Here is a 115,343-nt window from a genome sequence, read left to right as displayed (position 1 = left end):
TCTTTAGAAGGTGATGAGCAAATCCATCAGGGGATTTGTCCGGATGGATGGCATATTATGAATGGTTATGAATGGAGAACCTATACGTCGAGTGCAGGGCTAGATCTTGCTTCAAAATCAAATTGGAAATTGAAAAAGATCGGGGCTAATTCATCTGGAATGTCTGTTTTGTTTAAGATGAAGGCTTATGACGTTAGCGTGATGCAGGCTTATTTTTTGCTGCCTAAGGAATCTAGTAAAATTGGAACATTCGCGGTCACCATTACTGAGCAAAGTGTTTGGCTTGGGGATGATGATCATATTGGAAAACATATCCCTTATAGCATTCGTTGCGTAAAGGATTACTAATCCTTTTTTCCGGCAGGGAAAGGAGATCCCACCTTGGTGGCCATGCGCACTAAGCACTAAAAGTGCTAAGTGCTGTCCGCCCGGCCTTCGCCGGGAAGACAGAATAAGAGTAACTGCTGAGGATAGCGGAGGAAAGTACGTCGGCGAGCGAACATTAGAGGCCGAAGGCCGAATCCATGTGAGCGAGGCGAGCTTATACTCATAGAGCATAACTCAACTAAGGCAACAAGTTGCCAAGTTTCGTTTACTTTCTGGAGCCGTGGGCATTTTCAATTGGTGAGGACTTTTTTAGCACGCATCAAAGGAGATGCCGGGTCAAGCCCGGCAAGACAATCGAAAACAGATTTTGCGTTAGCAAAATCGAATTCGTGTGACGAAAAAAATGCCGTTAGGCATTTCTAATCCGTGTGGCTTTTGGGGTTTTAGGGGCTAAGCCCCTAGGCGAGAGGGTGGAGAGCAACGAAGTGCGAACCAGGGGGAGGCTTCCCCCTTTTTTACGGATCCAGCAAATCGCCACGGATGACTTCGACTTGATCCCCAATCAAACTGATGATGTTGGTCGGATTGATTTCGATGGGGCCGCAGTCGACCATCATGTCGACGGAATGCTCGAAGGTCTTCCAGATGTCATCCGGCTCGTACATGTCTTCTTCGGTGAGCTTGGCGGCCGTGCTCAGAATCGGCTTGTCGAAATGTTGGAAAAGTTCCTTGAAGAACGGGTGCGTCGGCATTCTCACGCCAATTTCGGGGCGCTTGACGTCCAGGCGGCGGGCGATGTGCGGGTCAGCGGGCAAAATAAAGGTGTACGGCCCAGGCACGCGCGGCTTCATGATGTTGAATGCAAAGTTGTCAACGCGGGCGTAATCGGTGGCCTTACGGATGTCCGGGATGATGAGCGCCATGAAGAATTTCTTCATCGGCTTCTTGAGGGCATAAAGCTTGTGGATTGCCTTGGGCGATTCGGCGTTGCAGCCAATCGCGTAACCAGATTCAGTGGGGTAGAGAACAAGACCGTCGTCTTCGAGGGCGGCAGCGGCAAGCTTCACGATTCTCGCTTGCGGATTTACAGGGTGAACTTCAAAACGCATGGCGATAAAATAGTAAAAACATAGGAAATTGCAATAGCTGATTTTAAGGGCTAAAAACTCAAAATTCCTGCTGTTTAGCCTGTCTTTTTTCTATTTTGTATGCCGTAAAATAATACGGAGTTTTTATGTCCAATTATTGTCCTGTTATCGGTCTTGAAATCCATTGTCAGCTCGCGACTAAAACCAAGATGTTCTGCGGCTGCGAAATCGAAGTGAATACGACCCCGAACAAGCACGTTTGTCCCGTTTGCCTCGGTATGCCGGGTGCCATGCCCGTGCCGAACAAGAAGGCGGTGGAATACGCGATTCGCCTGGGCCTTGCCCTGAACTGCGAAATCGACCTGAACGCCATGTGGACCCGCAAGAACTACTTCTACCCGGACCTTCCGAAGGGCTACCAGATTACCCAGACGGGCGGACTTCCGGTGTACGACCACCCGATTTGCAAGAACGGCTGGCTCGAAATCGTGAAGGAAGACGGCACCAAGAAGCGCGTGGGCATTACCCGTATTCACATGGAAGAAGATGCCGGTAAGCTCATCCACGACATGAGCCCCACCGATTCCCATTTCGACGCGAACCGCTGCGGCACTCCGCTCTGCGAAATCGTGACCGAACCGGATATCCGTAGCCCCGAAGAAGCCGTGCTGGTCCTCAAGAAGATCAAGCAGACTCTCGAATACACCCGCGTTTCCAACGCCAACATGGAAAACGGCAACATGCGCTGCGACGGCAACATCTCTCTGCGTGCCAGCGAAGACGCTCCGTTCGGTATCCGTGCTGAAATCAAGAACTTGAACAGCTTCACGAACCTTGAAAAGGCTCTCTACTGCGAAATGAACCTCCAGGCATCGACGCTCGATGCCGGCAAGGAAGTGGAACAGTGCACCAAGCGTTACGACCCCAACGCGGACAAGACCATCGTCATCCGCAGCAAGGAAGACGCTCACGACTACAAGTACTTCCCGGAACCGGACATGGTCCGCCTCGTGACCGACCCGGCCTTTGTCGAAGAAATCCGCCGCACGCTTCCGGAACTGCCGGATGCCCGCCGCAAGCGCTTCATGGACGACTTCGGTGTTTCCGAATACGACGCCATGGTGCTCACCGAAGACCGCGACGTGAGCGAATGGTACGACACCGCCGCCAAGAACTGCAAGAACGGCAAGGTCTTGGCCAACTGGGTGATTACTGAACTCCTCGCCAAGGTGAAGGAACTGGAAGGCGGCCTCAGCGCCCTCAAGATCAAGCCCGAAGACCTGTGCAAGCTCGTGAACCTGATTGCCGACAACACCATCAACGGTAAGATTGCAAAGACGGTCTTCGCCGAAATGTTTGAAACTGGCAAGGATCCTGAAGCTATCGTGAAGGAAAAGGGCCTCGTGCAGGTGACCGACACCGGAGCCATCGAAGAAGTGGTCCGTGCCGTCTGCGCCGAAAACGCTGCCCAGTTCGCCGAATTCAAGGCGGGCAAGGTTGCTCTGAAGGGCTTCTTGGTCGGTATGACCATGCGCAAGTCCGGCGGCAAGGCCAACCCGGGCCTCGTGAACCAGATCCTCGACAAGCTCGCGAAGGAATAATGAGAAAGTTCGTTCTTGTTGTGGTTATAGCGCTCCTGTCCGCAGGGGCGTCTTTTGCCGCAGACAAGCTCGACAAGTACGACAGCGCTTACGTCAGTACGCTGAACATGACCGACGAAGAAATCGCGGAAACGTACGGCGTCGACTCGACCAAGTTGAACCAGGGCCCGACCCTCCAGGAACTCAACGAAGAGAATCCCAGCTACGTCAAGCGCGAATACAACCACCGCCAGCAAGTCATTGTCGGCAGCGTGGTGATGCTCTGCGTTGCCGTCGCCATGGTGCTCATGAACAATTACAACCCGAAACGTTAATTAGGTGTGCTTCTGCACCTAATTTCTTTGTATTATACAGCGTGTATAATATAGAGATTAAGATGTAATGATTTACTACAAAAATCTTTGATTTTGATACAAAAAGCGAATTTTTGTATAATAAAAACATTGATTTTTGAAAAAATCTAGCGTATATTATAGGTATAAAGTTACACCTCATTTGATCAAATTTTTTTTGAAAAAATGAAAAACAGAAGGAGCTAGATTATGAATAAGATTTTCACTACTGCAGCATTCTCGCTTATGTTTATTGCTTGCTCGGATGATTCGTCTTTGACGGGATCGGTTCAATCCTCGATTCCTCAAAATCAGGTGAGGAATCTGAGTGCACAATGCGTTTACGGTCTTCGTGCTCAGGAATCTGAAAATGAAGCAACCGATTTGAATGAAAATTTGTCTGTAGTCGAAGACGGAACTTCGGATTTGGATAAGAATATATCAATGATTTACCCCGCCAATAGCGAAGAATATGCTCTTGTTACCATTGAAAATATTGTCTTGGGTTGCAGTTCCTATATCGTGGATGTCGATGTGGTTGCAGAGGGGGACACTCTCTTTGTCGATCCGAAAATTGAGCACGACGAAATGCAGCTTGATTGTATCTGTCCGAGAAAGGTGACGTTTGAGGTAAAATTCGATTCGACTTTTGAAAACGTGAAGTACACGAAGTATGATGGTTATCGTGTCATTCCTTTGCAGAAGGTTGTGCCTGAAAATCCGTCTAACGAAGTTGAGCCGGATTCTGCTGAACAGCTTGTTTCTGAAGCCGGTTCTACCGCAGAAGAACAGGATTTATCTCGTGAAGTAAGGATGTTCTTCAAGGGCTGCTACGAAAACCTTTCCATGAAAACGATCTTGCTGAAAGAGAGTACGGAAGATTCACCGTTGGCCTATCTGTATAACGAGGACGGCAAATACCGGTTGATGATTCCGAAAATGGCTGGCTATTGCGGGTTTGACAAGGTGATGATGGACGTGGGGCGTTTTGGCGATACGCTAAGAATCGATGTCACGGCGATGCTTCCAACTGCGTGCAAGTGCGTTAACGACATTTGGTTCGATATAGAGGCGAGGGACGCGGACATCAAGTACTTTGCGCACACTCCTTACCTACAAAAGGAGACTGTGTATGAGGTGGTTCCCGGCCCTGCTCCGCAATATGAATAACTAATAGTTTTTCTATATTTCGGGCCATGAAATACACAGACGAAGCAAAACAGAATTTCAAGGCCCTCTCCAATAACCCGTATCCTGGTCGTGGCATTGTGCTCGGCGAAAGCGCCGACGGCAAGTCCTACGTGCAGGTCTACTGGATTATGGGCCGTAGCGTGAACAGCCGTAACCGCGTTTTCGAAATGGAAGCCAAGACCGGCTTCATGAAGACGAAGGCCTTCGACGAATCCAAGCTCACCGACCCGCACCTGATTATCTACTACCCGGCCCGCCACACGGCCGACGTGCAGATCATCACCAACGGTGACCAGACCGATACGATTTATAACGCCATCAAGCTGGGCGGCACCTTCGAAAGCGCTCTCGCTACGCGCCAGTATGAAGATGACGCTCCGAACTTCACGCCGCGCATCTCGGGCATCCATTACAAGAACGCCCAGCCTGCTGTGTACAAGCTCTCCATTCTCAAGAGTCGCAACAACAGCGAAGAAGCCGGCTGCGAACGCATGACGTTTGAATACGAAAAGGCTCTGCCGGGTCTCGGCCACTTCATCAGCACTTACGAAACCGACGGCAGCCCGATTCCGTCTTTCAACGGCTTCCCGAAGCTGATGCCGATTTTTGACAACGCCGAAGACACGCTCAAGAAGTACTGGGCCGCCCTGAACAAGGACAACAAGGTCTCCTTGATGGTCAAGTGGATCGACAAGAAGACATTCAAGGCCAAGACCTTGATCGTGAACAAAAACAAGTAGTTCGCATTTTTAAATGACGGCTTCTTTATCGGAAGCCGTCATTTTATATTTAAGGGGAGTATTTGTGGGGTATAGAGCTTTATGAGAAGGACATTTTTCTTACTGCTGTTTTTACAGCTAGTCCTAATTGCTTGTACCAATTCAAAATCGGCAGTCTCTGATGAAGAGGCTCCTGAAGAAATTGAGCTCGTAATCCCTGAACCCAGTGATAGTCTCTTGCAAGATAGTCTCATGAGGGACAGTCTGATTAAAGACAGCTTGCTGAAGGATAGTCTTGCCCGCATAGACAGTCTCGCTCGAATTGACAGCCTGTTTAAGGCGCGCGAATTGATCTTGATTCATGCGAACGATTTGACCGTCGAATTGGGCACGAATTTGCCCGATGCGCGCGTGAATGAACGCCCGGCCATGAAGGTGAAGTTCAATTACGATTTTTATGTGTCCAGGCACGAAATCACCTGTAGCGAATTTAACGCCCTCATGAAATCGTCGGCGGGCCTTACGCTGGAATGTACCTCCGAGAAACTTCCGGCAGTGAATTTGACCTTCTACGATGCGGTTCTTTTTGCCAATGAACGCAGCAAAAAGGAAGGCCTTGATACCGCTTATACTTATTTGGCAAAGTCATTTGATTCCGAAAAGCACTGTGTCAATCTAGAGGGTTTTGCATACCATCCCGAGATTGAATCGTACCATTTGCCGACAGAAGCGGAATGGATGCTTGTCGCGAAATCGAACTGGAACGCCAAAAAAGCCTGGACCGCTGACAATTCCGAATATAAATTGCACCCGGTTTGTTCTATGGCCGACGAAGATGAATTGTGTGACATGATGGGCAATGCCTTGGAATGGGTGAACGACTGGTTTGGAAATTTCCGTGATACTCTCGTGATGAATTATGTCGGTTCGCCCGATGGGGGAGCGCTTGCGCAGCGCGTCGTTAAAGGCGGCAGTTTCCGCAACAAGGCTACGTCTATTTCTGTGCATTCCCGCGGCGATGTCTATTCGGTCACCTCTTCGACTCGTGGTGATTATGTCGGGTTCCGCCTTGTTTTCGGTAATATTCCTGATGCCTTATGGATGGGGAGTTCAGGCCGCGCCGCTTCGAGCAGGATTACTCCGCTAGCGAATTCGTCGTCGGTATACGCCCATACCAATACATATAAGACCAAACTTGCCTTTAGAAACGATGTTACGGGAAACCTCGCTTTCATTGATTATTCTAACGGGACTTTGTCTGTTGTAGAAATCGTCGATTCGATCGATGTGTTCCACCCCGATATTTCGCCTGATGGCAGCCATGTCGCCTTTTCTACGATGTATGAGGGGCTTGACGGCAAGTCTGCGGTTTATGTGCGAGATTTGAACGAAGAGGGTTCTAACCTGATCAAGCTCGATGTCGAAAGTGCCGCCATTCCGCGCTGGCGTGTGCTTGAATCCGGCGACACCGCCATTGTGTATGTGACCCATGCGGGGAACAATAAAGACGAAGCAGCCTTCCGCTCGACTTCGACTTGGCAAGTGATTTTTGCAAACGGTAAATTCGGTATTCCGCAAAAACTGTTCGATGGCGCGTTCCACGGTGGAATCAGTGCCGATGGCCGATTGGCTGTTTCTGGCGCGCGACTTTTGCGTGCTCGCGTTTCGGACCACGATACAGTTTGGTACAATGGCGAACAGGCCTGCAATGTTTCGCTTTCAAAAGATGGCTCCAATCGCACCCTGTTCCTGGATTTCGGCAGTTCTACGGGGCGTAAGTTTGCCGGCGGAAGGTATGCGACTCACGAACGGCTTTTCGTGACGGATTCTTTAGGGAAATTGATTCAGTCTTTCCGTGCACCGGCGGGCTACACGTTTGACCATACGGAATGGGCGGGCAACTTGAATCTTGCTGTTGCGACTCTTGTGAATACGAACGGCTCTCACCGCAAAATCGTATTGCTTGATTTGCAAGACAGCAGTTTTACGGAACTTGCCGAAGGCGATGAACTTTGGCATCCGAATATGTGGGTTTATTCGGAACCCCTTGTTGCAGATGATTCCTCGATTAATGTGGATAGCGCCGGCGTCTATTTCACGCCACAGGGGAGTGTTGCATCGGTTATTCTGCGCTATAAAATGGAACTCCTGTGGAAATTCAAGGATACGGCCAATGTCGCCATTTTCGGCTCGTCGAGACCGCTAGATGCGATTGCTCCGCTCGGTCTAGATACCTCTTTCTTTGCGCTGAATCTTTCCAATGTTCCGAACATGATGGCGACATCGGATTATCTGTTGACGAACTACGTGCTGCCGCATTTCAAGAGATTGAAGTATATCGTTGTCTCCTTGGATATTGACTTGTGGTACCATTCCGAAACCGGTACGTACAATTTCTTTTCTCAGGAATACGCAAATTACCCCGGCTTTGTTTATGACAAGAACCATGATTTCTGGAAAGATAGCGTGCCCGAAGAATTGGCACGACTGACAGAAGAATCTTTGGGTCTAGAGGCTTATCAGGAACGCTTTATAGCGCCTCGCGGTTACAATTACGAGCCGCCCGGCAATTGGGAAACAGCCCCCTCTGTCGATAACGATAGCACGTGGATGAGGGAACTGTCGGAGAATTATTACGCTAGTTTAAAGCATTTGGTAAATATATTGAAAACAGCCGAAGAAAGGGATATCTTTGTCGTGGGCATTATTTTCCCGCAAAGTCCGGCTTTTAAAGAAACAGGTTCCTTTGGCCGCTATGGAATCCGTAGAAGCGAAGCCCCGGCTTTGATCGAAGAAATTAAAGACTTGGAGCAGAAATACCCTCATTTCCGTTTATGGGATGAAAATAAAATGGGGGATCATGACTATACCGACGAAATGGCGTTCAACGAGGACCATTTGAGTTATCTTGGGGCAATCCAATTGACGACCCGTCTAGATTCGCTGCTGAAGAAATTGGATAAATAAGAGAAAAAGACGCTTTATTTTTCCACCACGTTCCCGAGAATGTGGTGGATTTTTTTGATGCCGTCAAAAGCCGAGGGGCTGCTGATGTAGTAGAACATCTGCTCCACGAGCGCGTCGGTGTTGAAGTCGTAAGACGGAATGCGCAACAGGTAGCTTTCCATGGAATTGTCGAAGGCGATGTAATTCGGTCCGATATTCGGCACAGGAATTTCCATGTTGTTTTCTTCGACCATTTCCATGAAGATGCCGGCGACTTCGTCGTTTACGCAAATCCACGGCATGTTGTTGCCGTTTGCCGCCTGGAAGGCGAGAGCACGCTCGGCAAGCGCCTTGAGTTTTTCTTTTTCAAGGGTACGCGCCATGATTTCCACGGAAAGCTTTTCGACTTTCTTGCGGGCAATCTGCTTATAGTCCCAGGGGCTAGCGAATTCGGCGTCCACGTAGGGGTGCACCACCAGTCCCGATTCTTCGAGGCCGGTCAAGCGGTCCTTGGACCAAGAACTGTTGTGATACGGTGAAAAATAGCCGACTTCTGTGACGCCGAGGCCGAGCAGGTAGCGGCCGATTTCTTTACCGGGTTGCTTTCCGAAGGTGGAATTGAAGAATACCCAGTTGTCCTTGCGCATAAAGCTGCGGGGGACTGCATCGATGGGGTGTTCCCACCATACGGCCACGGGGAATTCCGCATCGGCAAAAAACGTCAAAAGCGGCCTGAAATTTTGCACCAGGAGTGTAGAAAGAATCGCGCCCACGGCGTTCGGGTGTTCCGAAAGCTTGCAAGGTTTGCCGCTTCGGTCAATGAGCTTGCCCGAGGCGTCGTTGATACCGAACAGCGTGAGTTTGTAATGGTTCTTACCTGCGGTCTTGTACACGAGTCGCAAGAAGTCCAATTCGCGTTCACTTTCGGCGCTGAATCCGCCCCAACTGTTACAGCGCGTTACGAAGATGAGTTCGCTGAGTGGCGCGTCGTCTTTCTTTTGTTGCTTGCGGTAAAAGAGGTACTGGCGGCCTTCTTTTTTCAGGATTCCGCGGGCAACTTTTTCTTCAAGGAACTTGCGGAGAGTGCCCTGCGAAACGTTGTAGCGGGCTGAAAGTTCCTTCGAAAGGGGGAGCGGTTGCGACGGCTTGATAAATCCTTGCGCAAAGTCTCGCTCGAATGCCTTGGCGAGCTTTTCAGAGACCGTCTCGTGGACATAAGGAACCCTGTTCTTGAGCGGGGTTGTCCCCCAGAAACAGCCCTTGCCCTGGATTTTGCAAATCTTTCCAGCAGATTCCAACTCCGTAAGCGCCGCCTGCACCGTGCCAGACGAAGCCCCGAACCCCTTGATCATCGAACGTACGGAAGGCAGCCTGTCCCCGTCGTTCAAGTTCATATCGATCAAAGCTTTGATAATCCGCTGTTTCATGCTTTAAATATTAATAAAAATGTGAGCCACAAGCGGCTCAAGGCTATTCATCTCTATAAACAAATAACCTGCGCAGGGGAGGTTCCTGCGCAGGTCGGGGTTGTTTGGGGTTGGATGAATGGCTTTAGAAATTGAAGTCAACCTGATAGTTGGCCTTGTTGTTCGGGTTCACGCGAGCACCCTTGGCGTTGACCGTACCGCGAACTTCCTTGTTCTGGAACTTGACGCGGTTCTGGAGAATGCCGGTTTCCTGTTCGCTGCTAGAGATAGGCGGAACGAACTGGCTGCTGGAACTCGGCGTAACGCTGGAGGAAGATGCTACGATAGAAGACGATGCCACGCTCGAGGAACTCGGGGTAACGCTGCTCGATGAAACGGGCTGCTGTTCGTCGTCTTTCGGAACCTGGCCGTTGAAGCTTTCCTGACCCTTGCGAGTGAGGGCGAGAATCAACATGCCGTCCTTGGAATAAATGTTCTTGTCGGTGAGGTCGACGCGGTTGCCGTCAAAGGTCCAGTCGCCCTTGCCCCAGCGGGAGCCGTCAAATGTGTCGAAATTGTCCGTCCAGTCGAGAGTGAAGTCGCTGCCGCCTTCGCCCTGGCCCGGAGTATACTTGTAAACCTTGACCCAGTTGATGAACTGGAAAAGCGGAAGTTTGGATTCGTCAAACTGGCCGACCCAAGCAGCACTTTCGGAAGACCAGAGGTTAAAGCGCAAGCCCTGCGTTCCCTTGAGGTCGTTTGCCTGGCCGCCTTCGGTCTTGCGGACTTCGACTCCATCGACAGTCCAACGGACGTAATTAGGAGTCCATTCGAGGCCGTAGGTATGGAACGCCTGGTCGGTAGCCGGGTTCACAGCATGATGCTTTTCGCTGGTTTTCTGTGCGCCAGCCTTGCCGGTAATGATGTTAGATTGGAAACTGCCCGGGTTTTTACCCAAAACTTCGATATCAACTTCCACCCAGGGGCGTCCGTCTGCAATTTCAGAACCGTTCTGGTAAAGGAACATGGAACTGACGGTGCCGGATGCTGCAGCCATCTTCATACGGGCTTCAAACTTGCCATATTCAACTTCTTTCAGAGTGTAGAGTTCTGCGCCAGAATATGCTTTGTTTTGTGCCATGGTTGCTACCGCCGCGATTGCGAGAACGGAAAGAGTCGTTTTAAGATGCATCATGCCTCCAATTAACACATCCTCATCACCAATAATGAATTTATAAAGAAAATGCAGACGTTACAACGCCTGCAGATGTCAAAATGAAATAAGTGTATCGATAGAATTGTTCCGAAATAGGAAAAAAACAATCTTCACCACGATAAATGTCTTTCGCTTTATTTGCTTCGCTCTCTACTCAGAAAAAAAAGACGGTAAAACAGCCGGAGCTTAAGTGTCTGACTATTTCCCTTGATTTCTATAAGTTATTTAAATCAAGTCTATCATTTATTACGAGGCTGTCTATCTCATGGTTAATTTGTAGCTGAGGCATTTTGTTTTGTTTGTTGTCAGAATTGCTAGGGGGAAGAGGCATTTTTGTATTTTGATATGTCTGATAATCCCTTCCTTCTTGCACTAATCTAGTTCGATTAGCCGCATTTCCGATTCCATTAGATGCATTGCATCCGCGTGGATCCTGACATGCGCAACTAACAAGAAAAAAGACTATAAAGCAAATGAAGTAATTCATGTTATAATTCTACTACTATACCAAAGCCGAATGGGAAGATGATTTCATCTCGATTGAGAGATCCGTCATCTATATCGAAATTGGTATAGTAACTTCCATTACCAGCGAAGAATTGAAAGCCTAGTTCAAAATATGCCCCAAAATGTTTAGTAAACATATGTTGATATCCACAACCGAATATTAATCGCCAATAATTTATGTCGACATTTTTTTCTTCAAGATACGTGTTGTCGCTATTCGCATTAAGAATGGTAAAACCTTCTAATTCTCCTGTTATCCATTCGGAAGAATGAAATATATAAGGGCCAGTCAATCCTTGGAATCTATATGTTAGGCCGATTCCTCCCATGAAGTCGTAATCAGAATCGTAGCCACTCAAGTGTATATTAGCGGATAGATGCTGGTTTATTATTGAATATTCGACTCCGACCATTCCATGGTAAGGACCAAATCCGAGAGATGCTCCAATTTCTGCAAAGCTAAATCCCGCAAAGATGGCTAGCAATAGAAATATTTTTTTCATATTGTTTTACCTATAAGATAGGGTATATTTCTGTTTAATATGCTTTATAAGGTCTGCAGGAGCGTTTTTACTAGTTTTTGCTCTAAATTCATGGTTCCCATGACGAACATAGTGCATACCTATAACAGCGCCGTTGTATTCGGTAACTACGTTAACACTAGGATCGTTCGTGTATTCTTTTAGGTCTTCTAACTTATTTATTGGAGTCATTGTGACTCCATTATCTGTAGAAGAGTTTACAGATACTTGAATTCCTCCTTGGAATGGAAATGAAAGTTTGCATCTTACCGTTATGTCTTCGGTATCACAACAAGTGTCCAAGTCTGTTGCGTGTCTCGTTTCAGAACATTCAAAGCTGCTGATTAGGCCTCCATAAGATTCTTCGTATTTGCATTTGTTGAAACAATATGTTCTTATTCCATTTCGATCAGGATCGAATGCAGCCCATCTCCATACCATTCCTTTAAACGGACCTCTCCAAACACGTTGCCTTTTCTGGAAATAAGTTTCAGATCCCGCAGATGAATATACATATTTAACATTTGTTACAAATGATGAAGCAATCATTTTATAAGGATAGATTTCAACAGTGACTTTAGAATCAAAATCTGTGTTCTCAACGGATTTTTTTTGTACCTTCAAAGCATCCAAATAAGGATCTTTGTCACTGGAATCATCGCAATCATCACAAGAAAAACCGGTGTATTCGCAGTTACTAAATAATATTTTGTCAGATAAAAGTGTATCGCCATTTGCAAGCGTGATGGTATTATAGTCTTCGCTCATAGCCAGCCATGAGGTTGGACATACATAATCCAATGGTCTTTTGATTGTACGACTATAGTCAGGGTCGTTGGCAAGTCGATTTGCATAATATGTTTCAAGTTCTAGAAATTCGCTAAGTGAATCTAAAACTAACTTTCTATTTCCTACTTCTTTTTTTAAAACGTTATTATTGTTTTGGAAAATTTGAATTTTATTACCTTGTTCGTCAAATTCAAAATAAGGGAGGATAGAATCACCAATACTTTCGTTATAGGCAAGTTCAGGACTAGATAAGTCTTGTTGTGAATCTTGGACAACATTGTTCTCTAATTCTGAATTACCGCAGGCGCAGAGCGTAATTGCGATGAAATACAATACTTTTTTTTCATTTTAATCTCCTTCTAGTATATGGTTTGATAAATATACTACATTTGCAAATTATAAATTGGTACAAATGTTCATTTCTATGTTTTTTTTACAATAAATTACATAAAACATGTTGTTTGTAAGTAAATGCATTTTATTTAAGGAATGAAAAAATCGATTTACATAAAAAACACATTAATAGGTCGATTATGACGCTATTGATTCGTTGCATAACTATTCTGCAGAAAAACATATCGACTTGGGAGCACGTCCATAACTACTATGTGGACAAAAGTTCCCATACAATGGTTTGTTTATGAAGTTTTTAGGTACTCAAAAATTACAAATTCAGCGATTCTTGCGCACTGGCTTCGGCAAGTGCTTTCGGAATGCTGCGGTGAAGCATCTCGTAGGCGGTGCGCGTGGCGGTACGGCCACGCGGCGTTCTCGCGAGGAGCCCCTTGCGGATCAGGTACGGCTCGTAGACTTCTTCGAGGGTGTCCGGCTCCTCGCCGAGCGCTGCCCCGATGGTGCCCAGCCCCACGGGGCCACCGCCGAACTTGTCCATGATCATCGAGAGAATTTTGCGGTCCATATGGTCCAGGCCTTCGCCGTCGATTCCAAGCATTTCAAGCGTCTTGCTGGCCGACATCAAGTCGATAACGCCTGTTCCGCGGACCTGCGCCACGTCTCGGCAACGCCTCAACACGCGGTTTGCAATTCGGGGCGTTCCACGGCAACGGCCGCTCAAAAGTCTGGCGGCATCTTCTTCAAGCCCCACATTCAAAATCTTCGCGCTGCGCATTAAGATGCTCTTGATATCGTCTTCGTCATAAAGCTCCAGGCGGTACTGCAAACCGAATCGGTCGCGTAGCGGGCTGGTCAAAAGGCCACTGCGAGTCGTCGCGCCTACCAGCGTAAAATGCTTGAGCGGCAAGTTCACGCTGCGGGCCGCCGGCCCGGAATCCAGCATGATATCGAGCCTAAAATCTTCCATAGCGGGGTAGAGGTATTCTTCCACCACACGGTTCAGACGGTGAATTTCGTCAATAAACAGGATGTCGTTCTCTTGCAGGCTTGTCAAAAGCCCCGCAAGGTCGCTCGCCTTTTCAAGAACAGGACCGCTCGTAATATGGATATTCACACCCATTTCCTTGGCGATAATTCCGGCTAAAGTCGTCTTGCCAAGACCCGGAGGCCCGCAAAAAAGGCAATGATCCAGCGAATCGCCGCGATGTCTCGCGGCTTCAATCGCAATCGAAAGGCTCTCTTTAATGTTCTTCTGGCCTGTAAATTCTTCAAGAGTAGGCGGTCTCAGGGAACGCTCTACATCGCTTTCGTCGCCGGCCCTTTTTTCGGGCGAAATAATCCGCTGATCGTCCATTTTCGATTGTCATGCCCGGCGAGACCGGGCATCTCCTTAAAGATATTTGAGAGCCTCGGGGATAAGTGTCGCGGCATCTGCCGAATCACCCAAGATTTCAGCAGCCTTCATCACGGCCTTTTCTGCAGCCGGATCTTTGACGCCCAGCGTATGTAAGGCAAGAACAGCCTCCATCTTCGGGCCTGTGAGAGCGCCCATACCTGTAATGCCAGAGCCTTCCACATCACCCAAGGCCTGCAGCATGGCCCCAGCTTTATCCTTTAGCGAAAGCACCATCTGTTCGCAAGTTTTTTTGCCAAGCCCCTTGATCTTGCCGAGGGCGCTCTTGTTGTCGCTGGCAATCATGTTCAAAAGGTCGGCGGGGGAGCTTCCGCTCAAAATGCGTTGGGCAAGTTTCGGCCCTACACCGTTCACTTCGAGCAGCATGATAAAGGTGTCTTTCTCGGTCTTATCGGCAAAACCGAACAGCGTCATGGAGTCTTCGCGCACCACCAGGTTCGTGTAGAGCGTCACCTCGCTTTCTACCTCGGGCAGTTTGCCCGCCGTATAGGCCGAAATATTCACGCCGTAACCCACGCCGTTCACGTCTACAACCACAAAAGTGGGAGACTTTTCAATCAAAATTCCGCGAATTCGTTCAATCATTGCTTACAATGCCTCAAAACCGCTTTAAATCATAAACATCTGTTCACTGCACAAATATATACTATTTTAGCTGGTTTTGTCAAGCCTATCCTTATTTTTTTACAAATTTATGGAAAAATATGCAAAAAACGCCTTTTGAAGCAGTAAGTGTCTACGTTGATAGTTTGTCCATGAAACAATCTTTTAATTTGATGCTTTTCTCCGTATTATAGGTAGTTTTATTATTGCGTGCTGTAACCTAAATAAATCCGGGGTCGCAATGAGTGGAATATCAAAAATCTTTAAGACATTGGCATTAACCCTTGCTGCATCGACATTTTCTTTTGCTGATGTAGGCCTTGCCGATGGAGCGGCCAAATTTTTAGGCAACACCACTACCTTTGGCGAAATCCCTGACGACTTTGGAACTTACTGGAACCAAATTACCGTCGAATATGAATGCAACTGGGGCCATGTCGAAAAAGAACGCGGCAAGTACGACTGGTCGGGTTGCGACCTCGGCTACAACTGGGCAAAAACAAACAACGCATATTTCACGTTCCATACACTTTTGTGGGGTTCGCAAAACCCGCAGTGGTTGATCAAACTCGATATTGACGAAACAAAAAAGGCTTGGACTGATTGGATTGATGCGGTTAAAGAACATTACCCCGACCTCGACATGATTGAAGTGGTCAATGAGGCGGTCAAATCGGGCAAAAACTACCACTCCAGTTTTACCTCTTCCAAACTGGTTGAGGCTCTCGGCGGCGACGATGGCGACTACAAATTTGTGGTAACCGCTTTCAAAATGGCCCGTGAGCGTTGGCCTGAGGCGATCCTGATTTATAACGACTACAACACAATCATGTGGCAAAAGAACGAAGGGATTGACCTAATTAAGAAAATCAAGGCCCAGGGCGCTCCCGTCGATGCTTACGGAATGCAGTTCCACGAAACAACACTACAAGGCTCTGGTTATCAATGCCTCCGTTCTACGACACTCAAGCGCGTTCTTCATGAAGCCCATGAGCAAACCGGCCTCCCGATATACATCACCCAATACGATGTCGGAACCAACAATGACGATTTCCAAAAGGAATGCTACCAAGAACATATTCCCTTGTTGATGGAAACAGAATATGTGAAGGGCATTACCCTTTGGGGCTACGTTTATGGCAAGACATGGCTTACAGAAGGCAACTCCGGCCTTATCAAAGACGGTGTGGAACGCCCGGCATTGACCTGGCTCAAGGAATATTTCAAGAATCCGAACGCCCGTTACGGCCGTGGCCTTGCCGATGGAGCGACCAAGTTCTTCGGGAACATGATTGCCGACAAGCAAGAAATCCCCGAGGATTTTCAAACCTACTGGAACCAGGTTTCGCCTGAAAATGCGTGCTCTTGGGCCGTCATTGAAAAAGTGCGTGGCGAGTACGACTGGTCTGGCTGCGACCGCATCTACTATTGGGCGCAAAAAAACAAAGTAAATTTCAATTTCCGTAGCTTGCTTTGGGGAACCCATACCCCCAGCTGGCTCTACAACCTTGATATAGACGAAACCAAGAAAGCCGTTGAAAACTGGTTCGACAAAGCTGCCATGCGTTACCCCGCACCTTACATGATCGAGGTGGTAAACGGAGGTTCCCGCGACAGCTATGGTCATTATCATTCTGGATTCGGGAGCGGCAATAAAATCATCGAAGCTCTCGGTGGCGACAATGATGACTACAAATTCATAGCCACGGCGTTCAAGATGGCTCGCAAGCGCTGGCCCAAAGCAATCCTAACTTTGAACGACTACGATGATTACGGCTGGAAAAACAATCAAGGCGCCGAAGTTATCAAAAAAATCCAGGAGCAGGGCGCACCCGTCGATGCGTACCAAATCATTTTCGCCACACTCGTCCAAGGATCCGGCCCGGAAGCGCAATGTTTTAGCTCCGAACGCATTCAAAACGGCATTCAGGAAATCTACGACAAAATAAAGCTTCCGTTGTTTATCACTGAATATAGCGTCGGTACGAATAACGACAGCCTCCAAAAAGCATGCTATTCCGAACATATCCCGCTCTTTATGGAATCGGAATACATTGCAGGTGTAAACCTTTGGGGCTACCTTTACGAAGTCGGAGCCAGTGTATGGGCAGATGAATCGAATCCCGGACTTATCAAGGATGGGGTAGACCGCCCTGCAATGACCTGGCTCAAGGAATATTTCAACGAACACTTCTACGACGCCAAGAACATGTGGTACGACAAAGGCTTTCCTAGACATCCGCTGGATTCGTTGGATTCAGCTGCTTTTGAACAGACGATTGCCATTAGCGATAAAAATAACGGGAATATCGGCGGCAAGCTCCACTTAGAGCAAAATACGCTCCAGAATTACGACGTCCTTGATTTGCATGGAGTACGCCTGGGCAGACTTTCGGCCTACGGTTTCGATGCCGCCAAGGAAATCCTCAAGACTTCCAACGAAGTGAAGAACTCTGGCGTGTACATCCTACGCAACCGTACCTCCGGCAAAATCCAGAGCATCCGCATTGCAAGATAATTTCATCGCGTCCGTTAAGCATTTTTTTGATGGATGCCTTAGAAAATTATATATTAGGGGTATTCCCATTGAGGAGGGGGATTATGAAAAACAAAGTGTTGCCTGCAATTGGGGTTTTGTTTGGGCTTGCAGCTCTCTTTTCGGCTTGCTCTGACGACAATTCTAGCGCACCATCGGCTACTATCGCAACGCCGGATATTTCATCTTCTTCAAAAGAAGATGTTGTTCCGGCCTCAAGCGAAATTCCTGCATCAAGTGCTGACGCCATTCCGCAGTCAAGTGAAACGCAGCCGCAATCAAGCGAATCACAGGAACCGTCTTCGTCAAGTGTCTTCTTGCCGCCGTTGAGTAGTTCTTGGCTTGATGGGGGCAACTATAATCCCGCAGCCTGTTGCGTAGATACAATCTACATCGAAAACGGTACGGAGAGAGTTCATAAGTTAGCGGAAGGCGTGTGCCCTCCGCCATCGATTATGACCGTCACTTGCGTGCAGCCCGTTCGAGTCAACTTGGATTCCATCAAGGCGGCCGAGGTGAATCAGGATGTTCCGTCCATTACGTTTGAGGAATGTCTGTCGATACCAGACGTTGCAAAAATGAGTCCGGATAGTAGTAAAACGGCCAAGTTGATTAAAGCTAGTAACGGGCCCGCCAAAATAGAATTCTTGAAAAGAGAACTATGCGAAGTTGATGCGGATTTATCCTATGAACTTTTGGGAGACACGTTGTCCGTGAATCTTGCGGAAATCCGCTCGACAAAGGAATGCCAATGCTATAGCAGCAGGTTCCGGATCGTTGTTCCCGATACCTTACAAGATTTCACGTATTTCAAGTTTGAAGACAGCGTTTATGGCCTTCAGTAAGGCCATTTAATCTAAATCTTGCAATTTTTTATCGCCGAAAGCGACCCGGAAGAATAGGCCTTCTTGATGCAGTTTGAAACGGAATCGGCTAGGTCCAGGATTTCTTGTGGAATCTCGATGGATGAATCGTCGGAGCCGTCTTTCTCAACTGGCGTATTCGCTTGGATAATGGAATCGGCGACTGCCTGAGCAATGGAATCTGCCAGGGCGCGTTCTTTTTCCCTGCGGTCCATAGCATCTTCATAGGCCTTGGCTGGCACACGGTTCATCTCGACTTCGTTCTTGCTTACGACTTTTACTAAACCATCGTGAATCCCGTAATAGAAAGCGGAAATATTGCACGGGTTGTTGGTGGCGTCGGTTGCATCGAATTTCAAGACATCATAAAACACGGAATCGCCGGCTTTGACGGAATCCAACATCTTCAGGGAGAAACCGTCCTGTTCTGCCGGAAGCTTCGGCTCGCTGAAAACGACTCTTTTTTCGTAACTCTGGTAGCAACTGACAATGATTTCGTCATTCCCTGGGAGCACCTGCAATTGGATATCGATGCCAGAAGTCATCCCCTTGACAATATAGTCCAATCCCGGATGACCGCTTAAGTCAAAGTCAGCCGATTGGGTCAGCATATCGATAAACTTGACGGAGTCGGCGAGGTATATAACGGTATCGGGGCTGAATCCTTTTTCGCCGTCTAGGATGACCTGCAAGTCGTGGGGGATACCACGTTCAGACGAATCGTCACCATTGCTGCAAGCCCAAAAGAGCATCCCGCTCAATACAAGGAAGAACGCTTTTTTCATTATTTATCCCCCTCGTTGATGGCAATAGAGCTGCCGTCTTCCAATTCGATTTTCAGAATGCCTTTTTTGGTCTGGTAATACAGCTTTGCATCAGATTCTTCGGTTGAGTATTGGTTTACACTTGTGTAGGGCTGCTTGTATTTGCGACCGTTGCTGACGGCGACATCCGTGTATTTGACCCCATTGATTTCCATGGTGCTGACTTTGGTAGAATCGAGGCCTTTGGGATTCTGGAGTGCAAAAGTGTATTGCCCGACTTTGACCACGACGGCGTCGTTACGCAGCTGGTCCAGTTCACTGTAGTAAAAGGTGGGTGCTGTCGCAGAAACTGAAATATAATAGATGGGGTAGGGGGATTCCAGCACGGTGTTCATATGCTTTTGACAGGCGGAATCAAATTCCTTTGTCCTGCTGGTTACCGTGAGCGAAAACAGGTATCCGTCCGAATGCTTGTAAGGGATACTTTTGCCCTCTTTGTAGCCACCGAAATCTTTCTGGAATCCATCAAAATCAGCGCTGCTACTGCATTTTTGACTGTAGCTTTCTTCAGAAGATATATCAACAATGTCGCCGCAAGCACACAATAAGGCAAGGGAGGCACACAGAGGTGCAAATAGAATAGGGTGCAATCTTTTCATGAACAAAAAACTTTAACGCTTAGAACGGTGTGAATACTAACCCGACGTGGATGCCTAAAAGACTGATGTCCGAAACACCGACAAACAGTTCATCATCGTAAATTTCGCTCCACTGAGCTTCAATATGAGTCATTAATGTGAAATACTTATTGATGATGAATGACCCTCCGATGAGAAGCGCTGCATCGACAGCAGGTCTTATGTTATGGTCAACAAAATCAACGGATTTGTATTTATCTTGAATCGGAATGGATATTTTGGAACCGACTTCAAACATCGCCGGGGTAGTTCGTCCCTTTAGCGCAAACAGCAGGGGAAAACTCACGCGCATCTGGGAGATATTTCCATGTTCCGGCTCACGTTTTTTTTCTTCAAACCAAGGACTTTCGTCGGAATCGTTTGTTTTCAGGAAAAAGTCTTCGTTATGAATGAGATTTGTGTATTCAAAGAGGGCTCCGACTTTAATGGCGACGGTAGCTTCGTTCAAGGGAATTGTAGCAATTAGACCCACGTTGACAGGATAACCATGGAATAATGTAACCGGTTCAATTTCCTTGCTTGTTCTATCACGATCGTAATAGGCGTATCGGTCACTGCCGAATAGCTCTTTTGCACCAATAGAGGCCAATAGACCGACTTCAAAACGGAAGGGAATCGTGGGCTTTTTGTCTTCTTCGATTTGTCTTTCAGCGCGTTTAACGCTATCCTTGAAAGCCTTAGTTTCCGTTTTTTGGATTCGGATAATGCGGTAACCTTCTAGAGTACGTTCAGGTAATGCTTCGTCAGCGGGGGATTGCTCCGATGCGGTTTCTAGAGTAGCGGTTTGTGCCAGTGCAGAATCATCGGTAGCTGAGGATTCTGTAACAGAGGAATCAGTAGATACGGCCTCTTCGGTAGAAGAATCTTCAAGCTGCGGCTGTTCGGAATTTTCTTGTGCGAATACGAATGTGGTTGCAAAAAGGAGAACGCCAAGTGTAATGTGTTTCATATAATTCTCCTAGTAGCAAAGATTATCGTTGAGGTATTTTTCAAGTTCTTCTTCGGTGAAATAAGCCGAACAACTTTCTTGAAATTCTTCGACCGCTTTCCCGTTTACTGCCAAATCGGCCGTCGTGCCGATAAGTCCTCCGGCTCCAGCACCAATGCCGACCATGCCGGCTATTAATAATCCGACATTGGCGGCCCCTTCAGAATAGAACAGGAAAATCGGAGCCATAGCGAGCGCTCCTAAACCCATGAAAGCGCCTCCAACAATAGCACCATAGGTGAATCCGTGAAGTGCATGGTTTCTTGCAAAATCAGAGTTGTTCCTGACGCCGTTTTTGCATAGGGTAACGCTATCCCTAGGGATGGCAATAAAAAGGCCATCCGCGGGGGAAGTCATCTCAAAACCATTACGGTCTTTGAGCGGAACAACGATATTCCTGTTTTGGGGATCGTAACAGAAATGATTAGCGGTATAGAACTTTACGCTGTCTTCGCTGCCGGGAGTCTTGATTTCGTAGGCAAAATCACTTCTGTATCTGGTGTTGATTTTGGCATCTTCGTACTTGACAATTTCGCCCTTGCTATACTCGGGCTTGTCAAACGGATGGTACTTTTGCGTCGGGTTCGTACATCCTGTCAAAACAAGAAACAATAAAGCTATAAATAATAGCGCGCGCATAAAACAGATTTGTCCTCCTCGAATAACTTGTATGTTGAAAATATACTCAAATTTCACGAAAATCGCAAAAAAGTGAAAAAAAGTGTGATTCTCTTCGTGATTATTTAGTTTACATAATCCGCATTATCGGCAATAACGGGGCGGGGAAAATGACTGAGGAAAATCACAAGATTTCTGCTTTACAGCCTTATTGGAGCTTTGCGTCAAATCCATTTTATTATATTGTACTTGAACTCAGTTTACAATAATCCATGCAAAGAATTCTTTTAACATTTATCTGTCTTGCACTGCTTTTTACGGGCTGTGCAGTGACCAAGAAACTGTCGGCGGCAGATATCCTCTCCAAGACTAAGCTTGAATTTGAAACGCTCTCGTTGGATTCTGCGAGCATCAACAAGGATCTTTTCCCGAAAACGGACGACCTGAAGAAGGGCCTTTTGCCAAACCCGCACGTGGTTGCCCTGGTGCAGGATTTCGCCCGAGGAATCCTCGAAAAGGAGATCGGCAAGGCTCATTTGACCGTTGGCCTGAACGCCAAGAATACGGGCAAGGATACGCTCTGGATTCGCGGCCTGATGGCGAACCTGGTGCTGGATTCCCTGATGGAGCTTCCCGTGGCGCTCCGGGACACGGTTAAACTCATTCCTGGCGACAACAAGGTGATTCTTGTGACGGAAATGCCCATTGACCGCCGAATTTTCAGGCTTATGGACGTGAATGTGGTCCATATCGTGGGCCGTATGGACGTCTCGCTTGAGGCAGGGGATGAAGCTTTTACGCTCGAATTTGACCAGGATCGCAAAATCAGCCAAGATGAAAAGCAGGCGCTTGCCGACAGGGCCCGCACCTCGGTTTTGGACAACATTGTAAGCGACTGGGTCGGAGCAATTGGTTTTTAAATAAAAATTGGTGTTTATGAATAGAAAATTTGTACCTGAAAATTTAAATGTAGATAGCGTAGAAGACGTTACTCGCCTTTTCAAGACTCTTCTCGATGAAAATATCCCGAACTCCCCCGATGCCTTGCGCACCTGGATTTTAAAGTGGAGCGAACTGGGTTCTGTTTTGGCCGAAGTTTCTAGCCGCCGTTACGTGGCCATGACTGTCAATACGCAGGATGAAGCCGCCGCCAAGGCGTACGAAGACTTTGTCGGAAATATTGACCCCGTGATGAGCGAATTTGACGACAAGTTGAACAAGAAATTGATGGCTCACCCTGCCAAGGACCAGCTGAAAGGCGAATTTGGCGTATGGTTCAAGAGCGTGCAGGTGTCTTTGGATCTGTTCTCCCCCGCCAATATTCCGCTTGAAACGGAAGAAACCATGGCGGTTCAGGCCTACCAGAAGATTACCGGCGGCATGAGCGTGGAATTTGACGGTGGCGTCAAGACCATGCAGCAATTGAGCGCCTACCTGGAAAAAACGGATCGCAACTTGCGTGAAAGTGCATTCCGCACCATGTGGGACCGTCGCCTTAAAGATAAAGATGCTCTGGACGCTTCTTTTGATAAGTTGTTCCAAATTCGCAACAAAATCGCAAAAAATGCGGGTTGCAAGAACTTTATCGACTATATTTTCTTGGCCAAGCGCCGTTTCGACTACTCCCCTGCTGACTGCAAGGCTTTCCATGAAAGTGTCGAAAAGCTGGTGCTCCCGCTCCTCAAGGAAATCTACAAGAAGCGCGCCGAAAAGATGGGGCTCAAGACGCTCCGTCCGTGGGATTTGAGCGTGGATCCGCTTTCACGCCCGCCCCTCAAACCGTATCAAAACGGCGATGAACTCATCGAGAAGGTGGACCAGATTTTTGAATCAATTCACCCGCAGGCCGGCAAGTGGGCCCGCGAAATGCAGGCCAAGAAGCTGATCGATCCGGATAGCAGGCTCGGCAAGGCTCCTGGCGGCTACCAGATTGGCTTTGACGAAAGCCGCCTCCCCTTCATTTTCATGAATTCGGCCGAAACCGACCGCGACATTTACACGCTATTGCATGAATCGGGCCATTCATTCCACCAGTATGCGCTCGCAAACCAGCCGATTCTCGCTTACCGCGACGTGCCTTCGGAATTCGCCGAAGTCGCCAGCATGAGCATGGAACTTATCGGCATGAGCAACCTCAAGCCCTTCTACGGCAACGATTCCGAGGCAATCCGCAGGAGTATCGAGGGCGAACTGGAAGACGTGATTTGGCTGTTCCCGTGGGTGGCAAGCATCGACAGTTTCCAGCATGAGCTTTACAGCCGTCCGAACCATACGGCCAAGGACCGCGAACAGATCTGGAAGGGGATCATGGACCGCTACGATGCGGGCGTGGACTACTCCGGATTCGAAGCCGTGCGCAACAACCTTTGGCAAAAGCAGTTGCACCTGTTCGAATGCCCGTTCTACTACATCGAATACGGAATTGCCCAGCTCGGGGCGCTCCAGGTGTGGGCAAACTTCAAAAAAGACCCGAAAAAGGCCATCGATGACCTGTTCAAGGCCGAAAGTTTGGGCGACAGCCGCCCGTTACCGGAGCTTTTTGCCGCCGCAAACATCAAGTTTGACTTCACCGCGAAGACCATTGAACCGCTTATGCAGGTCGTGTGGGACGAACTGAACAGATCGTAGGGTGTATGTTGTCATTATTTTTTGCTTTTTTTGCAAAAAATTGCAAAAAAACGGCAAAAATGGTTGACAAACGAAAAATAAAATGGTATATTTGGCGCACATCCTGGAGGGATGGCCGAGTGGTTGAAGGCGCACGCTTGGAAAGCGTGTTTACCTCACGGTAACGAGGGTTCGAATCCCTCTCCCTCTTCTAAACATTTTCAGAGGTACCTAGATGGCTGAAGAACAGAGAGTCTATCTTGATGACATTTACGCAAACGAACAATGTCAAGGCTCCGTTTTCCGCGCAGTGGTCATGATGGCCCAGGAAGCCCGCTTTGTGAACAAGCAGGCTACTCAGGGTTATATCACCCTTACCAAGAAGCCGACCACCATCGCTATGTACAAGTTCAAGGAAGGCAAGCTTTCCATTTCCGAAAAGAAGGCGGGTGAACAGTCCGATAACGAAGCTGTTGCCGTTGCTGCTGAACCTGAAATGACTTCTGAAAACGTGGCGCAGGTTTCTGCTGCCGCAGACGATGCTTTCGGCGCATAATCCAAGCAAACGTCAAAACTTTTCGTTAAAAAAACGAATCCTTGTTGAAAAAAGCGACCTCTAAATCTTAGAGGTCGCCTTTTTTCTCCTTCCCTGCTCGTTCTCCTTTAATGACCGCTCGGCTCTATCGCACTAACAAGAATGTGACATCGCCTCGCTCTCGCCTTCGCGGCTCGTTTATTCTGAGCCGCTTAGGCTCACGAATGCCGCACTCTGGCTTTTGGCTTACTCCCGAAGCCTTTTTTCGGTCTTACTGAACTCCCAATCAGCTCAGTTTCTTCGCCTTCATTGCCAGTTTACACCTGGCAACTTCGGCTTACATTTGGGCACTCTTCGTATAGTACGTCTCCGGGAATGCCTTTGCAGCGCATTGATTGCACAACATGCGAAGCCTTGTTTCGGCAACGGATGTCACGCGGATCTGCGCGCCGCAATCAGCGCACTTCGTGAGAAATACCATGGAAAGCGGAGTGGTCGAGGTAGTAGTGCCGCGAGCCTCGCCCACCTTGTGTACCGTATTACGGAATACGATTTCGCCGTCTGCATTCTGGATGATTTCACGAGTGATGCAGCAGTCGAAACTGCGTCCGCGACGATTGCGCATACGCATGTTGAAGCTGGCATTCACGGTGTCATTGCGGAATGCGTTCCAGTCGCTTGCATGGCGGTACAGGTCGGTAACGTAATGCCACTGCAGTTCCGAAGGCTCAAAACCGAACATACGGCAAAAGCGCCTGTTTCCGCTCAAAAGGCGGCCGTGTTGGTTGACCTCAAAGTAGGCCAATTCGATAGAGTTCTCTGTCATCATTGTGCGCCTCCTTTTAGATAGTGCCGGTACAAGACGTCGGCAGAACTGATCGCTTTGTTCCCCAATCGCGCATCTATAATAGAGATATCCAAGTCCTTATCGCCGAATATGAACGGCGTTTCAAAAATGTTGTCGGCAGTAATGTAGTTGATGTCTGCAATCTTGGTAAGAATCTGTTCGGCAATCAGGAAGCCGTCCTTGTAGAGCATCACGTGCTTACCGTCCCAAACGCCGGTCACGGTGATTTCTTTACCGACTTCAATCGTTGCCGAAGATACGACAGCCTTGTCATGGCAAGAGGTGAAATCGAATCCGTTCCCGATAAAGAAAGCGAAAGCGGGTTCCTGGACATGGCATGACGATTTTGTAATGGCGAGGTTGAACAAGCCCTTCTTACCGAAAACGTTCTTGCTAAACCTGAGAGTTTCAGGGAAGGACGTTACCTTAAAGGTGATTTCGAAAGTGAGTTCTTCAAGACCTTCAGCAAAGACGAGAGAATCGTTTACGACGCTTTCGTTTGCCGGCATGTTAGATTCGCTCCAGTGATATACGAGACCGTAATCAGGATCGTTCGGCAAAAGGATGACTGCATCGGAATTGTTGTCCGTCGTATCCTGCGGAGGAATTGTTGTCGCGGAGGTGTCCGGTGGATCAAAAACCGGGCCCGGACCAGGCGTCATACCGCTTACGGGCGGCATTTCGACAGTCTGAACGGGCGGAGCTTCAAGATCTTCGGCGTCAACATCGTCTGCTACGCTTGTCGGAACAGGACCCACGACATTAATGCCTGAACCATATACCAAATAGTAATTGGATTCAGAAACGTATCCGTTTGTGGTCACGGATTTTACGATGAACGAACGGGTTCCTTCAGGAATTGCCAATTCAAACGAACCGTCTGAATTACCCTGTACGACGAACGTGCTATCTTTTAAAGCAACTTCGATAGATTTGGTGGTTCCTTTGTCTGTTGCTACGTAACCCTTGATGGAATAGGAGGATTTAACAGGAGTAACATCGACAATAGGGGTCGGAGTAAGGGCTGAGTCATGTCGGTCAACGTTTACCGGATCGAGATGAACAGAATCCACCGATTGAACAAGCGTATCACCAATAGGAAGATTTGCATCGGCAACGTGGATGCAATAGGTGGTATCATTTCTTGTGTAGCAATTTTTGGGATCGGTATTCGGTTTGATGTTGGCACTATTTTCGGTTTCGATTTCGTCCGCAACACCTGCTACCGTATTCTGTTGCTCGTCTACGCCACCAGCCCAAAAAACTCCGCATGCAGATAGCGTGAATGCGAAAGAAGCAACAGCCCAATGGCCAAGACTTATTTTATAATGCCTAGTCATGGTGCTCCTCCTCGGGCAAGGTATTGGTGAGGGGGAACAACTGCACGTTCAGTCTGTAAACGCGTTCTTCGCCAGAATCTTCCATCACGATCGAGCTGATGCGACGACGGAATTCGGCAATTTCTTTAGTAATCTTTTCGTAGGCGGTTTCGGAAATGCCAATGGTAAGGCCGGAGATGTCACGTTCTTTGACCGGAACCTGGTCAAGGCTTTGAACGCCGAGCTCGCCCATTTGACGGTGCATTTCACGGATAGCGAACGAGGCGACATCGAGGTTGCCTGTAGTTATGGAGCGATTGGTCTGGCTGTAATGGCCCTGCTCGTCTTTATTGAGGAATCCGTTTTTTTCGAGCAACTTCAAGGAACTCTTGACGTGGGCGGCATCGCTTTCAAAGACGAGCTCCCCCGCCATCTGGGCGGGTGTTGCGCCATCCAGGCGCGGGGCCATTTCGCGAAGCACCGGATTCAGCCAGCTTCCGTAATAGTCGTATTGCTCTTCGCCCACGAGCACAAAAGAATTCTCGTTGGCAATAGCGCGCATTTCGGAAAAAATCTTTTTCTTTGCGGCAGAGGATTTTTCTTGATTGAGGGCGACCAAGTGTCTGAAATACTGCAGTTCGACACCGACAAGTCCCATGGCAGAGGCGACGCGTTCGATACCCGCTTCGCTCAAGTTTGCCTTACTGTCGCAAACAAGCTTCAAAAACACAGGTGAGGAATAGCCTGCGGCCTTTGCAAAGTCGCGCCATGTAAAACCGGAGCGTTCCTTACGCTCGGCATAATAGTCGCGAATATAGACGCGGTAGCTTGTGTATTCCATCACAGGTTTCATGCTTCTTAATATATAATCTTTTCTTAACAAAGTCAATAGACTATGATACAAAAAGTTAAAAATTCTTTTAAAAACTACATAAACCGGCGTTTTTGTATCGGATTTAAAGATTTTTCATGATACAAACATGCAAAATCCATTGATAAAAGTCATAAAATAACGCAAAAAAAGGCCCTCGGAGATCATCCGAGGGCTAAAACTTGTATCATGAATCGGGGCTTTTACCCACGACTGTGGGCGTAGTTCTCTTTCTTGTCTTCGTACATGAGGGCATCGGCTTCGCGCATCGCCTTACGGACGTCTCCCCCGTTTTCGTCGTGGTAGAACCCGATAGCGAAACTCACGTTGCCCTTGACCTTGGATTTTTTGCGGAGCGTTTCGACTCTAGCTTCAAGGCTTTCCTTGGGAACATCGATTGCCACGACGACAAATTCGTCGCCACCTGCACGGTAGATTTCACAATCCGAGAAGGTCTGCTTCAAGATCTCTGCGGCGCTCTTCAAGAGGGCGTCGCCGGCATTATGGCCTTCGTTGTCGTTAATGGGCTTTAGTCCGTTCAAGTCGGCGAAAATCACGGAAACAGTCCTGTAATGGACTTCGCCGCTTACAAATTGAAGCACCCTGTTGTTCATGGCGTTACGGTTGTTCACGCCGGTCAACAAGTCTTCGTTGCTCAAGAATCTAAGGCGCTGCACCAGTTTGTAGCTGGCCACTTCGGAGGCAATAAAGAAGGTAACCAGTTCAAGGGTTTCTTTAATGCGTAAGACCTTGGAGGTGTCGAAATTGGTCACCCAAATGAATCCGACAAATTCGTTGTTGTGCATCAACGGCAGCAAAACCAGGCTTTCGACACCGGCAGACATCATTGTTTTATGCCAGTTCGGGTTTCTCTGGCGAATGATTTCCATGTCCGCTTCGTTCTGGATAATCAGGCAGTTGCTGCCTTTAAGTGTTTCTATCCAGGATTCCGCGATATAGATATATTCGTTGTTGAATACCCTATCAAGATCCAGCGGAGGCATGTCTTGCCTTCGGGCACAAGTCAAAATGGAGCAGGTTCGTTCCTTGAAATCGGTCTGCAACACGCTGCAGGATTTTGCATCGCAGATCTTGCGTACATCTTCAATCACCTCGTCCATGGTTTTCCTGAAATCCTTTGAACCGCGCAGCTTGATGCATGCCTTGAGGACGTTCTGCGAGATTTCAGAAGAAAGCCTTGTCGAAGTGTCGAGGTCTTCTTCGGGCTGGATTTCAAGGGTAAAGACGCAATAGCCCTTTTCGTCGTCTTCGACATCGACGGGCATTAAGAACTGATTAATGCAAAAATTAAAGCGCTCCGGGCGAATGTAAGCGTGAACCGGTTTATGCAGAATGGCGCTCTGGTAAACGAACTTCTCGAAGTTCAGTTCCTTTTCCATGTACCGTTCATAATTGGAGCCCGGAACAAAAGTCTGGGTGAATACGGAATTGCCGTCCTCGTCTTTTTTTTCCATGGATTTGATATAGATCTGGTTACCCGCTTCGATGCGGATAGTCCCGATACTTCCATCGGTACGCTTTTCTACCGATAGAATACTCGTCATCGTCGGAAAAGATTCAACGAATTTTTGCAATTCTTCTTTTTTCATTTTCGTCTTAATTCAGGGAATCGGTCGTAGTATTGTTTTTTGTCTTCGTACATAAGGGCGTCGGCTTCGCGCATTGCAACACGGATGTCACCACCCTTGTCATCATAGTAAAATCCTACCGCAAAGCTGACATTTTGGGGGTCCGCCGAGTCCTTCCGGATTTTTTCGACGAGCGATTCAATCTCTTTTCTAGGTTTGTCCAAGGCGATAATCACGAACTCGTCGCCACCGGCTCGGTAAATTTCACACCCTTCGAACGTCAACTTGAGAATCAAGGCGGCTTCTTTCAGCAGGCAGTCTCCTGCGTTGTGGCCTTCCTTGTCGTTAACAGGTTTAAGCCCGTTCAAGTCGGCAAAGACAATGCCAATCGATTCAGGCTTGCGCTCGCGACCGGTAACCATACGGAGAACTCGGTTGTTCATAGCGTTACGGTTCATGACTCCCGTCAACAAGTCTGTCGAACTCAGCATTTCAAGGCGCTGTAGAAGTTGATAGTTGGCAATTTCTGAGGCTATGAAGAATGTCGTAAGTTCAAGAGTTTCTTTAATGCGGTCGGTATCCTTGGTGTCGAAGTTGGTCGCCCAAATGAATCCGACCGTCTCGCCATTGTACTGAAGCGGGAACAGAACAATGCTTTCCACTTCGGCGCTTTTTAACGACCTGTACCAATTGGGATTGCGCAGCTTGACTTCGTTCATGTCGTTTTTGTCTTGAATGACTAGACAATTGCTTCCGTCAATGGTTTTAAGCCAGGTTTGGGCATATTCAATAAAGGAGTCGTCCAAAAAACTCTTGAGGGAATGCTGAGGCACGCCTACCGCAATATCTTCGCTTAAAAGACTGCAGGTCCTTTCTTTAAAATCAGTAAGCATGACACAGCAATAGCTTGCTTCGCAAGCGATGCGAATATCATGGATGATTTCATCCATCGTTTTCAGGAAATTCGTAGAACTACGAAGCTTGATGCAGGTCTGCAAGACTTGCGAAGTTGTCTTGGCCGACAAATTGGTCATCTGCTCGGTATTTGCTTCGCTCGACAGTTCTTGGGTGTAAGTACAGTAATACTTGTCTGGATCGTCGATATTCAGTGGCAGGCTGAAAATATTGAACCAGACTGGAAAACGGTCCGGATGAATGTAGGCGTGCATTGGTTTTTTGTTGACTGCGCTGGCTACAACAAAATGTTCAAAGTTTAAATCCTTCGGGAGATAGGTCGTGTATTCGCATCCGGGAACAAATCCATTCTCGTCTTTCATGGCTATGGGGGCGTTTGCTTTGTCAAAAGAAGCAACATATGCAGGATTTCCCACTTCGATTCGTATTTTCCCGTAAGACCCGTCTGATTTTTTTTCAACAGACATGATACAGGTCATCGAATCGAACTGATCGACATATTCCTGTAGATCCATATTAACAGCCCTCCATGTGTATTATGTCTGTGACATCATCCTTCTTAATGTATTATAATAGCACTTTTTCAAAGAAAAAGTGCTTTATTTGTAAAAAATATTAGACTTTTTTTATTTCAACTTGGAATATTCACGGGTGTGAAGGTTACTTGGACAAGTCCTTCACCACCATGATTCCGCTGCGTTCGATTTTGGGGTACTGGCGCATGCCTTCGCCACCACGCCCCTTGTCGAGCACCTCCAGAAGCTCACCCTTGGTGGAATACAAATGCAATTCCCAAGGGCCATTCGGGGCGTTAAAATAGCCCGAATTCTTCTGCACATTGCGCTGGAAGGTTCGGTTGAGGCGGTCTTCTACGCTGCGGGCCTGCACAAGCGAAATATCGCTGAGTTCCCAAGAAATCGGTACCCCGCCCATATCGTAAATCAACAAGGCATCGGGGTCCGTATCTTCTTTCATGGTAAACTTCCAGCTAAAGCTCTGCCAGCTGGTACTCAAGTCCAGGATACGGCCGTTGGCGTAGGGCGTATATTCTTCGGAATCTCGCTTGATATTCACATTCAGGGTGCGGGGCTTGTCAGCCTTGGCGCGCATGCTGAAAATGTAGGTGATACCTTCGCGGAGCGAAAGTTTCTGCTTGAACTGCAGGTTCCAGGATTCCTTGCCTGCCTTCTTGATGTCAAAACGGACAACGCCGTTCGTGACCTTGACGTCGGCCTTGCCGCCCCAGAAGTCCACTTGCCAGTTGGTTAGCGGTTCGTCGGCAGAAAAATCGCCGTTTTGAATCAGATTTGCATCGATTGCCTGGGAGCCTGTATCAAAATTCTTTTCTTGAATGAATGTCGGAATGACGCTCGTGTTCTGGATGCCGTTTGGGTTATCGACGCAGACTTCCTTGCCCCAGCCCACCAGGGTATTGAATGAGCTGTGGACTGTCATATCCATTTCGGGGCTGTCAAAGTTACCCGGACCCCAGCTCCAGGCGAGCCAGCCGATGCTCAGGCGTTCGGCTTCGGCCATAATGAACTTATACGGGATTTCCTTGACATCGCCAGCGGCAACAGGAGCGAATTCGCCTACGATCAGCGGCAAATTCTTTTCGACGGAGGCTTCGAGCACGCCGCGGATTCGGTCTTGAACGGTAGCGTAGCCCGTAGCTTTCGGATCGTGACGTTCCGAGGGCCACCACATGTGCAGCGAGAACAAAAGGTTGTGTTCCGGGTCGGCTTGCAAGAGCTTGGGGCCCACTTTGAGCAGGTTCTTTTCGCTTTGGCCCCACTGGTCGGCGTCAATCATCAGCGGAATGCGGATGTTGGCGGCGCGCATCCTGGTGACAATGGAATTATAGACGGTGAAGAATTCGTCTGCGGACTTGGATTCTGCGCCCGGTTCGTTACCGATATTCAAAATCAAGTACTGCTGGTGATTCGAAATCATCTGCACCGTTTCTTCGCGGAGCCAGAAATCGACGGCATCGCTCAAGCGTTCCCAGTTACCCGTCGTATCGTGAATTTCGGGAATGGGAATCATTCCGTTGCTAATGCACTGTGCAATGATGTTGTCAAGGTCGCTTACGCGGCCGCGGGTGTTCCAAACGATTCTGACGCAGTTGGCACCCGTCTTGGCGATTTCGGGAATGGTTTTTCCTTCGCGGTCTGTCCAAATAAACATGTGGTTGATTCCGCGAAGAATAACCTTTTCGTTGTCCTTACTGTATAAAAAGCGATCCTGTACAAAAAATCCCGGTTTAGCCGAAACCATATTCATAGCTTCAAATTCTCCATTTTTCCAAAAGAAAAATACAATTATTTGCCGAAATGGGAGTGATTTTTTTGAAAATCACACCAAAAATGGTTGGAAGGGTTTCAACAACGGGAAAATTGTCTTTCGGGCAGGTGTTTCCAGTAGTACACTGGCAGACAGCGCTTCAGGAGTTTCGGGTTTTCACGCTCCTTGATAGCGATTGACTTGTAGTAATCTTGCCAAAGTCGGACCATTTCGTCGGGCGGAGTGGCCTTGGTGACCGCATCCAGGTTCGGAATGGTGATTTCGGCAAGCTGGTGCCCCGCATAATACACGCCGAAACCGCGCTTGGAATCGTATATTGCCCACTTTTCGTTGGCAAATCGCCCGCGAAAGTGCCCCACAATCAGGTCCAGAATGTCATATTTGGGCTCGATTTCGGCGAAATACGTGCCGTCAGAGGTCTTGCTGAAGCGTACGAGCCCGAGCATGCCCCCCGCCTCGTGGCGTACAGCGCGGGCGGTCAAGAACAGCGGAAGCATTTCATCGGAGGTCGGGTTCTTGGCGTATTTCGGGTCCTTGCCGTCAAAAACCTTGCGAAGATAGGCTAGAATCTTCATCTCGATTCCCTCTTCCTCGGAGCGGAACGCCACATGCAAAAGATCCAAAATATCGGCGCTGGCATAATTTTCAATAGCCCGTTTGAGCCGGGCCGCCTCATCTTCGGACGTTTCGATGCGGAAAGGCTGCATAAACAGGTTGCAAGGAGTCGTGCTGCGGTCTCCATGAATCTCACCCACCTCCAAGTGCTGGCGGTAAATCTCGAAGACCACGCTCAAGAATCCGTCAAATGTTGAATCGTAAGAGATAGAAAGCATGATTTTACGCCGGCAAAGCTAAAGGTTGATTAGAGAACAAATCTAGCTGCAAGGGCTGGGGCTTGGGGAGCAGCAAAGGTCGGACCATTTCAGGGTAAAGCCTGCGCAAACAGGCGGGAGTATCCGGATGGTAAATAAAGTACTGCGCCCGCTTGAGCACGACTCCCATCTTTTTCAGGTGCTCCAGTCGGATTTTAGAGAACCGGCGACCCGAAGCGATCAATTGGGCCGATTTCACGCCAATACCTGGCACGCGCAAGAGCATTTCGTAGTCGGCGGTTTGAATGTCGATGGGGAAAAATTCAGGGTGGCGCAATGCCCAAGCAGCCTTTGGGTCGAGATCCAAGTCTAGATTCGGGTGCGCCGGGTCGACCACTTCATCAAAGCCGAACTTGTAAAAACGCATGAGCCAGTCGGCCTGATAAAGCCTGTGTTCGCGAACCAGGGGCGGCTTGGTCGTTAGTGCAGGCAGGCGCTTGTCGGCGTTGAGCGGTACATAGCCCGAAAAATACACGCGCTTCATTTGCTGCTGCTTGTAGAATCTATTCGAAAGGGTCAGGATTTGCAAGTCCGACTCCCCTGCCGCCCCCACAATCATCTGCGTGCTTTGACCAGCCGGCAAGAACTTTGGCGAATAGCGGGAATGGTCCGTCTTGTATTCCAGCTTGCGTTCGGCTAAAAAATTCATGGGGGCGAGAATCGAGGCATGATTCTTTTCGGGAGCGAGGTATTGTAGCGCCCTGTCGGTCGGAATCTCGATATTCACACTGCTGCGGTCGGCATAAAGCCCAGCTTGGTACAGAAGTTCGCGGCTGGCTCCGGGAATCGCCTTCAGGTGAATGTATCCGCCGAATTTATGGACGGTGCGCAGTTCCTTGGCCACTTGAATCAGCATTTCCATGGTGCGGTCAGGGCTGCCCACCACCGCCGAACTCAAGAAAAGCCCCTCGATATAGTTGCGGCGGTAGAATTCCAACGTCAGGTTGATGAGTTCCTTGGACGTGAATGTAGCTCGCGGAATATCGTTGCTACGGCGGTTAATGCAATAGGCGCAATCATACTTGCAGGCATTGCTCATGAGCACCTTCAAAAGCGAAATACAGCGCCCGTCAGAAGACCAGGTATGGCAAATACCCGCGCTACAGGCGCTCCCGAGTCCACCCTGGGGCGCTTGCCGCTTGGACCCGCTCGAAGAACACGACACGTCGTACTTGGCCGCGGCCGAAAGGATATTCAACTTTTCGCGTATGTCCATAAATGCCTTTTTGTTTAGTTGCACCTTTGTTCACTAAATATAAGTATAACTGCACAAAAAAGCAAGTGGTATTTTCGGGTTCAAGCAAGCAAAAATGCATATTTTTACAATTAATTAATTTCGTTGGGCAGCCAAACTGAAGAATACTCAAGTTTTCTATATTCGCGAGCATGAAAATTCGCGCTACCCTGTTAACTTGTGCTTTATTCTTGGTAAATGCAAACTCCTCTGAAATTCACCCGTTTCTACGCGGATTTCTTCCCGCAGACGTAAACGTTTCGAGGGTCCTTGACGGGGGCAATTCCAAAACAGAGTATAGCACCGGTTTTACAGGCGAAGTTGGCGCAGAATTTTTAGCCGAAAAGGAATCTTCTCCATTCTACTTCGGTGGCGGAATCGGCTTTATGAATGCTCAGAGGAAAGACAAACTGAAACTGACGCCAAGCACTATTCCCATATGGGGGGCGCTTTCCCTGAGATCTACGAAAAGCTTTAAAGATATCGCACCCTACGGGACGCTGCGCGCAGGCTGGCTCTTGCCGGCAACTACCGCTAGTGCCTGGTGGGAAAAGCCAAAAAATTTCATGGTCGATGCGGGCGTCGGATTCCATTATGCCCCAGGCGTAGGTCTTGAATTTAGCTACACCTTTACAAGCCTCGAGAAAAGTTTCGAAAAGAAAGACTTGTCTTATAGATTCTCTTCGGGCAGATTTGGTGCTTCATGCTACTGGAGCTTCGAAATCACACACAAGCATAACTACGTGCCCAACGAGGGCACGACTCCTGAAGACGAAGAATAGTTACTAGCGTTTGATACCCGTACGGATGGACCGGGTCTCCTTGTGACCATCCGCGAACTTGAACTGGATTTTCCAGATGTAAACACCTGTTCCGGCTAGGCGGTTGTCCATGGTTCGCTGATCCCATTCAATGAAGCTAAGGCCTTCTTCATTTTTTCTGTTGAACTGCGCAACAACGTTCCCGAGATTACTAAAAATGGTCACTTTAGCCTTGTAACTCAGCCTAGCTTCCACCTTGACGGCAGACTTGCTGCCACGGGCTACTGCAGGAGCGCCCTTGAAGGTATAGATATAGATATCGCCATCGTCGCCTTCTATAGAGACTCCGCCAATGGCCGGTGCATTGCCAGCTGCATCCTGGAAGGGGGCTTCAGGATTCGTCATGAGGCAATGCCCCACGTGGATATTGACTTGGTGCGGAATCACCATGGTCCAGACCTTACCGGACTTGTCCAGCTTTGGACTTTGTTCGAGGGAAACTGGATGCATCTTGCCGTTGTCGCAGGATTCTGCATACTGGAACATATTGCTCCAAGCACTGCGTTTTTTGTCGAATGCTTTGGCTCCGCCTGGAATTTTTACGGGTTCAGACAAGGTCACCACCAGTGTATCCGGCGGGATATCCGCCTTTCCATTCAGGTAATCCTTGTCCCTTATTACGCCGGGGTGTTTTTCCGCACGCACGGGCACGGGGCCAACCTTGTCGGATAGAGTTACCTTCTGGATTGCAGAAGACGTATTCCTGGAAATCTTGACAAATTTTTTGCCCGTAGAATCCACGGCGGTAACACCGTATTCAAAGGGGCTTTCTAGTGCTGCATAGATCAAATCGCCATCTTCGGAGATCTCCATGTCCCGGCTGGCCACTTCGCGACCATCATCTTCGGATTCTCCCCAGAACAATGTATCAATCTTTAGCTGTTCATGGAGAATGGACTTTGCGAAATGCACGCGCACAAAGTCGGCGCGGCCATCCAGATCCTGGTCCTGGATTTCTGCAGAAACCGCAGGAATGAACTCATAGAACACCACGATGGAATCTCGGCTATCCAAGGCAGAGTTGTCCTTGCCTATCTGCATACGGATGACCGCACGGTTGGCGTCGGCATCCAAATCCATTGCGGCATCCAGCACATCGTCCTTCTGGTCTTCGGTGCTAGTCACAAACCTGAAGGAGCCTCGGCCCTCGAACTCGCCCGAATGAACGTCCGTCTCGATGGCGGGCACCCATAAGGTATCCCCCAGGTCCGTAAACAGAGCCACCGTGATGGTGTCTATCTTGCTGTAAGTGGGGCTTACCGTATTCAGGCTGAAGGCAAAATCCACTTCCGTCGTTTCTACGGAATCGATATCCCTGACAAAGTCCTCTTCAAGGAACACGTATTCCACTTTGACAAAGTTCGCCGTCACGGAGCAGTCGTCACCGACTTTTACAGTAGTTGACAATGATGCAGGGTCTGCAACAATACATTTTTTCGAAGTCGAAACCCACTTGTCAAAGACATAGCCTGTATCTTCAACGGCGCTAAGGCTAACTTTTGTGTCTATGTCTACAGTTCTGCTTCCAGGAGATTTAACGTGGCCGCCCGTACCGCCAGCAATTGTCACGTTATGGGTCTTAACGAAATTTGCGGTAACATTACAATTATCAGATACCTTTACAGAAGTCGACGTTTTGGTTGTTTTGGATATAACGCAAGACGCATTGTCAGATGTCCATTTGTCGAAGCGATAGCCAGAATTGGGTGTGGCAGAAATCGAATTACGGGAGCCTTTGTCGACAGTTTGGTCCTCATCCGGAGAAACTGTTCCGCCAGCGTCTATATTTGCACGAACAGAGAAGGTGTATGTTTTTACAAATGTTGCTTTCACGCTGCAATCATCAGACACCTTTACAGAGGTAGAATTGCTGGCAGTGTCGGCTATGACGCAAGACTCATTGTCAGAGGTCCACTGGTCAAAGCGGTAGCTGGAATCAGGTGTAGCCGTTATTTGAAGAGTTGCCCCCGAATCGATTGGCATATATGTTGACGGAGAGGTGGTGCCTCCTGTGCCGGCGGATACATCTATATACTGGATCTTGACGAAATTTGCCGTTATATTGCAATCAGCAGAAACACTTACAGTAGTTGAATCGCTGGTAGTGTCGGCGATGACGCAAGACGCATTATCAGTAGTCCACTTGTCGAAGCGGTAGCTGGAATCAGGTGTGGCGGTTATAGTGTTGTCAGAGCCGTAATCTACAGTTTTTGTTCCTGCTGAAGATACGCTCCCTCCCGTACTAGTGGATACAGTCAATTCTTGTGTCTTGACGAAATTTGCCGTTATGTTACAATTGCCAGATACCTTTAAAGAAGTCGATGTGCTGGCTATATCGGCTATGACGCAAGATGCATTATCAGTAGTCCACTCGTCAAAACGATAGCCAGAGCTGGGTGTGGCTGTAATCGCTTTTGAAGAGCCCTTGTCGACAGCTAGGTAACCATACGGAGAAGTACTTCCGGCTTCTGCTATGTTCGCTGCAATAGAGAAGGTGTTTCTTTCCACAAAGCTTGCCGTTACGGTACAGTTGCCTTTGACAGTCACCTTCGTATAAGAGTCGGTCGGATCTGCAACAGTACAGCTGGTACTAGAGGACGTCCATTTGTCGAAACGGTAGCCATATTGAGAAATGGACGCCGAAATGTCAACCTTTGAACCGGTATCCACGGTTTTAGACGTAAAGTTCGTTGACCCGCCGGTCCCCGCGACAAGTTTCAGTTCGTAAGTACGAACAAAATCGGCCCTTATCTTACAGGTTTCACGAACGTGAACATTCGTGGTTGCGGAAGTTTCATCAATAACAGAACATGCACTACCGCCTGATACCTTGACCCACTTGTCGAAACGGTAACCGCTATTGGGTTTTGCCGTAACACTGACCTCAGCCGAACCGCCCGAATACGTTCTCTTGGTCGTTTCGGTAGTTGTTCCGCCAGTCCCCGCAGTAATCGTGAGCTCGTAGAACTTGTAATAGGAAGGCCTAATGGTGCAATCATCGTTAACCGTCACATAGGTGGTTGCTGCACTTCTATCATCGATGGGGCAATTGGTAGCCTTGCTCCACGTGACAAAGACATGGGTATTGTCGGGAGTAGCCGTGATTTTCACCTTTGTACCCGCATCGACTGTTTTGGGGGAAGAGGGTGAAATTGAGCCGCCAGTGGCAGTGCCAATGGTCAATACCGCGGTCTTTACGAAATTGGCCTTGATTTTGCAATCGCCATTAACTGTTATGGTTGTTTTTTTTGAATTTTTATCTGCTATTGAACAGTTTCCACTACCCGATGAGAAGGTCCAATTTTCGAATCTATAAGAATTATCGGGTGTTGCAGAAATGTTAACTTTAGAACCGACATCAACAGTTTTTGAGGAAGAGGGTGAAATAGAGCCACCAGTAGTACTGCCAATGGTCAATACACCTATCTTTACGAAATTGGCCTTGACAGTGCAATGGTTTTCATACGGTACGGATATGGATGTACTTTTTGAATTTTTATCTTCAATTGAACATTTTTCACCACCCGATGTAACGGTCCAATTTACGAATCTGTAAGATTTGTCGGGAGTTGCAGTGATTTTAACATAATATCCATAATAAAGATAACTATCACCATAGGAGTAATATCCTGCTCTTCCGTGACCTCTTACTCCGTTGTCGCTTTCGCGATAGCCTCCAAACTCGCAATCCTTTTCTAAGTCTTCTTCTCCAATAACAGAACCTCCTGTACCAGCTTGTAGTGTAATGTTCGTAAACACCCTATTTACCTTGACTACACATCCCTCCCCCTTGAGTTTCAAAGTTGTCAACTCCTTACTCGCATCTGTAAAAGAACAATCCCCGGACACGACTGTCCAGCCGGTAAACTTATGATGCCCCATTGTATAGGATTTCAAAGACGTCTCGGATTTATTCGACTCCATTGCCGTACAGGATTTGTCTGAATGAACAGGATCTGTGGCAGATTCAGAATAACAGGTAAATTCAGAACGCACATACCCGTTTTCTGAATAAATATCACCACCACAAGATTGTAAAACGTCAAACTTGTATTTGTATTCCTCAGCCAACGAAGTTGTGCTGCTCAACAGCAAAAGGACAAAGATGACTTTAGTTAGTAACAATTTTCTCATACTCACCGCTGAATTTAGAATTATCTTATTCTTTTTTTTCTGCACAAAAAAAATAAGACCCCGAAGGGCCTCATTTTTTAGATGAATTTAAGAGACTATTTTACAAAAATCTTCGCATTTCGGGCATAGCGGGCACTTTCCATGCGCACCACATAGTTACCCTTGGCCAGGTGAGCGAGGTTGATGCTCTTGGAAGAAGCCACCGTCTCGGCGAAAGATTCTACCAAGTGGCCCATCATGTCGAACACCTGTACGCGGAGCATAGCGGGCTTCGGCAGCACGACGACCAGTTCGTTGTTGGCATAACCGAATTCGAAAGTCGGCTTGACAGTAGCGACAATTGAAGACTTTTCGCTGCTGGAAGATTTCCCCTTCTTGCTGGAGGAGCTGCTTTCGTCTGTCGAGCTAGAACTCTTGGCCTTTTCGGAGCTAGAGCTCTTGGAGGTGGACTTTTCAGAGCTGGAGCTTGTAGGCTTCGTTGTTTCGCTGCTGGAGGAGGTTTCCTTGCTGCTAGAAGAAACTGCCTTATCGGAGCTGGAGCTTGTGGGCTTAGTCGTTTCGCTGCTGGAGGAGGTTTCCTTGCTGCTAGAAGAATCGATCTTTTCGGAACTAGAAGAAGTTGCCTCAGAAGAACTGCTCGAAGCCTTAACAACATTGATTTTGCCAGTTATGGTCGTCTTTTCAGAATAGATATCCGTCAGTTCCAACGTATAAACGTATTCCTTGGCGGCCGATTCAGCATTCACAGTACCATAAATCTTGACCTGACTCTTTTCCGCAATTTGTTCCACTTGCAAATCAGCGGGGAATCCAGAACCCTTCACGGATTTCAAATGCTCATATTTGTAAACCATCGGAACAATGTCCTGGCCGGCAACAACCGTTTGATTGGCGCTACCTTCGACAAGATCGAACTTCATTGTCACCGGAAGCACATTGATTGTTGCTTCTGCTGTCGCACTGTTGTCGGCACCCTTGATTGCAACCTTAACCGTATAGGAACCCTTGGCGTCTTCTTTGATTTTACCGACAACGTACACCGTATTGTTTTCGGGATAGACTTCATAGCCCCCCGGGAATCCAGTCAATTCAACAAGTTCCGTCATATGTTCAACTTTGAAAACGATCGGTTCGATTGAATCGCCTGCGGTTACCGTCTGGGTCGCATTTTCACTGACTTCAATCTTTGTCTCAAAGACCTTGTGAGTCACTTCAACGGTTGCCTGGGCTTTGGCAGTTTCTTTGCCATCCGTGACTTCCAGCTCGATGGTGTAGGTCCCGTCTTTCGCATTTTCGTCAATATTGCCCGAGACCGTGATGATCATCTTTTCGCCGTCTGCCGAAGCAGAAAATTTTCCCGCCGGAATCTTTGTGAGCTGGTAATTATTTGCACCCGTAAACGAGAACAAGATCGGTTTGATCGCTTCGCCGGCGGTCACTTTCTGAGTCGCGTTTTCTGCGACACTTACGGAAACTGGTGCGCCTGTGACATTGAACGTAATTTCGACTTTAAGCGTATCTTTTTCGTTGTCTTGCTTTATGCCACGAACAATATACTTATACTCGCCAGAGGCAGTGTTTGCGTCTACCTTACCGCTAATTTTAATAATCTGGTTTTCATTATCCCTGTCATACTTAACTCCAGAGGGCGAACTGCCAAAAATGAACGATTTAATGCCGGAATATTCAATTTCAATTTCCGAAATGGATTCGCCCGCCTTGACAGACTGAGTGGTTTCGCCCTTGATGACTTTGAGAGTTGTCGGCCTTGCTTTTAAATTGAATGTAAAATACGTAATGGCAACTTTGCCATATTCATCTTCTACTAAAATGTAGGACTTGATTGTTTCGGGTTTAAGATTCCGTTTAATTTTTCCAGCAACCGTACAAAGAGTTGTTTTGTTTTTTGAATCGTTATCGCAAGTTGCAGACAAGCCCAAATCCGAGAAAACTGGTGTTTCTCGCACACTTTTGACATTTGTGTATGAAATTTTTGTCGGTGTAATTTCATCGCCCACAGTCACAGTCTGTTCGAGTTGGCCCGAAACGACTTCTTGTGTGATTATTGTAGAAACTTCTAACTCTTCTGCAAGAGCTGCTGTTGCAAAGAACAAGGCTATTGCCAATGAAATCAGTTTTTTCATGATTTCCTCCTTCATAATTCCATTTTTACTAAAAAATACAAACTTTTTGACATGGCTGCCAGTGTCTCGGTTAAGATTAGCCCGTTGGCAGTAAATTTTTTTATTTTATGACCATGCAATTCGTTGAAAAATTGCGGGAAAAGCCCGCTGTTCAAAAATTAGAGAAATTCTTTCCGGCTATAGCTTTTTTGGGCGGCTTTGCGTGGGATTCCATTACGCTCGGCCAGATGGTTTACGGCACCGATATTTTGATTTTGCTCGCCTACTACACGGGTGCGCTTATTTTGGTGATTTTGCTTTCGGCCCAGTTGGAACACCCCGAAGGCTGGACTAAGGAACGCTTGCAGGCGCTTGCCAAGGCGCAAGCGAAGCCCGCTGTAGCAAAAACAGCCGTTCCGCAAACGGCTCCCGTCCAAAAATCGGCAAAGCAAGTTGAACCAACGGCCGAAAAGCCTGTTCTGAACGCCGTCGAGGAATCTATAGCCGATCCCGAAATAAAGACGGAAGAATCTCGTTTTAGAAGGGCCGCCGCATTCATCGCAGAAAAAACGCCCGCCCGCGCCAAGGAAGCCGCTAACCGCGCCGCCCTTGAAGCAAAAGAAGCGACAGCCAAGGCCGCCGCCCTTGCATCTGCAAAAGCCAAGGAAGCGGCAAGCCGTGCCGCCATCGAAGCGAAAGACGCCGCAGTCAAGGCAAAGGGTGCTGCCACCAAGTTTGCCAAGAATGTGGGCTATGAATCAACGGCAATTCCTGAAAACGCAATCGTTGTGCGCCACCGTTTCTTGGACCGCGAATGGAGCGAAACCTGGAAACAGCGCTTTACATGGGCCGTGCAATTCTTCTTTGGAGGCTTGTTCAGCGCCCTAGTGGTCTGCTACTTTAAGAGCAGCGGTTCTCTCGCCTCGTTCTTGCTCGTGATTTTGCTTGCCATTTTGCTTGTCGGTAACGAATTCCTGCAAAAGAAGTACGAAAGCTTCGGCGTAAGCTTGGCGTTCTTCTGTTTGCTGGGCACGATGTTCATGAACTTTGCGATTCCGCACCTTGTTCACCGAATCGGATTCATCTGGTTCCTGATCAGCACCGTACTTTCGTTTGGGCTATGCCTATTTATTTGGAAGATTTCGCACCGCAAAAAATCGATTTTGGTCGCCCCGGCTCTCATCAGCATTTTCTTGATTGTAGCCTACATTATGAACTGGGTGCCGCCTGTACCGCTGGTGCTCAAGCAAAAGCTCGCTTGCCAGAACTTTGACAAGGCAAGTTACAGTTGCGATGTGGACGATCCGAGCCTGCTGCAGATGGTTGGCCTCAAGATTCCGAGTGTACACCGCGTCGACAGCAGCGAAGTGTACTTCTTGACCTCGGTCTATGCGCCGGCAAAACTCAAGGCCGAACTGGAATACCTGTGGTATTACCAGGACCCGAAAACCGGCAAATATTCGTTGACCGACCGTATTTCTTCGGGCCGCATGATGATTAACGGCGGCCGCGAATCGGGCTTTAGGACCTTTACCCGTAAAAAGAATGTTCCTGCCGGCAAATACCGTGTAGAAATCGCCTACAAGAACGGCGCCGTGATTGGCTCGGGAACCTTCGAAGTCTTTAGCGAACCGCCCGAAGACGGCTTTGTACGCGACACATTGAGGTAGTTATGATCGATCCGGAAAACGACCCGATTCTTAACGCGAGTTCTATCAATAGTGAAGACTATTGGTTCTTAAAGTTGAACAATAATAATCTAAATTTGGACCATGAACAAAATCAAGACAGCAACACTGCAGGGCAAGTGGACGGGCAACACCGAAACCAATAACCAATGGTACGTGGAACAGGCGCTTGCGCTCAAGGGCAAGGGAATCGACTTGGTCGTTCTCCCCGAAATGTTCCATACGCCGTATTTCCCGTTCGAGGAAAATGCCGACTTTTTTGACATGGCCATCGAAAAGGATAGCCCCATTGTCAAGCAGTGGCAAGGCATTGCCAAAGAGATTAACGCCGTTATCGTTTTCCCGTTCTTCGAAAAACGCGCACGCGGCATTTATCACAACAGCGCCTTCGTTTTTGAACGCGACGGAAGTATTGCCGGTCTTTACCGCAAGAGCCACATTCCCGACGATCCGGCCTTTTACGAGAAATACTACTTTATTCCGGGCGACACGGGTTTTGAACCGATCAAGACGAGCGCCGGTACGCTCGGCGTGCTGATTTGCTGGGACCAATGGTTCCCCGAAGCCGCTCGCATTATGAGCCTGAAGGGTGCCGACATTCTCATCTACCCCACTGCCATCGGTTGGATGAAGTCCGAACCGGCCGAAATCTATCCGCGCCAGCAGGACAGCTGGGTCACGGTGATGCGTGGACATGCGATTGCGAACCGCACCTTCGTGCTTTCGGCAAACCGCATCGGTACCGAAGGCGAACTCACCTTCTGGGGAACTTCTTTTGTGGCCGCACCCGATGGCTACTTGATCCACAAGTGCGATACCGATTTCTTGGGCGCAAGCATTGTCGAGATTGACCTCGCCGAAACCGAGGAAAATCGCCGCTGGTGGCCGCACTTTAGAGACCGCCGCGTAGACCTTTACGGGGACATTCTCAAGATTTGGTGCGACAAATAGACAAGAGATATTTTTATGGCAAAAGCAATTATTCGCTACCCCGCTGAATGGGAAGATCAAGCTGCCACATGGCTCGCTTTTCCGCACAATAAAAAGAACTGGTACGGCGAACGCGGAGAAATGATCCGCAAGTTCTATATCGATTTAATTCGCACGATTAGCGAATTCCAGCCCGTAAACGTACTGGTTCCTAAAAAGGATTTTCTGACGACGCCGGAAAAGATTGCCGTTGCCGACCGCCCCTTCCCAGCTAGTTTCTTTACCATTAAGACAGACGATATCTGGATTCGCGATTACGGTCCGTTCTTCTTGAAAAAGGGGAAAGAAACGATTGTTTCGGAAACGGTCTTTAACGCCTGGGGTGCAAAATTTCCGCCTTGGAAAAACGACAACCAGATTCCTGCACGCATTGCCGATATTTTCGAATACAAGAAGGGCACGAGTGTTCCCTACATTTTTGAAGGCGGAGCCATCGAAGTCAACGGTGACGGTCTTGGCATTACCACGCTGGATTGCCTGACGGGCAAGAACCGCAATGATGTGAAGAACATCAAGAATGTAGTCAAGGCCCTTTGCAAGGCGTTTGGCTTGCGCGACATGCTGGTGCTCCCCCACGGCTTGCACGGTGACCATACGGACGGCCATATCGACAACGTGGCCCGCTTTGTGGCCAAGGACCGCATCGTGATGTGCGAAGCGACCGATAAGCGCTCTCCGAACAATATTATTCTGACCGAAGCGAAGTACTTGATCGAAACCTGGCTCAAGAGCCATTACGGCAAGAAGGCCAAGGTCGACACGTTACCGCTTCCGCCGCAGCGCAAGCTTGACGATGGTCAGATTCTGCCTGCCAGCTACATGAATTTTATTTATGTGAATGGCGCGCTGATTTTCCCGAAATACAAGTCGCCGAACGACGCGAAGGCGAAGGCTTACTTTGAAAGCGTGTACCCGGACCGCAAGGTTATCGGGCTGGATTGCCGCACTGTGATTGAAGAAGGCGGCAGCCTGCATTGCATGAGCAAGCACGAAAGTCTTTAAGGCGAAGCCTAAAATACAGACTATAAGAAAAGCCCTCGAAATGAGGGCTTTTTCTTTTACATCGTTTCGTCTTCGAGCAATTGTTGCACGTGCTGAGCGAAGGCTTGGAGGCTCGGATCGCGGGCACCCATCAGAAGGATGGTATCACCGGGCTGGGCGACTTCAACCATCTTCTCGGCGCATTTGTCGCGGTCTTCGATGTAGATGGCTTCGCAGCCTTTGAGCAGGAGGTCATCGGCAAGGTCACCGGCGCTGATGTCGCGGGTGACGGTGCCGCCGGCGTAGTAAATCTGGCTGAAGAAGATGACGTCGTTGTCGCGGTCGTCGTCAAAGTCCTTCGGGCGAAGCGTCTTCGAGATGAATTCGACAAGGTCGTTACGCAGGAATCGCGTGGGGCCAAAGCCGTGAGGCTGGAACCAGGCGATGACGCGGCCTTCGGTAAAGTCCTGGGCACTCTTGATGCTGGCAGCAATTTTCGCCGGATTGTGGGCAAAGTCGTCCACGAGAGTCACGCCGTTGAAGGTTCCGAGAATCTGATGGCGGCGGAACACGCCCGGGAATGTCGCAAGGGCGTCGGCGCAGGTATGCAGCGTTACGCCTGCGCGGAGTGCGGCAGCCGTTGCGGCCAAGGCGTTTTCCATATTGTGCTTGCCCGGGAGCGGCACAACGAACTTCACGAGTTCTGCCTGGTGGCGCACACGGAACTGAATCGAGGTTCCGACAGACTTGAAGTCCGTGCCCTGTACGCCCACGTAATTTTCAAAGCCAAAGTCGAATTCACGGCCGGCACTGAACTTCTTGGCCAGCGGGTGCGCGTCGTTCACGATCAGAATCTTGCCGTTGTCCAAAATGTTGTGGCTGAACTTGAGGAAAATTTCCTGGAGTTCGCTCATTTCCTTGTGGTCCTTGTCCACATTCAGAATGAGGCCTATTTCGGGTTCGTAGCGCACGAGCGTTCCGTCGCTTTCGTCTGCTTCGACCACGAGCCATTCGCCCTTGCCCGAAACGGCATTACCGATTTTGCCTTCCTTCTGCAAATTCACGAGGCCAGCACCCGTCATTACGGAGGGCTGGAGGCCCGCGTATTGCAGAATGTGATAAATCATAGCGGTCACGGTGGACTTTCCGCTGGTGCCCGAAACGGCGATAGTCTTCGCTTCTTTAGAAATCTTAGCCAGCATTTCGCTGCGGTGCATCACCGGGATTCCGAGTTCCTTGGCACGCTTGAGGTCCGGATTCGTGTCTTCGATAGCGGTACTTACTACCACTGCATTCAGGCCTTCTACAACACCGGAGCCGTCCTGCGGAAAGCACTTGACGCCGCATTCTTCAAGCTGATTCATTACGAGGGGCTTTTCTGCCGCTCCAAACTGGCGGTCTGAACCGCTAATTGCTACACCCTTGCCAACAAGATACTGGGCAATGGCACTCATGCCTACGCCCGCAACACCGATAAAAAAGTAAGATTCCATGCTAGGAAAGTTAGAAAACAGAACTTAGAACTTAGAGCTTAGAGTATAAAGAAATAGGCTTTTTTTCGTAATTAGTCTGAGTTCTAAGTTCTTACTAACCACTGCCTACTGTCTACTGCCTACTTCCTACAAAAACTTGTTGCCTGAAACTGAACACCTTTTTATATTCATACCATGAACTTCTCGGATTCAAGATTCACGACGATTGCGCACCGCAATTTGTGGGGGCAGTGGACATTCGTGTTCGAAAAATCCAAGTTGTGCAGCCTGCGCTATACGGGCGAAGGCGTTCCAAGTTCGGTTCAAGCCTGCGCCTATGCCGAGCCGGATGTGGTTCAGACTTTATCGTCGACGGTGGCCCGCGCCTACCGCAAGGCCGTACAGCAATTGAATCTGTACCTGGCCGGAAAGCTTCAGGAATTTTCGCTCCCGCTCAAGGTGTACGGCACCGATTTCCAGATGAAAGTCTGGGATGCCATCACCCAGATTCCTTACGGAGAAACTCGCACCTACCAGCAGGTGGCCGAAGCGGTTGGAGAGCCCCGCGCCACACGTGCCGTGGGCGCCGCCCTCCGCGCGAACCCATTACAGATTATCCTTCCCTGCCATCGCGTGGTGGGCAAGGGCGGAAGCCTTGTCGGCTACGCCCTGGGGCTCGATCTCAAGCGAAGGCTCCTCGTTATCGAAGGCGCAATCCCGCAGGAACTGTTGCTAGAATAGGCATTCTCGCGTCTTTTCATAATTTGTAAAGAAAAACACCCCGGAGAACCGAGGTGCTTTTTAAACGATGTTAACCAAAGACTGGCAAACTCTTTTGGAGTTCTCATACTTCTTTGGTCTGTTTATTATGCCGAGCTTTGGTAACAGGTATTAAACTGTTATCAAAGCGAAGGAAGACCAAAGACTGACTAACCTTTTGGAGTTCTCAAACTTCTTTGGTCTGTTTATTTTGTGCTTTAGGTTTACGGGAATGCGGGCGGAGTCTAATGAATTTCTTACCGCTGTGGACCGGGAGCGTTTTTGCGCCCTCGCCAGCATGCGACACGCGGACCTCCCCTGCTAGTTCCGTCTGCCCAGTAAATAGGTTATGATTGATAGCCATACTTTGAATTTACTAAAAAAATTTTATCTGTCAACTATTCCAAATTAAACTACTTGGCGAGAACAACCTCATTGGGCTACATTCGTTTTTTTTTATATTGTTAGGGCAAAATTTTGGTTGCGCCCCTGGCGGACCGCAAAAAAGGAACATATATGAGAAACTCGCTCAAAATCGAAGGTCAGGTCAAGACTTACCTTAAAGAAGATGAACTCCCGAAGGCATGGTACAACGTCCGTGCCGACATGAAGAAGAAGCCCGCTCCTCTCCTGAACCCGGGTACCGGCAAGCCGGTGACCTTCGAAGACCTTCAGCCGGTTTTCTGCGACGAACTCATCAAGCAGGAACTCGATAACGATACTCCGTACATCGAAATTCCGGAAGACATCCGCACGTTCTACAAGATGTACCGTCCGTCTCCGCTCGTTCGCGCTTACTTCCTCGAACAGGCTCTCGGCACTCCGGCCCACATCTACTACAAGTTCGAAGGCAACAACACCTCGGGTTCTCACAAGCTCAATTCCGCCATCGCTCAGGCCTACTACGCCAAGAAGCAGGGCCTCAAGGGCGTGACGACTGAAACGGGTGCAGGCCAGTGGGGCACCGCCCTTTCGATGTCCAGTGCCTTCTTCGGACTGGACTGCCAGGTTTACATGGTGAAGGTTTCTTACGAACAGAAGCCGTTCCGCCGCGAAGTCATGCGCACCTACGGTGCAAGCGTCACCCCGTCGCCTTCCATGACCACCGAAATCGGTAAGAAGATCAACGCCGAATTCCCGGGCACCACGGGCAGCCTCGGCTGCGCCATTTCTGAAGCCGTGGAAGCCGCCGTGAAGCAGCCGGGTTACCGCTACGTTCTTGGTTCCGTGCTGAACCAGGTGCTCCTCCACCAGTCCGTGATCGGTCTCGAAACGAAGGCAGCTCTCGACAAGCTCGGCGTGAAGGCCGACCTCATCATCGGTTGCGCTGGCGGTGGTTCTAACCTCGGTGGTCTCGTGAGCCCGTTCATCGGTGAAAAGCTCCGTGGCGAAGCCGACTACGATATTCTCGCTGTGGAACCGGCAAGCTGCCCGAGCTTCACTCGCGGTAAGTACGCTTACGACTTCTGCGATACCGGTAAGGTTTGCCCGCTGGCCAAGATGTACACCCTCGGCTCCAGTTTCATCCCGTCTGCCAACCACGCCGGTGGTCTCCGCTACCACGGCATGAGCAGCATCCTCTCTGAACTCTACGATCAGGGCCTGATGCGTGCAACGTCTGTGGAACAGACCAAGGTGTTCGAAGCCGCCAAGCTCTTCGCCCAGACCGAAGGCATTCTCCCGGCTCCGGAATCCAGCCACGCTATCCGCGCAACGATTGACGAAGCCCTCAAGTGCAAGGAATCTGGCCAGGCCAAGAACATCGTGTTCGGCCTCACCGGTACGGGTTACTTCGACATGGTTGCCTACCAGAAGTTCAACGACGGCGAAATGAGCGACTACATCCCGACGGATGAAGACATCGCCAAGAGCCTCGCCCAGCTTCCGCAGGTAAACGGCTAATTCCGTTCGACAATCGTTTAAAAAGCCCCGGATTCAATCCGGGGCTTTTTGCTTATATCTTTAATCGTTCAGTCCTAGTTCTTGCTGCCAGTGACGCGGTAGCGGAATTCTCGCCCGTTCTTCTTGAAGCGAACGAACAGAGCCTGTTCCTTTTTGTCGTAATAGAGCTTCGGCTGATTCGATTCTACAGCCTGCAGGCGCGGCATACTACGGATTGCAATCGTACTGTCTTGCGCCGTCGAATCTGTTTTGACGGAATCAATCTTGGAAGAATCTTGTAGCGTGGAGTCCGTCTTCACGGTATCTTTTGAGGTCGTATCGGGCTCGGGTTCTTGAGCCTTCAAAAGTTCCAGCATTTTTTCGGCATAGCGTTCGCCAAACGTCTGGTAACCTTCGCGCGTAAAGTGCAGCGTATAGCTGGCTTCCTTAAGTGCCGGGCACCCCTGGGCAGAAATCAAGTGCCCGTTCGGGATAAGGTCTGCCGCCTGCTTTACAGCGTCGTTACGCCAACCGAGGTCACCCGTAGGAGCGAGTTCGCCAATCAGAATCGGAGTCTTTTCCGGGTCGAGTTCCAGTTCTTCAATGAACTGGTCATAAACCTTCTTGACGCGTTTCGGCCAGTCGTTCATCTGGTAATCCGCTTCTCCCTGATGGAAGAGAAACCCTTTGATGACTCCTTTCTGCTTTGCGATTTTTCCCATCTCGACAATACGCTTGTGCACATCGCCACCGTATTCATTCAGATACTGAATCCACCAAGTATCGTTTTTGTTCTTGGCATTCTGCACATAAGCTGCATTACGGTCCTTATCGAACAAGTCAATGCTCTGTCCGCCAATCGCCACATTCGCAACCGCCACCGTAATGCTATCTGGCAATTCCTTGATCATTTTGCGACCAAAGAAATCGACAATGCCGACCTTGGAACCGCTATGCCCCATCGGGGGTGCCGCCGGGTAAAACTCGCCCACGGTTTGCCCGGAATGGTTTCCTGCACGCAGTACCTGGAACCGCGGATTTGTTTGACGATCCGCATCGGTCACTGTTGCCTGCCCCGACATATTCGATTGTCCGTAGGCCAGGTAGATATGCAGATTAGGGTCTTGAGCCAAGGCGGCGACACAAAGCGCCGTCGTCAAAAACAGGGATTTTCCAAACATGTAAACCTCTTTTTTTTCCACACCAAACAAAACCAAGATAACAAATGCAAATGAAAAATGGAGTTTGCATTTGTACAAAAATGCATTTATTCGTTCTTTCTACGCCCCATTAGTTTATAGCTATAATTTTTCCCATGTTTTTTAAGGTGGATAAAAACCGCATGCTTCCTGACATCGTAGTACAATTTCGGTTTCACGAATTCCTTATGGTACATTTTTTCAAGGGAATCGGATACCGCTTGTTCCTCAAGGAGTTCAAGCATTTTTTCAGCGTAACGTTCACCTAGGATTTTGTACCCTTCGCGGGTATAATGCAATAGGAAGGTTTCATGCGTTACGGGGTCGGTTTCCTTTTGAACGGAGCAACCTTCAGCCGAAATCAAATGTCCGTTCGGAATCATTCCTGCCGCCATTTTTACGGTAATGTTCCGCCATCCAAAATCGCCTGTGGGTGCAAGTTCGCCAATCAAAATGGGCGTCTTTTTAGGGTCAAGATTCAAATCGTAAAGGAGGTCGTAATAAACCTTTTTTACTCTATGAGGCCAATCGGGCACGTTGTAATCCGCTTCGCCCTGGTGGAAAAGGAATCCCTTGATAACGCCTTTCTCTTTTGCAATTTTACCCACTTCGACAAGGCGCTTGTAAACGTCTCCCCCATATTCGTTCAAAAGCGGAATCCACCACCAAGTGGTTCCTTGACTTCTCATTTTCTCTAAATAGGCCGAACTGCGGTCTTTGTCGAACAAGTCAATACTTTGTCCGCCAATAGCGACATTTGCGACGGCTACGGTGATAGAATCCGGGAGTTCCTCGACCATCTTGCGGCCAAAGAAATCAGAAATACCAACCATAGATTGGCTGTTTCCCATAGGAGGCTTTGCCAAATAAAATTCGCCAACCTTCTGGTCCGAAAAATCAGCGGCACGAAGTACCAAAAAACGGGGATTTGTTTCAAAATCGGCATCGATGTAGGGTGCTACACCTTGCATATTGGATTGTCCATATGCGAGATAAATGTGCAGGTTTGGATCCTGCGCAAAGCTCGCCGCACTGAACAAAGCCAGTGCTATGAGGACAATTTTTAGCATTCGACGCTCCCCTTCTTATGCTAACCATTATTATAACAAAAAATGAACAAAGGGGAAAGACTCCCCCCTCGCTCACACTGCGTTGTTCGCTACCCTCCTCTCCTAGGGGGCACCCCTAAAACCCCGTTTAACGCAAGTTCACGCGGAGCATTTTATTAGATTCCTTGCCGCGAATAAGGTATGTGCCCGCGTTCAGGCCCGCCTTGCGCAAAGATTCTTGCAGCGAAATTTGACCTTGAGTTCCGTTTTTAACGACACCCAGGTGCTTGCCGTTCAAATTGAACACATCGAAAGCATTGTCCGCGAGATTCAGGCGCAGGCTTTGAGTATTGATTAATTTAGAAGGACCCGTTTCAGTCGAATCGTCGGCCACGGCATACCATACGGCCTTATCCAGGCTTGCGGTTGCGTCGGTTGGCGGAGTCGTAAGGTTTGCGCCGTAGTTTGCATTGTTAAGCATTCCGTTGTCGACCATGCCGTAGAAGATCCCCTTCGTGAGTTCCTTGTCGAAGTTGTTTTCGAGGTCGCCGCGGAGTTGAGCAGTTCCGCTCAACTTTTTGCCGTTTAATGCCCACATCACGCCATAGACTTGAGCATTGTCGGTCACGGTCGTATTCACGATAATCGAAAGCGCGCCGACCTTTGCCTTGCCGCTAATGCTCCCGCTTACAAGCCACGCGTCTTCTTCGAGCACGGCATCGTCGCCAATGGTACCTGCAGTCACGAGTGCGCGCCCGCGGACTACGGCATTCCCGCTAATGGTTCCACCGTCTACGACCGCGAAGTCTTCGATGCGGGCGTTTCCAGAAACGGTGCCACCGTTCACGACCGCATCGGGACCCACGTACACGGAGGCGTCTACTTTCGCCTTGCTACTCACGAGGCCGCCGCCGTTGCTGTGTTTCGTATATCCGCTTGAATTTGCGGGTTTCCAGAAGTCCTTATTGTAGCCTTCGGGAGCACCGTTTACCACCTCGATCATGTACGGGTAGCGGTAAACGCTGTAGTAGAACTGGTCCCACAAAATCGTCTGCATCTCGGTCGGAGTCGCCGTCACGGCAAGCCACAATGCCTTGTCGTTTGCCTTCGTCTCGATGTCGAGATTGAATCCGGTCCCGTGCTTCATCTCGCTGTAACGGGGCGTTCCGTCCGCGCCCTCCGCGACTAGCCCGACCGTCCAGCCCGAGGCCGGGTCCGGCAGCTTGTCGGGCGCGTAATTGCACCATTTGTACGTTTTGCCCTTGTAGTAGTCCGTATTATCGCCAAAGCAAGTGTAGCCATTCACGGCCGGCTTGTCCTGCGCGATTCCGCGGAATTTGACCGTTACCTTTCCTGCAGAATCCGGATAGATTCGCACTAGGTTGTAGCCCCAGCGCTGTGGCGCCCAATAACTCGGCGAAATGTAGCGGTCCGCGCACTCCTCGCCCGCCACGCATTCCATCTTGTTCAACATGGTCACGCGCGTGTGCCTGCGGTAATTGTCGCCCCAACTGGCGTCACGACGCGTCTTGAATTCATAGTCGCCATAGGATTTTTTATACAAAGCCTTCTTTGCGGGTGCATACTCGAGCGTCGCGTTCTTCATCGCGAACTTGCCGAACTGCTGGTTCAAGCTATCGAGCGTCCAACCGTAAACCATCATCATCGCACTAAACGGCGTCTGCTCCATGCGGCCGTCTTCGCCATCGCGGATCGATTCCATCCAAATACGGTTCACCTCGTGGGCACCCTTGTGACCGCCGCCGAATTCTTCCTTGAGGTGTTCCAGGAACTGCCAGTTGCAGTAGCGGTCACGCGTAGAACCGTAATACAGGTACGGATAATTAATCAGGTATTCCGAGCAATGGGCGTCATTCGGATTGTACTGGTGCGCCATCCAGTTCGCATGGCTTTCGGCAAACCAGCCCGAATGGCTATTGTTACCCATCCAGCCCGCAACCCCTTGCAGGCCATGTGCGAACTCATGCGACGTGCCCCAGTAATCCTTCAGCGAGCCCACGCCAATCCACATTCCGGGGCCGAATTCATTGTTCAAGCCTTTCACGTAGTCCTGCCCGCCGTAGAGCGCCGCCATCACGGAATTGTCGAACACATAAATGTTGCTCTTGAGTTTTTTATCGGGGCTTTTCGGGAACGGAAGCATCCAGCCGAGCGAATCGATATAGAAAGAATAAACTTTTTCGAGCGACGTGAGCACGCCCTGCGCATCCGCATTCGGAATCGAGACGTTGTTCGCTTGGCCATCGTCAGTCGTAGGCTTCTTGCAGACCTCAAAATGATCCGATTCGGCAATCAGCGTAAAGCCGTTACTGGTGCACTGGTTTACCCATTCAATGGCGGCGTTCGCGCTTACGGCACCTGCGCAAAATACCGCCATGGCAAAATTTATACCATGATTGATTTTCATACATTTTTCCCAAACAACACACCCACATGGGCGATATAAATAAATATAAGCTCGTTTAACTAAAACGAGCCTTTGTATATGAAATTAAACATTATGTCGGTGAACAAGGTTCAACGCCAGAATTACTTCTTTTCGGGTTCTTTTGCCTTTTGGTCTTTGGCAGTCGAATCCTTGGTTTTCTGGTCTTTTGCCTTCGGATCTTCGACTTTCTTGTTCTTTTCGGGGCGGCCAATATTCTTGTAGTTCGGCGTAATGCTTATGCAGGCCGGAACCTTGGGAGGTTGCCTGTAAAGTGCCAATTCCTTGGTAAAAACGCCCTTTGCTTCGGAATACACGCTCCATTTGGTGCCTGCAGGGCAATTCTCGATAGGCACTCTCGAAATGGCGGTATAGCGCGCACCAGTCACTTTGTATTCAAAGTAGTCCGAAGACGAGGTGTCCGGCAATTGCAAGGCCTTTGGCCCTCCAACAGTCTTGGTCCTGCCAAAATAGGCCTTTTGTGCCTTGATATAGTCTAGGGTATGCTGTTCCAAGTCTTCGACAGCGGAATCGACAGAAGCAAGCTTTGCAGATTCCTGGCAACTACGAATCCCTGCGAAACCGCCCACCAAAACGACAATCACGGCGGCAGGAATCGCAAGCTTTTTGAGCGGGATTTCACCGATTTTGGTCAAAATTTCACGGAAAGACGTCTCTTCGCCTTCTTCTTCGGTACCATCAGATTCCCATTTAAGGAGCTTGATGGCCACAAGAACATGCACCAACAGCCTAGGCAAAGCGAGTCCCACCAATGCGATGGCGAGCAACACGATTGCAATAAACAAGAAAACGGCCAGGGCAGATTCCGCCGAAGGAAGCAATTCCTGAACATCTTGAAGCATTTTGAACAGTTGGCGGTCTTCGGCAAAATTCTGGAGCGCCATTCGGCCAGTAAAGCTGTCATAGCGAGTAAGGCCGAGCTGAACGCCTTCGGACGCCATTTCCAGCACCGCAGAAAGCATTCGTTCCAAGAACAGGAAAACCATACCCACCAGGGCAATCAGTGATGAAATCACTCGTGCTGTACGAATCGGGGTTAAACCAGTGTTTTTCTGTTCAAAATTCATAAGCGATTTATGATGTGTGATGTGAGATGTGTGATGTTAAATTACAAAATTATCCATTACTCATTCCACATTTCACATTTGTTCGCATTATTTTACACCAGCAAGTTCCTTGGCGAGCTTTTTCGCGGTAGTAAAGTCGGCCTTGCCCGTACCGAGCTTAGGCACTTTTTCGACCTGGAATGCAAGCGAAGGCAACATAATCGGCGGGAAGTTGCTTGCGCGCAGTTCCGAAAGCACGTCCTTCGGGTCTTTTTCGCCCTGGTAAAGGAGCACAATCTTTTCGCCCTTTGCCGAGTCCGGAATCGTTGTCACGAGGTAATCGCAGCCTTCCAAGACCGGTGTATCCTGAATCTTCTTTTCGACGGCACCGAGGCTTACCATTTCGCCACCGAGCTTTGCAAATCGGCTGTAGCGGTCCACAATCGTTAAGAATCCGTCTTCGTCGAGGTAGCCCTTGTCGCCAGTGCGGTAGTAACGGATACCGTTAATCTTCACGATGACGCTGTCGGTACGTTCCTGGTCCTTCAAGTAACCCTGCATCACCTGGCAGCCACCGATCAAAATCATGCCCGCCTCGCCTGTCGGGAGCGGAATGTTCGTATCGGGGTCAACAATCAGGAATTGGGTTCCAGGCAGGGCCGGTCCCACCGTACCAGGCTTGTTGTTCACTTGGAGCGTCATATAGTCGTTACGAAGCGTATTTTCAGTATTTACCGAGGCCACCGGAGCCGTTTCGGTACAGCCGTAGCCTTCGTAGATTTCCTTACCGAACTTGAGGCGGAATGCGGTTGCAAGTTCGGGGCGCAAGGCTTCAGCACCGGCAATAATCACGCGCACGTACTTGAACACGAGCGGATGCACATAGCGGCTTACGGTGAATGCTCGCAAGAAGGTCGGGGTCGCCACCATGCAGGTCACATGGAATTCGGCACACACGCGGGCCATCGTCTTCACGTCCGTCGGGTCTGCCACGGCTACAATCGGGCAACCTTCGGTCAGGTTCAAAAGTGTCGTGACTGTCAAACCAAAGCTATGGAACAGCGGAAGTTCCGAAAGCATCACGTCGCCACGGCTCACATTCAAAATACAAGCGAGCTGCTGGATATTACCCATCAGGTTGCGGTGGCTCAGCAATACCCCCTTCGGCGTACCTTCGGAACCCGAACTGAACACGATTACGGCGGTATCGTCGATGCTTGTGCGCTTGCAGAAAATACAGCGGATAAGCCAAGAGGGCAATATAATGCAGGTCACCAGGAGGGCAGCAATCTTTGCCTTCGGGATTTCTTTCATCAGGTCTTCAGCGTAAAGAATACGGACCTTGTCCGAGGCAACTTTAGAATAGTCGTTTCCGCGACCCTTGAGCTTCTGGATAAACTGCTTACTCGAAATAACGGTCTTGACATCAGCCTTTTCGCAGCAATACTTCACGTTATCTACAGACGAAGTGTAATTCAGGTTCACGTTCGTCTTGCCCATGACCCAGAGCACCAGGTTCACAATCACGCCGGCAGGGCTCGGCGGAAGCATAATGCCGATGTTCTGTTCGTCCTTGTCCAGCTTATGCTTCAATAGCCCGCGGAATGCCATCACGGCACCCATCAACTTGTAACCCGAGAAGTGGCCGCCATCGGTATTATAGATTGCCGGACCATGCTTCACATAGCGCTTGCAGGTGCGAATCCAAGAGGCCGCAATCGGGCGCACGAACTTGACCGCATATTTCCAGGCATCAATCGAGATTTGACGGACAATGGCACGAATTTCGTTAGGCGGCGTATTGGCGGGAATCGCCTTGCCAAAGGCAACTGTTACCGCACGTTCAGCAGAGGCTCCATACATATCGGAGCCACTGTAACTATAGTTTGACCCCCACAGGCCCTGAATATAGAACGGGATAATCATGGCGTGGGTATCGTCTACGGCCGACGAATAGTCGATAGTGAACGGTTCCACATGCGGGGACTTGGACACTTCGCCCGTCGGGAAAATCACCACGGCCTTGCCCGCCAAGAGGGCTTCGTGGATTTTGTCCATTGCCTCTTTGGGATTATTGTTGTCAATACGGATCATGCCCAAGCGCTTCAACACGGCACGCAAATACCATCTTTCAAAGTGGTCCTTGTTGCTTGCAATGCAAAGAGCTCGCGGAGATGCCATCTGGAGCATGGCCCAGTCAATAAAGCTGTGATGGTTGCCTACCAAAAGCACCGGACCTTCGTTCGGAATGTTCTGCACGCCCAAAACGCGGATTTTGTAGCGGTTGAACACGAGCTTCAGCATCGAACGGAGCAATGCCTGCGGCAAGTTCGAAATCGTCCATACGAACACGAGCATCGAAATAATGGCGATACCAAGGAAGTAACGCTGCGGTTCGATATCGGTGTAACGCACGAAAGCCGAGAATAGGAACAGGAATACAATCAGCACGATTGCCTGGATCATGTTCGCTAGCGCAAGCACCGAGCCCGAGTTGTTTGGGCGCGTATTATATTGCAACAGGGCATTCACCGGCACCAGGAACAGGCCTCCGAACACACCAGTCAATGAATAAAGCACCACAAGAGCCACCGGGTGCACAAAGAACGGCACCAGGAACATGCACACGGACACGCCAATCATGCCCATCGGGATAAAGCCCGTTTCAATAAAGTCGCGGGATTTGGTGGCGGCAATAATGGAGCCCACCATCAAACCGGCAATTGCAAATGCCAGGTAATTCTGGATCGTATCGATATCGTTGGAACCCGAAACGTCCTGATACATGAGCACGAACACCTGGGCCAAGGCCCAGAACATCGAAAGTGCGATAATCGAGGCACGGAGTGTCGGCACGCGCCAACCCAAGCTCAAGTGCTTCTTGACGTTTTCGATATTCACGTTCGGGTTTTCGTACTTGACCTTGGGCACCAAGAAACTGGCCACCGTACCGAGGACGGCTACACTGGCCAAAATCCAGGGAATTACAATGGACTTGCTGGTAATGAAATTCACGGCCGCATAAGAATGCAGCGACTCCAGGTTAATCAGGTTCACGCCCACCACGGCAAGCCAAGAGGCGCAAATGATGCCTCCCAGACCAAAAATCTGCAAAAAAGCATTCGCAAAACTCAGGTTGCGAACGCCGAACATTTCCTTTAGAATACCGTATTTGGCGGCACTATGCACCGCAAAACCACAGCTCAGGCCAATAGACAGCCAGAACGCCACGCGCGGGCAATTGCAAGAAACGAGTATCGCCTGCGCAATCACGAATACCGTCATGAATAGCGCCGACCAGGCAAGCACCTTGTTCTTCGAGAACTTATTGGTGAAAAAGCCCGCAAAGAAAACCATCAAGATGTACGGAGCGAGGAAGAAAATTTGCAGCATGAACGCTTGCCATGTCTGCCCCGATTCTACGTTGGTGAAAGACCCGGACAAAATCTTCTGGGCGTAAATGAACACACCCATCTGAACAAAGGTCATCGCAAGGATGGACAAAAAATATCGGATCGCACCCTTAGTTTTCCACATATTATGCCTTCTGAAAAATTAAACCTTATAAAAAGGATGAATAAAACTTCCAAAGTGAAATTTAAAAAAATCCCTAGTTTATTACACTAGGGAATATCCGAAATAATCTATTTGCAAGTTAGCTATGTAACCAATATTTAACTCATTGCTGAGGCTTGGGCGGCATGCCAATTCCTGCCGATTTGAAGGCCTTTTTGGCAATAAACGGCATGGCAATGAATATCATGAGATAGCCGAATACAAAACAGGCAATTTGAGAACCTACGAACATGGGCAAAAAGGGCGGCTTATGATCGGGCGGCATGAGCACAAAGAATGCAAAAGTCACCATGACGGCGGTCATGAGCGGCGTATAAATCAGGTTAGAAACAAAAGTTTCAATGATGTGAGTCGTCATTTTATGCGGAGTCAGGTGGAATTTCCGGCCAAGAGCGGCGTTAATCTTACCCATCGGAACAATAAAACCGATGCCGAAGCTCACCACAAAGCTCAAGACAAAGCTGCCGAACCAACCTATAATAATAGGGGCCAAAGGCATGCCGGCAGGGCGTTCAGCCGTAGCGGTACCAAATATGCTGAGCGTAAAGCTCATCCATAAGGCCATCATGAATGAAATTTTCAAGCCAACAGCCTTCATTTGGGCCGGATTTGGGCCACGATTCGGTGTTTCTGTATTCATAAGGAGTCCTTCTTATAACTTTTATTTACAAAGATATACTCTTTTTTCATGAAAAAGCATTTTTGTTCAAATAATTGTAAAAAAGTCGTTGTACGTTTCAAAACAAAACAACTTTCTAATCTTTGCACTTGGCATGAAAATTGCTAAATATGGCACGGAAAATGTAAAACAGCGCCCCACCATATCAATGTGAGGCATTTTAAAAGGATTTTTTAGAAATGGCAGAAGATTTGAATCAGCAGGAACCGACCGCAGAAGAAAAGGCAAAATTCGAAGCAGACGTGCTCAAGGCCGCCGAAGAAGCCATGAAGATGGAAGCCGAGGCCAACAAGGCCGCGGACCAGGCTGCTGGCGAAGCCCAGGACGAAGCAGCCGCTGACAAGCCCGCCGAAGCCTCTGCCGAACAGCCGGCAGAACCTGCCGAAGCCGCCCCCTCTGCCGAAGACCCGACTGCAGCCCTCAAGGCCGCCCTTGCCGATGCAAACGACCGCAACTTGCGCCTGATGGCCGAATTCGACAACTACCGCCGCCGCACCGCCAAGGAACAGCTCGAACTCATCGAGACCGCGAACGGCAAGCTCCTGGAAAAACTCTCCGAAGTGCAGGACAACTTCGAGCGCGCCTTCGCCAGCGAAAACAAGGCCCAGGATTTGGAAGCCTTCGAAAAAGGCATGCAGATGATCTACAACCAGTTCGCAAAGATTTTGACCGACGCGGGCCTCGAGCAAATCGACCCGACAGGCGCGGAATTCGACCCGAACATGCACGAAGCCCTGATGCAGCAGCCCAGCGAGACCGTGCCCGAAGGCCACGTGGTCACCGTGTTCCAGAAGGGCTACAAGCTCAAGAACAAAATCTTGAAGACCGCGAAGGTGATTGTCTCGTCCGGCAAGTAATTCCACGAGACTCCCCCGCCCCCTTTTGAAAAAATGTCAATGACAAATTAACCCCGTGGTATTCCGCGGGGCTTTTCGCGATATATCTTTATCTCTGGTGTAAAACATGTTTGGAGATTAAGATGAAAAATATTTTATCCGTTACTTCTGTATTGGCTTTGGCTGGAATGGCCTTTGCCCAGCAACCAATCATTACAACCAACTACACGTGTGACCCGGCGCCCTATGTCCATGGGGATACGGTTTACCTGTACACGACCCACGACGAGGACAATGCCGAAGGGTTCGTCATGTACGACTGGCTGTTACACACGTCTACAGACATGGTCAACTGGACTAGCCACGGGGCTGTGGCCTCCCTGAACGATATCCAGTGGAGTACTAAGACCAATGGCGCTTGGGCCGAGCAGGTTGTGTTTCGCAATGGCAAATGGTACATGTACGTCCCCATTCACGGCAACGGCATTTCCGTCTTGGTGGCAGATAGTCCCTACGGCCCCTTCAAGGAACCTCTGAACAAGGCCTTGGTTTGGCAGCGGCAACATTGGAACGACATCGACCCCACCGTATGGGTGGATGATGACGGCCAGGCCTATTTGTACTGGGGAAATCCCGACCTCTATATGATCAAGCTTAACGAAGACATGATCAGTACTTCCGGCAATATTGTTACCTACCCCAAGATCAAGGATTACCAGGAAGGCCCTTGGCTCTACAAGCACGATAAACATTACTATATGGCTTTTGCTTCCACCTGCTGTGCCGAAGGCATCGGTTACGCCATGAGCGACTCCCCCACGGGCCCCTGGACCTACAAGGGCGACATTATGCCTCATTCCTCCCGCAGTAATGGAAACCACCCGGGAATTGTGGATTACAAGGGGAAATCATACGTTTTTGGCCATCATTACCAGCTTTGGCACCAGAAATCCGATAAAATGGGCCTTAAGTTCCAGCACAAGGAACGCCGTTCTGTTGGCGTTGCCGAGATGAAGTATAATGCCGACGGAACCATCCAGAAGATTGAGTGGTGGCCGGACAATGGCGTGGCCCAGCTGGAAGATTTTGACCCGTACAAGCGCGTGGAAGCGGAAACCATGTCGTGGGGCGAAGACGTGAGGGTCCGTAAGAGCGGTACCGCCGGCAATACGGTCATCACCAACCTTACCGAAGGCAAGTACACCAAGATTAGCGGCGTGGAATTCGGTGACGTCGGCGCAGAATCCTTCTCGGCTTCCGTTTTGAGCGTTAAGAGGGCATCCTCCGTTACGGTTCGCCTGGACAAGGTGGATGGCCCCGTGGTTGCCAAGGCTGAATTCAGTAAGGACGGTCTGGTGACCGTGCCTGCCGAAGGTGCAGTTGGCAAGCATGATGTATTCTTCATGTTCGCAGGTGATTTCGAAGCCGATTACTGGGAATTTGAAGACAGCAAGACCGCAGTTCCTCAGGGGCCGTTCTGCAAGGCGAAACTCAACGACCCCGAGGCAAAATGCAATTTGCCGGTTGTGGGCGCGAAGGTCGAGGGCACGGCCAACTTCATCGACTTCGAGAACTACGATGTGGGCGGTGCGGGCAAGGCTTACTACGACATGGACACCAAGAACCAGGGCGGCGAATACCGCGAAGACCGCGTGGACATCGTGAAGAACGGCGACGGATTTGCCGTGGGCTACACGCAGAAGGGCGAATGGCTGGAATACACCGTGAACGTGCAGGCCGGCGGGAAGCTCCCCTTCGAGCTCAGTTACGCTAGCGGCATGGACAACACCGGCGTGCGCCTGTTCATGGATGACGAGCCGATTACCGACACCCTCGCGCTCACGGGCACCGGGGATTTCGACACCTACGGCACCTTCAAGGGAACGACCACCAAGGAACTCACCACGGGCGAACACGTGCTCAAGTTGATGGTGACAAGCGACTACGTGAACCTCGACTGGATTGCTTTTGGCGAAAGCGAAGGCAGCGCTGAGGACATCAGGAACGGAACCACGGGCATTGTGCCGAAAATCGCCGCCGGAGCCGCGGGCATGGTAAATGCTTTCGCAAGGGCCGCAGGCAGCTACAGGGTGTTCGACCTGATGGGCTCCGAACTCGGGAACATCCGCCTGAACGCTGGCGCAACGCTCACGGACCTTAAGGCCGGACTCAAGACTGCCGGCTACCAGGGCGGAGCCTATGTGATTAGGAATGCCGCCGGACAGACCCTGCGAATCAATTTCGGGAAATAACCTCCTCCCCCCGCATTAAAAATCCTCCCCTGCGGAGGATTTTTTCATTTTTTGCTCTATTTGGCCGTTTTTATCAAATAACTTCGATAAAAGGTTAATGACGAAAAATTGTATTTAGGAGGCAAAGGCTCCTTGCTCAAACCTTCTATAAAATCGTCTATATACTTTTGAAATTTTTCCACAATAAACACATAGCGTTTCAATACTTGATTTTTGAAAAAAAGCAATTTTTGGGGCATTTTTTATGGAAAAAGGTAACACCCTGCGAATCAATTTTGGGAAGCCCCCCCCCCCAAAAAAAAATTAGTTGATCACTAAGGTTGCCAATTAAGACAATTCGTTTTGTAAAATTGTCAAGTTTTGTTTTGTATTTTTGTTCAATTCTGTTTTGTATTTTTGGAAGAAAAATGCCGAATTCATTGTAAAAGCGCATTTTTATAGCATTTTTCTTGAGATGTCGGCGTGTTGGGGTGCGGGGTGGTTGATTTTGGGGTGGGGTTAAGCGTCCATCATCAAACGAGGTTCTAACGCCTCAATTTTATAATTGCCACGAACGGACTTTTTCTTATTACTCTTGATGTTCTTCTTTGACATAAATAACTCCCTTAGGGCTTTTCCCCAAAGCCTTTTTTTTGTTAAATTTTTCAGATTATAAATTCAGATTTTAGTTTATCTACAATGAGGAATAGTCCTTCACACAGCGAACAGATAGGCCATAAACTTTTCCTAACCGAGCTATATTCCATTCTGATTTATCCAAAAAAATCTCGAAAGCCACCTGATCAGAATTTTCCTTGGGTAACCAATAGCGACCATATTCTCCAACATGATCATACCGACATCCTTTTTGGTCGTTATATCCACCACCCCCAAACAAAGCAGAAAAGCCATTACTATTTACACCCTCTGAAGCTAACGATATAGATCTATATGCAGATTCTTCACCTCGAATCATGGCACGCCATTCATTTTCATTCATCACATGCCAACCCTCCGGACATATTCCTTGAATTTGAAGATAATTCCAATCATAAACAGATTTTATTCCCGTCGCAATGGAATCAGGACAATTCGGCGTCGTTCCAGTCCACACACTATCACACGCCCTAGGGAGTCCAAATGTTTCGCTCCAAGAATATAAGCCTCCAAAATAATGCTCGCAATACCAGGGATCATCGTCATAGCAGAATTTTTCAACCTCATTATCATCAAAAACAGTCGTTCCAAGATTCACCTGGGTACCATAATTCAAATTTTGAGCAAACACTTCAAACTCAGGTGATGTCGCAGACTTAGTTTTTATAACGATGGTCCTATATTCCTGCCCATCACGCGGGTCTTTGAAAGTTCCATACGATTTCTCTTCGTTAAAGACACTGTCTTCTTTGAATTTATCCTTGTACGGATAAGTCTTTGCACTAGAAGAACTACTACTAGAAGGCGGAATGTAAGGGACAAGAAAACCTTCTTCACATACATACTTTTCATCGTCAATTTCCCAAATACCGGATCCACCTTCACAAGGTATATGCCAATCAACAATAGAAAAAGAACTACTAGACTTCACCACTGAGGAGCTACTATTCTTGCCACTTACAGAACTAGAGGACCTCGAACTGCCACCGGAAGATGTTCCTTTGTCCGTAACGGAACTCGAGGAGATTGCATCATCGCCACTAGAGGACGAAACTTCCGCTACCGGGTCCGGTCCGGCTCCGCTGGAACTGTCATCACAGGCGGCTAAAAACAAAGCAAGTATAATAGAGATTGCCGCGCACTCCGTGCTCGCAATGACATTATTAGTGTTTATGATATGCTTCAACCACTTCGTCGCAATCACTTTTCTACAATTTTTCATATTACTCCGTTACCTCGGTATTCTGTTTATATTTTCCGCGCGCAAATATAACTGAATAAGAATATTTTCCATTTCCATGGAACCGGCGCTAATCGAATATTCGCCAAAATTCATATTAGCAGCATCGGCTTCCTTAATCCAATCATTCGCATTCGGCGCAGCGTCCATCAAGAGTCTCGGTTCGAGAGACTCGATTTTATAGCTGTTGCGAGAAACTTTCTTGGCAATTTTCTTGTTGTTCTTTTTGGACTTGGACATATAGACCCCATTGGCTTTTCAAGGAAAAGCCTAGTTAATTTGTTTAAAATCTTGTTATAATTAGTAGTTTTTTACACAGCGGACAGAAAAGCCCTGCGTTTTTAAACCTCTAAAGGTTCTATTAAACTCATTCGTTTGAATCGCAACTCGATATGAACAATCATCATATTCTGGATATTGTTGCGGCAGCCAATATAACGCAGAATTTGAAATGTATCCATACTCTAGAGCTACAGGATTCCAATACCCTGCAGGCAGCAAGGACATTCCGTACAAATTCTCGTTGCCGAAGCCGGCAACATTCGAGCCCATATAGTGGGCGACACTGCCCCCCGTTCTTTGGTCTAAATGCGCCCATTCGCCAGAATTCATAATATGCCAGCCCTCCGGGCAAATTCCCTGATGCTGGACGTAGTTCTGGGGTTGCCCATATCCACTGGGATAAACAAATTTTTGCGAGCAGGCCTCCGCACTGATGGATACACTGTCGCATACGGCAGGAAAGCCCATTGCATTGCTCCAGGTATAGAGTCCGCCCCAGCCATTTTCGCAGTACCACGAGTCGTCATCGTAGCAGTACTTCGTGGAATCGCCCTGCACCGTACCGCCCGACACCATCTTGCCATAATTCAGGTTTTCGGCAAAGATAACATAGGTTCTCTCAAAAGAATCATCATACATGCTCACCGTACGATACTTGTGTCCGTCGCGAGGGTCTGTGAATTCTCCGTACTCAACATCCGGATTGAATTGTTCCGTCATATCGAAGTAGCTGCTAGTAGGCTCCGCCGAACTGGAGGATTCCGGAACCCAAAAACCGTCATGACAAATAACCTTTACCCCATTCGCCCTTTGAGTTTTGCCCTCCTCAGAGCAAGGCCTTTTTTCTTCGCCAGAGCTACTGTTCGTCCCTGCCGACGTTCCCGAACTGCTCGACGTTACAGAAGAACTGCTCTTGGCATCTGTAGACGAACTCGATTTCGCAGAAGACGAACTGTTCGTCGATGAGGACGAGACGCTATCGTCGCCGCTGCTCAGGATTTCGCTAGAGGAAGATTCCTTTTCCGGTTCAACGAAGCTGCTGCTGTCGTCGTCGCAGCAGGCGGTAAAAGCAAGAACTAGGCAAGCGATTGCTGCGGTCACTACGATCTTTCGAAATATCATCTATCCCTCAACTTCCGTTTTGCTGAAATATACATTTTTGAAAAAGAATTGGGGGTTTTAGGGGGTGGAACCCCTTAGGCGAGGGGGTGGTGAGCAACGGAGTGCGAACCAGGGGGAGGCATCCCCCTCCCCTCCTACACAGAGTGTTTTAATATGAAACACGCCTTTTTTGCCCCGGTTTAGGGGCTTTTCTTGTTTCAGAACGAAACGAAATGGCCGTTTTTTGCCTGTTATTAGCATTTGGCACGGGTTTTGCTTATGTATGGGCGTAAAAAATCGCCCCGTTCAGATTGATTCGCGGGCGGCAAGAATTTAAAAATAGGAGACTCACTATGAGCAAGATTATCGGTATTGACTTGGGAACGACCAACAGCTGCGTGTCCGTGATGGAAGGCGGCAAGCCGGTCGTGATCGCTAACGCGGAAGGTTTCCGCACCACTCCGTCCATTGTCGCTTTCGGCAAGAACGGCGAACGTCTGGTGGGCCACGTGGCAAAGCGTCAGGCCATCACCAACCCCGAAAAGACGATTTACTCCATCAAGCGTTTCATGGGCCGTACGGCCGGCGAATGCTCCGCTGCCGAAAAGAACATGCCCTACAAGCTGGTGGGCACGGGTTCTGACCCGGTCCGCGTGCAGGTGGACGACAAGCAGTTCGCTCCTCCCGAGATTTCGGCCATGGTTCTCCAGACCATGAAGAAGATTGCCGAAGACTACCTGGGCCAGCCGGTGACGCAGGCCGTGATTACGGTCCCCGCCTACTTTAACGACTCCCAGCGTCAGGCTACGAAGGACGCGGGCAAGATTGCTGGCCTCGAAGTGCTGCGTATCGTGAACGAACCGACGGCTGCTGCCCTCGCCTATGGTCTTGACTCCAAGAAGAGCGAAAAGGTCGCCGTGTATGACCTCGGTGGCGGTACGTTCGATATCTCTATCCTTGAAATCGACGACGGCATGTTCAGCGTGAAGGCCACCAACGGCGATACGATGCTCGGCGGTGACAACTTCGACGAAGTGATTATCGACTGGATCAACGACGAATTCAAGAAGGACAATCCGGGCATCGACCTGAAGAAGGACAAGATGGCCCTGCAGCGTTTGAAGGACGCCGCTGAAAAGGCGAAGATCGACCTTTCTGCCACGACTTCGACCAACATCAACCTCCCGTTCATCACTGCCGACGCTACTGGCCCGAAACACTTGGACCTCACGCTCAGCCGTGCAAAGTTTGACCAGCTGACCGCCCACCTGGTGGAACGCTCCATGGAACCGTGCCGCAAGGCTATCAAGGACTCCGGTCTTTCTTTGAGCGAAATCGACGAGGTGATCCTGGTCGGTGGTTCTACCCGTATCCCGGCCGTGCAGGAAGCTGTGCGCAAGTTCTTCGGCAAGGAACCGAACAAGACTGTGAACCCGGACGAAGTGGTGGCTATCGGTGCCGCCATCCAGGGTGCCGTGCTTAGCGGCGACTCCTCCGTGAAGGACGTGTTGCTCCTCGACGTGACCCCGCTTTCTCTGGGTATCGAAACCCTCGGTGGCGTGATGACCAAGCTCATCGACCGTAACACCACGATTCCGACCAAGAAGAGCCAGGTGTTCTCTACCGCCGAAGACAACCAGCCGGCCGTGACGATTCACGTGCTGCAGGGCGAACGCGAATTTGCCCGCGACAACCGTACGCTCGGCAAGTTCGACCTGACCGACCTCCCGAAGAAGCCGCGTGGCGTGCCGCAGATCGAAGTGACCTTCGATATCGACGCGAACGGCATTGTGCACGTGTCCGCCAAGGACAAGGAAACCGGTAAGGAACAGTCCATCAAGATTACTTCTTCCAGCGGCTTGTCTGAAGACGAAATCAACAAGATGGTGAAGGATGCCGAAGCTAACGCTGCCAAGGACAAGGAACAGCGCGAACTTGTGGACATCAGGAACCAGGCCGAACAGATGGCTTACCAGGCTGAAGGTCAGCTCAAGGAATTTGGCGACAAGCTCCCGGCCGACACCAAGAGCCAGCTGCAAGCAGCCATCGACGACATCAAGGCCAAGAAGGACAACGGCACCAAGGAAGAGATCAAGGCCGCTATGGACAAGCTCCAGGGCATGATCAGCTCCATGGCCCAGGCCGCCGGTGCAAACCAGGCTCAGCCGGGTCCGCAGCCGGGCGCTTCTGAACAGCCGAAGAACGACAAGAAGGGTGACGGCCCGGAAGTCGTCGACGCGGAAGTGGTTGACTAATTAAGCGTACGGCAGGTAATCGGTGTGTCGCCGGTTATCGGCCTCATACAGAAAGGATTGGCTCTCTTTTAGGGAGCAATCCTTTTTGCGTAAAATGAGCGAGCGCAAAAATGGCTGAAAAAAGAGATTATTACGAAGTTCTAGGCGTCGGCAAGGACGCAAGTGCTGACGAAATCAAGCACGCCTACAAGAAACTTGCCATCAAGTACCACCCGGACAAGAACCCGGGCGACAAGGAAGCCGAAGAGAAGTTCAAGGAGGCTGCCGAGGCCTACGACGTGCTCAGCAACCCCGAAAAGCGTAAACAGTACGACCAGTTCGGCTTTAACGCCCCCGGTGGCGGTTTTGGTGGCGGCGGATTCGGCGGTCAGGGATTCAGTTTCGAGGATATTTTCTCGAACTTTGGCGATATTTTCGGTGGCGGATTCGGTGGTTTTGGCGGCAGCCGTCGTGGCGGTCGCAAGGCCGGGCCTCCGCGCGGAAACGATTTGCAGATCAAGGTGGCGCTCAGCTACAAGGAAATCTTCGAGGGCTGCACCAAGAAGGTTCGCCTGAAACGCTACACGCCGTGCACGGAATGTAACGGCAATGGCGGCCAGGACATCAAGGAATGCAGCACCTGCCATGGAACGGGTCGTGTGCGCCGCTCTACGGGCGGATTTTTCCAGATGATTACCGAGAGCGCCTGCCCCACCTGTAACGGCATGGGTGAAGTTATCGCGAAACCGTGTAGCAACTGCCATGGCGAAGGCCGTGTGCAGGAAACGGAAGAGATTTCCATCAAGATTCCGGCGGGCGTTGCCGAGGGCCAGTACCTGAACCTGCGCGGCGAAGGCAACTGCGGCCCCCGTGGCGGTGCCTGCGGCGACTTGCTGGTGGTGATTGCCGAAAAGCCCGATGACTTCTTCAGCCGCGAAGGCGACGACTTGCACTGCGAAGTCAAGGTGCCTATCCACAAACTGGTCCTTGGCGGGACTCAGCGCATTCCGACGCTTGACGGTAAAGAGGTGCAGATCAAGATTGCGGCCGGCACTCAGGCCGGGAGCATCTTGCGCCTGCGCGAACAGGGCCTGTACCCGCTGAACAAGCGTGGCGACCGTGGAAGCCTCTACGTGAATATCGGCGTGGAAATCCCGAAGGACTTGAGCCGCGAAGAGAAGGAACTCTACCAGAAACTCGCGGAACTGCGCCACGACAAGGAAACCGCACAGGAAGAGAGTTTCCTTGAGAAGATGAAGAATCTGTTCAAGTGACGCGCAATGTCATCCTGAGCCCATTCGGCAAGCTCAGGGTAAACTTCGGGCAATGCCCGTAGTCGAAGGATCTCAGAAATACTCCCGAGCAGCAATGCCCGGGATTTTTATTTATAAAGTGACATTTTGTAGATTGTGGGGTGTTTAACAGGAGAAAGTTTTATAGAAGAACGTTTCTTTTGGATGGAGACACAATGAGAAAAGTGGTCATTTTGAACGCGAGTCCGCGCAAAGACGGAAACATCAGCCAAATGCTGAATATCATGGGTGATACCTTGTTCAAAAAAGGCACCGAAGTCAACATCATTGATGTCTGCAAGCTGGAATTTCGCCCGTGTATCGGCTGCATGAAATGCCGTAGCACGCATGATTGCGTCATGCCAGAAGACGATGCAAAACGGATTCTGCGCCTGGTGCAAGAAAGCGACGCCCTTGTGGTCGGTTCGCCTTGCTACTGGGGCAACATGACCGGGCAACTCAAAATGCTATTTGACCGCTGGGTTTATGGAATGATGGACCACAGCGAACGCGATTATCCGATTCCACTGTTAAAAGGAAAGAAGGCTGTCATCGTTACGACTTGCACCACCCCATGGCCATTCAACCTGATTTTCAAGCAGTCAGCCGGCACCGTCCGCGCCCTGAAAGAAGTGCTTTGCTGGAGCGGCTTCAAAATCGCAAGCGTGATTCAAAAAGGCGCAACCCACAAAAGGCCCGGCCTTACGCCCAAAGAAATTGCCAAGTGCAAGAAAATCGCCTTGTCTTTAGGTTCGCATTAAAGGCGTGAAAACGCAATCGGGCTGTTTTATTCCGCTTCGCGCTGGAGTTGCGGGATCATTTTGTCAGACCATTCTTCGAAATCGCCGGCCTCGATGTGATCGCGGGCCTGTTGCATTAAATGCAGGTAGAAATGCAAGTTATGCAGCGTTGAAAGCGTCCAGCCAAGGGGTTCCTTGGTCTTGAATAGGTGACGCACGTAGGCGCGGGTGTAGTTCCGGCAGCAATGGCAGTTGCATTCCGGGTCTAGCGGGCGTTCGTCATCAGCGAACTTGGCGTTCTTGTAGCGGAGCACTCCCCTGCTGGTGTACACAAGGCCATCCTGCGCGTTCTTAGCGGGCAGAATGCAGTCGAACATGTCGACCCCGCGCTTGATGAGTTCCAGCAGGTTCCAGGGCGTGCCCACCCCCATCACGTAACGGGCGCGGTTGGTTGGCAGCGAATTCGTGCAGAAATCCGCAATTTCGTACATGGTTTCGACGGGTTCGCCTACGGAAAGGCCGCCCATCGCGTAGCCATCGGGAGAGATTTCTTTGAGCGCATCGATGGATTTTTGGCGTAATTCCTTATGCATGCCGCCCTGCACAATCCCGAAGAAGAATTGCGGGTAATCGTGGACAGGCGGGTTTTCGCGGAGCCAATCCACTGCGCGGCGGGTCCATTTGAGCGTGTAGTCCAGCGAGTGCGAAGCCTCTTCGACGGTGCTCGGGTAAGGCGTGCATTCATCGAAGGCCATAATGATATCAGCGCCGATTTCGCGCTGAGCCTTCATTACCGATTCTGGCGTGAACAAATGACGCGAGCCATCCAGATGACTGCGGAATTCCACGCCCTCTTCAGTAATGTGGCGGAGTTCCTTGAGGCTCCAAACCTGGAATCCGCCGCTGTCCGTGAGCATCGGGCCGTTCCAGCCCATAAACTTCTGCACGCCGCCCATCTTGGCCACAAGTTTTGTGCCCGGGCGCAAATACAGGTGGTAAGTGTTCGCGAGAATGATTTGCGCTTGCATTTCGCGCAGGTCCCGCGACGAAAGCCCCTTCACGCTTGCAAGAGTGCCCACCGGCATAAAAATCGGCGTTTCTACCACGCCGTGGGCGGTGTGGAGCCGACCGCGGCGGGCCTTGCTCTTGTCGCTTGTCTTGACGAGTTCGAAGGGATTCTGATTCACGGGGCAACCGGATTAAAACTGTTCGCGGATTTTTTGAGCGAGGGCGAAGCCGGCGGCGCGGGCCTGTGCAACAGAGTCGGCGGCGCGGGCGTCAAGGGGCCGCGAAACTTGAACGCGGAGCAGGCGTTTGCTGGATTCATCCCAGTAAATGCCGCGGAGCGCGAGAGTGCCTGCATCGCTAAATTCGGCGAAACTTGCAACCGGGAATTGACAGCCGGCGTTGAGCGCCTTAAGGTAGGCCATTTCGGCGACGGCGATGGCATACGATTCGGCGTCGTTGACACGGGCTAGCTGGCCGGCAAGTTCGTCGGACGGCGAGCAAAGCGTTTCGATGGCGAGGATGCCTTGGCCGGAAGCCGGGAGAATCTGCTCGGTGCTAAAGTATTCAGTCACCTGGTCGGCAAGCCCCATGCGCTTGAGGCCAGCGGCGGCGAGCACAACAGCGTCCAATTCCGCAAGCTTACCGAGGCGAGTCTGGATGTTCCCGCGAATAGGTACGTATTCCAAATCCGGGCGAAGCGCCTTCAATTGCACCACACGGCGAATGCTACCGGTGCCGACGCGGGCACCTGCGGGCAAATCCATGAACTTGGTGCCAGCGGCTCCCCCACGGGCAATAAATGCATCGCGCGGGTCTTCGCGTTTCAATACCGCTGCAAGCTTGAATTCGGGCAAAACTTCTGCCGGCATGTCCTTTAAGCTGTGTACGGCAATGTCGGCGCGACCTTCTAAAAGAGCAACTTCAAGTTCCTTAATAAAAACGCCCTTGCCGCCAAAGCTAGCTAAAGATTTATCAAGACGGCGGTCGCCTTCGGTCGTCATTGAGACAAGTTCGTAGGTCAGACCCGGATTCACCGCCACAATGGCATCGGCTGCCATGGTCGTTTGCGCCAAGGCAAGCGCACTCTTGCGGGTTGCAACACGGAGTTTGAAATCAGCCACTGAAAGTCTCCTTCTTCAATGGAGATTCCGCATCAAGTGCGGAATGACATGATTGGGTCTGGTCCAAACAATTAAGAAATACACGAACATCTTCGGGCGAATTTTCAGCCTTTACCTTGTACAAGAAATCGTTGGCCATCTTTTTGGCAAAACGTTCGTACATCATTTGCACGCGGTGACGATCTTCTTCCGACAAGTCAGGCATCGAACGGAGCAATTTGTCAGATTCTTCATTCGCCGACTTCAGCATTCTTTCAGCATGCACACTAATCTGCTTCGAGACTTCGTCCATGCGCATCCACTGCAAGAATTCGTCGATGCCTTCTTTCAAAATCTTCTGGGCAGCTTCAAGCTCAATCATGCGCAGGCGGCGATTTTCAGAGACCACCTTCTCGAGGTCATCGACGCAAACGTATTGCACACCAGCGAGTTCACCAACGCTAGCTTCCGCATTGCGCGGGTTGCCCAAATCAATCACCAGGCGCTTGGCATTAGCGCTTACGCCCGGGTGTTCAGCCACCTTGCTGCAACGGCGTTCGAATACGACATCGAGCACGCCTTTAGGAGTATTATTGCCGTCGGGAGCCTCTACGGCTCCAATTGCCTTCGCATATTCGTCTTTCGTAATGATAGGCTCTTGGCAAGCGCTGCAAAGAATCACCACGTCACACTTGCCGAGCACCTGGTAGCGGTCTTCAAACTTGACCGGCGTGAGCACGTCTGCAAATTTTTCGGCATTTGCAAAGGTCTTGCTGCTCGCAAAAATCTTGGTGGTATTTTCTTGCACATACTTGAGCATCAAGGAACCCATTTCGCCGAGGCCCACAATGTACACAGTACGGTTTTCGAGGTCATCGAAAGTGTGCTGCACCTGTTTCATGGCCAAGAACGGAATGTTGCAGCTGAGCTTACTCAAGTTGGTCTCGGTCTTGATGCGTTTGGTGGTATGAATGGCACTCTGAAAGAGCTTGTTCAGGGTATTCCCCGTTGCATACAATTGGTGCGCCGTTTCGTAGGCGCGGCCAATCTGGTGTAAGATTTGGTCTTCACCCATTGCCACCGAATCAAGACCCGCACACACGTTCATTACGTGGTGCGCCACCTCGTCGCCCGACTTAAAATAAAAGAATTTCGCAAAATCGTCGTAATTCTGTCCGGCAAGTCCACAAACGTACTTCACCAATTCAACATCACTCAATTCGCAGTCAGACGCCACGTAAACCTCAGTACGGTTACAAGTGGCAAGTATCAAAAGTTCATCAAACGGGGAATGGCTCAACGCTTCGGTTTTGACATCCATCGGGATGTAAAACTTTTCGCGAATTGCGATCTCAGCCACCTTGTGGCTCATGCCTGCCATATAAATTTTGCGCATACGCTAAATTTAGAAAAATCTCAATAGCCAATTTCGTTGTCAATCCAACGGTAGCGCTGATTCATCCATTCTATCATGGTTTCAACCGCTTCGTCGTAGGAACCATACGGATCTTTAAGAGCCCAGTTTTCGGTGTTTTGCATGACCGGCCAGCGACGGTATTCATTTTCAATAGCCTTGTCAATAATGGTGCGGTACAACGGAACACTGTCAATCAATTCCTTAAATGTTTCGCGGTGTTCTTTCCAATAATCAACGGCAGCGCTATCAATCAAGGAATTCTGGAGAAGGTAGTAATTCAAGCGGTACCTGCGAATGTACCATTCTTCGGGCGCCTTGTTCTGTTCACGGGAGGCATTTCCAAAAGCCAAGTCAAAATCCCACAAGGGACCAAAGTGAATCGGTTCGCCTTTTTTCCAAGTGAAGTGTACGCTACGGGCAAAGTTGCCATCTTCGTTCTTCGAAAATTCATGAACCCAGTAAAAAAGGAGGTAGTCATCAAGATCAATCCAATCTACGATTTCATCGCTATTGTATCTATAAGGGCGCATCGCAAAATTTTCGAATGCGTTTATATGATCCAGCAAAAGCTGTTCTGTTTCAGGCGACGGATTTTTCGGAGATTTGATGTGGTAATAATAACCGTTATCACTCTGAACGTAAGGCGGATCAAACTTTTTAGAATCTTCTTTTTCGACCAAGAAGGTCGTATCGTTTTCGTCAATGTTCACGCGATTCTTGGCGACCTTGATTGTTTCAGAGAGCAAATAAAGCCCCATGTACTTGCGGTTAAGATAAACCTCGACAAACTGCATTCTAGGCGTATACTTGGCACCGAGCCATTCCGAAAGGCGCGTAATCATGTAATTGCGCAAATGGGTCTTGTCGCCGTAATTTGCAATCAACGCCCAGTCGCGATTCTTGGGCATTCCAAAGAGTTTCACCTTGTCTTTGAATTCCAATTTCAGGCCATACTTGGGCATTTTAAAACTAGAATTGCCTCGGCCACGCACGGTGAGCTCGTAGACTTCGCTTTCGGGAGCTTTTTCGCCGTAAATTTGCAAATGCGAGGGAATCTCGGTTTCGCGGTCTCGAATGCCTGCAAAGTCCTTGGTCTCAATCACGATTCGCGGAAGCCCTGCATAAGGGTACATCGAATCGTCTATGGGAAGACTTTCGGGATTGCTTTCGGTTTCGGCCCAATAACAGGCTGCAAGGCAGATGCAGCAAAAAAATGCTGCAAGCAGCTTCAAAGCGATGTTATTTGTGGTCGACAAGATCATTCGCAAAAAATATAATTCTTTTAATTACCACACGGATACACAGTCACTACGTTCCTGTAGCAAATGCTCGCCTCGGTCATGCCAAATCAAGTCTTGTCACGACACTCGGCTTATGCATTTGTTTAGTTTCACTAACGTGAAATCCGTTTTATTGATTGATTCAAACTTTTATATATTTCTTGACATGAATAAAGTCTTCGGGTGCATTTTGTCAATTGCTTTTGCGGCAAGTTTTGCCACAGAAAGCCTGCATCCGGTTATGGCTCCCGCAACCCAATTGGGCGTTCAAGGGACAGTCGAATTAGACGAAGACATTTACAGCGGCGACATGGAAGTCTCGGCAGAATACGCCGTACACCCGCGCCTAAGCCTTTATGTGGACGGCGCATTCCGTTTTTTAAGCTATAGCTACGAATATTCCACCGAAGGCTACATTCACAATTACTGCAATCTGCACGTAAATGGCTTTAACGAGACCTACGTGGGCGCAAAAGGGCTAATTCTCCCCTACTTAGGGCTGAATCTCGGCTGGCAATTCCCGCCCGGCGAAGGTTCCCAAAAGAACCGCTTTCACCGCCTGAATGTAGAGCCCTTCAGCCTGCTGCAGGTTTCTAAGAATCTAACCATAGGCACAGCTTTTCGATACAATACCTTCCTCGAAGACCAAAACTTCAAGCCCGGTGACGAAATCGGGTTCAAGGCATCACTTGTCTGGACGCCAGCCCGCTGGGAATTTAGCGAAGTCTTCCTTTACCAAGCGCGAATCGAAGAGTCTGAAAACAGGAACCTGGACAAGCGCTATCGCAACATGAAGGACAAATACCGCGGCATGAAAATGAAGTTTGACGCTATGCGCTACTTCAACATCGCTGGGATTTCTACCGGATTCGGGCTGAATTACGAAATTCACGAAGGCACGTTATTCGGCTTTGAAACCGGGCACCGCGTCGGAATTGAAATGAAAATCCGATAAACGGGATTTTTAAACGAAAAATTTAAAACTCGTTTTCTTGAGTTCACGCACCGAACGCAAAACGACGTAATCTGGGTTGCCGATGGATTCGGCAGCCTCTTTAATTTGGCGGTCCAGTTCCTCGGCTGACTGGGCATGCATCATGGCGTAGAGCGTGTACGGGAATCCTTCGAAAGCCGGACGATTGTAGCAATGCGAAATATAGGGCTTTTGCGCAAGAATGTCGCCGCCATTAGTCGCATTAAAGCAGACCATGGCGTTGTCGGCAAAGCCCGCTTCTTGATGACGAAGGATCGCACCAAAGCGGCGCATGCGTCTCAAATCCAGGTCTTCGCGGAGTTCTTCACACGAAATTCCCCAATCCTTGAACGGGGTGAGCGTATGCGGAATATCTTCGCAGGCAATGCGGATTCGTGCACGATCTGCGCCTGCCATCAGTTTCGACCTGACACAAGTATTTTTACGGATTACCGGCGCTGCAGAACCGCCCATCACCGTATTAATCTTGAACTTCTTAGTCGCCAAGAGTACATGAACATCGTGCAGTTCCGTTTTCGAACAAACGTCTTCGACAATCTTCTGGATTTCTGCTTCGGACTGGGCAATGACGGTAAACCACACATTGTATTCGTGGCTGCGCTGATAATTATGAGTTATCGCAGGAATTTCATTAACGGTGGTAGCAAACGCCTCTAAGGCGGACTCCGTTACCTTCCCTGCGCAAAGGCGGGAAATAAAGCCGAGCGCCTTGGAATCGTACACTCCCCCGATACGGCGGATAATGCCCGACTGTCGTAAATTCTCAACTGCAGCAAAAACGCTCTGTTCATCGGAACCAAGCTGTTCCGCCAGCACCAGGTACGGACGTTCTTCCAGCGGAAAAGCGTCTTGGATGATGGCGAGAAGGTTTTGCTCAAGTTCGGTCATACGAATGCGAAATGTGCGATGAGTGATGTGAAATGATCAATTACTCATTCCACATTACACATTTGAAATTTCTTCGTCGGTCAAGTAGCAGGCCGGATCCTGTTCCCAGAAGTCTCCGGTTACAGCTTCGGCGCGAGTACGGAAGTTGCCGTTGCAAAGGTTCAGGTAAGCGCACTTGGGGCAACGTCCCTTCAGAATCGGCTTGCGGTTCTTGAGGCCGGCCATAATCGGGTTCGATTCATCGCTCCAGATTTCGCCAAAGCTACGTTCGCGCACGTTACCCAGCGTAATGTATTGCGTGAACTGGTCCGGATGAACGTTACCGATGCTATCGATATTACCGAAGGCCATACCGCTGCGGTTTCCGCCATTGCGCTGGATAAGTTCCAGAACCTTTTCGGCGCGGGCAGGATCTTCACGCAACATACGGCGGTACAGGTAGACAGCATCAGCGTGGTTGTCCACCGTCAAGATTTCCTTGTCGATTCCACGCTTCTTAAAGTCGAGCGTGCGGTCGATAATCAAGTCCATCGCCTTGCGGCTTTCTTCATGATTCAAGTCGTTTGCAACCATGGCAGAACCACGACCGCTGTATACCAAGTGATAGAAGCACACGCGGTCGATATTTTCGGCTTCGAGCAAGTCAAAAATGGCATTCAGGTCTTGCACGTTATAGCGCGTAATGGTAAAGCGCAGGCCCACCTTCTGGCCAGTCGCCACACAGTTGCGGATGCCGCGCAAAGCGAGCTTGTATGCGCCTTCCTTGCCGCGGAACTTGTCGTGCGTTGTTTCGCAACCGTCCAGGCTAATGCCCACATAGCCGACGCCCATATCTTTAAGCTTTTGGGCCACGTCAGGAGTAATGCAGGTGCCGTTCGTGCTGATGGTCGGACGGATTCCCTTGCTGGCGGCATAATTCGCCAGTTCAAAGAAATCCGGACGGAGTAACGGTTCTCCACCGCTGAACAAAATCACCGGGACCTTGAAATCGGCCAACTGGTCAATTAAAGCCAAGCCTTCTTCGTGGGTCAGTTCGTTCTGGTACTTGATTGCCTCGGAGCGGGCGTAGCAGTGCACGCAGCTCAGGTTGCAAGTCTTGGTGCAGTTCCACACTACCACAGGGCCGCGTCCCGGCGCAACGCCGTTCTTGCATTCATGGGCCTTGGGTTCGTAACGCAGCTGGTCGCCGTAATTCGGCGTATCCATCAAAAGCTTGGTAATACTGATCATAGTCTAAATCTTTTTGGGAATGACCTAAAGATAGAAAAATAACCCCGGTTGCCCGAGGTTATTAAAAGCTTTCTCTGTTAAGAGTCGCGTCGCGATTAAAGCTTCACGGAATCCTTAGAGATGAACTTCTTGATCTTCTTGTCGCCCATCCAGAGCTTCTTGTGGCTCTGCAAATCGGTGAGTTCGAGGTCCACCTGGTAGAAGATAACGGACTGGCCGCCTTCCTGGTCCACGATGGTGTTGATGGTGCCGGTCAGCATCCAGTCAGCACCGGTTTCCTGGTGGAGTTCCTTGGCGGTTTCTTCGGTAGCGTTACCCTGCTGGTCAGCAACTTCAGAGCGAAGTTCGGCACGTTCGGCAGAGTTGGCGACGAAGTCAGCTGCACCGGAATTCAAGAGGGCGCGTTCCATGTCCTTGATAAAGGTTTCGACGCTGATGTGTTCGTGGCTCTTGTTACGGACCTTACCGATTACGACGGTCGGGGTACGGCCCATTTCGCCGATAATCTTTTCAATCTTCGGGCTCTGCAAGCAGCTGAGAATCATTTCGTCAGCCACCAGGCGGGAGTCCGTGTCGTTCCACTTACCCGAAAGGTCGGTCGTAGAATTGGTATCGATACGAGTGACAGTCTTGCCACCGCTGCTGCAAGCGACCATGCAGAGGCTGCAACCGAGAGCGAGAATAGCAAACAATTTACGCATTAGATTTCTCCTTGAAAATTTTTTACAAATGTACAATCTTTCTTTTTATTTGTCTATAAAAGAAGCCCAACTATAAAAATAAAGAAGATGAACGGCCAAATTCGCTAGACAGAATAAAAAATACCGCAGAGCGAAATCTGCGGTACTTTTAAATTGTCGAAGAAAATCCGGAATTACTTATCAGCGAATTTCTTAGAGGCGGCCTTGACCTTCGGGTCGTTCTGGGCATCCTTGATCTTCTGCTTGATACCGTCTTCAATCTGCTTCTTGAGCTTGGCGGCGAGGGCGGGGAAACGTTCTTCCAGGGAATCGCTAAAGACAGCCGGTTTCTTGGGAGCGGCAGGACCCTTACGCTTGGCGTTCAGGGGGCGCTTCTTCTTGGCCGGGGCCTTCTTTTCTTGGGATTTTGTTTCCTGAGGCTTGACTTCTTCTGTGGATTTGACTTCAGTTTCTTCTGACATAATAGACCTCTTGGAAATATTGTTAATTTGACGGCGCAAAAATAGTAAAAAAATCGCCTGTTCCTAGGTTTTGCAATTAAAAATTATGCTTTTTTAAGCTAAAAAAGGCGATTTTGGACTACCACTAGCCGTTCAGTTTCTTGTTTTCAAGCCAATGGGCAAGCACGGTAATGTCGGCCGGGCGGACGCCGGGAATACGGCTAGCCTGGCCAAGCGTCAGCGGCTTGTGGGCGTTCAAGCGTTGGCGACTTTCGATACTCACGGCGGTCACCTGCATGTAATCGAAGTCGACGGGCAGGCGCACGGATTCCATCTTCTTCTGGTCGTCGATTTCGCGGGCCTGCCGGTCGAAGAATCCTGCATAGATTTCTTCGGCATACATGAACCACTGGTCGCGACGGGTCAGATTCAAGTCGGGCAGCGCGGTCCGGAACAATTGCTCGGGGTCGATTCCCGGACGGCGCAACACGTTAATCCAGCGGGTACGCTCGGTCGAAAGAGCCTGGCCACCGGCTTCAAGAATCGGGTTTGCCTGGTCGGGCGTTGCCGATTCCTCGGTCATGCGGGTGCGGGCGGTCGCCATCAGTTCCTGACGGCGCATCCAGTCGGCGTAATCGCTGTCCGAAATCATGCCAATCTTGTGGGCGCGTTCCTTCAAGCGAGTTTCTGCGTTATCGCTACGGAGGAACAATCTGTATTCGGCGCGGCTCGTGAACATGCGGTAAGGCTCGTCAAGCAGGATATTCACCAAGTCATCGGCCATCACGCCCAGATAACTATCCGAACGGCCTAGAATCAAAGGTTCTTCGCCCTTAATCTTGAGGGCGGCGTTAATGCCAGCCAAAAGTCCCTGACCGGCAGCTTCTTCATAACCGCTGGTGCCGCAGACCTGGCCTGCAAAATAAAGTCCGGGCACCTTCTTGCACTCAAACGTCGGGAACAATTGCGTGGCATCGACAGAATCGTATTCCACCGCATAGCCAATCTGCAGCACGCGGGCGCGTGTCAGTCCCGGAATCGTATGGATGGCTGCCAGCTGGATGTCAGCCGGCAAGCTAGAACTAAAGCCGTTGATATAGACGCGACCGATATCCGCCTGTTCCGGTTCAAGGAACAGCTGGTGGCCGTCACGGTCGCCAAAGCGGTTAATCTTGTCTTCGATACTCGGGCAGTAGCGCGGGCCCTTGCCGTGAATGCGACCGCTGAACATGGGGCTATCCTTAAAGCCACTGCGCAGAATGTCATGCGTTTTCAAGTTCGTACGCGTAATCCAGCACACGCAGTCATTGCGCACAAACTTGTTCGCAACATCGCCCCAGAAATAATTTGCATCGCGACCGGGAACGGTTTCTGCCAAATGGCGGTCGCTCATGGGCCACGGAGTATCGTCTCCGCGTTGCACGTCGCATTCGTTAAAGTCGATGGAATCGGGGTCCAGGCGGCTCGGCGTACCCGTCTTAAGGCGACGGAGCGCAATCCCTTCGCGGGCAAGGCATTCCGACAGTTTATCTGCACTGGGTTCGCCCACTCGCCCACCGATGCTCGTTTCGAGCCCGGTAAACATCTTGGAAGCAAGGAAGGTTCCGCTCGTAATCACGAGCGAACGGGTAATATAGCGTTCGCCGTTCAAGAGCGTGAGTTCCAGGCGACCGTCGGCCATGCGCGTAAAGGCAGCGAGTTCACCCTGAATCACCGAAAGCCCCGGAAGGCTTGTAATGACTTCGCGGGCCACTTCGCTGTAGTACTTCATGTCGCACTGGGCACGCGGGCCCCACACGGCCGGCCCCTTGCTCATATTGAGCATGCGAAACTGGATGCCCGCCTTGTCGGTGAGTAGGCCCATCAGGCCACCGAGCGCATCGATGTCGCGGACAATCTGACCTTTGGCCACCCCGCCTACGGCCGGGTTACAGCTCATACGACCGATGGCGTTGATATCCATCGTGAGCATGGCGGTCTTTACACCGAGTTTCCAAGCGGCGTGGGTCGCTTCAATTCCAGCGTGCCCACCACCGACAACGACTACGTCAAATTCAGCAACGAGAGACATTAGAAGCGATTACTTCTTTTCTTCAGTCTTCGGAGCTTCAGGATTCCATTCAACCTTCTTGCCAGAGACAAGATCAGCGAGGTCCTTCTTGAGCTGTTCCTTTTCGCTTTCGAATGCAGCGTACATCTTGTACGTGCCGTCCGGGTTCACAACGTAGACCTTCGGAACGTAGCCGTCGCTATAGAGTTCGCCGAACTGGCGAGATTCGTCCCAAACCACGTTAATGGATTCGTCCCACTTGGCGTTATCCATGAACTTGCGGATGCCAACCTTCTGGTTGCCACCGCTTGCCACAGCGAGCGTAATCAAGCCCTTCGGGGCAAATTCCTTAGCCATGGCAAGAACTTCGGGTGCTGCGTGAGCACAGTGACCGCAAGTAGCAGAGAAATACATAACCAGGAGCGGCTTGTTTGCAAACGGTTCAAGGTTTTCGAGGTCTGTAGCAATGGCCTTGTCCACGGCAATCTTGGTGGCCTTCACCTTCAGGTTGAACTTCTGCGGCATACCGTTAGCAAGGGTGTCGCCACGGAGCGGTGCAATTTCTTCTTTAAGCTTGGCTTCTTCTTCCTGCTGCTTCTTAATAGCTTCAGCACGCAGGTCCTGCAACTTCTGCTGGTAGCGTTGGCCAATGGCATTGAGCGAATCCTGCGGGAGCTGGAGCGTGTAAGTAGAATCAGCAACCTTGGCGGCAGATTCCTTGACGCCCAAAATAAAGTAGTCCACGTCGAATTCGGTCTGGAACTGGTTGCCGATACCAATAAACTGGTGGGCAAACTGAAGACCGAGCAGGTAAGAGAACTTGGTGTTGTCTGGAGAATCGCCATTAATGGTCACTTCAGCACCGGTAGAAGCCGGAGCCTTTGCAATCGGCTGAGCACGGGCCACAGAATCAATGTAAGCCTTGATCTTTTCATTATTACCTTCGGCCATCATAGCGCTATCTGGGCGAGTTTCTTCGTAACGCTTACGGGCGATTGCAGAGTAGCGCTGGCTAATAGCCTGCAGGGAATCAGGAATCATCTGGGGCTTGAAGTTCGTGTCTTTGCTAGACTTCACATCGTCGCGGATAGCCTGGATCACAGCGTCTTCGTAAAGTTCTTCACCCATCTGACGCGGAATAATCGTAAAGTTCTGGCCACCGAACTGGGCACCCAGCATATAGGCAAACTTTTCGTCATCGGTTGAATTGGCGGTAATAGCGGCAGGGCCCTTTTCAATAGCCTTTTCGCCGTTGCAAGCCATAAGACCGAATGCAGCCAATGCCGCAGAACCAAGAGCAATTTTCTTCATGTCCATATTGAATCTCCTTAGAGAAATTTTTCCGAGCGAAAATATAGAAAAATCCCCTGTAGCAGGCTACTACAGGGGTTTGTTTGCGTATAAAATAGGGTTATTCTATCACCAGTTTTCCTACTCCGCAGGCTCCTGTTTCAGAATATTTGCCTATGGCCACGATGTTGAACTCTCCAGTCATTGATTCACCGCTCCATTGTTCAAGACTGATGAAGCGAGCCTGTTTTGCGGCTTCTGCACCCGGAATTTCGTTTTCGTATTCATCGAAATCGTCCCAAGTCATGCATCTTTCCACCAATTCCTCCGTTTTGTCTAAATCAAAATAAATGTGCTCCACAGAATCGATACCCACAATCAGGTTAAATCCAATTTTAGACCAGTATGTGACACAAAGTCCACCCCAGTCAGTGATATCGACTGGTTTCGGGAGTGTCTCACCAGGTTCATAGTCATCTAAATGGAACGCCATGCCAATATGCGCCTCTCGAGCTGAACCCTTGTTGACATACAATTTCCCGCAAAAACCACCACAAGCATCAATCAGATATTCCATACAACCAGCCTGATTCATAGAACAATCCGCGTCGTTCCATTCGAATCGAGAGGCCCCCCCCTGTTCGGCATCATCGAAAATATACCAATACCCGGCCATGCTCGTTTCGGAGCCATCGCCAAATCCGGTATTTACACGATAACCGTCGGTAGCACCGTTCCACAGGCATTGCGAGCCATCGTTTCCGGCTTCACCACTTGAACTGCTTGGCACAAAATCCGTCGCATTCACGGGTTCGCTCCATTGAGGCAAGGTCGCATCGTATTTGCCGATTTCCTTGATGTTGAATTTACCCACCTCTTCGGAATTGCCCTTGTAAACGAACACAATCGCCTTGATTTGCTTTGCAGCCGCTTCGCCTGAAAGTTTTGAACTTTCCGGGACCCATGCCGGGGCCACGAAATCGCTCCACTTGGCGCAACGTGTCACGACCTTATCGGCACTGAGCAACTGGTCAAGTGTAGGAACGTTCTTGATCGTTTTCGGGAGCGTAACAAACGGTGCTTCCAGATTCAGCGTATCATCAGCACCGGTAACACTCAGCGAAACATTCATCGCAAAGTCCGACGAATAGGTTACGCAAACGCCATCCCATTCCGAGATGTCCGTCGCAGCACCGTTTTCGGCCACCATAAAGCCGACACCGGCCATCGGCATCGATGCCGCCTTCAGTTCAATTGTCGCGCAAATGCCTCCGCAATACGCCACGAGTTCTTCCATGCTAGACTCGTATCCGACATTGACCGGATACTGAACCCTAGACATGCCACCCCATTCTCTATCGGCAAAACTGAACCAATTCGCGCCATTCCAGAGATCCGGCACAACCACAGCAGCACAGCTCGAAAAGCCCTGCTCAACAGAGCTGCTAGATTGCACCACAGAAGAACTGCTTTCGTTGTGAGCAACGGCGTTATCCTCTTCGGTCACTCCCGAAGTCTTGTTTCCTTCGGAACAGGCGACAAGGCTGAGCACAATCGTGCCCGCCAAAATTTTAGCGACCTTCTTCATCTTTGTCCTCCCCCCACGTCAGTGGGAAAAACTGTAAATTCAAGCGATAAACCCGTTCAACCGCCTTGCTTTGCAGGGCAATTTGAGCGATCCTCTTACGGCACGCTTCAAGTTCTTTTAAAATCAGTTTGTAGTCTTCGGCAGACACGCCCATGGTAAGCCCCGTAAAGTTGCGTTCCGAAGGCGGAAACTTGTCTATTGCCTCTTTCGCAAAGTCGGCCATTTCACGGTGCATGGAACGCAATGCCACCGGCATCACCTCTGACGAGCCTTTCAAATGCTTATCCGACTGTTCATAGTCCGAGCCATTCTTTTTCAACAAACCCGTCTTTACCATAAAATCAAGCGACTCACGGACTTCTCCTGCAGTAACCCCCTGACAGCATCGCTTGGCGATGTCGCCCGGAGTCGCTCCGTGCATGGCCGGAGCAAGTTCCCTCACCACCGGATGCACCCAAGATTCAAAATAACGGAACGCCTCACCATCAACAATTTTCGCCTTGTTGTTCTTGGCGAGTTCCAACATGGATTCATAGGCCATCTTTTTTTCATGATCCGTCTTTGCGTGACCATAATCCACCATGCGCTCAAAATATTTCAATTCGAAACCGGCAAGATTCATCGCGGACCCCACATTGGTCGCGCCCGCAGGCGAAAGCCGCGTTTTGCCCTCGCACACCAGCTTCAAATAAGTCGGCGACGAAAAGCCCGCCGCATGAGAAAATTCACGCCAAGAAAATGCCGACAAGCGTTTTTTCTCGTCGTAATAATCCTGCATATAGAGGCGGTAATCTTGGTATTCCGTAATCGGTTTCATGCCTTTAAATATAAATCCATTTTTTACGAAAGTCAATAGTTTATGATACAAAAATCAAATATTTTAGCAGAATTTTGACATTTTTATTAGGATATTCAAAACCTGTATTTTCATGATACACTTTTCACTGCAAATAAAAAAGTGCGAGCAAATCAGCCGCACTTATAATCCTTGCACCGAAGGGAGGGTCTTAGGGAGGGTAAAACCCTCCCTTGTCATTACTCAGCGAAGTAAGCCTTGGCCTTGGCGACAACGTCTTCGACCTTGACCATGGTGAATTCCTTTTCGTTACGGAACTTCCATTCGACTTCGCCGTTGGCAAGTCCCTTCTTGCCGATGGCGATGCGCACCGGAGAACCCCACAGGTCGGCGTCCTTGAATTTGACGCCCGGGCGTTCGTCGCGGTCGTCCACGAGAACGTCGATGCCGGCGGCTTCGAGTTCCTTTTCGAACTTTTCGGCGAGTTCAACGAGTTCAGGTTCCTTGCCGATGGGGACGATTTCCACCTGGAACGGGGCGATGGACTTGGGCCAAATCGGTCCGAAGTCATCGTGGCTGTTTTCCACCACAGAGGCCATCAAGCGACCCACGCCGATGCCGTAGCAGCCCATGATGGCGGGAGCGGTGGTCTTTTCGGCGGTGAGGAACTTGGCGCCCATGGATTCGGAGAACTTGGTGCCCAGCTTGAAGATGTTGCCCATTTCGATACCGCGGGTCTCGGTGAGAAGTTCGCCGCAGCAGGGGCACTTGCAGACTTCGCTCGCTTCGGCAATGTCGGCCACTTCGAACTTCGGGAAGTCGCGCTTCGGGTTGCAATGTTTGAAGTGGAAGCCTTCTTCGTTGGCGCCGGTCACGAGGTCGAAGGAATCGGCAATGGCTTCGTCCACGATGATGCGCGTGTCGTGTGCGTTAATCGGGGAAGCAAAGCCCGGAACCATGCCGCAAGATTTGATGAGGCTGTCTTCGGCCGGATAGAGTTCCTTGGCCTTGAGCAAGTTGTGGAGCTTGATTTCGGAAACGTCGAGGTTGCCCGGAACCACCACCGTGATGAGCTTGCCTTCGAAGTCGAAGAACACGCACTTGGCGGTAGATTCGGCCGGGACGTTCAGGAACTTGGTGAGTTCGTCGATGCTTTCGCTGTTCGGCGTAGCAACCTTTTCAAGTGTTGCATTTTCGTCGCCCTTGAACGGCACGCGCTGGAATTTCGCGATTTCGCGGTTGGCCTGGTAGCCGCACTTCTTACAAAGAATCAAGTAGTCTTCGCCGTTCGGAGTATCGAGCATGAATTCGTGAGCGACCTTACCACCCATGATACCCGTATCGCTCTGCACCACCACCGGTTCAATGCCCACGCGACGGTAGATGCGGAGGTAGGCGTCGTATTCTTCCTGGTAGTGACGGTCCAGGTCTTCTTGGCTGGTGTGGAAGCTGTAGGCATCCTTCATCAAGAATTCGCGGACGCGGATAAGACCGCCGCGGGCACGGGCTTCGTCACGGTACTTGGTCTTGAACTGGTAGAGCATCACCGGAAGCTGCTTGTAGCTGTTGAGCACGTAGCGCACCAAGTCGGTCATTGCTTCTTCGTGCGTCATGGCGAGCACCATGTTGTGGTTGTTGCGGTCCTTGAAGCGCAGGAGTTCTTCGCCAATAGCCTGGTAACGGCCCGATTCGCTCCAGAGTTCAGCGGTCTGCACCACCGGCAGGTCCACTTCGATACCGCCGATCTTGTTCATTTCTTCGCGGATTATGTTCACGATTTTCTGGATCACGCGGAAGCCCATCGGCATCATGGAGTAGATACCGGTAGAGACGGGCTTGATGTAGCCGCCGCGCATCAAAAAGATGTGGCTGGGCATGGTGGCGTCGCTCGGCGTTTCGCGGAGCGTCACGTAAAAGTACTTGGAGAGTTTCATGGTTGTAACCTTTTAAATTTTTTCGGCGAAAATTTAGGAAAATACAATGGTTTTAGCAACAAGCCTACTTCATCAGCCGTTCCAAATCATCGACCGTTTTCGGGATATCTTTAGAAATGTTCCTAAAGCCGTCCTTGGTAATCAGTAGATCGTCTTCAATGCGGATACCGATTTTTTCGCGGAAAGTCTTGCCGCCAATGGTCGCCTTGAATTCGCCGTAGAGCCCCGGTTCGCAAGAAATGAGCATTCCAGGCCTTAAGACCGTATCCAAGGAGCGGGTTCCCGGTTCGCCTTCGTGAATCTGTTCGCCGATAAAGTGGCTTACCCCGTGCGGGCGTTTATCATACAATAATTTGTACGAACCCTTCGCACCCTTGACCAAGCGGGTTTCCAGTTCCTGCATAATATAATCCCAAGGAACAGTCCCGATTTCCTTGAGCGAAACACCCGGACGCACATGCTTCTGGTATTCCAGCGCCGAATCGAGTACAATCTGGTACAGCAATTTCTGCAACGGGCTAAACTTGCCGGACACCGGAATGGTGCGGGAAATATCGCTATGCAGGCTTCCGATGCGAATGCCAAAGTCCAAGAGTACCAGTTCCCCCGCCTTCAGCGGTTCATCTTTCTTCACGTAATGCAAGCAGCAAGCGTTTGCACCGCCCGCCACAATCGTCGGGAACGCCAAATCGCCATCGCTTTCACGCTGCATTTCATAATCCAGCTTCAAGCCCAAATCGCGTTCGTTCTTGAAAGTCTTCATTTCGGCGAGTATCTTGCGGAAGGCGTTATTCGTGACCGCTTGCGCCGCCTCGGCATCCATAATGCGTTCAGGTTCCAGCGGGAATCTCAGCGACCAGTGCAAGGCCGCGGCACTCTTGAGCTTGATGCCAGTAGGCTTGAGCGCCTTGAGCAGCTGGTGCCTGAACCGGTCGTTGTGGTCTTCCTTGAACTTTTCAAAATAGTAAGCGTATGCGTAGCTCCCCTTCGGAAGCTTTTTCGCGCGGGCGACCACCGTATCCATGAGTTCATCTACGGGGCGAACATCCTGGATTCCCGTAATACGGGCCACTTCGTTATCGCCTTCCAAAAAGCCGAGACGCTTGCCATTCCAGAATTCCTTGAACGGGTCCTTGGGCGGCACAAAAAGGATTTCTTCTTCTGTTTTGGGGTCGAGCAGCAGGTAGCAGCCTGCCTGGTTGATTCCCGTCAGGAACATGAATGCCGGTTCCTGCACCATTTTATTCCAGATTTGCACGTAGGCTTCTTCGGTTCCGGGGTCCATGGGAATTCCTGCAAAAACACAGAACGAATCGAGCTCCTTGAGCATGGCCTTGCGGCGTTTTCTGTACAAATTCTTGGAATTGTAGCAGTCAGACGATATAAAAACTTGCGAATAGGGCTTAGAAATTGACTTTTCGACCATTTTTTTGCCTCTAAATAGGTAAAATTTCGGTATAAATTTACCTTTTTCGCACCGCTTTTGCTTTAAATTATATACATTTGAGGCATCACAGACTAGAATGGAGCCTGATTAAATGTCTCTTTTTAAAAATTGGAAATTGATCCTTGCAGCATCAACTGTAGCACTGTTCACCGCTTGCGCCGGTTCTTCCGGTGGTGGTTCTTCTAGCGACGACGATTACGGCGACGATAGCGGTTCTCCGTCTGCCCAGAGATCTGCTCCTAAGGAAAAGATTGACGAAAACAAGCTGAAAAAGACCGAAGACGAAGCTGTCGCCATTACCGAAGAAAACCACAAGCTCCGCAAGGAAATCTTCGAAGCCAAGAACAAGCTCGGTATTTCTACAGCTCCTGCTTCCGAGGAATAATTTATAGCTGACACGTTCTCGATGAACGAATTACGCTATTCTTTATCGGACGACCTGAAACGAACGATTTCAGGCGAGAACGAAACGGTTTTCCGCTTATTGGAGAGCCGTTTTTGTGTTGAAATACAGACAAGACTCCCTGGACTCCGCATTATTCCCAAAGAAAATGGCGATACGACGGGGGTCTTTGCTGTACTCGACCAGCTCAAGATGGCCGCCAAGAACGGCAAGGTCCTGACGGCGCGACAACTTGAAAAGTTGATCGATCCGGCAGACGCCGCCATCAGCGATTTCAACAACCCGGATACCATCCCTGCCACCCCGATTTTCAGAAACCGCATGGGCGTTTCTGTATTCGCAAAGACCAAAGCGCAGGCCGAACTGGTACGGGCGGTCGAACAGAATGACATCATTTTTGCCAAGGGCCCTGCTGGCACCGGCAAGACTTTCTTGGCGGTAACGCTTGCCGTCGCAAGCCTGGAACGCCACGAAGCAGAACGCATCTGTCTGGTTCGCCCGGCAGTCGAAGCCGGCGAATCCTTGGGCTACCTGCCCGGCGACCTCAAAGAAAAAATCGCGCCATACCTGCGCCCCATTCACGACAGCCTCGCCGAGCTCCTGCCAGTGGAAAAACTCCGCAAGTACGAAGAAACAGGCGCTATCGAAGTCGCCCCGCTCGCCTACATGCGCGGCCGCACCCTCAAGCGCGCCTTTATTATTCTAGACGAAGCCCAGAACACCACGCCGGAACAGATGAAGATGTTCCTCACGCGCCTCGGCCAACACAGCAAGGCGATCATCACCGGCGATGCCACCCAGGTCGACTTGAGCAAGGGACAAAAGTCGGGTCTTGTACATGCCATGAAGCTGCTCAAGGGCATTCGCGGCATTGCGCAAGTGGAATTCGAGGCCACCGACGTGCTCCGTCACCCGCTCGTCAAAGACATCTTGAATGCGTACGAAAAAGAACGCTGAGAATAATCTATTTTCTATAGAGAATTCACCAAAGACAATTGGCTTGATATGAAAAAGAAACAGACTAGACTTCACTTTATCATCGGCTGGGTTCTTGTTGTCGCCGCGGCAATTTTCATGTTCCCCGACAAGAACATCGCGCTCCAGTCCGAACGCCCGCACTTGGGCCAGGTGAGTACGCGCACGATTGTCGCGCCCATCAACTTCGAAGTTCCCAAGTCTGAACAGGAAATCGAAGCCGAAAAGACCCGCGCCGCCGAAAAGGTGAATGCGATCTTCGGCTACAACAGCGACGAAACCAACCGCGTCTACGAAGACCTCAAGTCGTTCTTGCACAAGCTCGCCCAATACGGTTCCCTGCAAATTCAGATTAACCAGCTTACCGCCAGCGGCGAAAGCGACTCCACCCTGCAGTCCAAGGTGGTACAAGCTTCACGCATTTACGAAGTCTTGAAGCAGCGTATTTCGACCTCGGCCATCAAGCCCCTGAGCCTCAATTCCAAGGCCCGCGACTCGCTCCTGACCGTATTCAACCGCATGCTCCAGGCAGGTGTTTCGAACACGTTCATTGCAAGCACCGAAACGGCCGCACAGCTTTACCGCGATAACTACAACCTGCAAGATTTCAAGTACATCGTTTACACGAAGCCGAACATCACGCTCATCAAGGACAACGAAAAGACGACTGTCGAAGCAAGCAATATCCAGCCGCTCCGTCGCCGTATCGATGAAGCTTTCGCCCAACTCCAGATGAGTTTCCCGAACGAGCAGGGGCTCTTGAGCGCCTTCTACGAAACTCTGTTCGTGTTCATGATGCCGAACGTTTTCTACCTCGAAAAAGAAACCATTGCTAGCCGCGAAGACGCCCGCAACAAGGTGACGCTCATCAAGGGCATGGTGCCGCGTGGCATGGAAATCGTGGCACAGGGCGCCCCCATTACCAAGGAAATCCTCGAAAAGATCGATGCCTTGCAGCGCGCCCAGCAAAAAGAAGAAAATTCCAAGACCTTTACCGCTATTTACGGTAACGCCCTTATCTTCATCTTGATTATCACGTTCTTCTTCATGTTCCTCTACAATACGCCCTCCAGAGGCATGTTCAAGAACGCACGCCAGCTCTGGAGTTTGATTGCCCTCGCCCTTCTCCAGATTATCGCCTACTGGGTCTTCCACCACCTGTCCGGAAGCATCAACAGCGTAGAAATTTCGATTGTTCCCGAGAACCTGGACTTCATGTGGCTTTACCCGTTCGCCTTTGCCCCGATTACGGCGACCGTGCTTTACGACCGCCACATCGGTCTTGCCTTTACCGCCTTCTCTGCCATGATTTTCGGCATTTTGAACGGCTACGATTTGGCGGCCATGACTTGCGCTATTGCCGTGACCTTTGTCGCGACAGCCCCGATTGCCCGCATGCGCTATAGGGTGCAGTTCGTGTATGGAATTATCGTCGGCGTCGTGGCGATGGCAGCCGCCATCAGCGTGATGTTCCTGTTGCGCAACAGACTTTCGTTTGAAGCATTCTACCAGAACCTGATTGCAGCAAGTATCAACATCGTGCTTTGCTACGCCCTCACATCAGTTGCTCTCATCCACTTGATGGAACGCATCTTCGGTATCACTACGGTGCTCACGCTTATGGAAATGTCGGACTTTAACCGCCCGGCACTGAAGCGCATTTCGGAATACGCCCCCGGTACCTTCCACCACAGTATCCAGGTGTCTAACCTTGCCGAACACGTGGCAGACAGCATCGGAGCCAACTCCCTGCTTGTGCGCGTGATGGCGCTTTACCATGACATCGGCAAGACCATGCGCCCGGAATACTTTACCGAAAACCAGAAGCAAGGAATCAACCCGCACAATAACATCGATCCATTGCAGTCCGTCAAGATCATTACCGGACACGTGGAACAGGGTACGGCCCTTGCCAACGAATACAACATTCCGTCGCTCGTGGCCGCAGGCATCCGCGAACACCACGGTTCTTCGATTATCCAGTACTTCTACCACAAGGCTCTCGAAAACGCCAAGGAAACCGGCGAAGAAGTCAAGGTCGAAGATTACAGCTACAAGGGTCCCAAGCCGCAGAGCAAGGAAACCGCAATCCTGATGCTCGCCGACATCATCGAAGCGACCAGCCGCTCCATGACGGATACGAGCCCCGAAGCCTTGGCCGCCATGATCCACAAGACCATCGAAAGCCGCTTCACCGAAGGCCAGTTCAACGAATGTAACCTGTCCATTCGCGAACTGTTCAAGCTCGAACGGGCATTCCTGGATAGTTTGGATGGAACGTACCACACCCGCGTAAAGTACCCGGGACAGAAATAAGACCGCACGCGCCCAAACGCATAAAAAAAGTGCGTTTTTTAGGGCAAAATCGGTTGACAAGCGCCATAAACTTTGTATATTTGGCTTCGTAATCTTGAGAAGAGGACTTACTGATGGATAAAAAGAATATCATTCTGATTGCAGTCGGTGTGTTGCTCCTCGCTATCGGCTTTATTTGCCTCGCCACTGGCCCTGCAGACAATCCGGTTTCTCTCACGGTTGCACCGCTTATCTTGGTTGCCGCCTACCTCGTGGTCATTCCGGTCGGAATCCTCTGGAAAGGCAAAAAGCAAGACAAGTAATCCCTTTCGGGCGATTAGCTCAGTTGGTTCAGAGCGTCTGCCTTACAAGCAGAATGTCAGCGGTTCGAATCCGTTATCGCCCACTACCGAAAATCGGAAACGATTTGGGGTGGTAGCTCAATTTTGGTTAGAGCACCGGCCTGTCACGCCGGAGGTTGCGAGTTCAAGCCTCGTCTATCCCGCGAAAAAAGACCTTCTGAAAAGAAGGTCTTTTTCGTTTTCAAATATTCCCCGAAATTGGTTCGGAATCTGCTTTTAAAATTGATTTCACCTGTCAAATAAAATCGTCCCGCGACCGCAGCTTAGCGCCTGCTTGCGAACAGCGCGGCCCTTGAGGTCGAAGGTTCTCGTCGGCAACCGGAGCTGCTGTGTGCGGACAATTTGCTTTGCGGCAATATCCGTCTTGGAAGTATCCTTCTTGCTCGTGTCTGCGACAGAGGTATCTGCAGCCGAAGTATCTTCCTCGAACGTTTCCTGAATCTGCCATATGAACGAATCGTTCTGCTGTTTCGGATTCTGCACGACGGTATTACTCACCGACTGCAGATAATGTCCGCTCTTGTAATTCTTGAGGTAGAATGCATTCGGCGTATTGACCGGAGCGCCTTCAAATACATACCGCTGGTGAGCACCGCCATTATAACCGTAGGTAGCCGCTCTAATGCCAGCCGCCGTAGATTCATTCGGAATGTCGATGACGCGGCTCCCCAACTGGATATAGTATGTAACCGGGTTGTCTCCCACGGAGAAAATCTTCACGAAGGTAGCGGTATCGGAGCAATCCATAAGTTCAAGCGCATTGCTCGAGGTAATCCCCATGCATTTCTTTGTATCGCCGAGAGACTTGATTCTCCCCTCTTTGAAAAACGCCACCTTGAACAGTTGCTGGTAAATGGTTTCCACGAGAATCACATGGTTGATCAGGTCCTGCTCGGACTTGGCTTCGCTCGCCTGGTTCAGGCCGTAGGGCCAAATATGCTGACGATCGCAATGGAGTTCCGCGTTCGGGCCATCCATTTCACGGAGTTTCGCCTGAACCTTGTCATTCCTAAAGACACCGTCTACACATGTTGCCGCATATTCCGACGTGGTTCCGACACCCATCGTGTGTGCCATCTCGTGCATGGCTGTGGGCACCACCATGTAGCTACGGTTTTCGCCAAAGCGCAAGTCTCCGTTACTGCTGGCCTCGGCCGTGGGCACGCCAGGTGCGTAATAGACGTTGATGAACTTCGAGAGGTTCGAATAAGTGTTATACATCTTGACGGCCGAATCCATGACAGTCGTGATGCGCTTATAGGCATCTTGCTCATCGGAAGTCGGATTCGCCGACTTGTGCAAAGTGTATTCAACAGCAGAAAAAGCATTGCCCGCAAGGCAAGCTACCAAAGCAAAAGAACATAATAGTGGGCTAAAAAATTTCATGCAAGCTCCAATCCAAACACGTGTATAAATTTATATACAAAGTTAGGGCAAATCAAGTAAATTTTTAGTTGGAAGATTTAAGTTGGTAGAACTTAGAGATAATCTAAGCTCTAAGTTCTAAGCTCTTTGTTCTTTTTTTTGTATATTAAAAACCGACTTTTAACCCCCAAAAGGAGATTTTAATGAAATCCAGAATGCTCGTTGCGGGAATGGCCATTATAGCCCTCGCCGCACTTTCCGGTTGTGCCGGTGGCGTAAATGCTACCAAGTCGATTGAATTTGCCGACTCCAACAAGACTATCGCTCAAGAAGCCAAGGTCGATGCAGCCCAGCTCGAATCTGCCAACGCAAAGCTCGATTCTGCCAAGGCCCTGCAGGCCGACGGTGACGAAAAAGAAGCCTACGCACTCGCCGAACAAAGCACTCTTGAATACAAGCTCGCTATTGCAAATGCCGAACTTGACGCCGCCAAGAAAGAAGACGAAAAGGTTGAAAAGGAACTGAGAAGCGATGTGGAACGCAAGCTCCTTTACCAGAACATCCTTGACCAGGAAACCAAGAACGGAGGTGCCAAGTAATGAAAACGAGAAATCTTTTAGTCATTAGCGCTATGGCAGCCGCTCTCTCCTTCGCTGCCGAAGAAGCCGCCGGTCCGAATGCAGTAGAAGCATGCCAGACCGCAATTGATAACGCCGCCAAGGATATTCCGGCCAACGCCACCTCTGCCAAGTACACGCTCGCCGCCGCCAAGTCCAATCTCATCGATCTTGACGCCGCCTACAACGACGATGCCGAATCGGACCAGACCAAGGCTCTCGCCGCCAAGTGCGACACTTACGCCAAGACCATCGCAGCCCAGGCTGAAACCCAGAAAGTTCGCAACAGCACCGCTGAAAAGTGGGAAAAGCGCGCCGCCACCGCTCGTTCTATCGAAGCCATTCAGGAACAGATCAACAAGGCCCGCACCGGCAAGGTAAACGACCTCGAAGCTGAAAAGGCCAAGATGAAGGACCAGGAAGCCCGCCTCCAGGCCGAAATGCAGCAGAACCAGGAAAAGTTCCAGGCCGAAGCTGCAGCCCAGGAAGCCGCTTTGAAGGCTGCCAACCAGCGTGAAGCCGACCTCCAGAAGGAACTTGCCGAAGAACGCGCCAAGGCCGAAGCTCGCCAGCAGGAAGCCATGAACAAGCTGAACGAACTGCAGTCCCAGATGATTCAGGTGACCAAGTCCGCCCGCGGCATTATCCTTTCCATGTCCGACATCTTGTTCGCCGTGAACAAGGCCGACCTCAAGGCCGACTTGAAGACGAGCCTCGCCAAGGTGGCCGGTATTCTTTCTGTGTACCAGCAGTTCAACGTGTCCATCGAAGGTAACACCGACAACACCGGTTCCGAAGAACACAACATGAAGCTTTCCCAGCAGCGCGCCGATAACGTGAAGGCATTCCTCGTTGAACAGGGAATCGCCGAAGATCGACTCACGGCCAAGGGTCTCGGTATGACCATGCCGGTCGCTGACAACTCCACCAAGGAAGGTCGTCAGAAGAACCGCCGCGTGGACCTCGTGATCCAGGACAAGGCCCTGCAGCAGCAGGAAGCTAAGTAAGCCTAACGGAATACTTTTCCACTAAAGTCACCCCGCACTTGGTGCGGGGTTTCTTTTTTTGCATTTTGCGTGACAAAGCAGTTTAAATTTGCTATTTTTAGCCCCGTAACTTTTAACCGGCGATGCAAGTCGCCAATCAAATCAAGAGGTAAAACAAATGGCAGTTTCTTACAAGGAACTCGGCTTGGTGAACACCAAGGAAATGTTTGCAAAGGCTGTTAAGGGTGGCTACGCTATCCCGGCTTTCAACTTCAACACCATGGAACAGATGCAGGCCATCGTGCAGGCTGCTGTGAAGCAGAAGTCTCCGGTGATCATGCAGGTCTCTAAGGGTGCTCGTAACTACGCAAACGGCACCATCCTCCGCTACATGGCTCAGGGTGCTGTTGAATACGCCAAGGAACTCGGCTGCGCCAATCCGCAGATCGTGCTCCACCTCGACCACGGTGACTCTTTCGAACTCTGCAAGGACTGCATCGACAACGGTTTCTCTTCCGTGATGATCGACGGTTCCGCTCTTCCGTACGAAGACAACATCGCCCTCACCAAGAAGGTTGTTGAATACGCTCACCAGCACGACGTGACCGTCGAAGCTGAACTCGGCGTGCTCGCCGGTGTGGAAGACGAAGTCCAGGCTGAAGAATCCCACTACACCAAGCCGGAAGAAGTGATCGACTTCGCTACCCGTACGGGCTGCGACTCCCTCGCTATCTCCATCGGTACCAGCCACGGTGCTTACAAGTTCAAGCCGGAACAGTGCACTCGCGACCCGAAGACTGGCAAGCTCGTTCCGCCTCCTCTGGCATTCGACGTGCTCCACGCCATCGAAAAGAAGCTCCCGGGCTTCCCGATCGTGCTCCACGGTTCTTCTTCCGTGCCGCAGGACGAAGTCGATACCATCAACGCCCACGGTGGCAAGCTCCCGGATGCCGTCGGTATTCCGGAAGAACAGCTCCGCGAAGCTTCCAAGTCCGCTGTTTGCAAGATCAACATCGACTCTGACAGCCGCCTCGCCATGACTGCCGCTATCCGTAAGTATTTCGACGAACATCCGGAACACTTCGACCCGCGCCAGTACCTCAAGCCGGCTCGCGAAAACATGCAGAAGATGTACGAACACAAGATCGTCGACGTTCTTGGTTCCAACAACAAGCTCTAATGAGACCGCTCGGCTCTATCGCAGATTAAAAATGTGATATCGCCTCGCTCTCGCAACCGCCCTCGGTTAACACCCGAGGGCTTTGTTGCTCACGGATGAAATGCGGCTTTGCCGCGTAGCGTAAAAAGCTTAAAGACCGCTAGGCAATCGCCTGGCGGTTTTTATTATATTACAGCCATGCTCTGTCCTCATTGCCATTCAGAAATTAAAGATAACGCCACGTTCTGCCCGCATTGCGGGAGCGACAAGAATACCGGCTGGTCCGAGGGCGCGGAATTTACCGACCTCGAGACTCCGGATTACGACGAAATTGTCGAGAATGAATTCGGCGAAAAGAAGAACAAGGCGAACCCGCTCGCCATAGCGGCGGCAGTAATCGTCGCGCTCGCGTTTATCGCGGCGATGGTCCTGCACTAGACTAGAGTCTTTTCGAGAGAGTCCAGAATTTCGGACGCTTCGCTAAAGTCGTAATCGTCCAACAGTTCCTTCAACTTGTGGAGCAGAACTTCCTGGTTCGGCTCAAACGCAATATTCTCGATACCGTCGAGAATGCGCTTGCACTGGGTCGAAGAACAAGTATCCACCGCATCCTTCAGCGCCTTGACCGCAGCCATGAGCTTTTGTGCGGCTTCGGGGTCATGCGACTTTTGCACGGTCGCATTCTGTTCCGAGGCAATGTCAGTCAGCACAATCTGCAAGTCTTCAATGAGCGCATGCAGTTTTTCTTCAAATACGTTGTAATTGCCAAAATTACACTGTTTCTGTTCGAGTTCCGCTTCGAGCGAGGCCGCCAGATTCTGCACATGGGTAGATCCAATCGTTCCGCAAAGACCCTTGATGGTATGCACAATGCGGGTCGCTTCTTCGTAATGGAATTCTTCGATAAGCGAGCGCAGGTTGAACGAATTTCCGCCATAGTCGCGCACAAATCCCTGCAAAATCTTGAGGTACATGTTGCGGTTATTGTTGGCATGGTAAAGGCCCGATTCCGCATCAAAGTCGCGCACTTTCTGGAAATAAGAGATGAAATTCTTGTCGTCTTGCGACAGGTCGGAATCATGCCCGTTGCTTGCATGCGGCGTTTCAGCGGCCACCGGCAAGAACTTCGCCATTTCTTCGTACAAGACCGTCGGATCAATCGGCTTTACAATGTGCGCGTTCATGCCCGCTTCAAGGCATTCTTCGGTATCTTTCTGGAAAGCGCGGGCACTCATGGCCAGAATCGGCACCTTCTTGAAGTATTCATCTTCGCGGGCACGGATTTCCCTAGTGGCGGTAAGGCCATCCATAATCGGCATCTGGATATCCATGAGCACCATGTCGAAAGCGTCTTTCTTGAGCATGTCGAGCGCTTCTTTACCGTTATTCGCAATCATCGCGGTAAGGCCAACGCTATTCAAGAGCGAAACAGCCAATTCCTGGTTCATCTGGTTATCTTCGACCAGCAGGATCTTCGCTTCCTTAAAGTAAATCTTGCCCTTTTCCTTCTTTTCGACCTTCTTGTAGGTCAGCGGGTAACCGAACGCTTCTTGCAGGGCGCTCAGGAGCGTGCTAATCTGGAGCGGCTTAGACACGTTGCTGTTAAAGCCCAGACTCTTGGCCGTATTCAGTTCGTTTTCGTCGAAATGAATCGGGTGCATCAACACCTTCGGAATCGACTTCATGTTATCAGTCAAGCCATGCACAAAGTCAAATCCGTTCAAAATCGGCATGCTGTAATCGACCAGGAACAAATCGTACGGGGCCTCGCCCGCTTCTTCGTGCGCCTGAATCAAGTCCAGGGCTTCGTCTACGGAACTCGCCTCTTCGACCACGCAACGCAACTTGTTCAGGTAATGTCTTAAAATAACGCGTAGATTCGCGCAGTCATCTACCAAAAGCACATTCTTATTGGTAAAGCGATCTTCGTTTTTCCACTTGGGCTCCTCGCCCGCCTGCGGTGCAATCGGGAGCGAGATGGTAAAGAAGAACTGCGAACCAACGCCCGATTCACTTGAAACCTGGAGTTGCCCGCCCATGAGTTCCACCAGCGACTTGGAAATCACAAGTCCGAGACCCGTGCCGCCGTACTTGCGCGTGGTAGAACCGTCTGCCTGCGTAAAGGCATTGAACAGGCGCGACACCTGTTCCGGCGTCATGCCGATACCCGTATCCTTGACACAGATATACAGCTTGACCATGTTGTTCGCCTGCTGCAACAGTTTGACGCTCAGGGTAATGTCACCCTTTTCGGTAAACTTGGTCGCATTGTTGATCAGGTTCGTGAAAATCTGAGAAAGTCGAAGCGGGTCACCCATCAAGATTTCAGGAATATCCGGATCGATATCGACAATCAGTTCTATCGGGCGGCCAGCGATACGCACCTCGGCAAGCGCCGCCACCTCGTCAATGACATCTTGCAGCACAAGCTGCGTGATTTCCAAGTCCTGCTTTTTCGCCTCGATCTTCGAGAAGTCAAGAATATTGTTAATAATTCCGAGCAAGGACTTGGCGGCATGCCCAATGCGGTCCACAAAACCGCGCTGGTGGTTATCCAGGTTCGTTTCCGAAATCAAGTGCGCCATACCGATAATGGCGTTCATCGGCGTGCGGATTTCATGACTCATGTTGGCGAGGAATTCGCTCTTGGCCTGAGTCGCCTGTTCCGCAATTTCGCGGGCGGCCACCACTTCCGAAATATCGATCATCGAAAGCATGTAGCCCACCACCGTTTCCTGAACCTTCAGCGTGCAGCCTTCGCCGCGGAACCAGGTTTCTTCGGTGCCGTTTTCGGGCTTGAGCATCAAGGAATCTTTCCAGACTTCGTCATTCTGGTAAGACTTGATCATCGCATCGATCATCGATTCCGGGAGGCCCATGTCCTTTAATTCATTAATCGAAATTCCGACAAACGAGCGCCATTCCTTGCCCAAGAATTCCGCCAGTTGGCGTGACATATATTTAATATGCAGGTTCTTGTCGAAAATAATCAGGATCGAATGATCGCCCGAAAGCATGATCGTATCCAGAATCGTATCTTTCTGGATTCCGCTCGTTTCATCGTTGATCATGATCAGGAATCGCGTTGCACCATTGTCTTCGACAAGCGCCTGGAACGACATGCCCCACCATGCGACTTCCCCGGCAGCATTCTGTACACGCACAATCGTCTTGCGCTCGCTGGCAAGCATCTGCCCGCCCATGGCCACACGGTGCGCGAATTTCTTGAAAGCATCCGAGGGGAAGAACTTGAACAGGCTTTCTTCTTTCATGTCTTCGCCATTGTTCAAGAAATCAACCACATAGGCGCTCGCATGCAGAATGTCGAAGTTTTCGTTGGTAAGAATGATGGTAAAGTTGTCGCCTTTCCACAAGAGCGTATCGAAAAGCGTACTGGAATTCACGCTATCGTTCAAGTCCCGCTGAATGTAGCGGCGGAACAACAAGTGCGAAGCGATGGCCGCAAGCGCAATCAACACAAAGACAAATAAGGCAACAACGCCAAGAACCGTCGAAGAGTTATTGTCAATACTGGCGGCAATCTTGTTATGCTGACTTACATGAACCAAGTAGAACGGCAACTGATTCAAGGGCGTCACCATAAAAATCAATTGCTGGTGGTGTTCATTCGTCTTTTCAAAGCGTAAAATGCGTCCGTCCATCAACGTATCAGAACTGAATTTGTCGGACACCAACTGCAATAGATCCTCGACACTGTCCTGCAGGACTTTACCGCGGTTCGTTTCGTACGGGAAATAGGTGAACACATTGTCGTTTTCGCTGCCCACCAGCATGGTTACGCCGCCTTCTTCCTTGGCAAGCGCACCTAAGGTCAGGCGCACCTTGTGAAGATTGATATCTTCGCCGACGGCTCCCTTGAATTTGTGGTCATTGTCCCAAATCGGATAAGAAAGCGAAAGCACCTGACGGTTCAGGCTTTTTCGAATGGTCGGGCCCGTATAGGCAAGGCCCCTTTTGCGGGAAGCCTCCAGATACCAGCCCTTGGTGCGGAATTCCGTCTGGTCGCTTTCAAGCTTAATGCCTCGGCCCGAAATAAAGTCGCCTACAGTCGTTCCATAGTAAACGTCAACAATGCCTTCTGCACTTTGGGTCTGCTTGTACAAAATCGGTCTGATTGACTTTTCTTTCGTTACCCCTTGTACGCGCTTTACCGTAGCCAGGAACTTTTCTTCGCGCAGCTTCAAGAAGGCTTCGACTTCGGTCTGCACGCGTTCGCGCAATGCCGTCTCGGTATTCGCGACAGCAGAATCCACCAGCATGGCACGCACCGCATGCGAAAAGATAAAGACCATCGCCACAGCCGCAAGCAATGTCGGCAGCATATAAACCACGGAAATGCGGTTTCTTAAACGGCGACGTTGGGCGTTCAGCGGGTTACGGGACAAGACGACTCCTTTTTAAGGATTTTCCTTAAAATGATCGTAAATCTCGGGCAATTTGGATTCCAGCGACATAAAGGCATCGACAACATCGGGGTCGAATTGAGTCCCCTTACCGGCCAAAATTTCCTTAACCGCCACATCGTGCGGGTAGGCTTCCTTGTACGGGCGCTTTGAGACCAGCGCATCGTACACGTCTGCCACCGACATCAGGCGCGCCCCCACCGGGATATCGTCACCCTTGAGTTTGTTCGGGTAACCCGTTCCATCAAAGCGTTCGTGGTGATTCAAGATGATATCGGCACAAATCTTGACCAGCGGATGGTCCTTGAGTTCATGCGTGGCATTCACCAGCACATCGTAACCCTTTTGCGCATGCGTACTCATAATCGCCCATTCTTCGTCGTTCAAACGAGCCGGTTTACGCAAAATTTCGTCGGGAATGCCGACTTTGCCAATGTCGTGGAGCGGAGCGGCTGTCGCATAATAATCGATATATTCGTTATTCGGAATCGCCTCTTTAAAACGCGGATGTTCGCGAAGGGTTTCGGCAAGCATCTGCACCAGCACCTGCGTACGCTTAATATGGGCACCCGTTTCGGGGTCGCGGTATTCGGCAAGCGCACCGAGGCTCGTCAGCATGACCTTGAGGGTTTTACGCAAATCTAGGGTCTTTTCTTCGACCAGTTCTTGCAAATGATCGCGCTGGTGCTTGAATTCCAATTGATTCTTGATTCGGAGCTGCACCAAATTCGGATGGAACGGCTTGGTAATATAATCGACGGCCCCGAGGTCCAGGCCAGTCTGTTCACTCTTGGAATCGGCTTTTGCTGTCAGGAACAACACCGGCGTATTTTCGACCAGATTCTTTTCGTTCATCTGGCGGAGCGTTTCGTAGCCATCCATTTCTGGCATCATCACGTCGAGCAGAATCAGGTCCGGTTTGACTTTTTCGGTCAAAACAAGGCCTTTTTTGCCATCTAAGGCCACAAAAACGTCGTACTCGCTGGACAAAATTCCCTCGAGCACCTCAATATTCGTCTTCGTGTCGTCAATTACCAAAATCTTTGCGCGCTTCCGTTCCATATAACCCTAATATAATGTTTAGTGGTCCAAATAGACCAACTCAACTTATTCCAACTTGGAATATGCCATTTTTTTTGAGAAAAAGCCCTTTTGCAACATTTTTATATGTTTTCCCCCTTACAACATGTGATATAATGTACAAAAGGACCATGGAAAAAAAGTCAACATTCTTATTAAAATTGACAAAACGCCCTCTAAAAGTGGAATTATATTTATGGATGGTCATTAGCCTATACTTTTACAGGTTTGGAGATTTTTTGAGATGAAGCAAATTATACCGCTGGCAATCGCTTTAGCAGGAGTGTCTTTTGCACAAGTCGATGTCGCCCCCTTCTGGCGCGCTGTCGACAGCGTAAGCAAGAGTTTTGGCAACTCGGCCAACGACCTGTATACCGACCTCTCCCTCCTCGACACCATAAAGCTTGCCGGAGAAATCTTCCCCATCACCTGGGAAAGCAGCGACACGCTATTTTTGGGCCACGACGGCCATATCAACGGCAGGTTTGTGGGTGAAAACAAAGAAGTGACCCTCACGGCGACCGTCCATGACGACATGAGAGCAAAGACGCAGGACGTGTCTTTAAAGGTTTCCATCCACGGGTACGAACCCTACTCTAACTACCTTTTTGCGTATTTTCCAGCCAATGACAACGAAAACATCTATTACGCACTGAGCAACGACGGCTACAGCTTTACCGCCATGAACAACGGAAAACGTGTGGTGGCCGCCGACACGGTTAGCATCAAGAAGGGGCTCCGCGACCCGCACGTGCTGCGCGCACCCGATGGCTGGTTCTACATGGTGAATACCGACATGAAGAGCGCCGAAGGCTGGGCAAGCAACCGCGGCATGGTGCTCATGAAGTCCCGCGATTTGATTAACTGGAAGCATAGTACGGTGCATTTCCCGGACAAATACAAGGGCAAAAATTTTGCGAACGTAACCCGCGTATGGGCCCCCGAAACATTCTGGGACGACACCTACGACAACGGTGACGGAACCAAGGGTCGCCCGCTCGTGTATTTTTCGCTGTTGACCAACGATGGCACCATCAGCTACGACAAGGTTTTCTATGCCTACTCGAACAAGGACTTTACCGACTTGGAAGGCGACCCGCAGCATTTCTTTGACCGCGGAAAATCGACCATCGACATGGACATCGTCTACAACCCGGTAGACAAGTTCTACCACGCCTTCTACAAGAACGAGGGCGACGGCGGAATCTGCAAGGTGACCGCAAGTTCGCTCATGCCCAAGAGTGGAGCCGCCAGCGGTTCGCAGTGGAGCAAGCCGAGCAAGGCCCTGCAACAGACTACAGAGGCCGTGGAGGGCGCGGGCGTATTCAAGCTCATCAACCAGAACAGCTGGGTGCTCATGTATGACTGCTACATGAACGGGCATTACCAGTTCACGAGTAGCCCCGACCTCGAAAACTTCAAGTTCGTGCAGGATACCAAGACGAGCGGCGCATTCACGCCCCGCCACGGAACCATTCTCCCGGTTACCGCCGAAGAGACTGCAAAACTCATGAAGGCCTTCCCCACTCCGGACTTTGAACCGCGGGTGATTGAAATTCCCGATTCCATAGGCGTGTGCGAGGGGAAGAAGGTGGTAGGCCCGTGCAGCGGCACCAAGATTATCCCGTACAGCAAAGTCGGCGACGACGGCTGGAACGAATCGCTTGACTTGAAGGTTGCCAAGGGAGCTTCTGTCACATTTGGCCCGCACCCGTGGGACGGTAAGATCTGGAACTGGGAAGGCCCGAACGGATTCAAGTCCACCACCCGCGAAAACACGCTCAAGAATGTGGATGGCGACTTTAGCGGTTACTACACCGTCGTTTATACGAACGAGACCGGCTGCAAGAGCCAAGCCAAAATCAAGATGGTCGTAGACGACCCCGACAAGCCCTACAAGGAACCGGACACCACAACGACCATCGTTTCTAAAAGGTTCCGTGACAACAGCAAATCCATGCGTTTGAACCGTAATCCGGTTTACTTTGACTTGCTAGGCAACAAGCTCAAGAACAAGCCGAGAAACGCTATTTATATAGAAAGATAGATTACGGATGTGACAAATGCATAAGGCGAGCGCCTCGGTCAAGTTTACTTGAACATGGCCGAGCCAAGCATTTGGTACTTGAGCGAAGCGAGAGTACAAATGAGTAATTAAACCTCACACATTACACATTTGCATTTACTGCACGACTTAATTTAATAAAAGCATTCACCGGGTCGGCATAATTCCAAATGCCGCCGAGAACAGAGACTCCCTGCACCGGGAGTTTTTTGATTTCATCGAGCGTCTCGTGGTCAATGCCGCCAAAGGCAATCACCTGCGGGATTTTAGAGCCGGCTAAATCATTTAATTTGCCCAAAACAGGCTCAATTCCGTGAAATTTGACCGGTTCATACACCGACTGAGGCTGAAATACGGGCCCCACAAGTGCCCCAGACACCCATTCCGGCAGCTGTTCCAGCTGATCCAAGCTCCGGCAAAAAGCAACCGTATTCACGCGTTTCCAGTTTTCGGGAACATCGCCCAGCAACGAGCCCGCCTCGGCAACGCATCCGCGCACGTCCAGGCGCTCCGCCAAATCGGGAGTCCCCCGCACCCAGATGCGGTCACGGCAATCCATCGGGAGCGACAAAAGCCAGCGCTCGTAATCGCTTTCGGTGGCATAGGGAGAGCCCCCTCGCCCGCGCTTCTGCAAAATCAGTCGTGAAAGCCCGCGGGAAAACATTTGCTCAATATCGTCAAATTCCGAAGCAAAATCGTCAGGAGATGTCGTAAGCCAAAGCCGCATGGTGCAAATATACAATAAAGAAACACCCCTAGATTTACGCAATTTTTCAAAAAATCCTTGTTCAATTCCCTTTAATCTTTATATTTTTCATCTTGGATTTTTCGCTTTTGGCTTCAAATGGGCCGAAAGTGCACTTAAATCAGATTTTTTCGAAAAAACCTAAAAATTGGAGACACACATGGCAAAAAAGATGATTGCGTGTGATGGTAACGAAGCCACCGCTAGCGTAGCGTTTGCTGTTAGCGAAGTTGCGGCTATCTACCCGATTACACCGTCTAGTCCTATGGCTGAGCACGCCGACAACTGGAGTGCTGCAGGCAAGAAGAATATTTGGGGTCAGGTACCCCGCGTGTTTGAAATGCAGTCCGAAGGTGGCGCTGCCGGTACCGTTCACGGTGCTCTGCAGGCCGGTGCTTTGACCACGACCTTCACCGCTTCCCAGGGTCTTCTGTTGATGATCCCGAACATGTACAAGATTGCGGGCGAACTGACCCCCACGGTCTTCCATGTGACAGCCCGTGCCCTTGCCATGCAGGGCCTTTCTATTTTCGGTGACCATTCCGACGTGATGGCCTGCCGCCAGACCGGCTTTGCCATGCTCGCCTCCTCTTGCGTGCAGGAATGCCAGGACCTCGCTCTCGTGGCCCACGCTTCCACTCTCGAAAGCCGCGTTCCGTTTATGCACTTCTTCGACGGTTTCCGCACCTCCCACGAAGTGATGAAGATCGAAGCTCTCGAAGACGGCGTTATCCGTAACGTCATCGACGAAAAGTACGTGAAGGCTTGCCGCGAACGCTGCCTCACTCCGGACCGCCCGACTATGCGCGGTACCGCCCAGAACCCGGACGTCTACTTCCAGGGCCGCGAAACGGTGAACCCGTTCTACGCCAAGGTTCCGGAAATTGTCCAGAAGTACATGGACAAGGTCGCAAGCTACACTGGCCGCCAGTACCACATCGTGGACTACGTCGGTGCACCCGATGCCGACCGCGTGATCATTTCCATGGGTTCTTCGACCTGCACCATCGGTGACACCGTCAAGTACCTCAACTCCAAGGGCGAAAAGGTCGGTCTCGTGAACATCCGCCTGTACCGCCCGTTCCCGATGGAAGCCGTGGTTGCAGCCCTCCCGAAGACTGTCAAGAAGATTGCCGTCCTCGACCGCTGCAAGGAACCGGGTTCCGCTGGCGAACCGCTCTTCCAGGACGCCCTGACCGCTATCTCCGAAGCCGTGATGGCTGGCAAGATGGCTATGCCGAAGATGATCGGCGGCCGCTACGGTCTCTCTTCCAAGGAATTCACCCCGGCCATGGTCAAGGCCATCTACGACGAACTCGCCAAGGCCGACCCGAAGGCACGCTTCACCGTCGGTATCAACGATGACGTCTGCCACACGAGCCTCACCATCGACCCGAACTTCAAGCTGGAAAGCGACTTCTTCCAGGCCATGTTCTTCGGTCTGGGTTCCGACGGTACCGTGGGTGCCAACAAGAACTCCATCAAGATTATCGGTAACGAAACCGACAACTACGCCCAGGGCTACTTCGTTTACGACTCCAAGAAGTCCGGCTCCATGACCACCTCTCACCTCCGCTTTGGTAAGAGCATCATCGACGCCCCGTACCTGATTGGCGAAAACGAAGCTGACTTCGTGGCATGCCACCATACTCCGCACCTGGAATCCGTGAACATGCTGAAGTACGCGAAGGATGGTGCTACCTTCCTCGTGAATACCCCGCACTCCGCCGACACCGTGTGGGATACCTTCCCGCGTCCGGTGCAGGAAGAAATCATCAAGAAGCACCTCAAGGTCTATGTGATCGACGCCTACGCCGTTGCCGCGAAGACCGGCATGGGCCGCCGCATCAACACCGTGATGCAGACCTGCTTCTTCAGCAAACTCGGTAACGTGCTCGATGCCGAAACCGCCATCAAGTACATCAAGAAGTATGCCGAAAAGACCTACGCCAAGAAGGGTCAGGAAGTGGTCCAGAAGAACTGGGACGCTATCGACGCCTCTCTTGCTAACCTGTTCGAAGTCAAGGTTCCTGCTACTGTCACCAGCACCAAGGAATTCCGCGCTCCGATCCACGGCAACGCTCCGAAGTTCGTGAACGAAGTCACCGCAGAAATCATCAAGGGCAACGGCGAACTCCTCCCCGTTTCCAAGATGCCTTGCGACGGCGTGTTCCCGACCGCTACCACCAAATACGAAAAGCGCGACCTCGCCCTCAACATCCCGTCCTGGAATCCGGACGCTTGCGTGCAGTGCGGCAAGTGCGCCATGGTCTGCCCGCATGCAGCCATCCGCGTGAAGGTTGTGGACGAAGCTGCCGTGAAGAACGCTCCGGAAGGCTTCAAGTACACCCCGGCCAAGGGCTTCAAGTTGGAGGGTTCCGACAAGCCGGTATTCGCTATTTCCGTGTCCAGCTACGACTGTACGGGTTGCGGCGTCTGTACGCAGGCCTGTATCGGTAAGGACAAGACCGACGAAACCAAGAAGGCTATCAACATGGTGCCGCAGGAGCCCATCAAGGTTCAGGAAGGCAAGTGCTGGGACTTCTTCGTCGACCTCCCGGAATTCGACCGTACCAAGGTCAACAAGAACCTCGTCAAGCAGGCAATGCTCCTCGAACCGCTGTTCGAATTCTCCGGCTCTTGCGCAGGCTGCGGCGAAACCGCTTACGTGCGTCTCGTTTCTCAGCTCTTCGGCGACCGCATGGTCGTTGCCAACGCTACGGGTTGCTCCTCCATTTACGGCGGTAACCTCCCGACCACTCCGTGGGCAAAGAACAAGGAAGGCCGCGGTCCCGCTTGGGCCAACAGCCTCTTCGAAGACAACGCTGAATTCGGTCTCGGCATGCGCCTCGCTATCACGAAGCATGCCAAGCAGGCTTTGAGCCTCCTCGAAGCCGTGAACGTTCCTGCCGAACTCAAGGAAAAGCTCACGACCCAGGACCAGTCCGACGAAGCCGGCATCAAGGCCCAGCGTGAAAACGTCGCCGCCCTGAAGGCTGCCCTCGCCGGTGCTACCGACGAAGCTTCTGTAAGCCTCCGCGACGAATTCGCCGACTACCTCGTGAAGAAGTCCGTGTGGATCTTCGGTGGTGACGGTTGGGCATACGACATCGGTTACGGTGGTCTCGACCACGTGATGGCCACGGGCGAAAACGTGAACATCTGCGTCCTCGATACCGAAGTGTACTCCAACACCGGTGGACAGGCTTCCAAGGCCACGAACCGTGGCGCAGTCGCCCTCTTCGCTGCCGCTGGTAAGCGCGCCGGCAAGAAGGACCTGGGCCTTATCGCCATGAGCTACAAGAACGTTTACGTCGGTCGCATTGCTCTCGGCGCAAACGATGCTCAGGCCCTGAAGGTTCTCCAGGAAGCAGAAGCTCACAATGGTCCGTCCCTGATCATCTGCTACTGCCCCTGCATCAACCACGGTTTCGATCTCAACAGCCAGCTTCAGCACCAGAAGATGGCCGTGGATTCCGGTTACTGGACTCTGCTCCGCTACAACCCGGCTCTCGCCGCCGAAGGAAAGGCCCCGCTTATCCTCGACTCCAAGAAGCCGACGATTCCGGTTGCAGAATACATCTACACCGAAAACCGCTACAAGCAGCTCACCCGTAACAATCCGGAAGTGGCCAAGAAGCTCGCCGACGACCTCCAGAAGGAAGTTGACGCCCGCTATGCATTCTACGACGCCATGTCCAAGGATACGGAAGGTCTGATTAGCCTGTAATCGGCTAACAACCAATTAAAACGCCCCGTCACGATAAGTGGCGGGGTGTTTTGTTATACTCAAATTTTCGACACCAAAGGGCGCGAGATTAATTTATCATTATGCAATATTCAGCAAACTGGTAAACCCAGTCAGTTCCAATACTTCACGAACGCTTTCATGCAAATTGATAAGCGTAATTTTCCCATTTTCAGCAATCATCTTCTTTTGAGAAGACAAAAGCACTCGCAGACCGGCAGACGAAATGAAATTGACCTTGTCAAAATCAGCAACAAGATTCTTGCTTTTGGAACATGCAGCCGCCATTTCGGCTTCAAAAATATCAGCTGTCGAAGATTCGATTACACCATGTAATGCAAGAGTCAAAGTTCCGTTATTTTCAGAAACTTCGACACCAAATTTTGGATGTCCAAACATGACAAGCACCTCAATAAAAAACACCAACACAATATTAAGTAATACATACAGCGATTTCAAGAGATTGAATACCCGCGTGTGATGATACGCACTCCATTTTTTTCATTAAAATCAAGTTTTTTCGCCCATATCCCTTGACAAGCGCAAATAACCTTTTTATATTTGGCTCGTTCGGTTAGGAAACTAGCTAAACAAAACCACTGGGGTGGTAGCTCAATTTTGGTTAGAGCACCGGCCTGTCACGCCGGAGGTTGCGAGTTCAAGCCTCGTCTATCCCGCGAAAAAAGACACTCTTTTAGAGTGTCTTTTTCGTTTGCTGGGCGAAGCTCAGCAAACCAAATTCCACCTCTCGAAAGAGAGGCTTTTTCGTTTTCCAAGCGTTTTTTTCACCCACTCCCCCCTCCTAAAGACAATGTAAATATTCTATAATTCTTTTTGTCTAGGAGGATCTATGCGCAAAATTTTACGCAAAAACACATCCCTATATTCTCGTTTGCAGGCCGCCCTTGTATGCGCCGCCCTGTTTGCCGGGTTGAATGCCGTCACGTCGTGTAGCGGTTACGGTTCCGAGTACGACGTCAACAAGGATTATTCCGACCTGTACGACGACTACTATTCCTCAAGTTACGGGAAATCCTCCAGTTACGACAGGTACAGTTCCTCTAGCGACAGGTATTACAGTTCTTCTGCCCGCTACAGTAGCGATTACGAAATAGTCGCCCTTTCGAGCAGCAGCTACTTCGACTCCACCACCATGGTAAAAACGGTTGCCGACCTGGACTCCACCTGTATCGACGGCGAAAAGAAAACCGTAGTGAAGGACTCCAGCCTGTACCGCTGCGCATTCGGGGTTTGGTTCAAAGAAATCAAGAGCGTTCCCGAATGTACCCAGAAAAACGAAAACGAGACTTTCTACAAGAACGCTGCATACATCTGCATTAACGAGAACTGGCGAGAACTCACCGCAATCGAAGCCAAGCTCGGCGTTTGCACCAAGGCTCTTGCCGGCAAGACAAAGGTCACCGACAACAAGACCTACAAGTGCGACAGCACTCTTTGGAAAGTTTTGACCCTTTCTGAAGCCACGGGCGAATGCACCTCCGCCAACAACGGCAAGACCGCCACTTACGGCGACACAAGCTACATTTGCCGCGGCACGACCTGGCAAAAGATGGTTCAAATCGAACTGGATTCGGGCGTGTGCAGCAAGGAACGCTTTGGCGAAATTCTACGCGTAAAGCCCAGATCTTCTTACTACGATACCACGTATTACCTTTGCAACGACTACTCCTGGACAACTACCACCGATCCTGAATACATCATCGGTGCATGCGACACGTCCAAGACGGACAGCATTTACAACGTGTCCGGTAATTATTACGTATGCGAAAACAAGGCCTGGCGCAAAACGACCAACATCGAAAACAGCTACGGACTTTGCAACAGCAAAATGCAAGGGACATTGAAAAGCACGTACATTTGCGACAAGGGCGAATGGCGTATAGCGACCGCCGAAGAATACTACGGCGCCTGCACAGACTCCCTCAAGGACACCCAATACATCTACAATTCCAAGACCTACGCCTGCTTCAACCAAAAGTGGAACGAACTTCCGGCTCCTCCGGTCAGCAGCATGTCCTACTGCACCAAGAAAAACGACGGATCCATGTATAGGACCACCACAACCCCCAGGGCCTACTACCTTTGCAATAACTACGAATGGCAAAAGATCGACTCGCTTTCTTACGTATACGGAATGTGCAGCAAGGATAGCCTCGGTGTCAGGAAAATCCCGCACAAGGATTCTCTCGGATACGAATGCAAGGAAACCACCGCCGGATACAGCTGGACAAGACTCACGATTAACGACTACGCCGCATGCACCGCGGCAACCCAGGACAGCTTATTGAAAGGCTACGTCTGCGACAACGGCTCATGGCGCTTACAGACCGCCCTTGAAAAGAGCATCGGCCTATGCACCACCAAGAACAACGGCGAAAGAATCAAGTCCGGATCGAGTTACTACGAATGCGCTTCCGGCAGTTGGAAATCCATTACAGAAGCCCAATACAGCCTCGGTGAATGCACAACCGAAAACGACAGCGCCATTGCTGTTTACAAGAACGTCCAATACCTTTGCGCAAACCAAAAATGGGCAACGCCAACCGCGGTAACCGATTCCGCATGTACCAGCGCACAAAATGGGACCTTGGCGTCTTACAAGAATAAAATTCATAAATGTCAGTATGTCCCCAATTTTAAATACTATTGGATATACGTTGGCGATATCGCCATCCAGGAAGGCCTATGCAACCCTGAACGCGAAGGCAAACTAATCAATTTGGACGGCAGCCACTATATTTGCAAATCAAATTGGTGGAATGGAGCCACATTAAACGAAGTCATGCAGGGAACACCATGTGGAGAATCATTCACATATAACCACATCAAATACACCTGTTCCGGTGATGAATGGACTCCAGTCTACAACACGCTAAAGGATACCCGAGACGGGCAAACTTACAAGACCCTCCAGCTGGGCGAACAAACTTGGATGGTCGAAAATTTGAACTATCAAACAACAAATAGCTGGTGCTACCAGAACATAGACCGCAATTGCGATACCTACGGAAGACTCTACACTTGGAATGACGCACAAAAGGCATGCCCTACGGGTTGGCACCTGCCCGACGCCTACGAGTATCGCGACGTGTTGGATGTTTTAAGATATTCCACCGAATTTCGCGAACTTGATTACTGGCAACAGAATCCCTATGGATCTGATAATACCGAGAGGATCAGTTTATTCAAACTCAGGGGTACAGGTATACGCACTGACAACGGAACATTTGATTACGATCGCCGCATGGCGGGACTCTGGTACAAAGATTCCTCGCTAACAAACGCGGATACCGCTTACGCCCATATTGCGTATGTCGTATCAACGATTCCAGAAGAGTATTACTCCTCCAGCAACATCCACCACTTTGAAATAAGCGGAAATACAGTTGTAGCAGGATCACCTCAAGGCTACCGCTTTACCAAGGGAACCGGTCTGAACGTCCGCTGCGTAAAAGACTAGGCTAATTGCACTGTTTACATATAAAAAAGCACCCTCACGGGTGCTTTTAAAATTTAAAACCTACGCCAATCGGCTTACTCGTGCAGAATCACGTTGTCAAGCGTCTGGCCGCTCACCTTGACGGAATCCCACAGCACGGCGTTACTGATGGTGCTGTTCTCGACAACGCAACCATCGCCTACCGACACGTTCGGGCCAATGGTGCTATTCGTAATCTTAGCGTCCTTACCGATGTAGCACGGAGCAATCACCTTGACGCCAGGGAGATTCACCGAGGCGGAATTGTCGATGCGCTTGAGCACATGGGCGTTGGTTTCCAGCAGGGTTTCGGCCAGGCCGCAGTCCAGCCACTTTTGCACCGGAGCGGTACGGAAATGGCAGCCCTTTTCGAGCATCATCTGGAGAGCGTCCGTCAGCTGGAATTCGTTCTTGGTGCGGATATTGTTATCCATCAGGTACTTGAGGCTCTGCTTGAGCACCTTGGTATCCTTGATGTAGTAGATACCCACAATGGCTTCGTCACTCACGAATTCCTGGGGTTTTTCAACCAAGCGCGTAATACGACCGGTACTGTCGGTCACCGCTACACCAAAACGGCGCGGGTCCTCGACCTTGTAGGTATAAAGAATATTTTCGTCCACATTATGGAGAATGGAAAGATCCGCTTCAAAAAGGGTGTCACCCAGAATAATCAGGAGCGGCTCATCGTCATCCACGTAAGGCAGTGCGAGGCTGATCGCTTCGCCCAAACCCTGCGGGTTGGACTGGACCACAGCACGGGTTTTACCCCAAGCAGGGCGCTTTTCCAAAAAAGAGTCTACAGCCTCGGCCTTGTAGCCGGTAATAAAAATCGTTTCCGTGGGCTTCAGGCTCAGGGAATCTTCAACAATCCAATCCAAAATCGTCTTACCGGCAACAGGCAGCAAGCACTTCGGCACATTCTCGGTGTAAGGCCGCAGACGCAGTCCGTTTCCAGCGACGGGCAGAACAATCTTCATTAAATCCAATTCCTCAAAAACAAAACTTTACACTCGCAATATAGCATTTTATATAGAACAAGGTTATGGGAAAATAATAATAATGTTGTAAACTAGTCCATACCGCCTAAAAAAGAAAAAACCTCTCCGTGAGGAGAGGCTTTCGTGGATGATGCAGGGGTCGAACCTGCGACCCGCTGATTAAGAGTCAGCTGCTCTACCAACTGAGCTAATCATCCATAGTCGCTTAGGACGCGCACAATAATAGAATTAAAATGGGCCGCTGTCAAGGGGTGAAAACGCAATTTTTCAAAAAAATCTATATTTTTTTCATGAGCCTCAATTCGAACCGCATGGATGCCTATTTGGCGTTTTTGGGGGTGGAACGCAATCTTTCGCCCGCCACCATCCAGAGCTATCAGGAAGACTTGCGGCACTTTGTCGGCTGGCTAGACGAAACCGGGCTCGACCTCAAGGATTTGACCCCCGAAAAGCTGGACGAATTCCTGACGCTCACCGCCGGACAGACGGAATACTCCCCCACATCCATCGCAAGACACTTTTCGAGCCTGCGCGGGTTCCTCAAGTACATGCAGAGTCAGGGCGAATACGACTTCAGTACGGAATCCATGCTGGACCGCCCAAAGCTCGGGCATTACCTGCCGCAGTACCTGACCCGCGAAGAAATCGACAGCGTTTTTGAAAGTGCGGCCAACGGCAAGAACCCGTTGCGAGACACCGCCCTATTCGAGCTCATGTACAGTGCCGGGCTCCGCATTTCGGAAACCTTGAACATCAAGCTCTCACAGCTGGACCTGGACAACGAATGGCTCACGCCGATCGGCAAGGGCAACAAGCAGCGCCTGGTGCCGCTCGGCAGCAAAGCCAAAGAAAATCTGAAAGCCTGGATCGAGCTTGGCAGGCCCCTCACCCACCCGACCACGGACAACATCATCCTGAATTCCCGCGGCAAGCCCATGACCCGCATGGGAGCCTGGAAAATCGTACAGCAGCATACGATGCACCTGAGCAAGCAAGTCTCGCCGCACACCTTTAGGCACAGTTTTGCAACGCACTGCCTGGAGGCAGGCATGGACCTGCGCGTGCTGCAGGAGCTCCTCGGGCATGCCGATATCAGCACCACGCAAATCTATACGCATATCGACAAGGAATTCATCAAGCAAGAACACCGGCAGTTCCACCCCAGAGAAATGGCCGGAAAATAAACGACCGCACGGGCAAGAATTAAATAAGACTAATTTACCCGCCTAATAGGTTGTACAAAGTAGTTTGTTCTGTTTTTTTGTATAAATTTACATAAAGTTACAACAAACTTACCAATTTCTTGCAAATTATTTCCTATCTTTGCTCTTGAACAAAATAACGTTTGTCTCATTTGAGTAAAAGGAGCTACTCTTTGAAACTGTTCTGTTTTCCGCATGCCGGGGGGTTTTCTTTATATTACGGCTTTTTACAAAAATACGAATACCGGAATATTGACCGAATTTTTCTCTTTGACTACCCAAGAAACAGTTTCAAATTCAGTGGCGCACCGACCGATTTCAAGCAATACACCGACGCTGCCGTAGACTACATCAGGACAAACAAGGCCAAAGGCGACCCCTACATGCTTTTTGGACACAGCATGGGAGCCTTTATCGCCTGCGAAGCCGCACTGGCCATGCAGAACGATTTCGGCGATTCTCCGGCAGGAGTCGTCGTTTCCGGTCAAAATCCGCCTTACGCCGTCACCCAAGGCAAGCTCCGCGAAATGCCCAAGGACTTATACGCCTTCGCGAAAGAGCTGGGAGGCGTGCCTCAAAAAATCCTGGACAACAAGAAAATGTGTGAAAGGCTGTACCGGTTTGCTGAGGCCGATATGAAAGCCGTAGCAGCGTACCAGCCGACAAAGACCACTCCCGAAAAGCGCCTAAAATGCGGCATGCTGTTGCAAGGTTCCGACGACATGATTGTCGACCCAAAATTCCATAACGACTGGGACAAGACTTTCCAGAATATTTTCATGGACAAGGTCTTTGACGGAGGCCATTTCTATTTCAACAACCAAAGCGAGCAAATCGCACCGCTGCTAGACCAATACGCCGGAGCAATGTCGAGGGAGGCCCACTAATGCATCGAGTCGTTATTACCGGAATCGCCCCCATTGTCGCGATGGGAAAAGGGCAGGAATTTTTTGACAACCTCATGGCGATGAAGCCCGTCATCAAGCAGACCGACCCGAGTTACTGCGACGGAGCGAACATTTCCAAGTGGTATGTCCCCTATCCCGAACTGGACATTTCCCCGTACAAGGCAAACCTGAGGCAAATGACCCTGATTGCATCACGAAATGCAATTACTGCAGCAGTGGCAGCTCTGATGGCCAAGGAAGACGCCGGGCTAGACAACTTCGATCCCGACACGGCCGTATTCTTCGGCGGAAGCA

At 50.2% G+C, this 115,343-nt stretch carries 89 protein-coding genes and 5 tRNA genes (2 of these 94 cut by a window edge); 41 read left to right on the top strand and 53 right to left on the bottom strand.

Annotated elements, in window-relative coordinates:
* A protein-coding gene (locus B7989_RS10140) for an FISUMP domain-containing protein (protein WP_144265023.1) crosses the window boundary here: on the top strand, positions 1-348 show its 3' portion. The gene continues 693 nt to the left of window position 1, outside the view; the window shows 348 of its 1,041 coding nt (coding positions 694-1,041); the start codon falls outside the window, past its left edge; it ends in the stop codon at positions 346-348.
* A 494-nt stretch (positions 349-842) separates the two neighbouring features.
* Here the strand turns inward: B7989_RS10140 and B7989_RS10135 are convergent, their stop codons facing one another.
* Complete coding sequence (locus B7989_RS10135; protein WP_072801076.1) at positions 843-1,436, bottom strand: L-threonylcarbamoyladenylate synthase; 594 nt, start codon at positions 1,434-1,436, stop codon at positions 843-845.
* Between the two features lie 125 nt (positions 1,437-1,561).
* Here B7989_RS10135 and gatB point away from each other — a divergent pair, with 125 nt between their 5' ends.
* The 5 genes from gatB to B7989_RS10110 all read left to right on the top strand — a co-directional run bounded on the left by gatB (position 1,562) and on the right by B7989_RS10110 (position 8,225).
* Positions 1,562-3,016, top strand: coding sequence for an Asp-tRNA(Asn)/Glu-tRNA(Gln) amidotransferase subunit GatB (gene gatB / locus B7989_RS10130; protein ID WP_088628381.1), 1,455 nt, complete (start codon positions 1,562-1,564; stop codon positions 3,014-3,016).
* Positions 3,016-3,330, top strand: a complete 315-nt coding sequence (locus tag B7989_RS10125) for a hypothetical protein (protein WP_088628380.1) — start codon at positions 3,016-3,018, stop codon at positions 3,328-3,330. Before gatB ends, B7989_RS10125 begins: the two co-directional genes overlap by 1 nt.
* A 228-nt stretch (positions 3,331-3,558) precedes the next feature.
* Positions 3,559-4,518, top strand: a complete 960-nt coding sequence (locus B7989_RS10120) for a hypothetical protein (protein WP_088628379.1) — start codon at positions 3,559-3,561, stop codon at positions 4,516-4,518.
* 26 nt (positions 4,519-4,544) lie between these two features.
* Positions 4,545-5,279, top strand: coding sequence for an IMP cyclohydrolase (locus B7989_RS10115; protein WP_088628378.1), 735 nt, complete (start codon positions 4,545-4,547; stop codon positions 5,277-5,279).
* A gap of 81 nt (positions 5,280-5,360) precedes the next feature.
* Positions 5,361-8,225 carry a TIGR02171 family protein gene (locus tag B7989_RS10110; RefSeq protein ID WP_088628377.1) on the top strand — a complete coding sequence of 955 codons (2,865 nt, stop codon included), beginning with the start codon at positions 5,361-5,363 and terminating at the stop codon, positions 8,223-8,225.
* A 14-nt stretch (positions 8,226-8,239) separates the two neighbouring features.
* On the opposite strand, the gene B7989_RS10105 is transcribed toward B7989_RS10110, so the two are convergent.
* The 6 genes from B7989_RS10105 to ruvA all read right to left on the bottom strand — a co-directional run bounded on the left by B7989_RS10105 (position 8,240) and on the right by ruvA (position 14,996).
* Positions 8,240-9,631: a GntR family transcriptional regulator gene (locus B7989_RS10105; protein ID WP_088628376.1), complete on the bottom strand. Its 1,392-nt coding sequence runs from the start codon at positions 9,629-9,631 to the stop codon at positions 8,240-8,242.
* A 124-nt stretch (positions 9,632-9,755) separates the two neighbouring features.
* Positions 9,756-10,805, bottom strand: a complete 1,050-nt coding sequence (locus B7989_RS10100; RefSeq protein ID WP_369829056.1) for a family 16 glycosylhydrolase — start codon at positions 10,803-10,805, stop codon at positions 9,756-9,758.
* Positions 10,806-11,314: 509 nt separating this feature from the next.
* Positions 11,315-11,836 (bottom strand): hypothetical protein, encoded by a 522-nt coding sequence (locus tag B7989_RS10095; protein ID WP_088628374.1) that lies wholly within the window; start codon positions 11,834-11,836, stop codon positions 11,315-11,317.
* A gap of 6 nt (positions 11,837-11,842) precedes the next feature.
* Positions 11,843-12,976 (bottom strand): hypothetical protein, encoded by a 1,134-nt coding sequence (locus B7989_RS10090; protein WP_088628373.1) that lies wholly within the window; start codon positions 12,974-12,976, stop codon positions 11,843-11,845.
* A gap of 331 nt (positions 12,977-13,307) precedes the next feature.
* Positions 13,308-14,351, bottom strand: a complete 1,044-nt coding sequence (gene ruvB / locus B7989_RS10085) for a Holliday junction branch migration DNA helicase RuvB (protein WP_088628372.1) — start codon at positions 14,349-14,351, stop codon at positions 13,308-13,310.
* Positions 14,352-14,387: 36 nt separating this feature from the next.
* On the bottom strand, positions 14,388-14,996 hold the full coding sequence (gene ruvA / locus B7989_RS10080) for a Holliday junction branch migration protein RuvA (RefSeq protein WP_072801084.1): 609 nt from the start codon (positions 14,994-14,996) through the stop codon (positions 14,388-14,390).
* Positions 14,997-15,255: 259 nt separating this feature from the next.
* Between ruvA and B7989_RS10075 the strand changes: the two genes are divergently transcribed.
* Complete coding sequence (locus B7989_RS10075) at positions 15,256-17,532, top strand: endo-1,4-beta-xylanase (RefSeq protein ID WP_088628371.1); 2,277 nt, start codon at positions 15,256-15,258, stop codon at positions 17,530-17,532.
* An 83-nt stretch (positions 17,533-17,615) separates the two neighbouring features.
* The gene (locus tag B7989_RS13895; protein WP_144265022.1) at positions 17,616-18,395 is read left to right on the top strand and encodes a hypothetical protein; all 780 of its coding nucleotides are present in this window, start codon (positions 17,616-17,618) and stop codon (positions 18,393-18,395) included.
* An 11-nt stretch (positions 18,396-18,406) separates the two neighbouring features.
* Here B7989_RS13895 and B7989_RS10060 read toward each other — a convergent pair whose 3' ends face one another.
* From B7989_RS10060 to B7989_RS10045, 4 genes are read right to left on the bottom strand one after another with little or no spacing between them, the layout of a single operon-like run.
* Positions 18,407-19,198 carry a hypothetical protein gene (locus B7989_RS10060; protein ID WP_088628368.1) on the bottom strand — a complete coding sequence of 264 codons (792 nt, stop codon included), beginning with the start codon at positions 19,196-19,198 and terminating at the stop codon, positions 18,407-18,409.
* Positions 19,198-19,836, bottom strand: coding sequence for a hypothetical protein (locus tag B7989_RS10055; RefSeq protein WP_144265021.1), 639 nt, complete (start codon positions 19,834-19,836; stop codon positions 19,198-19,200). The genes B7989_RS10060 and B7989_RS10055 overlap by 1 nt, the downstream gene beginning before the upstream one ends.
* Before the next feature lie 19 nt (positions 19,837-19,855).
* Entirely contained in the window at positions 19,856-20,824 is a 969-nt protein-coding gene (locus B7989_RS10050) for a hypothetical protein (RefSeq protein WP_088628366.1), read from the bottom strand.
* A gap of 9 nt (positions 20,825-20,833) precedes the next feature.
* Positions 20,834-21,463: a hypothetical protein gene (locus B7989_RS10045; protein WP_144265020.1), complete on the bottom strand. Its 630-nt coding sequence runs from the start codon at positions 21,461-21,463 to the stop codon at positions 20,834-20,836.
* Between the two features lie 347 nt (positions 21,464-21,810).
* Between B7989_RS10045 and B7989_RS10040 the strand changes: the two genes are divergently transcribed.
* From B7989_RS10040 to B7989_RS10025, 4 genes are all read left to right on the top strand, one after another.
* A complete protein-coding gene (locus B7989_RS10040; protein WP_088628364.1) occupies positions 21,811-22,401 on the top strand; it encodes a hypothetical protein in 591 nt (196 codons plus the stop codon).
* A gap of 16 nt (positions 22,402-22,417) precedes the next feature.
* Positions 22,418-24,109 (top strand): M3 family oligoendopeptidase, encoded by a 1,692-nt coding sequence (locus tag B7989_RS10035; RefSeq protein ID WP_088628363.1) that lies wholly within the window; start codon positions 22,418-22,420, stop codon positions 24,107-24,109.
* A 105-nt stretch (positions 24,110-24,214) separates the two neighbouring features.
* Positions 24,215-24,299, top strand: a tRNA-Ser gene (locus B7989_RS10030).
* Positions 24,300-24,323: 24 nt separating this feature from the next.
* Positions 24,324-24,644 carry a hypothetical protein gene (locus B7989_RS10025; RefSeq protein ID WP_088628362.1) on the top strand — a complete coding sequence of 107 codons (321 nt, stop codon included), beginning with the start codon at positions 24,324-24,326 and terminating at the stop codon, positions 24,642-24,644.
* A gap of 316 nt (positions 24,645-24,960) precedes the next feature.
* Here the strand turns inward: B7989_RS10025 and B7989_RS10020 are convergent, their stop codons facing one another.
* From B7989_RS10020 to B7989_RS09985, 8 genes are all read right to left on the bottom strand, one after another.
* Positions 24,961-25,452 (bottom strand): PAS domain-containing protein, encoded by a 492-nt coding sequence (locus B7989_RS10020; protein ID WP_088628361.1) that lies wholly within the window; start codon positions 25,450-25,452, stop codon positions 24,961-24,963.
* Positions 25,449-26,810 (bottom strand): hypothetical protein, encoded by a 1,362-nt coding sequence (locus B7989_RS10015; protein WP_088628360.1) that lies wholly within the window; start codon positions 26,808-26,810, stop codon positions 25,449-25,451. Before B7989_RS10015 ends, B7989_RS10020 begins: the two co-directional genes overlap by 4 nt.
* Positions 26,803-27,642: a TIGR02147 family protein gene (locus B7989_RS10010; RefSeq protein WP_088628359.1), complete on the bottom strand. Its 840-nt coding sequence runs from the start codon at positions 27,640-27,642 to the stop codon at positions 26,803-26,805. The genes B7989_RS10015 and B7989_RS10010 overlap by 8 nt, the downstream gene beginning before the upstream one ends.
* A 221-nt stretch (positions 27,643-27,863) precedes the next feature.
* Complete coding sequence (locus tag B7989_RS10005; protein ID WP_088628358.1) at positions 27,864-29,270, bottom strand: GGDEF domain-containing protein; 1,407 nt, start codon at positions 29,268-29,270, stop codon at positions 27,864-27,866.
* Positions 29,267-30,679 carry a GGDEF domain-containing protein gene (locus B7989_RS10000; protein WP_088628357.1) on the bottom strand — a complete coding sequence of 471 codons (1,413 nt, stop codon included), beginning with the start codon at positions 30,677-30,679 and terminating at the stop codon, positions 29,267-29,269. Before B7989_RS10000 ends, B7989_RS10005 begins: the two co-directional genes overlap by 4 nt.
* 145 nt (positions 30,680-30,824) lie before the next feature.
* Positions 30,825-32,447: a cellulase family glycosylhydrolase gene (locus B7989_RS09995; RefSeq protein WP_088628356.1), complete on the bottom strand. Its 1,623-nt coding sequence runs from the start codon at positions 32,445-32,447 to the stop codon at positions 30,825-30,827.
* A gap of 98 nt (positions 32,448-32,545) precedes the next feature.
* Positions 32,546-33,301, bottom strand: coding sequence for a TIGR03915 family putative DNA repair protein (locus B7989_RS09990; RefSeq protein ID WP_233144357.1), 756 nt, complete (start codon positions 33,299-33,301; stop codon positions 32,546-32,548).
* 4 nt (positions 33,302-33,305) lie between these two features.
* Entirely contained in the window at positions 33,306-34,556 is a 1,251-nt protein-coding gene (locus B7989_RS09985) for a putative DNA modification/repair radical SAM protein (RefSeq protein ID WP_088628354.1), read from the bottom strand.
* 170 nt (positions 34,557-34,726) lie between these two features.
* On the opposite strand from B7989_RS09985, the gene B7989_RS09980 reads away from it, so the two are divergent.
* On the top strand, positions 34,727-35,356 hold the full coding sequence (locus B7989_RS09980; RefSeq protein ID WP_088628353.1) for a hypothetical protein: 630 nt from the start codon (positions 34,727-34,729) through the stop codon (positions 35,354-35,356).
* Positions 35,357-35,359: 3 nt separating this feature from the next.
* Here the strand turns inward: B7989_RS09980 and B7989_RS09975 are convergent, their stop codons facing one another.
* Complete coding sequence (locus tag B7989_RS09975; protein WP_369829057.1) at positions 35,360-39,277, bottom strand: InlB B-repeat-containing protein; 3,918 nt, start codon at positions 39,275-39,277, stop codon at positions 35,360-35,362.
* Between the two features lie 347 nt (positions 39,278-39,624).
* Positions 39,625-41,673, bottom strand: a complete 2,049-nt coding sequence (locus B7989_RS09970) for a T9SS type A sorting domain-containing protein (RefSeq protein ID WP_144265018.1) — start codon at positions 41,671-41,673, stop codon at positions 39,625-39,627.
* A gap of 113 nt (positions 41,674-41,786) precedes the next feature.
* Here B7989_RS09970 and B7989_RS09965 point away from each other — a divergent pair, with 113 nt between their 5' ends.
* The 3 genes from B7989_RS09965 (at position 41,787) to B7989_RS09955 (ending at position 45,332) form a co-directional block, all read left to right on the top strand.
* Positions 41,787-43,322, top strand: coding sequence for a DUF2914 domain-containing protein (locus B7989_RS09965; protein ID WP_158212892.1), 1,536 nt, complete (start codon positions 41,787-41,789; stop codon positions 43,320-43,322).
* 102 nt (positions 43,323-43,424) lie between these two features.
* Positions 43,425-44,291 carry a carbon-nitrogen hydrolase gene (locus B7989_RS09960; RefSeq protein ID WP_088628349.1) on the top strand — a complete coding sequence of 289 codons (867 nt, stop codon included), beginning with the start codon at positions 43,425-43,427 and terminating at the stop codon, positions 44,289-44,291.
* 15 nt (positions 44,292-44,306) lie between these two features.
* Positions 44,307-45,332, top strand: a complete 1,026-nt coding sequence (locus tag B7989_RS09955) for an agmatine deiminase family protein (protein ID WP_088628348.1) — start codon at positions 44,307-44,309, stop codon at positions 45,330-45,332.
* A 56-nt stretch (positions 45,333-45,388) separates the two neighbouring features.
* Here B7989_RS09955 and murC read toward each other — a convergent pair whose 3' ends face one another.
* Positions 45,389-46,804: a UDP-N-acetylmuramate--L-alanine ligase gene (murC, locus tag B7989_RS09950; RefSeq protein ID WP_088628347.1), complete on the bottom strand. Its 1,416-nt coding sequence runs from the start codon at positions 46,802-46,804 to the stop codon at positions 45,389-45,391.
* A gap of 174 nt (positions 46,805-46,978) precedes the next feature.
* Between murC and B7989_RS09945 the strand changes: the two genes are divergently transcribed.
* Complete coding sequence (locus B7989_RS09945) at positions 46,979-47,524, top strand: methylated-DNA--[protein]-cysteine S-methyltransferase (protein ID WP_088628346.1); 546 nt, start codon at positions 46,979-46,981, stop codon at positions 47,522-47,524.
* A 534-nt stretch (positions 47,525-48,058) separates the two neighbouring features.
* Positions 48,059-49,444 carry a TrpB-like pyridoxal phosphate-dependent enzyme gene (locus B7989_RS09940; RefSeq protein WP_088628345.1) on the top strand — a complete coding sequence of 462 codons (1,386 nt, stop codon included), beginning with the start codon at positions 48,059-48,061 and terminating at the stop codon, positions 49,442-49,444.
* A gap of 74 nt (positions 49,445-49,518) precedes the next feature.
* Here B7989_RS09940 and B7989_RS09935 read toward each other — a convergent pair whose 3' ends face one another.
* From B7989_RS09935 to B7989_RS09910, 6 genes are all read right to left on the bottom strand, one after another.
* On the bottom strand, positions 49,519-50,604 hold the full coding sequence (locus B7989_RS09935) for a sialate O-acetylesterase (RefSeq protein ID WP_088628442.1): 1,086 nt from the start codon (positions 50,602-50,604) through the stop codon (positions 49,519-49,521).
* 86 nt (positions 50,605-50,690) lie between these two features.
* Complete coding sequence (locus tag B7989_RS09930; protein ID WP_088628344.1) at positions 50,691-51,692, bottom strand: sialate O-acetylesterase; 1,002 nt, start codon at positions 51,690-51,692, stop codon at positions 50,691-50,693.
* A 127-nt stretch (positions 51,693-51,819) separates the two neighbouring features.
* Entirely contained in the window at positions 51,820-54,069 is a 2,250-nt protein-coding gene (locus B7989_RS09925) for a DUF6055 domain-containing protein (protein ID WP_088628441.1), read from the bottom strand.
* Positions 54,070-54,221: 152 nt separating this feature from the next.
* Positions 54,222-55,205: a hypothetical protein gene (locus tag B7989_RS09920; protein WP_144265017.1), complete on the bottom strand. Its 984-nt coding sequence runs from the start codon at positions 55,203-55,205 to the stop codon at positions 54,222-54,224.
* Between the two features lie 87 nt (positions 55,206-55,292).
* Positions 55,293-58,721 (bottom strand): MFS transporter, encoded by a 3,429-nt coding sequence (locus B7989_RS09915; RefSeq protein WP_088628342.1) that lies wholly within the window; start codon positions 58,719-58,721, stop codon positions 55,293-55,295.
* Between the two features lie 142 nt (positions 58,722-58,863).
* The gene (locus tag B7989_RS09910) at positions 58,864-59,400 is read right to left on the bottom strand and encodes a hypothetical protein (RefSeq protein WP_088628341.1); all 537 of its coding nucleotides are present in this window, start codon (positions 59,398-59,400) and stop codon (positions 58,864-58,866) included.
* Positions 59,401-59,618: 218 nt separating this feature from the next.
* Here B7989_RS09910 and grpE point away from each other — a divergent pair, with 218 nt between their 5' ends.
* The gene (gene grpE / locus B7989_RS09905) at positions 59,619-60,296 is read left to right on the top strand and encodes a nucleotide exchange factor GrpE (RefSeq protein WP_088628340.1); all 678 of its coding nucleotides are present in this window, start codon (positions 59,619-59,621) and stop codon (positions 60,294-60,296) included.
* Between the two features lie 122 nt (positions 60,297-60,418).
* Complete coding sequence (locus tag B7989_RS09900; RefSeq protein WP_233144355.1) at positions 60,419-62,527, top strand: family 43 glycosylhydrolase; 2,109 nt, start codon at positions 60,419-60,421, stop codon at positions 62,525-62,527.
* A 498-nt stretch (positions 62,528-63,025) separates the two neighbouring features.
* Here B7989_RS09900 and B7989_RS14355 read toward each other — a convergent pair whose 3' ends face one another.
* From B7989_RS14355 to B7989_RS09880, 4 genes are all read right to left on the bottom strand, one after another.
* Positions 63,026-63,121, bottom strand: a complete 96-nt coding sequence (locus B7989_RS14355) for an LEPR-XLL domain-containing protein (protein ID WP_144265016.1) — start codon at positions 63,119-63,121, stop codon at positions 63,026-63,028.
* A 79-nt stretch (positions 63,122-63,200) separates the two neighbouring features.
* Complete coding sequence (locus tag B7989_RS09890; RefSeq protein ID WP_088628338.1) at positions 63,201-64,385, bottom strand: FISUMP domain-containing protein; 1,185 nt, start codon at positions 64,383-64,385, stop codon at positions 63,201-63,203.
* Positions 64,386-64,394: 9 nt separating this feature from the next.
* A complete protein-coding gene (locus tag B7989_RS09885) occupies positions 64,395-64,643 on the bottom strand; it encodes an LEPR-XLL domain-containing protein (protein ID WP_088628337.1) in 249 nt (82 codons plus the stop codon).
* Between the two features lie 60 nt (positions 64,644-64,703).
* Positions 64,704-65,807, bottom strand: coding sequence for an FISUMP domain-containing protein (locus tag B7989_RS09880; RefSeq protein WP_088628336.1), 1,104 nt, complete (start codon positions 65,805-65,807; stop codon positions 64,704-64,706).
* Positions 65,808-66,139: 332 nt separating this feature from the next.
* On the opposite strand from B7989_RS09880, the gene dnaK reads away from it, so the two are divergent.
* From dnaK to B7989_RS09865, 3 genes are all read left to right on the top strand, one after another.
* Positions 66,140-68,041 (top strand): molecular chaperone DnaK, encoded by a 1,902-nt coding sequence (gene dnaK, locus B7989_RS09875; RefSeq protein ID WP_088628335.1) that lies wholly within the window; start codon positions 66,140-66,142, stop codon positions 68,039-68,041.
* 110 nt (positions 68,042-68,151) lie between these two features.
* Positions 68,152-69,294, top strand: a complete 1,143-nt coding sequence (gene dnaJ / locus B7989_RS09870; RefSeq protein WP_088628334.1) for a molecular chaperone DnaJ — start codon at positions 68,152-68,154, stop codon at positions 69,292-69,294.
* A 194-nt stretch (positions 69,295-69,488) separates the two neighbouring features.
* Positions 69,489-70,073, top strand: coding sequence for a flavodoxin family protein (locus tag B7989_RS09865; protein WP_088628333.1), 585 nt, complete (start codon positions 69,489-69,491; stop codon positions 70,071-70,073).
* Positions 70,074-70,099: 26 nt separating this feature from the next.
* Here B7989_RS09865 and tgt read toward each other — a convergent pair whose 3' ends face one another.
* Genes tgt through B7989_RS09845 form a run of 4 tightly spaced genes read right to left on the bottom strand, consistent with a single transcriptional unit; the run spans position 70,100 to position 74,839 of the window.
* Positions 70,100-71,239 (bottom strand): tRNA guanosine(34) transglycosylase Tgt, encoded by a 1,140-nt coding sequence (gene tgt / locus B7989_RS09860; protein WP_088628332.1) that lies wholly within the window; start codon positions 71,237-71,239, stop codon positions 70,100-70,102.
* A gap of 12 nt (positions 71,240-71,251) precedes the next feature.
* On the bottom strand, positions 71,252-72,181 hold the full coding sequence (gene hemC, locus B7989_RS09855; RefSeq protein WP_088628331.1) for a hydroxymethylbilane synthase: 930 nt from the start codon (positions 72,179-72,181) through the stop codon (positions 71,252-71,254).
* Positions 72,174-73,556, bottom strand: coding sequence for a glutamyl-tRNA reductase (locus tag B7989_RS09850; protein ID WP_088628330.1), 1,383 nt, complete (start codon positions 73,554-73,556; stop codon positions 72,174-72,176). The genes hemC and B7989_RS09850 overlap by 8 nt, the downstream gene beginning before the upstream one ends.
* Before the next feature lie 20 nt (positions 73,557-73,576).
* Entirely contained in the window at positions 73,577-74,839 is a 1,263-nt protein-coding gene (locus tag B7989_RS09845) for a CotH kinase family protein (protein WP_088628329.1), read from the bottom strand.
* A gap of 184 nt (positions 74,840-75,023) precedes the next feature.
* On the opposite strand from B7989_RS09845, the gene B7989_RS09840 reads away from it, so the two are divergent.
* Positions 75,024-75,812 (top strand): hypothetical protein, encoded by a 789-nt coding sequence (locus B7989_RS09840; protein WP_144265015.1) that lies wholly within the window; start codon positions 75,024-75,026, stop codon positions 75,810-75,812.
* Between the two features lie 9 nt (positions 75,813-75,821).
* On the opposite strand, the gene B7989_RS09835 is transcribed toward B7989_RS09840, so the two are convergent.
* The 10 genes from B7989_RS09835 to B7989_RS09790 all read right to left on the bottom strand — a co-directional run bounded on the left by B7989_RS09835 (position 75,822) and on the right by B7989_RS09790 (position 88,194).
* On the bottom strand, positions 75,822-76,739 hold the full coding sequence (locus tag B7989_RS09835) for an Lrp/AsnC family transcriptional regulator (protein WP_088628327.1): 918 nt from the start codon (positions 76,737-76,739) through the stop codon (positions 75,822-75,824).
* 54 nt (positions 76,740-76,793) lie between these two features.
* On the bottom strand, positions 76,794-77,969 hold the full coding sequence (nirJ1, locus tag B7989_RS09830) for a putative heme d1 biosynthesis radical SAM protein NirJ1 (protein ID WP_088628326.1): 1,176 nt from the start codon (positions 77,967-77,969) through the stop codon (positions 76,794-76,796).
* Positions 77,970-78,064: 95 nt separating this feature from the next.
* Positions 78,065-78,670 carry a penicillin-binding protein activator LpoB gene (locus B7989_RS09825; protein ID WP_073323854.1) on the bottom strand — a complete coding sequence of 202 codons (606 nt, stop codon included), beginning with the start codon at positions 78,668-78,670 and terminating at the stop codon, positions 78,065-78,067.
* 173 nt (positions 78,671-78,843) lie between these two features.
* Complete coding sequence (locus B7989_RS09820) at positions 78,844-79,131, bottom strand: hypothetical protein (protein ID WP_072797785.1); 288 nt, start codon at positions 79,129-79,131, stop codon at positions 78,844-78,846.
* Between the two features lie 124 nt (positions 79,132-79,255).
* A complete protein-coding gene (mnmG, locus tag B7989_RS09815) occupies positions 79,256-81,181 on the bottom strand; it encodes a tRNA uridine-5-carboxymethylaminomethyl(34) synthesis enzyme MnmG (protein WP_088628325.1) in 1,926 nt (641 codons plus the stop codon).
* 9 nt (positions 81,182-81,190) lie between these two features.
* Complete coding sequence (locus B7989_RS09810) at positions 81,191-82,477, bottom strand: FKBP-type peptidyl-prolyl cis-trans isomerase N-terminal domain-containing protein (RefSeq protein ID WP_088628324.1); 1,287 nt, start codon at positions 82,475-82,477, stop codon at positions 81,191-81,193.
* 94 nt (positions 82,478-82,571) lie between these two features.
* Entirely contained in the window at positions 82,572-84,038 is a 1,467-nt protein-coding gene (locus B7989_RS09805; protein WP_088628323.1) for a hypothetical protein, read from the bottom strand.
* Positions 84,022-84,855 carry a TIGR02147 family protein gene (locus B7989_RS09800; protein ID WP_088628322.1) on the bottom strand — a complete coding sequence of 278 codons (834 nt, stop codon included), beginning with the start codon at positions 84,853-84,855 and terminating at the stop codon, positions 84,022-84,024. Before B7989_RS09800 ends, B7989_RS09805 begins: the two co-directional genes overlap by 17 nt.
* Before the next feature lie 218 nt (positions 84,856-85,073).
* Entirely contained in the window at positions 85,074-86,768 is a 1,695-nt protein-coding gene (locus B7989_RS09795) for a proline--tRNA ligase (RefSeq protein ID WP_088628321.1), read from the bottom strand.
* A gap of 64 nt (positions 86,769-86,832) precedes the next feature.
* Complete coding sequence (locus B7989_RS09790) at positions 86,833-88,194, bottom strand: aminopeptidase P family protein (protein ID WP_088628320.1); 1,362 nt, start codon at positions 88,192-88,194, stop codon at positions 86,833-86,835.
* A gap of 112 nt (positions 88,195-88,306) precedes the next feature.
* Here B7989_RS09790 and B7989_RS09785 point away from each other — a divergent pair, with 112 nt between their 5' ends.
* The 6 genes from B7989_RS09785 to B7989_RS09760 all read left to right on the top strand — a co-directional run bounded on the left by B7989_RS09785 (position 88,307) and on the right by B7989_RS09760 (position 92,393).
* On the top strand, positions 88,307-88,600 hold the full coding sequence (locus tag B7989_RS09785; RefSeq protein WP_088628319.1) for a hypothetical protein: 294 nt from the start codon (positions 88,307-88,309) through the stop codon (positions 88,598-88,600).
* A gap of 21 nt (positions 88,601-88,621) precedes the next feature.
* The gene (locus B7989_RS09780; RefSeq protein WP_088628318.1) at positions 88,622-89,575 is read left to right on the top strand and encodes a PhoH family protein; all 954 of its coding nucleotides are present in this window, start codon (positions 88,622-88,624) and stop codon (positions 89,573-89,575) included.
* A gap of 48 nt (positions 89,576-89,623) precedes the next feature.
* Positions 89,624-91,909 (top strand): HD family phosphohydrolase, encoded by a 2,286-nt coding sequence (locus B7989_RS09775; RefSeq protein WP_088628317.1) that lies wholly within the window; start codon positions 89,624-89,626, stop codon positions 91,907-91,909.
* A gap of 113 nt (positions 91,910-92,022) precedes the next feature.
* Positions 92,023-92,211 (top strand): hypothetical protein, encoded by a 189-nt coding sequence (locus B7989_RS09770; RefSeq protein WP_088628316.1) that lies wholly within the window; start codon positions 92,023-92,025, stop codon positions 92,209-92,211.
* Positions 92,212-92,219: 8 nt separating this feature from the next.
* Positions 92,220-92,294 (top strand) — tRNA-Val (locus B7989_RS09765).
* Between the two features lie 23 nt (positions 92,295-92,317).
* Positions 92,318-92,393: transfer RNA gene (locus B7989_RS09760), tRNA-Asp, on the top strand.
* Positions 92,394-92,478: 85 nt separating this feature from the next.
* Here B7989_RS09760 and B7989_RS09755 read toward each other — a convergent pair.
* The gene (locus B7989_RS09755; protein ID WP_144265014.1) at positions 92,479-93,636 is read right to left on the bottom strand and encodes an RICIN domain-containing protein; all 1,158 of its coding nucleotides are present in this window, start codon (positions 93,634-93,636) and stop codon (positions 92,479-92,481) included.
* A 182-nt stretch (positions 93,637-93,818) separates the two neighbouring features.
* Here B7989_RS09755 and B7989_RS09750 point away from each other — a divergent pair, with 182 nt between their 5' ends.
* The 4 genes from B7989_RS09750 to B7989_RS09735 all read left to right on the top strand — a co-directional run bounded on the left by B7989_RS09750 (position 93,819) and on the right by B7989_RS09735 (position 96,815).
* A complete protein-coding gene (locus B7989_RS09750; RefSeq protein WP_088628314.1) occupies positions 93,819-94,214 on the top strand; it encodes a DUF4398 domain-containing protein in 396 nt (131 codons plus the stop codon).
* Entirely contained in the window at positions 94,214-95,239 is a 1,026-nt protein-coding gene (locus B7989_RS09745; RefSeq protein WP_233144354.1) for an OmpA family protein, read from the top strand. Before B7989_RS09750 ends, B7989_RS09745 begins: the two co-directional genes overlap by 1 nt.
* Before the next feature lie 157 nt (positions 95,240-95,396).
* Positions 95,397-96,398 carry a class II fructose-bisphosphate aldolase gene (locus B7989_RS09740; RefSeq protein WP_088628312.1) on the top strand — a complete coding sequence of 334 codons (1,002 nt, stop codon included), beginning with the start codon at positions 95,397-95,399 and terminating at the stop codon, positions 96,396-96,398.
* 177 nt (positions 96,399-96,575) lie between these two features.
* A complete protein-coding gene (locus B7989_RS09735; RefSeq protein WP_072797479.1) occupies positions 96,576-96,815 on the top strand; it encodes a zinc ribbon domain-containing protein in 240 nt (79 codons plus the stop codon).
* Here B7989_RS09735 and B7989_RS09730 read toward each other — a convergent pair.
* Both B7989_RS09730 and B7989_RS09725 read right to left on the bottom strand, forming a co-directional pair.
* On the bottom strand, positions 96,812-100,783 hold the full coding sequence (locus B7989_RS09730; protein WP_088628311.1) for a response regulator: 3,972 nt from the start codon (positions 100,781-100,783) through the stop codon (positions 96,812-96,814). The genes B7989_RS09735 and B7989_RS09730 overlap by 4 nt on opposite strands.
* A 12-nt stretch (positions 100,784-100,795) precedes the next feature.
* Entirely contained in the window at positions 100,796-101,863 is a 1,068-nt protein-coding gene (locus B7989_RS09725; RefSeq protein ID WP_088628310.1) for an HD domain-containing phosphohydrolase, read from the bottom strand.
* Between the two features lie 262 nt (positions 101,864-102,125).
* On the opposite strand from B7989_RS09725, the gene B7989_RS09720 reads away from it, so the two are divergent.
* Positions 102,126-103,928, top strand: coding sequence for a glycoside hydrolase family 43 protein (locus B7989_RS09720; protein ID WP_233144353.1), 1,803 nt, complete (start codon positions 102,126-102,128; stop codon positions 103,926-103,928).
* Between the two features lie 121 nt (positions 103,929-104,049).
* Here B7989_RS09720 and B7989_RS09715 read toward each other — a convergent pair whose 3' ends face one another.
* Positions 104,050-104,673 carry a thiamine phosphate synthase gene (locus B7989_RS09715; protein WP_088628309.1) on the bottom strand — a complete coding sequence of 208 codons (624 nt, stop codon included), beginning with the start codon at positions 104,671-104,673 and terminating at the stop codon, positions 104,050-104,052.
* A 178-nt stretch (positions 104,674-104,851) separates the two neighbouring features.
* Here B7989_RS09715 and nifJ point away from each other — a divergent pair, with 178 nt between their 5' ends.
* On the top strand, positions 104,852-108,421 hold the full coding sequence (nifJ, locus tag B7989_RS09710; RefSeq protein ID WP_088628308.1) for a pyruvate:ferredoxin (flavodoxin) oxidoreductase: 3,570 nt from the start codon (positions 104,852-104,854) through the stop codon (positions 108,419-108,421).
* 99 nt (positions 108,422-108,520) lie between these two features.
* Here nifJ and B7989_RS09705 read toward each other — a convergent pair whose 3' ends face one another.
* A complete protein-coding gene (locus B7989_RS09705; RefSeq protein WP_088628307.1) occupies positions 108,521-108,898 on the bottom strand; it encodes an STAS domain-containing protein in 378 nt (125 codons plus the stop codon).
* Positions 108,899-109,040: 142 nt separating this feature from the next.
* Between B7989_RS09705 and B7989_RS09700 the strand changes: the two genes are divergently transcribed.
* Positions 109,041-109,116: transfer RNA gene (locus B7989_RS09700), tRNA-Asp, on the top strand.
* Between the two features lie 173 nt (positions 109,117-109,289).
* Positions 109,290-111,920 (top strand): FISUMP domain-containing protein, encoded by a 2,631-nt coding sequence (locus tag B7989_RS09695; protein WP_088628306.1) that lies wholly within the window; start codon positions 109,290-109,292, stop codon positions 111,918-111,920.
* Between the two features lie 74 nt (positions 111,921-111,994).
* Here B7989_RS09695 and B7989_RS09690 read toward each other — a convergent pair whose 3' ends face one another.
* Positions 111,995-112,918, bottom strand: a complete 924-nt coding sequence (locus B7989_RS09690) for a sugar phosphate nucleotidyltransferase (protein WP_088628305.1) — start codon at positions 112,916-112,918, stop codon at positions 111,995-111,997.
* A gap of 145 nt (positions 112,919-113,063) precedes the next feature.
* Positions 113,064-113,136, bottom strand: a tRNA-Lys gene (locus B7989_RS09685).
* Between the two features lie 93 nt (positions 113,137-113,229).
* Here B7989_RS09685 and B7989_RS09680 point away from each other — a divergent pair.
* From B7989_RS09680 to B7989_RS09670, 3 genes are all read left to right on the top strand, one after another.
* Positions 113,230-114,123 (top strand): tyrosine recombinase, encoded by an 894-nt coding sequence (locus B7989_RS09680; protein WP_088628439.1) that lies wholly within the window; start codon positions 113,230-113,232, stop codon positions 114,121-114,123.
* 191 nt (positions 114,124-114,314) lie between these two features.
* Positions 114,315-115,028 carry a thioesterase II family protein gene (locus B7989_RS09675; RefSeq protein ID WP_158212891.1) on the top strand — a complete coding sequence of 238 codons (714 nt, stop codon included), beginning with the start codon at positions 114,315-114,317 and terminating at the stop codon, positions 115,026-115,028.
* On the top strand, positions 115,028-115,343 hold the start of the coding sequence (locus tag B7989_RS09670; RefSeq protein WP_088628303.1) for a beta-ketoacyl synthase. 881 nt of this gene lie beyond the right edge of the window; the window shows 316 of its 1,197 coding nt (coding positions 1-316); the start codon lies at positions 115,028-115,030; the stop codon falls past the right edge of the window. Before B7989_RS09675 ends, B7989_RS09670 begins: the two co-directional genes overlap by 1 nt.

This window comes from Fibrobacter sp. UWB5, from assembly GCF_002210295.1.
Taxonomy (GTDB): domain Bacteria; phylum Fibrobacterota; class Fibrobacteria; order Fibrobacterales; family Fibrobacteraceae; genus Fibrobacter.
Note: the sequence above shows the minus strand (reverse complement) of the source record. Positions and strands in the feature narration are given on the sequence as shown.

Excerpts from the sequence above, each read along its gene's own strand:
- B7989_RS09800 (WP_088628322.1), bottom strand. The coding sequence starts at position 84,855 with ATGAAACCGATTACGGAATACCAAGATTACCGCCTCTATATGCAGGAT.
- B7989_RS09755 (WP_144265014.1), bottom strand. The coding sequence starts at position 93,636 with ATGAAATTTTTTAGCCCACTATTATGTTCTTTTGCTTTGGTAGCTTGC.
- B7989_RS09850 (WP_088628330.1), bottom strand. The coding sequence starts at position 73,556 with ATGCGCAAAATTTATATGGCAGGCATGAGCCACAAGGTGGCTGAGATC.
- B7989_RS09920 (WP_144265017.1), bottom strand. The coding sequence starts at position 55,205 with ATGAATTTTGAACAGAAAAACACTGGTTTAACCCCGATTCGTACAGCA.
- B7989_RS09820 (WP_072797785.1), bottom strand. The coding sequence starts at position 79,131 with ATGTCAGAAGAAACTGAAGTCAAATCCACAGAAGAAGTCAAGCCTCAG.
- B7989_RS10055 (WP_144265021.1), bottom strand. The coding sequence starts at position 19,836 with ATGAAAAGATTGCACCCTATTCTATTTGCACCTCTGTGTGCCTCCCTT.
- B7989_RS09780 (WP_088628318.1), top strand. The coding sequence starts at position 88,622 with ATGAACGAATTACGCTATTCTTTATCGGACGACCTGAAACGAACGATT.
- B7989_RS09910 (WP_088628341.1), bottom strand. The coding sequence starts at position 59,400 with ATGAATACAGAAACACCGAATCGTGGCCCAAATCCGGCCCAAATGAAG.
- B7989_RS09835 (WP_088628327.1), bottom strand. The coding sequence starts at position 76,739 with ATGACCGAACTTGAGCAAAACCTTCTCGCCATCATCCAAGACGCTTTT.
- B7989_RS09720 (WP_233144353.1), top strand. The coding sequence starts at position 102,126 with ATGAAGCAAATTATACCGCTGGCAATCGCTTTAGCAGGAGTGTCTTTT.
- B7989_RS09865 (WP_088628333.1), top strand. The coding sequence starts at position 69,489 with ATGAGAAAAGTGGTCATTTTGAACGCGAGTCCGCGCAAAGACGGAAAC.
- B7989_RS09890 (WP_088628338.1), bottom strand. The coding sequence starts at position 64,385 with ATGAAAAATTGTAGAAAAGTGATTGCGACGAAGTGGTTGAAGCATATC.
- B7989_RS09885 (WP_088628337.1), bottom strand. The coding sequence starts at position 64,643 with ATGTCCAAGTCCAAAAAGAACAACAAGAAAATTGCCAAGAAAGTTTCT.
- B7989_RS09775 (WP_088628317.1), top strand. The coding sequence starts at position 89,624 with ATGAAAAAGAAACAGACTAGACTTCACTTTATCATCGGCTGGGTTCTT.
- B7989_RS09725 (WP_088628310.1), bottom strand. The coding sequence starts at position 101,863 with ATGGAACGGAAGCGCGCAAAGATTTTGGTAATTGACGACACGAAGACG.
- B7989_RS09810 (WP_088628324.1), bottom strand. The coding sequence starts at position 82,477 with ATGGACATGAAGAAAATTGCTCTTGGTTCTGCGGCATTGGCTGCATTC.
- B7989_RS10060 (WP_088628368.1), bottom strand. The coding sequence starts at position 19,198 with ATGAAAAAAGCGTTCTTCCTTGTATTGAGCGGGATGCTCTTTTGGGCT.
- B7989_RS09985 (WP_088628354.1), bottom strand. The coding sequence starts at position 34,556 with ATGGACATACGCGAAAAGTTGAATATCCTTTCGGCCGCGGCCAAGTAC.
- B7989_RS09900 (WP_233144355.1), top strand. The coding sequence starts at position 60,419 with ATGAAAAATATTTTATCCGTTACTTCTGTATTGGCTTTGGCTGGAATG.
- B7989_RS09915 (WP_088628342.1), bottom strand. The coding sequence starts at position 58,721 with ATGTGGAAAACTAAGGGTGCGATCCGATATTTTTTGTCCATCCTTGCG.
- B7989_RS09805 (WP_088628323.1), bottom strand. The coding sequence starts at position 84,038 with ATGAAGAAGGTCGCTAAAATTTTGGCGGGCACGATTGTGCTCAGCCTT.
- B7989_RS10110 (WP_088628377.1), top strand. The coding sequence starts at position 5,361 with ATGAGAAGGACATTTTTCTTACTGCTGTTTTTACAGCTAGTCCTAATT.
- B7989_RS09795 (WP_088628321.1), bottom strand. The coding sequence starts at position 86,768 with ATGAAACTCTCCAAGTACTTTTACGTGACGCTCCGCGAAACGCCGAGC.
- B7989_RS09695 (WP_088628306.1), top strand. The coding sequence starts at position 109,290 with ATGCGCAAAATTTTACGCAAAAACACATCCCTATATTCTCGTTTGCAG.
- B7989_RS09960 (WP_088628349.1), top strand. The coding sequence starts at position 43,425 with ATGAACAAAATCAAGACAGCAACACTGCAGGGCAAGTGGACGGGCAAC.
- B7989_RS10025 (WP_088628362.1), top strand. The coding sequence starts at position 24,324 with ATGGCTGAAGAACAGAGAGTCTATCTTGATGACATTTACGCAAACGAA.
- B7989_RS09715 (WP_088628309.1), bottom strand. The coding sequence starts at position 104,673 with ATGCGGCTTTGGCTTACGACATCTCCTGACGATTTTGCTTCGGAATTT.
- B7989_RS09840 (WP_144265015.1), top strand. The coding sequence starts at position 75,024 with ATGAATAAAGTCTTCGGGTGCATTTTGTCAATTGCTTTTGCGGCAAGT.
- B7989_RS09740 (WP_088628312.1), top strand. The coding sequence starts at position 95,397 with ATGGCAGTTTCTTACAAGGAACTCGGCTTGGTGAACACCAAGGAAATG.
- B7989_RS09930 (WP_088628344.1), bottom strand. The coding sequence starts at position 51,692 with ATGCTAAAAATTGTCCTCATAGCACTGGCTTTGTTCAGTGCGGCGAGC.
- murC (WP_088628347.1), bottom strand. The coding sequence starts at position 46,804 with ATGGAATCTTACTTTTTTATCGGTGTTGCGGGCGTAGGCATGAGTGCC.
- B7989_RS09945 (WP_088628346.1), top strand. The coding sequence starts at position 46,979 with ATGAACTTCTCGGATTCAAGATTCACGACGATTGCGCACCGCAATTTG.
- B7989_RS10100 (WP_369829056.1), bottom strand. The coding sequence starts at position 10,805 with ATGATGCATCTTAAAACGACTCTTTCCGTTCTCGCAATCGCGGCGGTA.
- B7989_RS10125 (WP_088628380.1), top strand. The coding sequence starts at position 3,016 with ATGAGAAAGTTCGTTCTTGTTGTGGTTATAGCGCTCCTGTCCGCAGGG.
- B7989_RS09925 (WP_088628441.1), bottom strand. The coding sequence starts at position 54,069 with ATGGCGGTATTTTGCGCAGGTGCCGTAAGCGCGAACGCCGCCATTGAA.
- B7989_RS09955 (WP_088628348.1), top strand. The coding sequence starts at position 44,307 with ATGGCAAAAGCAATTATTCGCTACCCCGCTGAATGGGAAGATCAAGCT.
- B7989_RS09980 (WP_088628353.1), top strand. The coding sequence starts at position 34,727 with ATGAAAATTCGCGCTACCCTGTTAACTTGTGCTTTATTCTTGGTAAAT.
- B7989_RS10015 (WP_088628360.1), bottom strand. The coding sequence starts at position 26,810 with ATGACTAGGCATTATAAAATAAGTCTTGGCCATTGGGCTGTTGCTTCT.
- B7989_RS09845 (WP_088628329.1), bottom strand. The coding sequence starts at position 74,839 with ATGATCTTGTCGACCACAAATAACATCGCTTTGAAGCTGCTTGCAGCA.
- B7989_RS09965 (WP_158212892.1), top strand. The coding sequence starts at position 41,787 with ATGCAATTCGTTGAAAAATTGCGGGAAAAGCCCGCTGTTCAAAAATTA.
- B7989_RS09680 (WP_088628439.1), top strand. The coding sequence starts at position 113,230 with ATGAGCCTCAATTCGAACCGCATGGATGCCTATTTGGCGTTTTTGGGG.
- B7989_RS09750 (WP_088628314.1), top strand. The coding sequence starts at position 93,819 with ATGAAATCCAGAATGCTCGTTGCGGGAATGGCCATTATAGCCCTCGCC.
- nirJ1 (WP_088628326.1), bottom strand. The coding sequence starts at position 77,969 with ATGATCAGTATTACCAAGCTTTTGATGGATACGCCGAATTACGGCGAC.
- B7989_RS10035 (WP_088628363.1), top strand. The coding sequence starts at position 22,418 with ATGAATAGAAAATTTGTACCTGAAAATTTAAATGTAGATAGCGTAGAA.
- gatB (WP_088628381.1), top strand. The coding sequence starts at position 1,562 with ATGTCCAATTATTGTCCTGTTATCGGTCTTGAAATCCATTGTCAGCTC.
- dnaK (WP_088628335.1), top strand. The coding sequence starts at position 66,140 with ATGAGCAAGATTATCGGTATTGACTTGGGAACGACCAACAGCTGCGTG.
- nifJ (WP_088628308.1), top strand. The coding sequence starts at position 104,852 with ATGGCAAAAAAGATGATTGCGTGTGATGGTAACGAAGCCACCGCTAGC.
- B7989_RS10010 (WP_088628359.1), bottom strand. The coding sequence starts at position 27,642 with ATGAAACCTGTGATGGAATACACAAGCTACCGCGTCTATATTCGCGAC.
- B7989_RS10020 (WP_088628361.1), bottom strand. The coding sequence starts at position 25,452 with ATGATGACAGAGAACTCTATCGAATTGGCCTACTTTGAGGTCAACCAA.
- dnaJ (WP_088628334.1), top strand. The coding sequence starts at position 68,152 with ATGGCTGAAAAAAGAGATTATTACGAAGTTCTAGGCGTCGGCAAGGAC.
- B7989_RS09995 (WP_088628356.1), bottom strand. The coding sequence starts at position 32,447 with ATGAATATGGTTTCGGCTAAACCGGGATTTTTTGTACAGGATCGCTTT.
- B7989_RS10105 (WP_088628376.1), bottom strand. The coding sequence starts at position 9,631 with ATGAAACAGCGGATTATCAAAGCTTTGATCGATATGAACTTGAACGAC.
- B7989_RS09935 (WP_088628442.1), bottom strand. The coding sequence starts at position 50,604 with ATGTTTGGAAAATCCCTGTTTTTGACGACGGCGCTTTGTGTCGCCGCC.
- B7989_RS09880 (WP_088628336.1), bottom strand. The coding sequence starts at position 65,807 with ATGATATTTCGAAAGATCGTAGTGACCGCAGCAATCGCTTGCCTAGTT.
- B7989_RS14355 (WP_144265016.1), bottom strand. The coding sequence starts at position 63,121 with ATGTCAAAGAAGAACATCAAGAGTAATAAGAAAAAGTCCGTTCGTGGC.
- B7989_RS09825 (WP_073323854.1), bottom strand. The coding sequence starts at position 78,670 with ATGCGTAAATTGTTTGCTATTCTCGCTCTCGGTTGCAGCCTCTGCATG.
- B7989_RS10000 (WP_088628357.1), bottom strand. The coding sequence starts at position 30,679 with ATGGATCTACAGGAATATGTCGATCAGTTCGATTCGATGACCTGTATC.
- B7989_RS09690 (WP_088628305.1), bottom strand. The coding sequence starts at position 112,918 with ATGAAGATTGTTCTGCCCGTCGCTGGAAACGGACTGCGTCTGCGGCCT.
- B7989_RS09785 (WP_088628319.1), top strand. The coding sequence starts at position 88,307 with ATGTCTCTTTTTAAAAATTGGAAATTGATCCTTGCAGCATCAACTGTA.
- B7989_RS13895 (WP_144265022.1), top strand. The coding sequence starts at position 17,616 with ATGAAAAACAAAGTGTTGCCTGCAATTGGGGTTTTGTTTGGGCTTGCA.
- B7989_RS09770 (WP_088628316.1), top strand. The coding sequence starts at position 92,023 with ATGGATAAAAAGAATATCATTCTGATTGCAGTCGGTGTGTTGCTCCTC.
- B7989_RS10095 (WP_088628374.1), bottom strand. The coding sequence starts at position 11,836 with ATGAAAAAAATATTTCTATTGCTAGCCATCTTTGCGGGATTTAGCTTT.
- B7989_RS09745 (WP_233144354.1), top strand. The coding sequence starts at position 94,214 with ATGAAAACGAGAAATCTTTTAGTCATTAGCGCTATGGCAGCCGCTCTC.
- B7989_RS10050 (WP_088628366.1), bottom strand. The coding sequence starts at position 20,824 with ATGAAACACATTACACTTGGCGTTCTCCTTTTTGCAACCACATTCGTA.
- ruvB (WP_088628372.1), bottom strand. The coding sequence starts at position 14,351 with ATGGACGATCAGCGGATTATTTCGCCCGAAAAAAGGGCCGGCGACGAA.
- B7989_RS10120 (WP_088628379.1), top strand. The coding sequence starts at position 3,559 with ATGAATAAGATTTTCACTACTGCAGCATTCTCGCTTATGTTTATTGCT.
- B7989_RS09940 (WP_088628345.1), top strand. The coding sequence starts at position 48,059 with ATGAGAAACTCGCTCAAAATCGAAGGTCAGGTCAAGACTTACCTTAAA.
- grpE (WP_088628340.1), top strand. The coding sequence starts at position 59,619 with ATGGCAGAAGATTTGAATCAGCAGGAACCGACCGCAGAAGAAAAGGCA.
- B7989_RS09735 (WP_072797479.1), top strand. The coding sequence starts at position 96,576 with ATGCTCTGTCCTCATTGCCATTCAGAAATTAAAGATAACGCCACGTTC.
- mnmG (WP_088628325.1), bottom strand. The coding sequence starts at position 81,181 with ATGTCTCTCGTTGCTGAATTTGACGTAGTCGTTGTCGGTGGTGGGCAC.
- ruvA (WP_072801084.1), bottom strand. The coding sequence starts at position 14,996 with ATGATTGAACGAATTCGCGGAATTTTGATTGAAAAGTCTCCCACTTTT.
- B7989_RS09990 (WP_233144357.1), bottom strand. The coding sequence starts at position 33,301 with ATGCTTTCTATCTCTTACGATTCAACATTTGACGGATTCTTGAGCGTG.
- B7989_RS09970 (WP_144265018.1), bottom strand. The coding sequence starts at position 41,673 with ATGAAAAAACTGATTTCATTGGCAATAGCCTTGTTCTTTGCAACAGCA.
- B7989_RS09975 (WP_369829057.1), bottom strand. The coding sequence starts at position 39,277 with ATGGGGCATCATAAGTTTACCGGCTGGACAGTCGTGTCCGGGGATTGT.
- B7989_RS09790 (WP_088628320.1), bottom strand. The coding sequence starts at position 88,194 with ATGGTCGAAAAGTCAATTTCTAAGCCCTATTCGCAAGTTTTTATATCG.
- B7989_RS10075 (WP_088628371.1), top strand. The coding sequence starts at position 15,256 with ATGAGTGGAATATCAAAAATCTTTAAGACATTGGCATTAACCCTTGCT.
- B7989_RS10005 (WP_088628358.1), bottom strand. The coding sequence starts at position 29,270 with ATGAAAAAAGAAGAATTGCAAAAATTCGTTGAATCTTTTCCGACGATG.
- B7989_RS10115 (WP_088628378.1), top strand. The coding sequence starts at position 4,545 with ATGAAATACACAGACGAAGCAAAACAGAATTTCAAGGCCCTCTCCAAT.
- B7989_RS10135 (WP_072801076.1), bottom strand. The coding sequence starts at position 1,436 with ATGCGTTTTGAAGTTCACCCTGTAAATCCGCAAGCGAGAATCGTGAAG.